118 protein-coding genes and 1 tRNA gene (1 of these 119 cut by a window edge) are annotated in these 109,015 nt (G+C 64.0%); 75 read left to right on the plus strand and 44 right to left on the minus strand.

Annotated features, from left to right (window positions below; genetic code table 11):
- A partial coding sequence (locus INR38_RS18535; protein ID WP_207475984.1) for a PQQ-dependent dehydrogenase, methanol/ethanol family occupies positions 1 to 2,097 on the minus strand: 2,097 nt, incomplete at its 3' end.
- Positions 2,098 to 2,686: 589 nt separating this feature from the next.
- Complete coding sequence (locus INR38_RS18540) at positions 2,687 to 4,888, minus strand: TonB-dependent receptor (RefSeq protein ID WP_207442713.1); 2,202 nt, start codon at positions 4,886 to 4,888, stop codon at positions 2,687 to 2,689.
- A gap of 125 nt (positions 4,889 to 5,013) precedes the next feature.
- Between INR38_RS18540 and INR38_RS18545 the strand changes: the two genes are divergently transcribed.
- Positions 5,014 to 6,168: a helix-turn-helix domain-containing protein gene (locus INR38_RS18545; RefSeq protein WP_242699115.1), complete on the plus strand. Its 1,155-nt coding sequence runs from the start codon at positions 5,014 to 5,016 to the stop codon at positions 6,166 to 6,168.
- A 10-nt stretch (positions 6,169 to 6,178) separates the two neighbouring features.
- Here the strand turns inward: INR38_RS18545 and INR38_RS18550 are convergent, their stop codons facing one another.
- Positions 6,179 to 7,096, minus strand: coding sequence for a LysR substrate-binding domain-containing protein (locus INR38_RS18550; protein WP_012205193.1), 918 nt, complete (start codon positions 7,094 to 7,096; stop codon positions 6,179 to 6,181).
- A gap of 105 nt (positions 7,097 to 7,201) precedes the next feature.
- On the opposite strand from INR38_RS18550, the gene eno reads away from it, so the two are divergent.
- Positions 7,202 to 8,527 carry a phosphopyruvate hydratase gene (eno, locus tag INR38_RS18555; RefSeq protein ID WP_207442711.1) on the plus strand — a complete coding sequence of 442 codons (1,326 nt, stop codon included), beginning with the start codon at positions 7,202 to 7,204 and terminating at the stop codon, positions 8,525 to 8,527.
- Here eno and INR38_RS18560 read toward each other — a convergent pair.
- Both INR38_RS18560 and INR38_RS18565 read right to left on the minus strand, forming a co-directional pair.
- On the minus strand, positions 8,482 to 9,441 hold the full coding sequence (locus tag INR38_RS18560) for a class I SAM-dependent methyltransferase (RefSeq protein WP_071955499.1): 960 nt from the start codon (positions 9,439 to 9,441) through the stop codon (positions 8,482 to 8,484). The two genes, eno and INR38_RS18560, sit on opposite strands and share 46 nt — an antisense overlap.
- Before the next feature lie 166 nt (positions 9,442 to 9,607).
- A complete protein-coding gene (locus INR38_RS18565; RefSeq protein ID WP_013802728.1) occupies positions 9,608 to 9,922 on the minus strand; it encodes a hypothetical protein in 315 nt (104 codons plus the stop codon).
- A gap of 164 nt (positions 9,923 to 10,086) precedes the next feature.
- Here INR38_RS18565 and INR38_RS18570 point away from each other — a divergent pair, with 164 nt between their 5' ends.
- From INR38_RS18570 to INR38_RS18590, 5 genes are all read left to right on the plus strand, one after another.
- On the plus strand, positions 10,087 to 10,806 hold the full coding sequence (locus tag INR38_RS18570; RefSeq protein WP_207442710.1) for an MGMT family protein: 720 nt from the start codon (positions 10,087 to 10,089) through the stop codon (positions 10,804 to 10,806).
- A gap of 137 nt (positions 10,807 to 10,943) precedes the next feature.
- Positions 10,944 to 11,735, plus strand: coding sequence for an SDR family oxidoreductase (locus INR38_RS18575; RefSeq protein ID WP_012205198.1), 792 nt, complete (start codon positions 10,944 to 10,946; stop codon positions 11,733 to 11,735).
- 118 nt (positions 11,736 to 11,853) lie between these two features.
- Positions 11,854 to 12,276: a PaaI family thioesterase gene (locus tag INR38_RS18580; protein WP_016446794.1), complete on the plus strand. Its 423-nt coding sequence runs from the start codon at positions 11,854 to 11,856 to the stop codon at positions 12,274 to 12,276.
- A 98-nt stretch (positions 12,277 to 12,374) separates the two neighbouring features.
- On the plus strand, positions 12,375 to 13,391 hold the full coding sequence (locus INR38_RS18585; RefSeq protein ID WP_207442709.1) for an NADP-dependent oxidoreductase: 1,017 nt from the start codon (positions 12,375 to 12,377) through the stop codon (positions 13,389 to 13,391).
- A gap of 28 nt (positions 13,392 to 13,419) precedes the next feature.
- Complete coding sequence (locus INR38_RS18590) at positions 13,420 to 14,325, plus strand: SDR family oxidoreductase (RefSeq protein WP_013802724.1); 906 nt, start codon at positions 13,420 to 13,422, stop codon at positions 14,323 to 14,325.
- A gap of 3 nt (positions 14,326 to 14,328) precedes the next feature.
- Here INR38_RS18590 and INR38_RS18595 read toward each other — a convergent pair whose 3' ends face one another.
- Complete coding sequence (locus INR38_RS18595; RefSeq protein ID WP_123691316.1) at positions 14,329 to 15,039, minus strand: DUF1566 domain-containing protein; 711 nt, start codon at positions 15,037 to 15,039, stop codon at positions 14,329 to 14,331.
- 220 nt (positions 15,040 to 15,259) lie between these two features.
- Between INR38_RS18595 and INR38_RS18600 the strand changes: the two genes are divergently transcribed.
- The 6 genes from INR38_RS18600 to INR38_RS18625 all read left to right on the plus strand — a co-directional run bounded on the left by INR38_RS18600 (position 15,260) and on the right by INR38_RS18625 (position 24,512).
- Positions 15,260 to 16,495 carry a multidrug effflux MFS transporter gene (locus INR38_RS18600; protein WP_013802722.1) on the plus strand — a complete coding sequence of 412 codons (1,236 nt, stop codon included), beginning with the start codon at positions 15,260 to 15,262 and terminating at the stop codon, positions 16,493 to 16,495.
- Positions 16,492 to 17,916 carry an MFS transporter gene (locus INR38_RS18605; protein WP_034392786.1) on the plus strand — a complete coding sequence of 475 codons (1,425 nt, stop codon included), beginning with the start codon at positions 16,492 to 16,494 and terminating at the stop codon, positions 17,914 to 17,916. Before INR38_RS18600 ends, INR38_RS18605 begins: the two co-directional genes overlap by 4 nt.
- A gap of 166 nt (positions 17,917 to 18,082) precedes the next feature.
- Positions 18,083 to 19,450 (plus strand): efflux RND transporter periplasmic adaptor subunit, encoded by a 1,368-nt coding sequence (locus tag INR38_RS18610; protein WP_207442708.1) that lies wholly within the window; start codon positions 18,083 to 18,085, stop codon positions 19,448 to 19,450.
- Positions 19,451 to 19,468: 18 nt separating this feature from the next.
- Entirely contained in the window at positions 19,469 to 22,666 is a 3,198-nt protein-coding gene (locus INR38_RS18615; protein WP_207442707.1) for an efflux RND transporter permease subunit, read from the plus strand.
- Entirely contained in the window at positions 22,663 to 24,132 is a 1,470-nt protein-coding gene (locus tag INR38_RS18620; RefSeq protein WP_207442706.1) for an efflux transporter outer membrane subunit, read from the plus strand. Before INR38_RS18615 ends, INR38_RS18620 begins: the two co-directional genes overlap by 4 nt.
- Positions 24,133 to 24,182: 50 nt before the next feature.
- On the plus strand, positions 24,183 to 24,512 hold the full coding sequence (locus tag INR38_RS18625; protein ID WP_034392796.1) for an antibiotic biosynthesis monooxygenase: 330 nt from the start codon (positions 24,183 to 24,185) through the stop codon (positions 24,510 to 24,512).
- Here the strand turns inward: INR38_RS18625 and INR38_RS18630 are convergent.
- Positions 24,497 to 25,609 (minus strand): DUF72 domain-containing protein, encoded by a 1,113-nt coding sequence (locus INR38_RS18630; RefSeq protein WP_207442705.1) that lies wholly within the window; start codon positions 25,607 to 25,609, stop codon positions 24,497 to 24,499. The genes INR38_RS18625 and INR38_RS18630 overlap by 16 nt on opposite strands.
- A gap of 297 nt (positions 25,610 to 25,906) precedes the next feature.
- Between INR38_RS18630 and INR38_RS18635 the strand changes: the two genes are divergently transcribed.
- The 4 genes from INR38_RS18635 (at position 25,907) to INR38_RS18650 (ending at position 32,202) form a co-directional block, all read left to right on the plus strand.
- On the plus strand, positions 25,907 to 27,034 hold the full coding sequence (locus INR38_RS18635) for a chromosome condensation regulator (protein ID WP_207442704.1): 1,128 nt from the start codon (positions 25,907 to 25,909) through the stop codon (positions 27,032 to 27,034).
- A gap of 23 nt (positions 27,035 to 27,057) precedes the next feature.
- Positions 27,058 to 28,794, plus strand: coding sequence for a multicopper oxidase domain-containing protein (locus INR38_RS18640; RefSeq protein WP_207442703.1), 1,737 nt, complete (start codon positions 27,058 to 27,060; stop codon positions 28,792 to 28,794).
- Between the two features lie 179 nt (positions 28,795 to 28,973).
- Positions 28,974 to 31,334, plus strand: coding sequence for a Tex family protein (locus INR38_RS18645; RefSeq protein WP_207442702.1), 2,361 nt, complete (start codon positions 28,974 to 28,976; stop codon positions 31,332 to 31,334).
- A 28-nt stretch (positions 31,335 to 31,362) separates the two neighbouring features.
- Entirely contained in the window at positions 31,363 to 32,202 is an 840-nt protein-coding gene (locus INR38_RS18650; protein ID WP_123691302.1) for an HDOD domain-containing protein, read from the plus strand.
- Positions 32,203 to 32,225: 23 nt separating this feature from the next.
- On the opposite strand, the gene INR38_RS18655 is transcribed toward INR38_RS18650, so the two are convergent.
- The 4 genes from INR38_RS18655 to INR38_RS18670 all read right to left on the minus strand — a co-directional run bounded on the left by INR38_RS18655 (position 32,226) and on the right by INR38_RS18670 (position 36,381).
- Complete coding sequence (locus INR38_RS18655; RefSeq protein WP_123691300.1) at positions 32,226 to 33,458, minus strand: SEL1-like repeat protein; 1,233 nt, start codon at positions 33,456 to 33,458, stop codon at positions 32,226 to 32,228.
- Between the two features lie 39 nt (positions 33,459 to 33,497).
- Positions 33,498 to 35,135 carry a DUF4384 domain-containing protein gene (locus tag INR38_RS18660; RefSeq protein WP_043820886.1) on the minus strand — a complete coding sequence of 546 codons (1,638 nt, stop codon included), beginning with the start codon at positions 35,133 to 35,135 and terminating at the stop codon, positions 33,498 to 33,500.
- A gap of 239 nt (positions 35,136 to 35,374) precedes the next feature.
- A complete protein-coding gene (locus tag INR38_RS18665) occupies positions 35,375 to 35,797 on the minus strand; it encodes a hypothetical protein (RefSeq protein ID WP_012205216.1) in 423 nt (140 codons plus the stop codon).
- A 98-nt stretch (positions 35,798 to 35,895) separates the two neighbouring features.
- A complete protein-coding gene (locus INR38_RS18670) occupies positions 35,896 to 36,381 on the minus strand; it encodes a hypothetical protein (RefSeq protein WP_012205217.1) in 486 nt (161 codons plus the stop codon).
- A 658-nt stretch (positions 36,382 to 37,039) separates the two neighbouring features.
- On the opposite strand from INR38_RS18670, the gene INR38_RS18675 reads away from it, so the two are divergent.
- From INR38_RS18675 to INR38_RS18685, 3 genes are all read left to right on the plus strand, one after another.
- The gene (locus INR38_RS18675) at positions 37,040 to 37,819 is read left to right on the plus strand and encodes a response regulator transcription factor (protein WP_012205218.1); all 780 of its coding nucleotides are present in this window, start codon (positions 37,040 to 37,042) and stop codon (positions 37,817 to 37,819) included.
- 75 nt (positions 37,820 to 37,894) lie between these two features.
- Positions 37,895 to 38,827, plus strand: coding sequence for an ATP-binding protein (locus tag INR38_RS18680; protein ID WP_242699117.1), 933 nt, complete (start codon positions 37,895 to 37,897; stop codon positions 38,825 to 38,827).
- Positions 38,828 to 38,972: 145 nt separating this feature from the next.
- A complete protein-coding gene (locus INR38_RS18685) occupies positions 38,973 to 41,600 on the plus strand; it encodes an AI-2E family transporter (RefSeq protein ID WP_207442700.1) in 2,628 nt (875 codons plus the stop codon).
- Positions 41,601 to 41,607: 7 nt separating this feature from the next.
- Here INR38_RS18685 and INR38_RS18690 read toward each other — a convergent pair whose 3' ends face one another.
- Positions 41,608 to 42,744, minus strand: a complete 1,137-nt coding sequence (locus tag INR38_RS18690) for an iron-containing alcohol dehydrogenase (protein ID WP_012205221.1) — start codon at positions 42,742 to 42,744, stop codon at positions 41,608 to 41,610.
- Between the two features lie 274 nt (positions 42,745 to 43,018).
- On the opposite strand from INR38_RS18690, the gene INR38_RS18695 reads away from it, so the two are divergent.
- The gene (locus INR38_RS18695; protein ID WP_242699126.1) at positions 43,019 to 44,023 is read left to right on the plus strand and encodes an alpha/beta hydrolase; all 1,005 of its coding nucleotides are present in this window, start codon (positions 43,019 to 43,021) and stop codon (positions 44,021 to 44,023) included.
- Positions 44,024 to 44,083: 60 nt separating this feature from the next.
- Complete coding sequence (locus tag INR38_RS18700; RefSeq protein WP_063326323.1) at positions 44,084 to 44,947, plus strand: YbgC/FadM family acyl-CoA thioesterase; 864 nt, start codon at positions 44,084 to 44,086, stop codon at positions 44,945 to 44,947.
- 35 nt (positions 44,948 to 44,982) lie between these two features.
- On the opposite strand, the gene INR38_RS18705 is transcribed toward INR38_RS18700, so the two are convergent.
- Positions 44,983 to 45,930: a folate-binding protein YgfZ gene (locus INR38_RS18705; RefSeq protein WP_207442698.1), complete on the minus strand. Its 948-nt coding sequence runs from the start codon at positions 45,928 to 45,930 to the stop codon at positions 44,983 to 44,985.
- 46 nt (positions 45,931 to 45,976) lie between these two features.
- Between INR38_RS18705 and mltG the strand changes: the two genes are divergently transcribed.
- The 6 genes from mltG (at position 45,977) to INR38_RS18735 (ending at position 50,917) form a co-directional block, all read left to right on the plus strand.
- A complete protein-coding gene (gene mltG, locus INR38_RS18710) occupies positions 45,977 to 46,990 on the plus strand; it encodes an endolytic transglycosylase MltG (RefSeq protein ID WP_080736847.1) in 1,014 nt (337 codons plus the stop codon).
- Positions 46,991 to 47,047: 57 nt separating this feature from the next.
- Positions 47,048 to 47,734 carry a dTMP kinase gene (gene tmk / locus INR38_RS18715; RefSeq protein ID WP_012205226.1) on the plus strand — a complete coding sequence of 229 codons (687 nt, stop codon included), beginning with the start codon at positions 47,048 to 47,050 and terminating at the stop codon, positions 47,732 to 47,734.
- A complete protein-coding gene (locus tag INR38_RS18720; protein WP_123691283.1) occupies positions 47,731 to 48,780 on the plus strand; it encodes a DNA polymerase III subunit delta' in 1,050 nt (349 codons plus the stop codon). The genes tmk and INR38_RS18720 overlap by 4 nt, the downstream gene beginning before the upstream one ends.
- A gap of 147 nt (positions 48,781 to 48,927) precedes the next feature.
- Complete coding sequence (locus tag INR38_RS18725) at positions 48,928 to 49,287, plus strand: PilZ domain-containing protein (protein ID WP_012205228.1); 360 nt, start codon at positions 48,928 to 48,930, stop codon at positions 49,285 to 49,287.
- A gap of 83 nt (positions 49,288 to 49,370) precedes the next feature.
- Positions 49,371 to 50,183 carry a TatD family hydrolase gene (locus INR38_RS18730; RefSeq protein ID WP_034392844.1) on the plus strand — a complete coding sequence of 271 codons (813 nt, stop codon included), beginning with the start codon at positions 49,371 to 49,373 and terminating at the stop codon, positions 50,181 to 50,183.
- Complete coding sequence (locus tag INR38_RS18735; RefSeq protein ID WP_207442697.1) at positions 50,174 to 50,917, plus strand: ankyrin repeat domain-containing protein; 744 nt, start codon at positions 50,174 to 50,176, stop codon at positions 50,915 to 50,917. Before INR38_RS18730 ends, INR38_RS18735 begins: the two co-directional genes overlap by 10 nt.
- Positions 50,918 to 50,962: 45 nt before the next feature.
- Here INR38_RS18735 and msbA read toward each other — a convergent pair whose 3' ends face one another.
- Entirely contained in the window at positions 50,963 to 52,780 is a 1,818-nt protein-coding gene (msbA, locus tag INR38_RS18740) for a lipid A export permease/ATP-binding protein MsbA (protein WP_043820903.1), read from the minus strand.
- Positions 52,781 to 52,969: 189 nt separating this feature from the next.
- On the opposite strand from msbA, the gene tolB reads away from it, so the two are divergent.
- The 5 genes from tolB to INR38_RS18765 all read left to right on the plus strand — a co-directional run bounded on the left by tolB (position 52,970) and on the right by INR38_RS18765 (position 56,662).
- Positions 52,970 to 54,289 (plus strand): Tol-Pal system beta propeller repeat protein TolB, encoded by a 1,320-nt coding sequence (tolB, locus tag INR38_RS18745; protein ID WP_013802697.1) that lies wholly within the window; start codon positions 52,970 to 52,972, stop codon positions 54,287 to 54,289.
- A gap of 77 nt (positions 54,290 to 54,366) precedes the next feature.
- A complete protein-coding gene (pal, locus tag INR38_RS18750) occupies positions 54,367 to 54,909 on the plus strand; it encodes a peptidoglycan-associated lipoprotein Pal (RefSeq protein WP_013802696.1) in 543 nt (180 codons plus the stop codon).
- Entirely contained in the window at positions 54,909 to 55,691 is a 783-nt protein-coding gene (gene ybgF, locus INR38_RS18755; protein ID WP_012205234.1) for a tol-pal system protein YbgF, read from the plus strand. The genes pal and ybgF overlap by 1 nt, the downstream gene beginning before the upstream one ends.
- Positions 55,691 to 56,518, plus strand: coding sequence for a tRNA threonylcarbamoyladenosine dehydratase (locus INR38_RS18760; RefSeq protein ID WP_207442696.1), 828 nt, complete (start codon positions 55,691 to 55,693; stop codon positions 56,516 to 56,518). Before ybgF ends, INR38_RS18760 begins: the two co-directional genes overlap by 1 nt.
- A 68-nt stretch (positions 56,519 to 56,586) precedes the next feature.
- Positions 56,587 to 56,662 (plus strand) — tRNA-Lys (locus tag INR38_RS18765).
- A gap of 72 nt (positions 56,663 to 56,734) precedes the next feature.
- Here INR38_RS18765 and INR38_RS18770 read toward each other — a convergent pair.
- From INR38_RS18770 to INR38_RS18810, 9 genes are all read right to left on the minus strand, one after another.
- Positions 56,735 to 57,673 carry a tyrosine-type recombinase/integrase gene (locus INR38_RS18770; protein ID WP_347566761.1) on the minus strand — a complete coding sequence of 313 codons (939 nt, stop codon included), beginning with the start codon at positions 57,671 to 57,673 and terminating at the stop codon, positions 56,735 to 56,737.
- 98 nt (positions 57,674 to 57,771) lie between these two features.
- Complete coding sequence (locus tag INR38_RS18775) at positions 57,772 to 58,008, minus strand: hypothetical protein (protein WP_207442694.1); 237 nt, start codon at positions 58,006 to 58,008, stop codon at positions 57,772 to 57,774.
- Entirely contained in the window at positions 58,005 to 58,400 is a 396-nt protein-coding gene (locus INR38_RS18780; RefSeq protein ID WP_099751051.1) for a helix-turn-helix domain-containing protein, read from the minus strand. The genes INR38_RS18775 and INR38_RS18780 overlap by 4 nt, the downstream gene beginning before the upstream one ends.
- Positions 58,401 to 58,536: 136 nt before the next feature.
- Complete coding sequence (locus INR38_RS18785) at positions 58,537 to 59,241, minus strand: hypothetical protein (protein WP_207442693.1); 705 nt, start codon at positions 59,239 to 59,241, stop codon at positions 58,537 to 58,539.
- Positions 59,234 to 59,674, minus strand: coding sequence for a hypothetical protein (locus INR38_RS18790; protein WP_207442692.1), 441 nt, complete (start codon positions 59,672 to 59,674; stop codon positions 59,234 to 59,236). The genes INR38_RS18785 and INR38_RS18790 overlap by 8 nt, the downstream gene beginning before the upstream one ends.
- Entirely contained in the window at positions 59,671 to 60,432 is a 762-nt protein-coding gene (locus INR38_RS18795) for a hypothetical protein (protein ID WP_207442691.1), read from the minus strand. The genes INR38_RS18790 and INR38_RS18795 overlap by 4 nt, the downstream gene beginning before the upstream one ends.
- Before the next feature lie 248 nt (positions 60,433 to 60,680).
- Positions 60,681 to 61,661 (minus strand): hypothetical protein, encoded by a 981-nt coding sequence (locus INR38_RS18800; protein ID WP_207442690.1) that lies wholly within the window; start codon positions 61,659 to 61,661, stop codon positions 60,681 to 60,683.
- A gap of 194 nt (positions 61,662 to 61,855) precedes the next feature.
- A complete protein-coding gene (locus INR38_RS18805; RefSeq protein WP_207442719.1) occupies positions 61,856 to 62,422 on the minus strand; it encodes a hypothetical protein in 567 nt (188 codons plus the stop codon).
- Positions 62,419 to 62,832, minus strand: a complete 414-nt coding sequence (locus INR38_RS18810) for a hypothetical protein (protein WP_230590775.1) — start codon at positions 62,830 to 62,832, stop codon at positions 62,419 to 62,421. The genes INR38_RS18805 and INR38_RS18810 overlap by 4 nt, the downstream gene beginning before the upstream one ends.
- 364 nt (positions 62,833 to 63,196) lie before the next feature.
- On the opposite strand from INR38_RS18810, the gene INR38_RS18815 reads away from it, so the two are divergent.
- Positions 63,197 to 63,427 (plus strand): hypothetical protein, encoded by a 231-nt coding sequence (locus INR38_RS18815; RefSeq protein ID WP_034392866.1) that lies wholly within the window; start codon positions 63,197 to 63,199, stop codon positions 63,425 to 63,427.
- A 746-nt stretch (positions 63,428 to 64,173) separates the two neighbouring features.
- Here the strand turns inward: INR38_RS18815 and INR38_RS18820 are convergent.
- From INR38_RS18820 to INR38_RS18835, 4 genes are all read right to left on the minus strand, one after another.
- Positions 64,174 to 64,560, minus strand: coding sequence for a hypothetical protein (locus INR38_RS18820; protein ID WP_155294223.1), 387 nt, complete (start codon positions 64,558 to 64,560; stop codon positions 64,174 to 64,176).
- 387 nt (positions 64,561 to 64,947) lie between these two features.
- Entirely contained in the window at positions 64,948 to 65,496 is a 549-nt protein-coding gene (locus tag INR38_RS18825) for an ATP-dependent Clp protease proteolytic subunit (RefSeq protein WP_207442689.1), read from the minus strand.
- Positions 65,497 to 65,532: 36 nt separating this feature from the next.
- Positions 65,533 to 66,069 carry a hypothetical protein gene (locus INR38_RS18830; RefSeq protein ID WP_155294224.1) on the minus strand — a complete coding sequence of 179 codons (537 nt, stop codon included), beginning with the start codon at positions 66,067 to 66,069 and terminating at the stop codon, positions 65,533 to 65,535.
- 247 nt (positions 66,070 to 66,316) lie between these two features.
- Positions 66,317 to 66,979 carry an XRE family transcriptional regulator gene (locus INR38_RS18835; protein ID WP_242699118.1) on the minus strand — a complete coding sequence of 221 codons (663 nt, stop codon included), beginning with the start codon at positions 66,977 to 66,979 and terminating at the stop codon, positions 66,317 to 66,319.
- An 81-nt stretch (positions 66,980 to 67,060) separates the two neighbouring features.
- On the opposite strand from INR38_RS18835, the gene INR38_RS18840 reads away from it, so the two are divergent.
- Positions 67,061 to 67,321: a YdaS family helix-turn-helix protein gene (locus tag INR38_RS18840; RefSeq protein WP_080736849.1), complete on the plus strand. Its 261-nt coding sequence runs from the start codon at positions 67,061 to 67,063 to the stop codon at positions 67,319 to 67,321.
- Positions 67,322 to 67,335: 14 nt separating this feature from the next.
- On the opposite strand, the gene INR38_RS18845 is transcribed toward INR38_RS18840, so the two are convergent.
- On the minus strand, positions 67,336 to 67,554 hold the full coding sequence (locus INR38_RS18845; RefSeq protein ID WP_148078889.1) for a hypothetical protein: 219 nt from the start codon (positions 67,552 to 67,554) through the stop codon (positions 67,336 to 67,338).
- Positions 67,555 to 67,647: 93 nt separating this feature from the next.
- Between INR38_RS18845 and INR38_RS18850 the strand changes: the two genes are divergently transcribed.
- The 8 genes from INR38_RS18850 (at position 67,648) to INR38_RS18890 (ending at position 74,147) form a co-directional block, all read left to right on the plus strand.
- Positions 67,648 to 68,145 (plus strand): phage regulatory CII family protein, encoded by a 498-nt coding sequence (locus INR38_RS18850; protein ID WP_207442688.1) that lies wholly within the window; start codon positions 67,648 to 67,650, stop codon positions 68,143 to 68,145.
- A gap of 2 nt (positions 68,146 to 68,147) precedes the next feature.
- Positions 68,148 to 69,125: a hypothetical protein gene (locus INR38_RS18855; RefSeq protein ID WP_207442687.1), complete on the plus strand. Its 978-nt coding sequence runs from the start codon at positions 68,148 to 68,150 to the stop codon at positions 69,123 to 69,125.
- Complete coding sequence (locus INR38_RS18860) at positions 69,122 to 70,921, plus strand: toprim domain-containing protein (RefSeq protein WP_207442686.1); 1,800 nt, start codon at positions 69,122 to 69,124, stop codon at positions 70,919 to 70,921. The genes INR38_RS18855 and INR38_RS18860 overlap by 4 nt, the downstream gene beginning before the upstream one ends.
- Entirely contained in the window at positions 70,899 to 71,156 is a 258-nt protein-coding gene (locus INR38_RS18865; protein WP_080736850.1) for a hypothetical protein, read from the plus strand. The genes INR38_RS18860 and INR38_RS18865 overlap by 23 nt, the downstream gene beginning before the upstream one ends.
- Before the next feature lie 13 nt (positions 71,157 to 71,169).
- A complete protein-coding gene (locus INR38_RS18870) occupies positions 71,170 to 71,844 on the plus strand; it encodes a hypothetical protein (protein WP_207442685.1) in 675 nt (224 codons plus the stop codon).
- Between the two features lie 1,249 nt (positions 71,845 to 73,093).
- Positions 73,094 to 73,255: a Com family DNA-binding transcriptional regulator gene (locus INR38_RS18880; RefSeq protein WP_230590969.1), complete on the plus strand. Its 162-nt coding sequence runs from the start codon at positions 73,094 to 73,096 to the stop codon at positions 73,253 to 73,255.
- On the plus strand, positions 73,252 to 73,608 hold the full coding sequence (locus INR38_RS18885) for a hypothetical protein (protein ID WP_051940694.1): 357 nt from the start codon (positions 73,252 to 73,254) through the stop codon (positions 73,606 to 73,608). Before INR38_RS18880 ends, INR38_RS18885 begins: the two co-directional genes overlap by 4 nt.
- A gap of 239 nt (positions 73,609 to 73,847) precedes the next feature.
- Positions 73,848 to 74,147 (plus strand): hypothetical protein, encoded by a 300-nt coding sequence (locus INR38_RS18890; protein WP_207442683.1) that lies wholly within the window; start codon positions 73,848 to 73,850, stop codon positions 74,145 to 74,147.
- On the opposite strand, the gene INR38_RS18895 is transcribed toward INR38_RS18890, so the two are convergent.
- On the minus strand, positions 74,144 to 74,422 hold the full coding sequence (locus tag INR38_RS18895; RefSeq protein ID WP_207442682.1) for a hypothetical protein: 279 nt from the start codon (positions 74,420 to 74,422) through the stop codon (positions 74,144 to 74,146). The two genes, INR38_RS18890 and INR38_RS18895, sit on opposite strands and share 4 nt — an antisense overlap.
- A gap of 136 nt (positions 74,423 to 74,558) precedes the next feature.
- The gene (locus INR38_RS18900) at positions 74,559 to 74,945 is read right to left on the minus strand and encodes a hypothetical protein (RefSeq protein WP_207442681.1); all 387 of its coding nucleotides are present in this window, start codon (positions 74,943 to 74,945) and stop codon (positions 74,559 to 74,561) included.
- Positions 74,946 to 75,080: 135 nt separating this feature from the next.
- On the opposite strand from INR38_RS18900, the gene INR38_RS18905 reads away from it, so the two are divergent.
- Positions 75,081 to 75,323, plus strand: a complete 243-nt coding sequence (locus INR38_RS18905) for a hypothetical protein (protein WP_207442680.1) — start codon at positions 75,081 to 75,083, stop codon at positions 75,321 to 75,323.
- Between the two features lie 80 nt (positions 75,324 to 75,403).
- Here INR38_RS18905 and INR38_RS18910 read toward each other — a convergent pair whose 3' ends face one another.
- Positions 75,404 to 75,841 carry a hypothetical protein gene (locus INR38_RS18910; RefSeq protein ID WP_207442679.1) on the minus strand — a complete coding sequence of 146 codons (438 nt, stop codon included), beginning with the start codon at positions 75,839 to 75,841 and terminating at the stop codon, positions 75,404 to 75,406.
- Between the two features lie 151 nt (positions 75,842 to 75,992).
- Between INR38_RS18910 and INR38_RS18915 the strand changes: the two genes are divergently transcribed.
- The 3 genes from INR38_RS18915 to INR38_RS18925 all read left to right on the plus strand — a co-directional run bounded on the left by INR38_RS18915 (position 75,993) and on the right by INR38_RS18925 (position 77,553).
- Positions 75,993 to 76,484, plus strand: a complete 492-nt coding sequence (locus INR38_RS18915; protein ID WP_207442678.1) for a hypothetical protein — start codon at positions 75,993 to 75,995, stop codon at positions 76,482 to 76,484.
- 330 nt (positions 76,485 to 76,814) lie between these two features.
- The gene (locus tag INR38_RS18920) at positions 76,815 to 77,150 is read left to right on the plus strand and encodes a hypothetical protein (RefSeq protein ID WP_242699119.1); all 336 of its coding nucleotides are present in this window, start codon (positions 76,815 to 76,817) and stop codon (positions 77,148 to 77,150) included.
- Positions 77,151 to 77,214: 64 nt separating this feature from the next.
- A complete protein-coding gene (locus INR38_RS18925) occupies positions 77,215 to 77,553 on the plus strand; it encodes an HNH endonuclease signature motif containing protein (protein WP_123691230.1) in 339 nt (112 codons plus the stop codon).
- Here INR38_RS18925 and INR38_RS18930 read toward each other — a convergent pair.
- Complete coding sequence (locus INR38_RS18930; RefSeq protein ID WP_207442677.1) at positions 77,548 to 77,829, minus strand: hypothetical protein; 282 nt, start codon at positions 77,827 to 77,829, stop codon at positions 77,548 to 77,550. The two genes, INR38_RS18925 and INR38_RS18930, sit on opposite strands and share 6 nt — an antisense overlap.
- Positions 77,830 to 78,074: 245 nt before the next feature.
- On the opposite strand from INR38_RS18930, the gene INR38_RS18935 reads away from it, so the two are divergent.
- The 13 genes from INR38_RS18935 to INR38_RS18995 all read left to right on the plus strand — a co-directional run bounded on the left by INR38_RS18935 (position 78,075) and on the right by INR38_RS18995 (position 86,956).
- Positions 78,075 to 78,371 carry a hypothetical protein gene (locus tag INR38_RS18935; protein ID WP_047327690.1) on the plus strand — a complete coding sequence of 99 codons (297 nt, stop codon included), beginning with the start codon at positions 78,075 to 78,077 and terminating at the stop codon, positions 78,369 to 78,371.
- A gap of 10 nt (positions 78,372 to 78,381) precedes the next feature.
- A complete protein-coding gene (locus INR38_RS18940) occupies positions 78,382 to 80,091 on the plus strand; it encodes a terminase large subunit (RefSeq protein ID WP_207442676.1) in 1,710 nt (569 codons plus the stop codon).
- A gap of 11 nt (positions 80,092 to 80,102) precedes the next feature.
- Positions 80,103 to 81,344 (plus strand): phage portal protein, encoded by a 1,242-nt coding sequence (locus tag INR38_RS18945; RefSeq protein WP_207442675.1) that lies wholly within the window; start codon positions 80,103 to 80,105, stop codon positions 81,342 to 81,344.
- Complete coding sequence (locus INR38_RS18950; RefSeq protein WP_207442674.1) at positions 81,322 to 82,164, plus strand: head maturation protease, ClpP-related; 843 nt, start codon at positions 81,322 to 81,324, stop codon at positions 82,162 to 82,164. The genes INR38_RS18945 and INR38_RS18950 overlap by 23 nt, the downstream gene beginning before the upstream one ends.
- A 68-nt stretch (positions 82,165 to 82,232) precedes the next feature.
- A complete protein-coding gene (locus INR38_RS18955) occupies positions 82,233 to 83,474 on the plus strand; it encodes a phage major capsid protein (protein ID WP_207442673.1) in 1,242 nt (413 codons plus the stop codon).
- Positions 83,475 to 83,517: 43 nt separating this feature from the next.
- Positions 83,518 to 83,682 (plus strand): hypothetical protein, encoded by a 165-nt coding sequence (locus tag INR38_RS18960; RefSeq protein ID WP_207442672.1) that lies wholly within the window; start codon positions 83,518 to 83,520, stop codon positions 83,680 to 83,682.
- A 1-nt stretch (position 83,683) separates the two neighbouring features.
- On the plus strand, positions 83,684 to 84,025 hold the full coding sequence (locus tag INR38_RS18965; protein WP_207442671.1) for a head-tail connector protein: 342 nt from the start codon (positions 83,684 to 83,686) through the stop codon (positions 84,023 to 84,025).
- Positions 84,022 to 84,363 (plus strand): phage head closure protein, encoded by a 342-nt coding sequence (locus INR38_RS18970; RefSeq protein WP_207442670.1) that lies wholly within the window; start codon positions 84,022 to 84,024, stop codon positions 84,361 to 84,363. Before INR38_RS18965 ends, INR38_RS18970 begins: the two co-directional genes overlap by 4 nt.
- Positions 84,364 to 84,374: 11 nt before the next feature.
- Complete coding sequence (locus tag INR38_RS18975) at positions 84,375 to 84,989, plus strand: HK97 gp10 family phage protein (RefSeq protein ID WP_207442669.1); 615 nt, start codon at positions 84,375 to 84,377, stop codon at positions 84,987 to 84,989.
- Positions 84,990 to 84,999: 10 nt separating this feature from the next.
- Positions 85,000 to 85,335: a DUF3168 domain-containing protein gene (locus tag INR38_RS18980; RefSeq protein ID WP_207442668.1), complete on the plus strand. Its 336-nt coding sequence runs from the start codon at positions 85,000 to 85,002 to the stop codon at positions 85,333 to 85,335.
- 97 nt (positions 85,336 to 85,432) lie between these two features.
- On the plus strand, positions 85,433 to 86,080 hold the full coding sequence (locus tag INR38_RS18985) for a phage tail protein (RefSeq protein WP_207442667.1): 648 nt from the start codon (positions 85,433 to 85,435) through the stop codon (positions 86,078 to 86,080).
- 97 nt (positions 86,081 to 86,177) lie between these two features.
- On the plus strand, positions 86,178 to 86,642 hold the full coding sequence (locus INR38_RS18990) for a phage tail assembly chaperone (protein WP_207442666.1): 465 nt from the start codon (positions 86,178 to 86,180) through the stop codon (positions 86,640 to 86,642).
- Between the two features lie 62 nt (positions 86,643 to 86,704).
- Entirely contained in the window at positions 86,705 to 86,956 is a 252-nt protein-coding gene (locus tag INR38_RS18995) for a DUF1799 domain-containing protein (protein WP_050771847.1), read from the plus strand.
- A gap of 151 nt (positions 86,957 to 87,107) precedes the next feature.
- On the opposite strand, the gene INR38_RS19000 is transcribed toward INR38_RS18995, so the two are convergent.
- Positions 87,108 to 87,584, minus strand: a complete 477-nt coding sequence (locus INR38_RS19000; protein WP_207442665.1) for a hypothetical protein — start codon at positions 87,582 to 87,584, stop codon at positions 87,108 to 87,110.
- 114 nt (positions 87,585 to 87,698) lie between these two features.
- Between INR38_RS19000 and INR38_RS19005 the strand changes: the two genes are divergently transcribed.
- The 10 genes from INR38_RS19005 to INR38_RS19050 all read left to right on the plus strand — a co-directional run bounded on the left by INR38_RS19005 (position 87,699) and on the right by INR38_RS19050 (position 97,614).
- Entirely contained in the window at positions 87,699 to 87,989 is a 291-nt protein-coding gene (locus INR38_RS19005; protein WP_207442664.1) for a hypothetical protein, read from the plus strand.
- Between the two features lie 94 nt (positions 87,990 to 88,083).
- Entirely contained in the window at positions 88,084 to 88,563 is a 480-nt protein-coding gene (locus tag INR38_RS19010) for a hypothetical protein (RefSeq protein ID WP_207442663.1), read from the plus strand.
- Positions 88,564 to 88,738: 175 nt separating this feature from the next.
- The gene (locus INR38_RS19015; protein ID WP_207442662.1) at positions 88,739 to 93,508 is read left to right on the plus strand and encodes a phage tail length tape measure family protein; all 4,770 of its coding nucleotides are present in this window, start codon (positions 88,739 to 88,741) and stop codon (positions 93,506 to 93,508) included.
- Entirely contained in the window at positions 93,505 to 94,422 is a 918-nt protein-coding gene (locus INR38_RS19020) for a carbohydrate-binding protein (RefSeq protein WP_207442661.1), read from the plus strand. Before INR38_RS19015 ends, INR38_RS19020 begins: the two co-directional genes overlap by 4 nt.
- A complete protein-coding gene (locus INR38_RS19025) occupies positions 94,419 to 95,438 on the plus strand; it encodes a hypothetical protein (protein ID WP_242699120.1) in 1,020 nt (339 codons plus the stop codon). Before INR38_RS19020 ends, INR38_RS19025 begins: the two co-directional genes overlap by 4 nt.
- Complete coding sequence (locus tag INR38_RS19030; RefSeq protein ID WP_207442660.1) at positions 95,435 to 96,049, plus strand: hypothetical protein; 615 nt, start codon at positions 95,435 to 95,437, stop codon at positions 96,047 to 96,049. The genes INR38_RS19025 and INR38_RS19030 overlap by 4 nt, the downstream gene beginning before the upstream one ends.
- Positions 96,046 to 96,360, plus strand: a complete 315-nt coding sequence (locus INR38_RS19035) for a hypothetical protein (RefSeq protein ID WP_242699121.1) — start codon at positions 96,046 to 96,048, stop codon at positions 96,358 to 96,360. The genes INR38_RS19030 and INR38_RS19035 overlap by 4 nt, the downstream gene beginning before the upstream one ends.
- Positions 96,361 to 96,425: 65 nt before the next feature.
- Positions 96,426 to 96,653, plus strand: coding sequence for a hypothetical protein (locus INR38_RS19040; protein ID WP_148078884.1), 228 nt, complete (start codon positions 96,426 to 96,428; stop codon positions 96,651 to 96,653).
- Positions 96,650 to 97,120, plus strand: a complete 471-nt coding sequence (locus tag INR38_RS19045) for a lysozyme (protein ID WP_123691193.1) — start codon at positions 96,650 to 96,652, stop codon at positions 97,118 to 97,120. Before INR38_RS19040 ends, INR38_RS19045 begins: the two co-directional genes overlap by 4 nt.
- Positions 97,117 to 97,614: a hypothetical protein gene (locus tag INR38_RS19050; RefSeq protein WP_123691191.1), complete on the plus strand. Its 498-nt coding sequence runs from the start codon at positions 97,117 to 97,119 to the stop codon at positions 97,612 to 97,614. Before INR38_RS19045 ends, INR38_RS19050 begins: the two co-directional genes overlap by 4 nt.
- Positions 97,615 to 97,629: 15 nt before the next feature.
- On the opposite strand, the gene INR38_RS19055 is transcribed toward INR38_RS19050, so the two are convergent.
- Positions 97,630 to 98,079, minus strand: a complete 450-nt coding sequence (locus tag INR38_RS19055) for a hypothetical protein (protein WP_148078883.1) — start codon at positions 98,077 to 98,079, stop codon at positions 97,630 to 97,632.
- A gap of 703 nt (positions 98,080 to 98,782) precedes the next feature.
- Positions 98,783 to 99,223, minus strand: a complete 441-nt coding sequence (locus tag INR38_RS19060) for a hypothetical protein (RefSeq protein WP_148078882.1) — start codon at positions 99,221 to 99,223, stop codon at positions 98,783 to 98,785.
- Between the two features lie 214 nt (positions 99,224 to 99,437).
- Here INR38_RS19060 and INR38_RS19065 point away from each other — a divergent pair, with 214 nt between their 5' ends.
- Both INR38_RS19065 and INR38_RS19070 read left to right on the plus strand, forming a co-directional pair.
- Complete coding sequence (locus tag INR38_RS19065) at positions 99,438 to 99,716, plus strand: hypothetical protein (protein WP_207442659.1); 279 nt, start codon at positions 99,438 to 99,440, stop codon at positions 99,714 to 99,716.
- Complete coding sequence (locus INR38_RS19070; RefSeq protein WP_207442658.1) at positions 99,713 to 99,982, plus strand: hypothetical protein; 270 nt, start codon at positions 99,713 to 99,715, stop codon at positions 99,980 to 99,982. The genes INR38_RS19065 and INR38_RS19070 overlap by 4 nt, the downstream gene beginning before the upstream one ends.
- A 298-nt stretch (positions 99,983 to 100,280) precedes the next feature.
- On the opposite strand, the gene INR38_RS19075 is transcribed toward INR38_RS19070, so the two are convergent.
- From INR38_RS19075 to INR38_RS28740, 4 genes are all read right to left on the minus strand, one after another.
- Positions 100,281 to 100,883 (minus strand): tyrosine-type recombinase/integrase, encoded by a 603-nt coding sequence (locus tag INR38_RS19075; RefSeq protein ID WP_207442657.1) that lies wholly within the window; start codon positions 100,881 to 100,883, stop codon positions 100,281 to 100,283.
- Positions 100,884 to 101,330: 447 nt separating this feature from the next.
- Complete coding sequence (locus INR38_RS19080) at positions 101,331 to 101,543, minus strand: hypothetical protein (RefSeq protein ID WP_148078880.1); 213 nt, start codon at positions 101,541 to 101,543, stop codon at positions 101,331 to 101,333.
- Between the two features lie 2,700 nt (positions 101,544 to 104,243).
- Positions 104,244 to 104,495, minus strand: a complete 252-nt coding sequence (locus INR38_RS28735; protein ID WP_347566763.1) for a hypothetical protein — start codon at positions 104,493 to 104,495, stop codon at positions 104,244 to 104,246.
- Between the two features lie 4 nt (positions 104,496 to 104,499).
- Positions 104,500 to 104,721, minus strand: coding sequence for a hypothetical protein (locus INR38_RS28740; RefSeq protein WP_242699122.1), 222 nt, complete (start codon positions 104,719 to 104,721; stop codon positions 104,500 to 104,502).
- Positions 104,722 to 104,951: 230 nt separating this feature from the next.
- Between INR38_RS28740 and INR38_RS19090 the strand changes: the two genes are divergently transcribed.
- A complete protein-coding gene (locus INR38_RS19090) occupies positions 104,952 to 105,602 on the plus strand; it encodes a BON domain-containing protein (RefSeq protein WP_013802689.1) in 651 nt (216 codons plus the stop codon).
- 88 nt (positions 105,603 to 105,690) lie between these two features.
- On the opposite strand, the gene INR38_RS19095 is transcribed toward INR38_RS19090, so the two are convergent.
- Positions 105,691 to 105,972 (minus strand): hypothetical protein, encoded by a 282-nt coding sequence (locus INR38_RS19095; RefSeq protein WP_207442656.1) that lies wholly within the window; start codon positions 105,970 to 105,972, stop codon positions 105,691 to 105,693.
- A gap of 77 nt (positions 105,973 to 106,049) precedes the next feature.
- Here INR38_RS19095 and INR38_RS19100 point away from each other — a divergent pair, with 77 nt between their 5' ends.
- Entirely contained in the window at positions 106,050 to 106,346 is a 297-nt protein-coding gene (locus INR38_RS19100) for a hypothetical protein (RefSeq protein WP_242699123.1), read from the plus strand.
- A gap of 380 nt (positions 106,347 to 106,726) precedes the next feature.
- Here the strand turns inward: INR38_RS19100 and INR38_RS19105 are convergent, their stop codons facing one another.
- Entirely contained in the window at positions 106,727 to 106,879 is a 153-nt protein-coding gene (locus INR38_RS19105; RefSeq protein WP_155737659.1) for a hypothetical protein, read from the minus strand.
- 188 nt (positions 106,880 to 107,067) lie between these two features.
- Between INR38_RS19105 and INR38_RS19110 the strand changes: the two genes are divergently transcribed.
- The gene (locus INR38_RS19110) at positions 107,068 to 107,346 is read left to right on the plus strand and encodes a hypothetical protein (protein ID WP_071955545.1); all 279 of its coding nucleotides are present in this window, start codon (positions 107,068 to 107,070) and stop codon (positions 107,344 to 107,346) included.
- 84 nt (positions 107,347 to 107,430) lie between these two features.
- On the opposite strand, the gene INR38_RS28745 is transcribed toward INR38_RS19110, so the two are convergent.
- From INR38_RS28745 to INR38_RS19120, 3 genes are all read right to left on the minus strand, one after another.
- Positions 107,431 to 107,922, minus strand: coding sequence for a hypothetical protein (locus tag INR38_RS28745; protein WP_242699124.1), 492 nt, complete (start codon positions 107,920 to 107,922; stop codon positions 107,431 to 107,433).
- A gap of 197 nt (positions 107,923 to 108,119) precedes the next feature.
- Positions 108,120 to 108,248 (minus strand): hypothetical protein, encoded by a 129-nt coding sequence (locus INR38_RS28895; protein WP_278251395.1) that lies wholly within the window; start codon positions 108,246 to 108,248, stop codon positions 108,120 to 108,122.
- Positions 108,249 to 108,714: 466 nt separating this feature from the next.
- On the minus strand, positions 108,715 to 109,015 hold the 3' portion of the coding sequence (locus INR38_RS19120) for a phospholipase D-like domain-containing protein (protein WP_207442655.1). Its footprint extends 224 nt past the window's final position; the window shows 301 of its 525 coding nt (coding positions 225-525); the start codon falls outside the window, past its right edge — the gene reads right to left on this strand; the stop codon is at positions 108,715 to 108,717.

The following is a 109,015-nucleotide window of genomic DNA, read 5'->3' on the forward strand; positions in this document are numbered from 1 at the left end:
GCCCTGGATGAAGGCCTTGATCTTTTCCACGTCTTCCATGCTCAGCTTGCCCGTGAAGTCGGGCATGCCGCGCGACATGGCCGGGCCCTTGAAGATGAACTTGTCCAGGTGCTCGATATAGGCCGGGTCCAGGTAGCCCAGGTTGGGCAGGTTGCCGCCGCGATCCACGCCGGGCACGCCGTGGCAGAAGGCGCAGTTGCTGACGTACAGGGCCGTGCCTTCGGCCACCAGGCTCTTGTCGTAGGGCACGCCCTGCAGCAGCTTGCCCTGCTGGTAGGCGACGAAGGCAGGCGCCTCGGCCTTGCCGTCCAGCGCGAAGGTGTAGACCGTGCCCGGGCCCTTGCGCTCGGTGTGGCGTGCGGCCAGGCCGTAGACGCCGCCCCAGCCCACGGCGATGGAGACGTACTGCCGGCCATCGACCTCATAGGTGATGGGTGCGGCCACCACGCCCGTGCCTGTGGGCTTTTCCCAGAGCTTCTTGCCGTTGCGCGCGTCATAGGCCACGAAGCGGCCGTCGGCCGTGCCCTGGAACACCAGGTTGCCCGCCGTGGCCAGCGTGCCGCCGTTCCAGGGCGAGGCATGCTCCACGCGCCAGCGCTCCTTCTGTGCCACCGGGTCCCAGGCGATCAGGCGGCCGAAGGGCGTGCTCTTGGGCGGCTCCATGTTGATCAGCGTGGCCGTGTTCCAGCCGATATTGCTGTGCGGCTCGGGCAGGGAGCCGCCGTTGAACTTCCAGTTCTTGTTGTCCTGCAGGGTCAGCGGCACATGCTGGGCCGGCAGGTAGGCCAGGCCCGTGTCGGGGCTGTAGGACATGGAATGCCAGTTGTGCGCGCCGAAGGGGCTGGGGATCACGTCGCGCGCGCGGTCGCCGCTGCGCGCTATCGGCGTCTCGATGGGCCGGCCCTTGGCGTCGTAGCCGCTGGCCCAGTTCACATCGACGAAGTTCTTGGCCGAGATGAACTGGCCGTTGGTGCGGTCGATGACGAAGAAGAAGCCGTTCTTGGGCGCATGCAGGATGACCTTGCGCGGCTTGCCGCCGATCTTGATGTCGGCCAGCACCATGGGCTGGGTGGAGGTGAAGTCCCAGCTGTCGCCCGGCGTTTCCTGGTAGTGCCAGACGTACTCGCCCGTATCGGGGTTCAGCGCCACGATGCTGGCCAGGTACAGGTTGTCGCCACCGGCCGGGCTGCGCTTGGCTTGCGCCCAGGGCGAGCCGTTGCCCGTGCCGATGTACATGAGGTTGAGCTCGGGGTCATAGGCCATGGTGTCCCAGGCCGTGCCGCCGCCGCCGGCCTCCCACCACTTGCCGGCCGGGTCCCAGGTCTGGGCGGCGCGGGCCATGGCCTCGTTCTCGAACGGCTTGGACGGGTCGCCGGGCACGGTGAACCAGCGCCATTGCTGCGCGCCGGTCTCGGCGTCATAGGCAGTGACATAGCCGCGCACGCCGTACTCGGCGCCGCCGTTGCCGATCAGCACCTTGCCCTTGATGACGCGTGGCGCGCCCGTGATGGTGTACGAGTAGGCGCGGTCGATGATGGTGTCCTGCTCCCAGACCTTCTGGCCCGTGGCCGCGTCCAGCGCCACCAGGCGGCCATCGAAGGCGCCCACATACACCTTGCCCTTGTAGACCGCCACGCCCCGGTTGACCACGTCGCAGCAGCCCTTGAAGCCGTTGGCACGGTCCACGCCGGGGTCGTAGCTCCACAGGCGCTTGCCGGTGCGCACGTCCACCGCATGCACCACGCTCCAGCTGGCCGTGACGTACATGATTCCATCGACCACCACGGGCGTGGACTCCACGCCGCGCGTGGATTCCAGGTCATACGACCAGACCAGGCCCAGCCGCTTCACATTGGCCGTGTCCAGCTGCCTGAGTTTGGAAAAGCGCGTCTCGCTGTAGTCCATGCCGTAGCTGGGCCAGTCCTTGGAGCTGCGTGCGTTGTCGCGGATGCTTTGCGAGTCGATGCGCGAGGTGACGGCTCGTATGTGCTCGGGCGAGCCTTTGCTTGGCAGGCCTGCCTGCGCCAGCGCGGCGCCCGGCAGGGCCAGCACCAGGCCGGCGGCCAGCAGCGTGGAGGAAAGCACGTGGGTCTTCATGTTGTCTCGTCTCCTGTGTGGTTTGTTTTTGCGTGCATGGCGCTGGGGGCAAGGGCACCATGTGGGAGACGATAAAAAAAGCGACCTCGGGTCACAACATTCGGATTTACCCGGGGGCGGATCTGTACCGCGATGGAACAGGTTTGTGTCGGTTTTTTGTGGGCTGGGTTTTGGCCCTGCCGGGTGGTTGTTTTTCGAGGCCGGGTCTCGGCCCGGCAGCCGACCTACCTTCTTTTGCTTCGCCAAAAGAACGTAGGCCAAGAAAAGGCGACCCCACTGCCTGCGACCCCTTCGCTGCGCTGCGGGGCAACCTGTGTTGAACGGGATGCGGGGTGCGCCGTGAAACTCGTTACGCGCTGCGCGCTTCACTCAAACATCACGGCGAGTCAGATGACGAAGCAGCCCTGTCCTTCGGCAGGGCTGCCACCCCGCATCCCGTTCAACGCAGGCGCAGTCAGAGGGGCAGTGCCGGGACATCCAATACCGGGCGCGGCCGGCCTCTGAAAGCCGCCGCGCAGCGGAATCAAAAAATCGCCCGAAAGCTCAATAAATCAGCAAATCAACGCATCAACGACCCATACATGAAAACCTAGAACGTCCGGCTGACCGTCACCCCGGCCGACAGCCCGCGTCCCGCACCCGGTTCGAAGAACCGCTGGTTGCCCTCGTTGACGATGACCGACCCTGCAAAGCGCCGGTCGAACAGGTTGTCCAGCCGCACAAAGGTCTGGGCGCTCCACTGCTGCCACTGCCGTGACCAGCGCAGGCTGGAGCCCCAGACGGTGTAGCCGGCCGCGCGGTCGGTGTTGCGGTCGTTCACGGCCACGGGGCCGCTGTGCAGCATGTCCACGGTCCAGGTCCATTGCGGCGACAGCTGCCAGGCCAGCTCGCTCCACAGGCGGCGCGGCGCGGTGCCGGCCAGGCGTGCGCCGGCATCCACCGGGGCGGTGGGCGTGGTGCAGGGCGTGGCCTCGCAGGTCAGGAAGCTGTCGCGGTAGCGGGCCTGCAGCAGGGTCAGGGCGGTGCTGGCCGTGAGCGGTCCCCATTGGGCGTTGCCCGAGAATTCCAGCCCCCGGCGCAGCGTGCGGCCTGCGTTCTGGTAGGTGGCGCGCCCGCCTGTGTTGGACAGCACGGTGAGTTCGCGCTGGGTATGGGTCTCGAACAGCGTGAGGTTCCAGCCCGCGTTGCCGTGGCGCCCGCGCAGGCCGACCTCGACGGTGTTGTGGGCGCTGGCGGCCAGGCCGGTGTTCAGGCCGCTGTTCACGCCATTTTGGCCGCCGGGCCGGTAGGCCACTTCGTTGAGCGTGGGCGTCTCCATGCCCCGGCCCACCGATGCGTGCGCCACCAGGTCCGGCAGCAGGTTCACGCGCAGGCCCAGCGAGGGCAGCCAGCCGTGCCAGGCCATGCTGCCGCTGTCGTCGCCATTGCCGGCGACTATGTAGTGGTCCTCGGAGCGGTAGCGCACGCGCGCTTGGCGCAGGCCGGCGCTCAGGGCCAGGCTCTGCGTGCTCCACTCGGCCTGCAGGTAGGGGTCGGCGGAGCGCGCCTGGTTGCGTTCGTCGCGGCGCAGCCGGCCCTGCACGCCGAGCTGGCTGCCGATGAAGTTCTCGTAGCCGCGCCGGGTCTCGCCCTGCCAGTCGTAGGCCAGGCCCGCCGACCAGTCCAGCCGGCCGCCGGCCACATCCTCATGGGTGCTGCGCCAGCGCAGGTTCATGCCTGCGTAGTCGCGGTCCAGGTCGATCACGCCGCCCGAATGCGAGGGCGGTGCCTGCGTGGCCACGGGAATGGACTGGTACTGCAGCACGGAACGCGTACCCGCATAGGCCATGAGTTCCAGGCGCTGGCCCGCGCCGAACTGGTGCTGCCAGGCGGCGCCCAGCTGGCGCTGGCGCACGCTTTTGCGCGTATTGAAGCGCAGCGCGCTGGCCGTGGTCTGGCCGGGGTCGGCCTCGAACTCGGCGCGTGTCAGGCCCAGCGGGTCCAGGGCGCTGGCGCGCTGCTCCTGGTACTGCAGCAGCCACTGGTCGTCGCCCTGCTTGCGTGACAGCTTCATGTGGGCCGTGCTGCGGTCGGCGGCCGACTGGGGGCGCATGCCGTCGGTGGCGAAGCGCTCGATGTGGATGGCATAGCGCCATGGGGCGGAGCCGCCATCCGCCTGGTCCGGCTTTCCGCCCCCGATCGTGCCGCGCAGCTGGGTGGACAGGCGCCACAGCCCGTCCGGCCCCACGGCCATGCCGCTGCGCCACAGGCCGGGTTCCTCGCCGTCTTCGGTGTACAGCAGCAGTGCACCGCCTGCGCTGTTGCCGTAGAGCACGGCGGCCGGGCCGCGCACCACGTCCAGTCGCGCGGCGTTGCCCAGCGTGAAGTTGGCGGCCTGGCCCTGGCCATCGGGCGCGCCGGCCGGAATGCCGTCCACGTACAGGCGCAGCCCGCGCACGCCAAAGGTTGAGCGCGCGCCGAAGCCGCGCACCGAGATCTGCAGGTCCTGTGCGAAGTTCTGGCGGTTCAGCACCACCAGGCCCGGCACGCGCGCCAGGCTCTCGGACAGGTTGATCTGCATCTGCCCGTCTCGCAGCACGGCGCCTTCCACGCTGTCGATTGCGGCGGTGGCGCGCCACAGGTCGGGGCCGGCGCCGGGCTGGCTGGCCGTGATGACCACGGGGGCGAGCAGGGCCTCGCTGGAGTCATGCGCTGCGTCCGCCGCGTGGGCGTGCAGCGTACAGGCCAGTGCGGCGCCCAGGGTGGACAGGGCGGGCCGGGTGTGTCTTGTGCTGTATGGAGAGCGTGTCATTGCGGGCGGGCCTGTGGCGATGCCCGAGGTTACCGAGCCCGGCAATCCGTTCCAACACGGGTGATTTCCCTAGTGCTGTCCTGTGCCGTGGCGGAACAACAATCGCGGCAGTTTTGATGTCCGTCATGCAACAGCCGCCTCCCGCCCCACTGCCCTCGAATCCCTTCTACGCCACGCGCCAGGACCGGGTGGCGCTGGCGCGCGAGCGCTATTTCGAGCGTGGCGAGCGCCCCTCGGGCCTGGTGTCCGAGCCCGTGCTGCAGTCCTGGACGCGCTGCCTGGGCGCCAGCCGCAGCCCCGACGAGAAGATCAGCTTCGACCCGGTCAGCAAGATCCGCACGACCACCTTGCTGACCCACAACCGCGCGCTGATCGAGGCGGCGCGCGACCCCATCGCCGAACTCGAGACCGTGATCGCGGGCAGCCAGGCGCGCGCCATGCTCACCTGCAGCGAGGGCGTGGTGCTGATCGCCTCGCGCCCCACGCCGGGCGACGGCCCGCTGCTGCTGACGGCCGCGCGCGTGGGTGTGAACATCGCCGAGGATGCCGTGGGCACGGGCGCACCCGGCGTGGCCGTGCGCACGGGCGAGGTCTGCCATGTGCGTGGTGGCGAGCATTTCTTTCGCTGCCTGGCCTCGCTGCACTGCGCGGCCGCGCCCGTGCGCGACGCCAGCGGGCGCACCGTGGCCATGCTGGACCTGAGCAGCGAGGCGGGTCCCTTTCGCTTCGATGCGGGCGCCATGGCCCACATGTACGCCACCTGCATCGAGAACCGGCTGCTGGTGGGCGCGGCCCGCATGCACCTGCTGCTGCGCTTCCAGTCCAGCCGCAGCATGTTCGGCACGCCGCTGGAAGGGCTGGCCGCCGTGGATGGCGACGGCATGGTGCGCTGGTTCAACGGCGTGGGTGCCCAGTTGTTCGACAGCCCGCGCCGGCCCGCCGAGGGGCTGGCGGCAGAGGAAGTCTTCGGCCTGGGCCTGAACCAGTTGCTGGAGCTGGCCCACCACGGCCAGGCGCGCCCGCAGATGCTGCCTACGGGGCTGACGCTGTGGATGGAGGCGAGGCTGGATGAGGCATCCTCCCAGATCGAGGAGGTGCTGCCGGCCATCGAGGCCCTGCCGCCGCCCGCCGAGGCACCGTCTTCCCTGGGCGAGGCCAGCCGCGAGCTGATCGAGCAGGCCCTGGCCCGCTGCCAGGGCAATATCTCGCAGGCCGCCCGCATGCTGGGCGTCTCGCGCGGGCTGCTGTACCGGCGCCTGCGCGAATGGGGCAGGGCCTAGGCCGTCTGGCCTATGCCGGCACGGCGGCCAGCGCGCCGCGCATCCATTCGATGAAGACCCCCGCCTGTGCCGGCAGCGCACGCCCTGCAGCTGGCACGGCGCGCAGGCCGCCCTCGAAGGGCACGAAGCCATGGGGCGCCACCAGCAGCCCCTCCTTGAGCTCGCGTGCGATCAGCCGCTGCTCCACCAGGGCAACGCCCAGGCCCGACAGCGCCGCCTCTATGCACAGGTGGGTGTGGGGGAATGCCAGCGTCTCGCCCAGGGCCACGGGCTGGCCCGTGAGGGCTTCCCACTGGTTCCAGGCGCTGGCCGTGTACTCATGTGCAATGCGCGCGCGATTGGCGGGCCGGCGCCGGGCATAGGCCGGCGTGCAGACGGCGCCGAAGTGCACGGGCGCCAGTTCGATGGCGCGGCGGCGGTCGGCCTCGGCGTAGGTGGACAGGTCCCAGGCAATGATCAGGTCGGCGCCCTCGTGGCGCATCTCGCGCGCCGAGGTCATGGACAGGCGGATGCGGATATGCGGGTGGCTGCGGTAGAACACCGCCAGCTGCGGCACCAGCCAGCGCATGGCAAAGGTGGCGCTGCAGGCCACATGCAGCCCCGGCGCCTGGGCGTCGCGCGCCAGCTGGGCATAGGCGGCCTCCAGCTGGTCGAAGGCCGTGCGCACCGAGGCATGGAAGGCGGCACCCGCCTCGGTCAGGCGCAGGCCCGTGCCTTCTTTCTCGAACAGCGCCGCGCCCGCATGCTCCTGCAGCAGGCGCAGGTGGCGGCTGATGGCACCGTGGCTGCGGCACAGTTCCTCGGCCGCGCGGGTCACCGAGCCGGTACGGGCAATGGCCTCGAAGGCGCGCAGGGCGGCCAGCGGTGGCAGTTGTCTCATGGCAATCAATTCGTCAGAAAAGCTGACGCACGGGCAGAAAAACTGCATTGTCCCGCATCGCCGTGATTTCTAGCATGGAGGCCTGTTCATTGGAGTTGTGCAGGCTTGCCAGCTCCTTTGCACAGTTCAATTTCTTGACGAAAAGGAGTTTCCATGCAGATCACCGATATCGCGGCCCATGAGGCGCTGGACAGCCGGGGCCACCCCACCGTGGAGGTCGAGGTCGAGCTGGCGGACGGCGCGCGCGGCCTGGCCCTGGTGCCCTCGGGCGCCTCCACGGGGCGGCATGAGGCGCTGGAGCGGCGCGACGGCGATGCCTCGCGCCACCTGGGCAAGGGCGTGCTGGGGGCGGTGCAGGCCGTCAACACCGAGCTGCGCGATCTGCTGCGCGGCATGCGGGCCGACGCCCAGGGCCGCATCGACACGGCCATGATGGCGCTGGACGGCACGCCCGGCAAAAGCCGGCTGGGCGCCAACGCGCTGCTGGGCGTGTCGCTGGCCGTGGCGCGCGCGGTGGCGGCCAGCCAGCGCATGCCGCTGTGGCGGCACATGGGCGGCGCCCAGGCGCGCGTGCTGCCCGTGCCCATGATCAATGTCATCAACGGCGGCGCCCATGCCGACAATCCGCTGGACTTCCAGGAGTTCATGCTGCTGCCGGTGGGGGCGGACAGCTTCGGTGAGGCGCTGCGCATGGGCGCCGAGGTCTTTCACACGCTGCGCCATGCGCTCAAGGCCGCAGGCCACAGCGTCAACGTGGGCGACGAGGGCGGCTTTGCGCCCGCCCTGCGCAGCGCGCCGGAGGCGCTGGACCACCTGATGGCCGCCATCGAGCGCGCCGGCCTGCGCCCTGGCAGGGACATCGCCCTGGCGCTGGACCCTGCGGCCAGCGAATTCCATGGCGAGGACGGCTACCGCTACGCGGGCGAGGGCCTGGTGCGCAGCCGCCAGCAGCAGGTGGACTACCTGGCGCAACTGGTGGAGCACTACCCCATCGTCTCCATCGAGGACGGCATGGCCGAGGACGATATCGAGGGCTGGCAGGCCCTGGGCCGGCGCCTGGGCGGACGCTGCCAGCTGGTGGGCGACGATGTGTTCTGCACGAACCCCGGCCTGTTCGAGGGCGGCATTGCCCGGGGCGTGGGCAACGCCATCCTGGTCAAGATCAACCAGATCGGCACGCTGACCGAGACCTGGGACGTGCTGCGCCTGGCGCATGGCGCCGGCTATGGCGTGGTGATGTCGCACCGCTCGGGCGAGACCGAGGACACCAGCATTGCCGACCTGGCCGTGGCGGCCCAGTGCGCCATGATCAAGACCGGCTCGCTGTCGCGCGCCGACCGCACGGCCAAGTACAACCGGCTGCTGCGCATCGAGCGCGAACTGGGCCCGGCCGCCGTCTATGCGGGGCGCCGTGCGCTCAAGGGCCGGGCGGGTCAGGAAGCCGTGTCGGCCGCTGCGGGTGTTGCGGGCGCCCTGTAGACCAGCACCTTGAGGCTGCGCTCGGCGTCGATGTCGGCGAAGGTGGCCGGGTTGGCCAGGCGCTCGACGAATTCCAGCTCGGGCGCCACTTCCTGCATCTGCGATGTCAGGAACTGCGTGCCCATCTCCGGCGCGTTCAGGCACAGCAGCACATGGCCGCCGGGGCGCAGCAGGTCGGGCAGGCGGCGCATCAGGCGGGCATAGTCCTTGGTGGCGACGAAGCTGCCCTTCTGGTAGCTGGGCGGGTCCACCACGATCAGGTGGTAGGGCCCGCCGCGCGTGATCTTGCCCCAGCTGCTGAAGATGTCGTGGGCCAGGAAGCTGGCGCCCGACAGATCGTTGAGGCGGTGGTTCTGCTGGCCCGTGGCCAGCGCGCCCTGGGCCATGTCCATGTTCATCACGTGGCGCGCCCCGGCCTGCAGGGCCACCACCGAAAAGGCGCAGGTATAGGCGAACAGGTTGAGCACCTTGATGCCGTGGCGGTGCTCGGGATGGTTGGCGACATGCGCGTGCACCCAGCGCCGGCCTTCGGCCATGTCCAGGAACAGGCCGTGGTTCTGGCCGCGCAGCACCTGCACGCGGTAGCGCGTGCCGGCCTCGGTGACGATGTGGGGGTCAGGCACCTCGCCGGCCATGAGCCGTGTCTCGGCGGGCGCGGCGGGCTGGCGCAGCTGGTAGACCCAGTTCAGGGGCTGGTCCGGTGCCAGTTCGCTCCAGCGCAGTGACAGCGCTGTGCCGATGGCGGCCAGGGCGTCATCGTCCAGCGGCTGGAAGCTGGTGAGCACCAGCACGGGCGGGAAGGCGTCGAGCACCAGATGCTCGCAGCCCGGGTACAGGCCGCCACGGCCGTGGAAGATGCGTTGGGCGTCGGAGGGCAGGGCCATCCGGGCGATGGCGTCGAGCAGGGCTTGCATGGGAGAGGCTGGATCTGGCAGGGGCGCCGGGTGTGCCGGGTGGAACCGTATGGTTCCAGGCAGGGGGCGACGAAAAGGTCTGCCAGTGTATGCAGTTTGGGGCCCAGCCCAGGCAAACCCGGGCAAACCTGGTTTCAGGCCCCATTCAGCCGTGCTGCGGACAGGCTCAATGCCGCCAGCCGCGCCGCACCTCGAAGAAACTGCATTCGCCGTCGCCCAGGCCCTGCATGCCGGCCTCGGTGGCGGCGCGCGCAGCCTTCATCCAGCGGGCGAAGGCGAGCTTGGCGTCGTCGCTGATTTCTTCAGGGGGCGTGTCTTCCAGGCCCTCTACCAGGTACAGGGTTTCACTGACCTGCTCGGCGCTGCCGAGCTGGCGTTCGAGCACGCGGGCATAGCGTGCCTCGGCCTTGTTGCGTTCCTGCTCGGGCAGGTTGGGGTAGTCACACAAGGTGACGGTGAAGGCGGCTTCTTGCATGTCCATGGTTCACGAGATGAGGATGATGACTGGCGAAATATACAGTATTAACTGGCTGCACATCCAGTATTTTTCCGGTGTTTTTTTACAGTGTTATCCCGGTGGGGTCGCTGCCGGGCAGCGGCTGCAGCCATCCGGCCACAATCGCCTGCAAGGAGAAAACCATCGCCATGACGAATGAATCGACCACGGGCTGCCCGGCCTGGGACCCCGAAGCCACGGGCCACGCGCTGTTTGCCACGCGCGTGGGGCCCTGCGGCGTGGCCTGGGGCGTCTGCGGCCTGGTGGCCTTTCAGTTGCCCGAGGTGGACGGCCCGGCCGCCACGCGCACGCGCATGCTGCGCGGCGTGCAATTGCGCAGACCGGGCAGCTACGCCGCAGCGGCGCGGGCCGAGGACCTGCCGGCCAGCGTGGCACAGGCCATCGCCGGCGTGCAGGTGCTCATGGCGGGCCATGGCGAATGGACCTTGGAGCCTTCCGCGCCCAGCGCACAGCAGTTGCGTGACGGCCCGGTGCTGCCCGATCTGCGATCACGGCGCATGCTGCCCGCAGGCGAGGCACTGCCGGATCTGGCCGGGCTGGCGCTGGACTGGCACGGCGTGTCGGACTTTCACCGCCGTGTCTATGACCTGACGCGCGCCATTGCGCCCGGCCATACGCGCACCTATGGCGAGATTGCGCGCGAGTTGGGCGAGGTGGGCCTTTCGCGCGCCGTGGGACAGGCGCTGGGCCTCAACCCTTTTGCGCCCGTGATTCCCTGCCACCGCGTGCTGGCTGCCGGCGCCCAGCCGGGCGGTTTTTCGGGCGGCGGCGGCGCGCTGACCAAGCTGCGCATGCTGGAGATCGAAGGCGCGGCCTGGGGCGGCACGCGCTCGCTGTTCGGGGATTGACGGGCCGGACACGCATGTGACATGCGGCACAGCGGGGCGGCTTGCACAATCGCCGCTGCAGGCTGTTCCGCTTGGGGATGGCCGCCCTCCATTCCAACCATGACCGGAACACAAGACCCGGCGCAGGAGACAGACGAATGACTCGCAATGTGCAGCAACTTTTCGACCTCACCGGCAAGACCGCTCTGGTGACCGGCGGCTCGCGCGGCCTGGGCCTGCAGATGGCCCATGCGCTGGGCGAGGCGGGCGCCAGGATCATGCTGAGTTCGCGCAAGGCCGCCGACCTGGAGGAAGCCGCCGCCGAGCTGCAGGCCGCAGGCATCGACGCCCGCTGGATTGCCGCCGACTGCGCCAACGAGGCCGACATAGAGCGCCTGGCCGCCGAGACTCTGGAGCGCCTGGGCCAGGTGGACATCCTCATCAACAACGCAGGCGCCAGCTGGGGCGCGCCAGCCGAGGAGCACCCGGTGGCCGCCTGGGACAAGGTGATGAACCTCAACGTGCGCGGCTACTTCCTGCTGAGCCAGCAGATCGCGCGGCGCAGCATGATCCCGCGCAAGACCGGGCGCATCATCAACCTGGCCTCCATCGCAGGGCTGGGCGGCAACCCGCTGGGCATGAAGACCATTGCCTACAACACCTCCAAGGGCGCGGTCATCAACTTCACGCGCGCGCTGGCCGGCGAGTGGGGCGTGCACGGCATCAACGTCAACGCCATCTGCCCGGGCTTCTTCAAGACCAAGATGGCCAGCGTGCTGATCGAGACCCTGGGCGAGGATGAAATGAAATCCCACGCCCCGCTGCGCCGCCTGGGCGACGACGAGGACCTCAAGGGACTGACCCTGCTGTACGCCAGCGACGCGGGCAAGCACATCACGGGCCAGTGGGTGGCCGTGGACGGCGGCGTCAGCGCCCTGGTGGGCGGTTGAGCCGCAGCGGCGCTGCTGCCGAGGTGACAGTTTTTCCCGCAGATCGGGCCGCCGCGCGCCATGGTGCCTTCGGGCGCCCTTATGCTCGCCTGCATTGCGATCTGAACTGGAGAATTTCGTGCTGGATTTTGGCCACCCCATCCCCTTCGTCGACCACCTGGGTTTCACCCTGCACCGCATGGAGGACGGGGAGTCCGAACTGCGCTTCGAGGCGCGTCCCGAGCACCTGAACACCTTTGACGTGACCCACGGCGGCGCCACCATGACCCTGCTGGACGTGACCATGGCCGTTGCCGCACGCAGCCTGCAGCGCGACATGGGCTGCGTGACCATCGAGATGAAGACCAGCTTCATGCAGCCCGCACGCGGCCCCCTGGTGGCCAAGGGCGTGGTACTGCACCGCACGCGTTCCATGGCCTATACCGAGGCGCGCGTGTTCGATGCCTCGGGCCGGCTGTGCAGCCATGCGACCGGAACGTTCAAGTACATGCCGCGCGTGGCCAAGCCGGCCGCCGCCGAGACAACCCTCGCCACGGACTGATCCGCACGGCGAATCTGCCAGATACCCAATGCCACACGCCAGCCCCGGCAGCACCGGGAACTGGTTCCATTGTTTGTGATGCCACCGGAGGTTTTCCCATGCCCGTGAACCAGCAGATCCTGCTCGACAACCGCCCCGAGGGCGAAGCCGTGGAAAGCAATTTCCGCCTTGTCAGTACCGAAACCCCCGCGCTGGCCGAAGGCCAGGTGCTGGTGCGCCACCACTACCTGAGCCTGGACCCCTACATGCGCGGCCGCATGAATGACAGCAAGAGCTACGCCCAGCCCCAGCCGCTGGGCGAGGTGATGATCGGCGGCACCGTGGGCGAGGTGGTGGAAAGCCGCCATCCCAAGTTTGCGGTTGGCGACAAGGTCGTGGGCATGGGCGGCTGGCAGGAGTACAGCGTGGTCGATGGCGATGCGCCCGGCATGCTGCGCAAGGTGGACACCACCCATGTGCCGCTGTCGCACTACCTGGGCGCCGTGGGCATGCCCGGCGTGACGGCCTGGTACGGCCTGGTGAAGATCATCGCCCCCAAGGCCGGTGAGACCGTGGTGGTCAGCGCCGCCACGGGCGCCGTGGGCAGCGCGTTCGCGGCCCTGGCCAAGGCACGCGGCTGCCGCGTGGTGGGCATTGCGGGCGGCCCCGAGAAGTGCCGCTACGCCACCGAGGAGCTGGGCTTCGACGCCTGCATCGACTACCGCGAGCACCCCGACACCAAGACCATGGCCAAGGCGCTCAAGGACGCCTGCCCGCAGGGCATCGACGGCTACTTCGAGAACGTGGGCGGCTACATCCTCGATGCCGTGCTGCTGCGCACCAACGCCTTTGCTCGCATCGCGCTGTGCGGAATGATCGCCGGCTACGACGGCACGCCGCTGCCCATGACCAATCCCGCGCTCATCCTGATCAACCGCATCCGCATCGAAGGCTTCATCGTCAGCGAGCACATGGAAGTCTGGCCCGAGGCGCTGCAGGAACTGGGCCGCCTGGTGGGCACCGGCAAGCTGCGCCCGCGCGAGAGCATTGCCGAAGGCATTGCCTCCGCACCTTCCGCTTTCCTGGGTCTGCTCAAGGGCAAGAACTTCGGAAAGCAACTCGTCAAATTGATCTGAACCACCACAAAAACCAGGAGACAAGGGAATGATCAAGAACTTCAAGGGCAAGACGGCGGTGCTGACGGGCGCGGGCTCGGGCTTCGGCCTGGAGTGCGCGCGCATTGGCGCGAAGCTGGGCATGAACCTGGTGCTGGTCGATGTGCAGCAGGAAGCGCTGGACAGGGCTGCCGCCGAGTTCGAAGGGCAGGGCGTGCGCGTGCTGGCGCGCCGCGTGGATGTGTCCGACGCAGCCCAGATGCAGGCCCTGGCCGATGAGGTGCGCCAGCAGTTCGGCGCGCCGCACTTCGTGTTCAACAACGCAGGCGTGGGCGCGGGCGGGCTGGTCTGGGAGAACACGCTGGAAGATTGGCAGTGGGTGCTGGGCGTCAACCTCTGGGGCGTGATCCACGGCGTGCGGCTGTTCACGCCCATGATGCTGGAGGCGGCCAAGGCCGACCCGTCCTTCGAGGGCCACATCGTCAACACGGCCAGCATGGCCGGCCTGCTGGCGCCTCCCAACATGGGCATCTACAACGTCAGCAAGCATGCCGTGGTGAGCCTGACCGAGACGCTGTACCAGGACCTGGCCCTGGTCTCCGACCAGATCAGCGCCAGCGTGCTGTGCCCCTTCTTCGTGCCCACGGGCATCAGCCACAGCGAGCGCAACCGGCCCAGCCACCTGGCCGCCCAGCCGCTGACGGCCAGCCAGAAGATCGGCCAGGCCATGAGCGAGAAGGCTGTGGGCTCGGGCAAGGTCACGGCCCCCGATGTGGCGCAGAAGGTCTTCGACGCCATTGCGGCCAACCAGTTCTACATCTACAGCCATCCGCAGGCGCTGGGCTCGGTCCAGACCCGCATGGAGGATGTGGTGCAGGGGCGCAATCCCACCGACCCGTTCGCGCACAAGCCCGAACTGGGCGCCAGCTTGAAGGCCTCGCTGCGCGCGGCCTGAGCGTCAGTCCTCCTCGTCCGGGTCCGGCCTGTGGGGGGCCGGCCTGGCGGGAGCCTCGGCCTTTTCATCGGGCGGCGCGGAGGGCAGGGGCCGCACCAGCCGCACCATGAGCTGGTTGCCGCGCCCCATGTCGGGCCGCGTCTCCAGGCTGTCGAGGTCAATCGCCCAGGCCTGCTGGGCCGACAGCTGCGTACCGGCGCTGCCCGAGATGTTGCTGTAGTTGTAGGGATTGACGGGCCGTGCGTTCACGGCTGCCGTGCCCGTCCAGTGCCAGCCGCGCGGTGCGCCCGGGAACAGCTCGGGCGACAGGCCTTGCGGCCGTATATCGCGCGAGATCAGCCGGCGCATCTCGTTGACGCGCGGCAGCCGCCAGCGCACGCCGTCCTGCTTGGCCAGCTCGGCGGCCAGGGCCTGCGCCTGCTTGTGCGTGAACAGCTCAGGCAGGCCCGTGCAGGTCTTGCCATTCCACTGCATGCCTTCCACGCAGCGTGGCCACAGCAGGCGGGCGCGCCGGTCGATCACGTCGCGGCCGTCTTCGGATACTTCCAGCACAGGAGCGGCGCCGGGCCTGGGGCCGCGCTGTGCCTCCTGCTGTGTCTCTCGCTGCGCTGCCTGGGCAGAACCCAGCGTGCAGACACCCAGCAGCAGGGCGGCGAGCAGGGGCCCTGGCAATGCATTCAGGGCCGGTGGAAGGGAAGGCAGGGATGGGCGCATGGTGTGTTGCAGTGGCGATGGCAGTTGCAGCGATGAAAAGGTGGGCTGGCCTCTCGGGTGGCAATCTCGTTTCAGAGCGTAACAGGATTGCGGGCTTCTGAATTTGTGCCACGGCAAGCCGCCACCGTCAGGTGCGCGGGGCTGCATGCCCAGGAAATGTGAGCAGCCTCCTGCAGCCCCGCGCGCTTGCCGCCACAATGGCGCGTCTATGTCTGCGTCTATGCCTTCCTCTTCTCCCGCTTCCCCTGATTCCCACACACTGCGCCTGGTGCTGATCCTGGGCCTGCTCTCGGCCATCGGTCCGTTTGCCATCGACATGTACCTGCCCGCGCTGCCCCAGATCGGCAGCAGCCTGGGTGCCCAGGTGGGCGCGGTGCAGGCCAGCCTGACGGCCTTCTTCCTCTCGCTGGGCGTGGGCCAGCTGCTGTACGGGCCGGTCTCGGACATGGTGGGGCGCAAGCCGCCGCTGTACTTCGGCCTGACCGTGTTCGCGCTGGCCAGCGTGGGCTGCGCCATGGCCACCAGCATCGAGACGCTGGTGGTGCTGCGCTTCATCCAGGGCCTGGGCGCGGCCGCCGGCATGGCCGTGCCGCGCGCCGTGGTGCGCGACCTGCACACCGGCCACGCGGCGGCCCGCATGATGTCGCTGCTGATGCTGGTGTTCAGCGTCTCTCCCATCCTGGCGCCGCTGGCCGGCAGCGGCGTGATCGCCGTCAGCAGCTGGCGCGGCGTGTTCTGGGCCGTGGCCGTGGCGGCCGTGATCGGCCTGGTGGCCGTGTTCATGGGCCTGAAGGAAACGCGCGGGGCCGCCGCGCGGCTGGACAGCAGCGTGGCCGGCGCACTGCGCGCCTATGGCGTGCTGCTGCGCGACTGGCATTACCTGGGCCTGGTCTTCATCGGCGGCTGCGCCATGGCGGGCTTTTTCGTCTACCTGGCTGGCTCCCCCTTTGTGCTGATCAATTACTACGGACTGAGCTCCACCCAGTACAGCCTGGCCTTCGGGCTCAACGCCATCGCCTTCATCGGCGCGGCGCAGTTCACGGGCTGGCTGGGCCAGCGCTTCGGCCTGGTGCGCGTGGTCAAGGTGGCGGCCACCGGCTCGGGCCTGGTGATGCTGTCGCTGCTGTCGTACTACCTGCTGGGCGGTGAGCGGCTGGCCGTGCTGATCGGCCTGTACTTTGTGGCCAGCGCGCTGATGGGGCTGGTGATTCCGACGACCTCGGTGCTGGCGCTGGAGGAGCACGGCGCCATTGCCGGCACGGCCTCGGCGCTGCTGGGCACGCTGCAGATGCTGTCGGGCGCTGCGGCCATGCAGATCGTGGGCCTGTTCTCCACGGGCAAGCCCCTGCCCATGGTGGTGGGCATGGCCACGGGCGCGCTGATCGGTGTGGCCCTGGCCTGGATCACGCTGGGCGGTGCGCGTGCCCATCGCGTGGGCGCAAAGGACCATTCATGAGCCTGGCACCCGCGGCAGAGGCTGCGCCTGTCCACGATGGACTTCCGTCAGGCCCTCGCGGCCAGGCGATGCTGGTCATCATCCTGGGGCTGACGCTGTCGGTGCTGGACAGCACCCTGGTCAATCTGGCACTGCCTGCCATGGCGCGCGAGCTGCAGGCCAGCTCGGCCCATACGCTGTGGGTGGTCAATTCCTACCAGCTTGCCAGCCTGGTGCTGCTGCTGCCGCTGGCGGCCCTGGGCGAACGCCTGGGCTACCGCCGTGTGTACCTGGTGGGCATGCTGGTGTTTTCCGTGGCCTCGCTGGCGGCCATGCTGGCCACGTCGCTGCCCACGCTGGTGGCGGCGCGGGCGCTGCAGGGCCTGGGCGCTGCGGGTGTGATGAGCGTCAACGCCGCCCTGGTGCGGCTGATCTATCCGCGTGCCCTGCTGGGGCGGGGCATGGCCGTGAATTCGCTGGTGGTGGCGACGGCATCCATGGCCGGGCCCTCGGTGGCGGCGGCGATTCTGTCGGTGGCCAGCTGGCCCTGGCTGTTTGCGGCCAATCTGCCGCTGGGCCTGTTCACGCTGTGGCTGGGGCGCCGCGCGCTGCCTGCCAATGCCGTGGCCGGCCATGCAGGGGCGCGGCTGTCGCCGCTGGATGTGCTGCTCAACATCCTCATGTTCAGCCTGATCTTCCTGGGCGGCGAGCAGCTGGGCGTGCGCGCCGGCGGTGCCGATTCTTCCCTGCCTTCGGGCTGGTGGCTGCTGGGCGCGGGCCTGCTGGTGGGCGCCTGGTATGTGCGCCGCCAGTGGCGCCTGCCCGCGCCGCTGCTGCCGGTGGACCTGCTGCGCATTCCGGTGTTTGCGCTGTCCATGTGCGGATCGGTCAGCGCCTTTTGCGCGCAGATGCTGGCCTACCTGGCGCTGCCGTTCCTGCTGCTGGAGTCGCACGGCATGTCGCCCATCGAGGCCGGGCTGCTGATCACGGCCTGGCCGCTGGCCACGGTGCTGACGGCGCCCATCGCGGGCCGGCTCATCGGCCGCTATGCGGACGGGCTGCTGGGCGGCATCGGCATGGCCATGTTCGCCTGCGGGCTGTGGGCGCTGGCGGCCATGCCCGATGCGCCTTCGACCGTGGACATGGTCTGGCGCATGCTGCTGGCGGGCAGCGGCTTTGCGCTGTACCAGTCGCCCAACAACCACACCATCGTGACCACGGCGCCTCTGGCGCGCAGCGGCGCGGCCGGCGGCATGCTGAGTTCGGCGCGGCTCACGGGGCAGACCCTGGGCGCCGTGGTGCTGGCCACCATCTTCACCTTCGCGGGCGGACATGGCGGCCATGCCGAAATCGTGGCCCTGGCCGTGGCGGGCTGCTTTGCGGCCATGGCGGGCGTGTTCAGCCTGCTGCGCGTGCGCACGGCACCCGTGCCTAAGCACTGAACAGGCCCGTAAATGGCATTGAACTTGCATGTGTCGGCGCGCTCCGACACATGCATCATCCTGGATGGACTTGCCAGGAGATTTCGGTGGCATGCCATCCGCTTTACAAACAAGAAATATGGGCACTGCACAATCGTGCGATGCCCCCAACGACTTCGCTGCTCCCATGATTTCTGACGTGCCCTTTTCGCCGAGCCCGCGCCTTGCGGCGCCTTCCGATTCCCAGCCCGGCGCAGGGCACGTACAAGCTTCCGCCTCGCCGGCCGGCGGCCGGCGCACCGGCACCGCCGTGCTGTGCGCACTGGCGCTGGCCGCAAGCCTTGCGGCCTGCTCCAAGAAGGATGCCGCACCTGCCGCCACGGCCAAGGCCGCGACCGAGGTGGGCGTGGTCACGCTGCAAAAGCAGAGCCAGCAGCTGGACGCCACGCTGCCGGGCCGCACGCGCGCCTCGCTGACCGCCGAGGTGCGGCCCCAGGTATCGGGCATCGTGCAAAAGCGCTTGTTCACCGAGGGCGCCCTGGTGCGCCAGGGCCAGCAGCTCTACCAGATCGACGCGGCCTCGCTGCGCGCCACCGAGGCCAGCGCCCAGGCGGCCGTGGCCAAGTCCGAGGCCAGCGCCCGCACGCTGGAGGCCACGGCGCGGCGCAACGCCGAGCTGGTCAAGATCGATGCCATCAGCCAGCAGGCCTTCGAGGAAAGCCAGGCCGCTGCCGCCCAGTCGCGCTCTGACGTGGCCGTGGCCAAGGCCAATCTGGAGACCGCGCGCATCAACCTCAAGTACAGCCGCATCGAGGCGCCCATCAGCGGGCGCATCAGCCTGTCCACCGTGACGCCGGGCGCGCTGGTGACGGCCAACCAGACCGAGGCGCTGACCTCCATCGTGCAGCTGGACCCCATGTATGTGGACTTCACCCAGTCCACCAGCGAGCTGCTGCAACTCAAGCGCGACTGGGATGCCGGGCGCTTCCAGAAGGTGGAGGGCGACAAGGTGGCCGTGCGCATCCGCCTGGACGATGGCACGGACTACAGCCACCAGGGCAAGCTGCAATTTGCCGGCGTGATCGTCAATGCCACCACGGGCAGCGTGACGCTGCGCGCCGTGGTGCCCAACCCGCAGGGGGTTCTCATGCCGGGCATGTATGTGCAGGCGCTGCTGCCCACGGGCCTGGCGCCCGAGGCGCTGCTGGTGCCCCAGCAGTCGGTGACGCGCGACCTGACCGGCAAGGCCAGCGTGCTGGTGGCCAAGGCCGACGACGTGATCGAGCGCCGGCCCGTGAACATCGACCGTGCCGTGGGCAATATGTGGCTGCTGCAGGACGGCCTGTCGGCCGGCGAACGCGTGGTGGTCGATGGCTTCCAGCGCATCAAGCCCGGCGACAAGGTGCGCGCCGTGGAGGTGGACCTGCGCGCCAAGGCCCAGGCCCGCAAGGGCAAGCCGGCAGAAGGGCCGGCAGCACCTGGCGCTGCGGACAAGGCGCCTGCTACAGCTCCTGCACCAGCACCGGCAGCGGCTCCTGCTCCGGCCGCCGGCTAAGCCGCAGGAACCCGTCACATGGCTCAGTTCTTCATCAACCGGCCCATCTTCGCGTGGGTCATCGCCATCGTCATCATGCTGGGCGGCGCGCTGTCCATCTTCACGCTGCCGCTGGAGCAATACCCCGACATCGCGCCGCCGCGCGTGACCATCGGTGCGCAGTACACGGGCGCCTCGGCCGAGACGGTCGAGAACTCGGTGACCCAGATCATCGAGCAGCAGCTCAAGGGCATCGACAACATGCTCTACATGAGCTCCACGTCCGACGCCTCGGGCCGCGCGCGCACCACGCTGACCTTTGCGCCGGGCACCAACATCGACGTGGCCCAGGTGCAGGTGCAAAACAAGCTGCAGTCCGCCGTGAACCGCCTGCCTGATGCGGTCAAGAGCCGGGGTGTGTTCGTGAACAAGGGCGGCCAGGACTTCCTGGTCACCTACAGCTTCTTCTCCAAGGACCCGGCCATGACCGCGGTCGACATCGGCGACTACCTGACCAGCAACCTGGTCGATGTGATCGGCCGCCTCGACGGCGTGGGCGATGTCAACGTCTTCGGCACCAACTATGCGATGCGCATCTGGATGGACCCGGCCAAGATGGAGAAGTACGCGCTGATGCCGTCGGACCTGGTCAATGCGCTGAACTCGCAGAACGCCCAGGTCTCGGCCGGCCAGCTGGGCGCGCTGCCCGCCGTCTCCGACCAGCAGCTCAACGCCACCATCACGGCGCGCACCAAGCTCAAGACGGTGGAGCAGTTCGAAGATATCGTGCTCAAGTCCTCGCTGGACGGCTCGGTGGTGCTCATGAAGGACGTGGCCCGCGTGGAGCTGGGAGCCGACAACCTGACCATCAAGGCCAAGCTCAACGGCCTGCCCGGCGCGGGCATGGGCATCGTGCTGGCCGATGGCGCCAATGCCATGCAGGTGGCCGACACCATCGCCGCCAAGCTGGCCGAGCTCAAGCCGTTCTTCCCCAACGAGATCGACTACTTCGTCAGCTCGGACTCCACGCCCTTCGTGCGCGCCTCCATCAAGGAAGTGGTCAGCGCGCTGGGCGAGGCCATGATCCTCGTGGTCATCGTGATGTTCATCTTCCTGCAGAACTTCCGCGCCACGATGATCCCCGCCATCGCCGTGCCCGTGGTGCTGCTGGGCACCTTCGGCGTGCTGTCGCTGGCCGGGTACTCGATCAATACGCTGACCATGTTCGCCATGGTGCTGGCCATCGGCCTGCTGGTGGATGATGCCATCGTCGTGGTGGAGAACGTCGAGCGCGTGATGCACGAGACGGGCATGTCGCCCAAGCAGGCCACGCGCCAGTCCATGCGCGAGATCACGCCGGCCCTGGTGGGCATCGGCGTGACGCTGTCGGCCGTGTTCGTGCCCATGGCCTTCTTCGGCGGCTCCACGGGCGTGATCTACCGGCAGTTCTCCATCACCATCGTCGCGGCCATGGCGCTGTCGGTGTTCGTGGCGCTGACGCTGACGCCGGCGCTGTGCGCCACGCTGCTCAAGCCGCCCGCAGGGGGCGGGGCACGGCATGACCGCCCCATCCGCAGCGGCATCCTGGGGGTGAATGACCGGTTCTTCCGCTGGTTCAACCACCATTTCGACGCCACGGCCGCGCGCTACCAGGGCACGGTGGCCTACTCGCTGCGCCGCGCCAAGCGCATGATGCTGATCTTCCTGGCCGTCTGCGGCGTGGTCTGGCTGCTGATGGCGCGCCTGCCCACTTCCTTCCTGCCGGACGAGGACCAGGGCTTCGTCTTCGTCAATATCAACCTGCCTTCGGGCGCGGCCGATACGCGGCTGCAGGGCGTGCTCGACGAGGTGCGCGACTACTTTGCCAAGCAGCCCGACGTGGTGAGCTTCTACCAGGTCTCGGGCCTGAACGGCGACCAGGCCTCGGCACGCGCCTTCGTGCGGCTGAAGACCTGGGAGGAGCGTCCGCTGCCCGGCCAGTCGGCCTCCGAGATCGCGCACCGCGCGACCAAAGACCTGTCCTCCATCCGCGATGCGCGCGTGCTGGTCGTGCTGCCGCCGGCCGTGCGCGGCCTGGGCTCCAGCTCGGGCTTCAACTTCATGATCAAGGACATAAACGGCCTGGGTCACCAGGCGCTGCTGGAGGCCAAGGAGAAATTCCTGACCGAGGCCCGCAAGCGACCCGAGCTCACCAATCTGCGCATGACCAACCTGGAAGACGCCAGCGAGCTGCGCCTGGACATCGACGACCGCAAGGCCGCCGCACTGGGCCTGTCGTACACCGACATCAACAGCGTGCTGTCCAGCGCCATGGGCGGCACCTATGTCAACGACTTCCTGAACAACGAGCGCGTCAAGCGCGTCTACATCCAGGGCGATGCGCCGCACCGCATGCTGCCCCAGGACATCGCCAAATGGACGGTGCGCAACGCCAAGGGCGAGATGGTGCCGTTCAGTTCGTTCTCCAGCAGCTACTGGGCCTACGGCTCGCCCCAGCTCATGCGCTACAACGGCAACCCGGCCTACGAAATGGAAGGCCGCGCCGCCTCCGGCGTCAGCTCGGGCACGGCCATGCAGATCGTGGAGGACATCCTGCGCACCCTGCCGGCCGGCATAGGCTACGAGTGGACCGGCGCCTCGCTGCAGGAGCGCCAGTCCGGCGCTCAGGCGCCGCTGCTGTACGCCATCTCCATCCTCTTCGTGTTCCTGTGCCTGGCGGCGCTGTACGAAAGCTGGACCGTGCCGCTGTCGGTGATGCTTGCCGTGCCGCTGGGCGTGGTGGGCGCGCTGGCCGCCACCTACACGCGCGGACTGACCAACGACGTGTACTTCCAGGTAGGCCTGCTGACCACGGTGGGCCTGGCATCCAAGAACGCCATCCTGATCGTGGAATTCGCGGTGCAGCTGCAGGAGCAGGGCAAGAGCATCTTCGACGCCGTGGTCTCGGCCGTGCGCCTGCGCCTGCGTCCCATCTTGATGACCTCGCTGGCCTTCGGCTTCGGCGTCATTCCGCTGGCCATCGGCACGGGGGCCGGCGCGGGCGGGCGCAATGCCATCGGCACGGCCGTGCTCGGCGGCATGCTGGCCTCCACGGTGCTGGGCATCTTCCTGGTGCCCGTGTTCTTCCTGCTGATCCGCAGCTGGTTCAAGAGCCATTCGCGCACCGAGGACGACGCGCCCCAGCCCACTGCCGGATCACCTGATTCACCGCATACCGCAAAGGAGAGCGCAGCATGAGGCGCCCAACGAATGTCTCCGCACTGGCCGCAGCGGCGGCGCTGGCGGCGCTGCTGACCGGCTGCAACCTCGCGCCGCAGCACCGCACGCCCGACATGCCCGTGCCCGATACCGTGGGCAGCACGGCCGCAACGCCGGCCCAGGCCGACGAGGCCAGCCTGCAGGCCGCCGCCGCGCTGGGCTGGGTGCAGTCCCAGCAGCTGCGCGAGGTCATTGCGCTGGCCCTGTCCAACAACCGCGACCTACGCGTGGCCGTGGAAAGCATCGAGCGCGCGCGTGCCCAGTACGGCATCACGCGCGCCGACCTGCTGCCCAGCGTCACCGCCCAGGCCCAGGCCAGCCGTGCGCGCACGGCCGCCGGCATGACCAGCGCCACCCAGGCGGCCTCGGTCAGCACCCAGTACACGGCCCAGCTGGGCTTTGCCAGCTATGAGATCGACCTGTGGGGCCGCGTGCGCAACCTCAGTGAGGCGGCGCTGCAGCAGTTCCTGCAAAGCGAGCAGAACCGGCGCAATGTGCAGATCGGCCTGGTGGCCGATGTGGCCAACGGCTGGCTCACGCTGGCGGCCGACCAGGCCCGCCTGCAGCTGGCGCGCGACACCCTGGCCAGCCGCGAGAAGGCCTACGAGCTGACGCGGCGCATGCACGAGATTGGCTCCACATCGGGCCTGGTGCTGGCCCAGAACCAGACCACGGTGGACACGGCGCGCGGCGACGTGGCCAGCTTCACCTCCCAGGTGGAGCGTGACCGCAACGCCCTGCAATTGCTGGTGGGCGGCCCGTTGCCCGAGGCCCTGCTGCCCGGCGCCGCCACGCTGCGCGCCGATGCCCGGCCCGCGGCCGCGCTGCAGCCCGTGCCGGCGCCGCTGCCCTCCAGCGTGCTGCTGGTGCGCCCCGACATCCAGGCCGCCGAGAACAACCTGCGCGCCATGGAGGCCAACATCGGCGCCGCACGCGCTGCCATGTTCCCCACCATCAGCCTCACGGCCAGCGTGGGATCGGGCAGCCGCGAGCTCGATGGCCTCTTTGGCGGCAGCAGCAGCACCTGGAGCTTCATCCCCCTGGTGCGCCTGCCCATCTTCGATGGTGGCCGCAACCGTGCGGGCGTGCAGGTGGCCGAGGCCAACCAGCGCATCGCCATCGCCCAGTACGAGAAGGCCGTGCAGACGGCCTTCCGCGAAACCGCCGACGTGCTGGCCGATCGCGCGCAGTGGGACGAGCGCCTGGCCGCCCAGACCAGCATGGTCGCCGCCACGCAAAAGGCCTTTGACCTGTCGGAGGCCCGCTTCAAGGCCGGCGTGGACAACTACCTGACCGTGCTGGATGCGCAGCGCAGCCTCTACACGGCCCAGCAGACCCTGATCGGCCTGCGCCTGTCCGAGCAGCTCAACCGCGTCACGCTGTGGAAGGTGCTGGGCGGCGAGCAGGTGCAGGCGTCGTCCGCCTCGGCACCGGCGAATTCCTGAGCGCGGGCGGTGTATTGCGCGGTCCCGCAGAACATGCCGCCCCGACCACGATGAGCCCCTTTGCCAACACCCCCGAGCCGCCTTACTACGCCGTCATCTTCTCGTCGCGCAGGACGCGTGACGACGATGATGGCTACGGCCTCATGGCCCAGCGCATGGTGGACCTGGCCGCGCAGCAGCAAGGCTTCCTGGGCGCGGAAAGCACGCGCGGCGAGGACGGTTTCGGCATCACCGTGTCCTACTGGTCCACGGCCGAATCCATTGCGCGCTGGAAGCAGGATGCCGAGCACCTGGTCGCCCAGCAACTGGGCAAGGACGCCTGGTACGAGCACTATGAGTTGCGCGTGGCCCGCGTGGAGCGCGCCTACGGCAAGCGCTGAATCCGGGCCGCCTGCGCTTGCACCACGGCCTCGGCCAGCAGCGCGATGGAGCGCGGCGCGCAGCCTTCGGCATCGTTGCTCACCGTCACGAAGGCGGGCAGCCCGCGGCTGGTGATGCCATCGATGGTCTTGGCGAGGATGGAGCGCGTGTGCACATCGGGCGTGCGGATCTCGTCGAAGGGATCGTGCTTCTTTTGCGCATCGGGATAGCCGTAGGCACCGAACTCGCGGTTCAGGTTCCAGCGGCAGACCAGCGGGGTGGGCCACAGCCCGCGCAGAAAAACCAATTGCTCTTCGATGGGCGGCATCTTGCCGTGCAGCCCCAGGCAGAAGGTGGCGCCTGCAGCGCGCAGCGTGTCCGCCAGCTCGGGCGTCAAAAGCTCCGGGTCGCGCACTTCCACCGCCACGATGATCTGCGCGCCCAGCGGATGGGCGGCCAGCGCCGCTCGCACCGCGTCCAGCATGGCCTGCAGCCGCGCCAGCAGTTCGGTGGGACGGCTCAGCAGGCCCCAGGTCATGGGACTGAGCTGGAACACCAGCACGCCGAGCTGCTCGCCCAGCCCTTCGAGCGTGGGCTCGACGAAGCTGGTCACGGCCAGATCGGGTTGAAGGAACACGGGGTTCAGCGACATGCCCTTGCCATCCTCGTCGCGGACCTGCGCATCGGTGACCACCGAAGGGCACTTGACCACGAAGCGGAAATCGGCCGGCACCTGGCCCGCGAAGGCCAGGTACTGGCTGGCCGTCAACGGCCTCCAGAAGCTGCGGTCCACACAGACCGTTCGCATCAGCGGATGCCGGCCATAGGCCTCCAGTCCCTTCTTGGCGAGCACGCTTTTGTCATAGGCGCCATCCCAGATCAAACCTTCCCAGCCCGGATAGGACCAGGTGGAGACCCCCATGCGCAAGCCCTGCGGAAGCTGGTCCGCCAGCGCCTGCCATTGCAGTGCCTGGGGCGCCAGCTGCACGGCGCCGACGGCCTTGCGCGGTGCCGGCTTGCGGCCGCCAGGCGCCGCGCTGGCGGCAGGCGGGACCGGAGCGGAAGAGGGTGGGGAAGGCGGCGGCGAGGGCGGCGCGCCAAACAGATCGTCTTGCATGGGCTGGAGCATGGATTGTCCATGATGCCGCTGCGCCAGCGCAGCCCGCGTAGGCACTCAGGCCACGCAGGCCCCGGCCGCGATGGCGATGTGCCTGGAGGCCAATGCCGCGTCGCAGGCCTGGGGCGGGATCGATTGACGGAGCCTAAGGCGCTCTTGAGGAATCACAGTTTTCAGTGATTGCCACCCACCCGCTTCCTTTGAACAATCCGCACTGACACCTCACGGGCAGCTGTACCGCCGTGTCGGGGTGCCCCAAGACACGCGAAACACGCAAAACACGCAAAGGAGAGGGTGATGCTGACCATAGAACAGGTAGTGGCGGGCCCGCAGCGGTCCGTGCTCATCACATCGGAGGGCGTATTCGCCTGGGGCAATCTGGAGGTGTTGCGCACCCTGCCCGAAGGCGTGGATGCTGCCGGGGTCTGTGCGCCCGATGCCACGCGCATCGGCCACCGCAGCTTTTCCCAGCCCGTGCCCCAGCGCCTGAGCCCCCGTGGCACGCGTTGGGAGGGGCTGGTGGACGCGGGCCATTCGCTGCTGGCCTGGGCGGATGGCCAGGCCTATGCCGTTGCGCCCCAGGTCCGCGATGCCGTGGGCGCCGTGCCCAGGCCTTTGGCCTTGGGCCGGCAGGACGCCGGGGTGCGGCGCATCTGGGCGGGTGAGCAGCAGGCCTATGTGCAGGACCGCGAAGGCGCACTCTGGGGATGGTCGGACGCCATGCCCGGTGCGCAGCGCGTGCAGGGCCTGCCCTCCGTGCGCAGCGTGTCCGTGGGCATGGGCCATGCGTTGGCGCTGGACGCCAGGGGGCAGGTCTGGTCCTGGGGCGCCAATGCGGCCGGCCAACTGGGGCAGGGCGATCTGGTGCAGCGCAGCCGTGCGCAGCGCGTGGTGCTGCCGCAGGGCGCTGCGGCCGTGGTGGCGGTGGCGGCGGGCGCCACGCACAGCCTGGCGCTGGATGAGAAGGGGCGGCTGTGGGGCTGGGGCTCCAACCACCAGGGCCAGCTGGACCAGGGGCTGCAGGCGGCCTACAGTCCCGGCCCCGTGCGCATTGCCGTGCCTGAGCGCCTCAGCAGTCTGGCGGCGGGCCTGCATTTTTCGGCGGCGACCACGCAGGGCGGGCAGGTGCTGGCCTGGGGCTGGAATGGCCTGGGCCAGTTGGGCCAGGGCGATGCGGCACCCCGCGCGGGCTTTCACGCCGTGCCCGGCCTGGCGGCGGTGCAGCAGATCAGCGTGGGCGGCACGCATGTGCTGGCGCTGGAGCACGGCGGGCGCTGCTGGGCCTGGGGCGACAACCGCCATGGCGCCTGCCAGGGCGAGGACGGGGCCCAGGCCCAGTCCCGCCCCCATGCGCTGGCCCTGCACGCCCTCAATGACCTGACTGAAACCAACGCAATCGCCGGCACGGCAAAGGAGGCCCTGTGAAGCATCTGCAACAGGAACATTCAATGCCCGCCCCGGGCCTGAACCGCAGGGCGCTGCTGCAATGGGGCGCCCTGCTGACGGCGGGCGCCGTGCTGCCCGGCTGCGGCGGTGGAGGCGGTCCGCGCGACGATCTGCCCGAGCCGCAGGCGCTGCGCTCCGTCAACGGCGTGCTGGAGCTGCACCTGAACGTGGGCTATGCATCCATGGACATGGACCTGCCGGACAGCGACATTGCGCGCTGGGCCCGCTATCCGGCCGATCGGCAGCCCGGGCGGCGTCTGGAGCTGCGCAGCTTCAATGGGCGATACACGGCGCCCACGCTGTGGCTGCGCCCCGGCGACACGCTGAAGATGTGGGTGCACAACCAGCTGCCGGCCTCGCCCCAGGGCTCGGACTGGGCGCTGCTCAACCACCAGAACAGCACCAACATGCATTTCCACGGCCTGCACGTGGACCCGCGCGAGATACGGCCCGGCGTGTTTGGCGACTACGTGGTGGACGGGCCGGATGCCGGCATCGCGCCCGGCGCCACGCGCTACCACGAGATCCATCTGCCCGACGACCACAGTTGCGGCATCTACTGGTACCACCCGCATCTGCACGGCGCCACCAATGCCCAGGTCTCCAGCGGCATGTTCGGCGCCATCATCGTGGCCGATGCGCAGGACCCGTTCCGTGCCAGCGTGAACATGCGCGAGCGCGTGCTGTTCGCCCACAAGCTCACCGTCAACGCCAAGGGCCGCACCGATACGCTGGAAGACTCGATGCAGAATCCGGCCGGCGCCTTTTTGCTCAACGGCGCCTACCAGCCCACCATCGTGATGCGGCCCGGCGAGGTGCAGCATTGGCACATCGTCAATCCTTCGTCGTTCTACCCGCTGCATCCCGTGCTCGACGGGCATGTGATGAATGTCTATGGCCGCGACGGCAACCATTACGGCGGCATCTACCGGCCGCTGAGCCGGCAGACGGCCGGGCAGCCGCTGGACATGCGCGACTGGCCCGGCAACTACATCTACCCGGGCGGGCGCCTGTCCATGGTGGTGCAGGCATCGATGGCGCCGGGCGAGTATTTCCTGCGCGCGGCCGCGTGCCCGTCCTTTCACCGGCCAAGCGGCAACGAGCCCTTCGAGGAGGTGCTGGCCCGGGTGGTGGTGCAGGGCGAGCCCGTGCAGGCCCGCGTGCCCGACCCGGCCCTGCTGCGCCGGCCCGGCGACTACACGCCCATCACCGATGCCGAACTGGCCAGCCATGGTGGCGTGCAGCGCGTCCTGCGCCTGGCCGTGCTGGCCGACGACGAGGACAAGGGCGTGCGCGACCCGGCCCTGGCGCCCATGCCGACCGGCGAAAGCTGGGTGCTGAAGGTGGGCGGCAACCGATCGGTGTTTGCGGTGGGCACCGAGGCCATGCCGCTGGGCATGTCGCCCATCCATTCCAGCCTCACGCCTGTGCAGACCGTGCCCTTCAATGCGGTGGAGGAGTGGACGATCTACAACTACAACGGCTACCCGCATCCCTTTCACATCCACGTCAACGATTGCTATGTGGTCAGGGTCAACGGCGCGCCGGTGACGCCGTTCTGGGCCGACACCCTGCCCGTGCCGCCGGGCACGGGCAGCAGCGGGGCGGCGGGGGTCACCAAGGGCAGCATCACCTTTCGCATGCGGTTCGCGGATTTCCACGGCAAGTTCGTCTGGCATTGCCATGCGCTGGACCATGAGGACCTGGGAATGATGCAGATCGTGGATGTGCGGCCCTGAAAGCCGGGCTTGTCCTATCGGCCATTCCCGCGCCCTTCCGGCTTCATGTTGCAAGCCCTTGAATTCATTGGCCTGCAAGAAATGCTTGCATTTGCGGGCGGGCCGTGAGCGGCCCGGCCCGAATCGCGTGTGGCACACTTGGCCGCTTTCCGGATTCCACGCCACGGGGCGCCTCTCGAATGCAAAAAATCATTGGCCAAATCGCCGCAGAACTGAATGTCAAGCCGCAGCAAGTGGGTGCTGCGGTCGAATTGCTTGATGGCGGAGCCACGGTTCCGTTCGTCGCCCGCTACCGCAAGGAAGTGACCGGCGGCCTGGACGACGCGCAATTGCGCCAGCTCGACGAACGCCTGGGCTATCTGCGCGAGCTGGAAGACCGCCGGGGCACGGTGCTCAAGGCCATCGACGAGCAGGGCAAGCTGACCGATGCGCTGCGCCTGGCCATTGCCAATGCGCCGACCAAGCAGGAGCTGGAGGACATATACCTGCCCTTCAAGCAAAAGCGCCGCACCAAGGGCCAGATTGCCAAGGAATTCGGCATCGAGCCGCTGGCCGACAAGCTGTTTGCCGACCCCACGCTGGACCCGCACAAGGAGGCCGAGGCCTTCTGCAAGCCCGCCACCACCCTGGACGACGGCAAGCCGGGCCCCGATTTCTCCACCACCTTCGCCGTGCTCGATGGCGTGCGCGACATCCTGTCCGAGCGCTGGGCCGAAGACCCGGCGCTGGTGCAGAAGCTGCGCGAATGGCTGTGGGAAGACGGCCTGCTGCGCTCCAAGAAGATCGAGGCCAAGAACGAGAACGACCCCGAGGTCGCCAAGTTCCGCGACTATTTCGAGTACGACGAACCGATTGGCCGCGTGCCCTCGCACCGCGCCCTGGCCGTGTTCCGCGGCCGCGCGCTGGAGATCCTCGAAGCCAAGCTGGTTCTTCCCGTGGAGCCCGAGCCCGGCCAGCCCAGCCTGGCCGAAGGCAAGATCGCCCTGCACCTGGGCTGGAGCCACGCCAAGCGCGCCAGCGACGACCTGATCCGCAAGTGCGTGGCCTGGACCTGGCGCGTCAAGCTGAGCCTGTCCACCGAGCGCGACCTGTTCTCGCGCCTGCGCGAAGACGCCGAGAAGGTGGCCATCAAGGTCTTTGGCGACAACCTGCGCGACCTGCTGCTGGCCGCGCCTGCGGGCCAGCGCGCCGTCATCGGCCTGGACCCGGGCATCCGCACGGGTGTCAAGGTGGCCGTGGTGGACAGCACGGGCAAGCTGGTGGACACCACCACCATCTACCCGCATGAGCCGCGCCGCGACTGGGACGGCTCCCTGGCCGTGCTGGCCCGCCTGGCCGAAAAGCACCAGATCAACCTGATTGCCATCGGCAACGGCACGGCCAGCCGCGAGACGGACAAGCTGGCGGCCGACCTGATCAAGATCGCCAGCAAGGCCGACCGCCAGATCGAGAAGGTCGTGGTCAGCGAGGCCGGCGCTTCCGTGTATTCCGCCAGCGAGTTCGCCTCGCAGGAAATGCCAGACGTGGACGTGAGCCTGCGCGGCGCCGCCAGCATTGCGCGTCGGCTGCAGGACCCGCTGGCCGAGCTGGTCAAGATCGACCCCAAGAGCATTGGCGTGGGCCAGTACCAGCACGACGTGAACCAAAGCGAGCTGGCGCGCCAGCTCGATGCCGTGGTCGAGGACTGCGTGAACTCCGTGGGCGTGGACCTGAACACGGCCTCGGCGCCGCTGCTGTCGCGCGTCTCGGGCCTGTCGGGCAGCGTGGCCAAGTCGGTGGTGCGCTGGCGCGATGCCAACGGCTCCTTCAAGAGCCGCAAGCAGCTGATGGACGTGGCTGGCCTGGGCGCCAAGACCTTCGAGCAGTCCGCAGGCTTTCTGCGCATCCGCGGCGGCGACAACCCGCTGGACATGACGGGCGTGCACCCGGAAACCTATCCCGTGGTCGAACGCATCATTGCCACCACGGGCAAGAGCGTGGACCAGCTCATGGGCCGCTCCGAGGTGCTCAAGGGCCTGAAGGCCGAGCAGTTCGTGAATGAGCAGTTCGGTGCCATCACCATCAAGGACATCCTGGGCGAGCTGGAAAAGCCCGGCCGCGATCCGCGCCCGGACTTCGTCGTCGCCCGCTTCAATGACGGCGTGGAAGACATCAAGGACCTCAAGGAAGGCATGACGCTGGAGGGCACGGTCAGCAACGTGGCCCAGTTCGGCGCCTTCGTGGACCTGGGCGTGCACCAGGATGGCCTGGTCCACGTCAGCCAGATGAGCCACAAGTTCATCGAGGACGCGCGTGAGGTCGTCAAGACCGGCCAGATCGTCAAGGTCAAGGTGTTGGAGGTCGATGTGGCGCGCAAGCGCATCAGCCTGACCATGAAGCTGGATGCGGCGCCCGCGCGCCGCGACGGCCCCCGTGACAACCGCTTCGAGAGCGCAGGCCGGGGCAGCCAGGGCCATCAGGGCGGCCAGCGCCGCGCGCCCGAGCCGGCGCAGCAGTCGGCCATGGCCTCGGCCTTCGCCAAACTGCAGACCCGCAAGTAAGGCCGGGCAGGGCAAGGCAGGAAACGCGATGGCTGCGCACGCACTGGATCTGCAGACGCTGTTGACCCAGACGCTGGCCCTGCCGGCGCAGCCGCGCATTGTCGCGCTGCTGCTGCGCGAGCTGGTGCCCGAGCAGCCCAGCCTGCGCCGGCTGAGCCAGCTGTTCGCGGCCGATCCCGCGCTGGCTGCCGGGCTGCTGGCGCAGGCCAACGGCCCGGTCTTCGGCATGGCGGGCCGTGTCACCGGCATTCCGGAGGCGCTGGCCCTGCTGGCGCCCGCGCAGTTGCGCCAGATCGTGCGGGGCATGCCGCTGGGCGTGGGCACGCATGCCGTGCCGGGCGTGGCCATGCCGGCCTTCTGGCGCTACAGCGTGGATGCCGCACGCGTGGCCCGCGCGCTGGCCGGCACGGTGCAGGCCAGCCCCACGGCGGCCTACGCGGCAGGCCTGCTGCACGGGCTGGGCGAGCTGGCCATGCACATGATCGACCCCGGCCGTGCGGCCACCATCTCCGAGCTGGTCGGCCCGCTGGACCCGCGCCGTGCCGAACTGGAGATGCGGCTGTGCGGCTACGCATACAGCCATGTCAGCGCAGGCCTGGCACGGCGCTGGAATTTTCCGCCGCTGCTGGCCGACGCGCTGCAGCATCTGCACGCGCCGCTGGCCCAGCCCGGCTTCGATCCCCTGGCCTGCGTGCTGCACATCGCCGCATGGCGCGCCCGATCGCGCGAGGCGCAATGGGGCGAGCGCGCGCTGGCCGTGAGCTTTCCCGGTGAAGTGGGGGTGGCTCTGGGCCTGGACATCGACATGGTGCTGCGCCAGGACCCGGTGGACTGGATGGCCGACACGGGCCTGGATGTGCTGCTTTAGGGCAGGGCCCAGGGCCGCCAGCGTCAGTTCCGGTGCCAGGGCGCCGGCACCATGTCGAAAAGCGGCGTGGGGTCGCGCCGGTAGGGCGCGGGGCTGATGGGCGCCATGGGCTGCATGGTCATGGGGTCGATGCGTGCCAGCTGCTGCATCCAGCCAATGTCCACACCGCCGCCCTGTGCGGGGCGCGAATAGATCAACTCCAGCATGCGCCGCGATGCCACATGGCCGTGGGACGCCGCCTGCTGGTACAGGCGCAGGGCCTCGGTGTAGTTGGCCGGCACGCCTTCGCCACGGTGATAGCGCTGGGCCTGCTCCCACTGCTGCTGGGCCGTGACGGGCTGGCGCACCTGGATGTCCTGCTCGCTGGGCGAGCCCCGCAACTCCGGCGTGCGCTGCAGCCGTTGCGGCCCCTGCGCCGCAGGCGGGGCAGACGTGCCCTGGGCCGACACGAGCTGGCCCGCGGGCCGCATGCGGTCGCCCAGCATCTGCGCATTGGTCGCCGCGCTGGATGAGCGTGGCGCCGCCGCGCGGAACTGGCGCAGGGCGGCCTCGGGCTCGTCCTGCGCGAGCAGGGCCAGGCCCCATTCCAGCTGGGCGCCGGGGCTGCCCGAACGCGCCGCGCGCTGCAGCAGTTCCTTGTCGGGCGTGCCTGCCACGGTCAAGGCCTCGCCCACGGGCTCGGCCGTGGACAGCGGCGCCAGGCGCCGTGCCAGCAGCCATTCCAGGTATTGCGCACGGGCCGGGTCGGTCTTGGCCAGCTGGGCGATCCAGGGCCTTGCAGTCGGTGGATCGGGGGGCTGGCCGCAACCGTCCATGGCGCACCAGGCCAGTCCAGCGCTGGCCAGCGGATGGCCGGCGCGCTGCGCGCGCTCGAACCATTGCCTGGCCTGTGGCCCGTCCTGGGCCATGGCAATGCCATGCAGTGCCAGCAGGCCCATGACCCATTGCGCCTCGCGCTGCGTGGCTGGGCTCACGCCCTTGCCTTCGGCGCGGCTGCGTAGCTGGGACAGGGCCCGTTGCTGGGCGGTGTCGGAGGTCGAATTGATGTTGCTGGTGCCCGGCTGGGAGCCGTACACGCTGGCCGTCGCCACCCGGATGGGCATGACCGGCGTGAAGCGTGCTGCCGCCTGCACATGCGGCAGCACGGCGGGCGCCAGACCGGGCAGCACCACCAGCAGCCCGGGCAGCACAAGCCTGGCGGTCAGGCGCAGCCCGCGGCGCCGCCGCGGGGAGGTTTCATGAGCGCTGGAGGGCATGGCAGGTGCCTTTGGTTGGCTTGTGTTCCGCACCGTGCATCAGCGCTTGGCCTGGGCCGGCACCACCTGCCAGAAGCGGGCCGAGCCGGTGTACCCGTCTGCGCCCAGCGAGCTGGCCATGTACTGGTTGACATCCTCCAGGGAGCGCATGCCCGGGATGGCGATGAAGGCCTTGCCCTGCAGCAGCGTGGGCAGCTTGTCGGTCATGTTCTGCTCGGTAGCGAAGCAGGCCACGCCTTCCTTGCCGGGAGGGCCGGCGTTGATCACATAGCCGGGGTTGGGGCTCATCCAGTCGGGCAGGCGCACGGACTGGGCGGCGGTGATCCAGCCCGAGCGGTTCACGTCGTTGGGCACCAGCCGGGTGACCTCGCCATCGGCGCCCGCCATGAAGCACGACAGGTAGGAGGCACGCGACACGGTGGTGGACAGGAAGAGCTGCTCACCCGTCTCGAAGGAGGTGCGCGTGGGCGTGATGTTCTCCACCCACAGGTCCAGCTTGCGGTCGGGCGCGGGGGCGCCGTAGCGGTAGTCGCCCGTGCCCACGGCCACGTTCTCGGAGGCGGTGGTGACCGGCGCTGCGCTCTTGGTGTTCCAGCCAATGCGCGTGATGTGCCCATCGGCGCCCACGGCCACGAAGTCGCGCAGTGCGCGTTCGTAGGTGTTGAAGTCCACCACGCCGTTGACCACCATGCCGCTGTCGGCCTGGAAGCGCCCTATGGCCTCGCGCCACTGCGGGTTGCCTGCGGTGAAGGCCGGGGCGTCCGGCGGCAGATAGCCCTTGCTGATCAGCGACTGGCGCACCAGTTCCTGGTGGATGCCGGCTTCGCCTTCTTCGTACCAGTCGCGCAGCTGGCGCTGGAAGTCGGGGTGGGTCTGGTCCAGCGTCAGGCACTGCCAGTAGGGCAGGCGCGACCATTTGCCCAGCAGCTCGATCATGCCCAGCTCGACCAGGGTGCGCACGGCCGGGCCCGAGCCCTGGGCATAGTCGCGGCCCACGCTGAACTGCACGCCGTAGGTGCCGATGCGGCCGGACAGGTCCAGCCCCTGGCTGCCGTTGCCGATGACGACCTCGTTGGCCGAATCCAGGCCCGGGATGATGGTGCGCGTGCGGAAGTCGCCCAGGTGCAGCTCCATGCCCAGCACGGCGCCGCTGCGGTTGGCGCTGTAGCCGGTTTCCAGGCGCGAGGCGCTGGTGCCTATGTCCACGTTGTTGCGCAGCACGTTCTGGTCCATGAAGGACACGGCGCCCGACACATACAGGGCAGGGCGCTGCAGCTGGATCTGGTTGTTGTTGAGCAAGATGGTGGTGAGGTTCTGCACCGTATCCTGGCGGGCGATGTCCACCTCATAGTCCACGTAGCGGAAGGCACTGCTGACGCGCGACATCTGGGACAGGGCGGTGACCACCATCTCCTTGGCGGCCACGGCCACGCGGCCCGAGTAGTCGGGCAGCTGCTTGCTGGTGATCAGCACCGTGGGCATGTGGCTGTTGCGGAACATCCTGTCCATGCACATCAGCGAGTCGGAAAAGCTCGATATCGAGCGCACCGGCCGCACCACGGGGCGGTCGGCCGCATAGACCTTGTCCAGGTACTTGGCGTCCTTGCGCGCATCCAGCGGCGCGCAGCCCGACAGCAGCACGATGGAGGCCGAGACGGCGCAGGCAATGGCCCGCATGCAACCCTGTCTGCCGGACCATCGCTGGCGGAAAGTCCCACGGTCGTCCGCATGGCCGCCGAGTGCCGGCTGCAGCGCGGCATCGGGGCGGGGAAGTCCTGGCGATGGAAGGCGGTTGCGCATGATGGACCTCTGCTGGAAAACGGCGAGCCAGGGCACAGGCGCGCACGGGCGTCGGCGCCGGAAATGGGGGATCGAGAAATGGTGGGCGGCCCGAAGGCTGGCCGCCCTGTGTCGCGCTAGCGGCAGACGTTGACCAGGTCGCCCTTGAGGACCACGATCTGGTCCTTGGTCTGGGGCCCATAGCGGTTGAATGCGCTGGCGTTGGTGTTGCTGGCCAGGTCCTGGGTGCAGGTGCGCTGCATGCCCGTGCTGCTCGTCGTGGTCGTGGTCACCACGTTCGCCTCGGTGGAGATACCGGGCGCATTGGTCATGGACATGGCTTCGTAGCGCGCGATCTTGGCCTTGACATTGATGGGGATGTCGGTGACGGTGTCCAGCCCCGACGATGTCGGCTGCTTGGCCGTGGGCAGCCTGAGGTAGTCGACGGGCTTGTTCAGCACCACCGGGTCTTCGCCGGGGGCCGCTGCATGAAGGGGGTTCGCTCCGAGGGCGAGCCAGGCCAGTAGGGCAGCCGAACAGAGATGGGCGGCGGTGTGCATGGTGGGCTCTCCTGGTGCGGTGAGCTGGGTTTTCGCCGGGAAGGTGCCGCCGGGTGGCCTGGGGCCGCCCGGCAGTTTCCTTCGTCCGGCAGCCAGACTCAGTGGTTGTTGTAGCAGGTCACGCAGCCGTTGTTGCTGGAGATGTTCTGCACTGCCATGGAACCGTTGCCGGCGTAGTTGATGATGCCGGAGTTCTTGGCAGCCACCACCTGGATCGAAGTGCTCTTCACGTCCACTTCGCCATAGTTGGAGGCCAGGTTGTTGACGGCCACTGCGCTATAGCCATCGGCCTTGTTCAGGATGCCGCTGCCGGTGGCTGCGACGACCTGCAGCGAGCTGCCACTGCGATCGATGGTCACGTTGCCTGCATTGCTGGCCAGGTTCTGGGAGGCCTTGCCACCACCCGTTGCCACGTTCAGCACGCCGCTCCTGTTCAGCAGGGTGACCTGAACGCTGGGGCCATTGATTTCGATCTGGGAGCTGCTGCTGCCGCCGCCGCTGCCGCCACCGCCGCCACCACCCATGGGGCCTGCCATGGCAGCTGTTGCGATCAAGCTCAGGGAAAGAATTGCAAGCGATTTCATGATGGCTCCTTGATGAAGAATCGGACTATCAGGAAGAGGTGTGTAAGCACCCGTTTTGCAGACACTTTGCGGAGGTTTCCGGCTTTGTCTCCCTGGACCCCTGCTCGTTGTCTGGACTCCAATGTGCTCGGGGAGATCCGTCCATTCCATCTCTTGTCCGGGGTAGCCATGAGCGCTGATCCACTTGCCGGGTACTTACCCACCCAAGCCGTTTGCAGGCAGGCTGCATCGCGTTAAAGCGGCAGACGTGCGCGATGAATGGATCTGGGTAGTTTCAAGGTGTAACGACAGAAAATTCACGGTTGCAGCTTTGCTTGGGGTCGCCGTTTCGGCGGGTGCGGGGGGCTTTTGGGCAACCTGGTGTATCGAAGTGCACGCACCTGAGGCCGGCGGCCGCAACAAAGGCGGGATCGGCCTTTGTCACAGGGCGGGATTGGAGGCGCGGTGCGCGGTGTCTGGATCCGCAAGATCCGCCGGGCCGGCGCTCAGGAAACTCCGTAGTCGATTCCTCACACAAAGGTGTTAATTTGTAATCTACGCAATCTTTCACAAACTTCGTCAAAGATTGTGGATATCGGTTGCGATTTCTCTTAATGTGGAAAGGCAAGTCTGTGATCGGTTGCGTCATACACATGGCGTGACATTTGAGGAGAGCAGCATGAATCCATCCGACGTTCCCGCCGATGCCCGACCCCTTATCGCCGAGTCCCCTCGCGCCCAGGGCATGCTGGGCACAGGTCTGAGCTCTGCCATGTGGCCTGACTATCTGGCGGGCCAGCCCGACAAGCCCGTGCGGGTGCTGCTGGTGGACGACGATGCCCATATCCGCATGGTCATTGCGCAGGAAATCATGAACGACCCGCGCACCCTGGTCGTGGCCCAGGCCGGCAGCGTGCGCGACGGGCGCAAGGCCATCCGCCAGCATGAATTCGACGTGATGCTGGTGGACCTGAACCTGGGTGACGGCGAGGGCTTCGAGCTGCTGGACATGATGAAGACCGTGCGGCCCACGGCCGAGGCCGTCATCATCTCCGTGATGGAAAACGACGAACAGGTGCTGCGCGCCTTCGAGCTGGGCGCCACGGGCTACCTCGTCAAGAACTCCTGGTTCGGCAACTATCCGCAGGCCGTGCTGCAGGTGGCCAATGGCGGCGCATCCGTCACCCCCAGCCTGGCGCGCAGGTTGCTGCAGCGCTTCGACAAGACCCAGGGCGCCGAGCCCAAGCGCCGCACGCCCGACGAGGCAGACCGCCTGTCCACCCGCGAGCGCGAGGTGCTGCGCATGGTCGCCAGCGGCTACACCAGCGCCGAGATCGGCTCGCGCCTGATGATCAGCGCCATGACGGTCAACACGCACATCAAGAACATCTACCGCAAGCTGCAGGTGCGCACACGCGCCCAGGCGGTACGCTTTGCATCGCTGCGCGGCCTGTTCTGATCCTGGGGCGGCGTCCTGCCCGCAGCGGCCTGCCGCCGCCCGGGCCATGGCGGCCGCGCCTGGCACGGCTTGGCCATGAAAGATCCCCTTCGCACGCTGGCCATCTGCCTGGCCCTGGGCCTGCTGCAGATGCTGGTCCTGTGCGCCTGGCTCTGGCAGGCGGGCGCCCAGGCCCCGCCGTGGCTGAGCCTGGCCAGCCTGGCGCTGCTGGTATCCACGGCGCTGCTGTGCGCCATGGGCGCCCGGCGACTGCACAGGCTGCTGCTGTGGCGGCGCCGGCGCAGTCCCCGGCCCTCGCGCGAAGTGCAGGCCGAGCGCCGGCGCATTGCCGCCGACCTGCACGACGGCGTGGGCGGGCTGCTGGTGCATGCCATGGCCTTGCTGGACCCGCGCGAGACCCGCCAGCGCCAGGCGCAGGAATTGCTGGAGCAGGGCTTGCTGGACCTGCGGCTCATGGTGGATGCCATGGACGCCATGGAAGACGCCTTGCCCGTGCGGCTGGCGCGCCTGCGCCACCGGCTGCAGCCCGTGCTGGACCGGCGCGGCATGCGCATCTGCTGGAGCGTGGCCGATCCGCATGCCGCCGCCGGGCTGCGCGGGGTGCCAGACCTGCCCGACCTGCCAGACTTGCCGCGTGGCCAGCCGTCCCAGCAGTTGCTGGCCATCGCCCAGGAGGCCGTGAGCAATGCGCTGCAGCATGCGCGCGCCACCACGCTGTGGCTGGTGCTGGAGCCGGTGGATCGTGCAGATGCTGCAAGCCCTGGCCGCGATGCCCGGCGTGCATTGCACTGGGAACTGCGCGTGGAAGATGACGGCTGCGGCCTGCCTTCCGACCCTGGCCCTGACCCTGACCCTGACCCTGACCCTGACCCTGCGCAGGGTGCCATCCCGCCTGGCCTGCAGGGCATGGGCCTGGCAGGCATGCATCGCCGCGCCCATGCCATCGGGGCTGTGCTGGACATCTTGCCGCGGGCCGGTGGGGGGACCGTGGTGCGTGTGCGCTGGTGATCGGGCCGATGCGCCGGCGGCAACGGCGTTCCGGCAATTGCGGTGCCCGCTGACAGGGCAGGCCTGCGGCGAGCTGTGCAATCCCCCGATATGCGGATGTGAGGCAGTATCCATACCTGCATCCAAGCCCTGACATCCCGTTTCCATGAACCTACATTCCGACCCTGCGCCGTCGCCTTCACGGCAGGCCCTTCCTGCCGCCGCCGAAGGCGGCAATGCGGCCAATGCAGCCGCGAATTCCGCTACCCATGCCGCCACCCATGCCGATTTCGCGCGCAGCGTGCGTTCGGCCCTGCCGGGCCTGGCACAGCTGGCCGACATGGTGCCTGCGCTGCGCCTGCTCGCCGGGCTGCTGGTGGCCAGCATCGTCATTGCCGGCCTGTATTTCGGCCAGGGCCTGCTGATTCCGCTGGCGCTGGCGCTGCTGTTCGGTTTTTTGCTGGATCCGGCCGTCTCCCGGCTCAAGCGCTGGGGCATGCCGCGCATGGCGGCCACGTTGCTGGTGGTGGTCATGGCGCTGGCGACGCTGGCGGGAATGGGTACCTATCTGGGCAGCCAGGTGCAGCAGCTCAGCGCCGATCTGCCCACCTACCAGAACACCATCCGCGACAAGCTGCGCAGCCTGCGCAGGAACGCCAACATGCCCAGTGCCTGGGACGGCGCGCTGCGCACCTATGACACCGTGGAGCGCGAGATATCGCGCGGCGCCACCACGCCCCGCGTGCAGAAGGTGGAGATCCAGTCGCCCGAGCAAAAGCCCACGGCGCGCATGCTGCAGTGGCTGGGCCGCGTGGCCGAGCCCGTGACCATGGCCGGCATCGTGCTGCTGTTCGTGATCCTCATCCTGCTGGACCGCGATGACCTGCGCGACCGATTGCTGCGCCTGATGGGCGGCAACCTGCACGTGGCCACCGACGCGCTGGACGAGGCCTCGCAGCGCATAGGCAAGTACCTGCGCATGCAGTTCGTCGTCAACATCACCTACGGACTGCCCATGGCGGCGGGGCTGTGGTTCATCGGCGTGCCGGGCGCCATTCTCTGGGGCGTGCTGGCGGCCATCATGCGTTTCGTGCCCTATGTGGGGGCCATGATCTCGGCCGCCTTCCCGCTGGCGCTGGCCTTTGCCGTGGACCCGGGCTGGCAGATGCTGCTGATGACACTGGGCCTGATCATGGTGCTGGAGCTGATCAGCAACAACCTCATCGAGCCCTGGCTGTATGGCAGCAGCACGGGCCTGTCCACGCTGTCCATCATCGTGTCGGCCACCTTCTGGACGGCGCTGTGGGGGCCGATAGGGCTGATCCTGTCCACCCCGCTGACGGTCTGCCTGCTGGTTCTGGGGCGCTACATCCCGGCGCTGCAATTCATGGAAGTGCTGCTGGGCAGCTCGCCCGTGCTGGGGCCGGCCCAGCGCCTGTACCAGCGCCTGCTGGCCGACGACGTGGAAGACGCGGTCACGCTGGCGCATGAACTGGTGGACGCAAGGCTGCCGGCGCGGGCCTCGGCGGACGAACGCTCGGCAGCGGTGGCCGGTTTCTATGACGAGGTGGCCATCCCCGCACTGCGCCTGGCCACGCAGCAGCACCTGGAATCGGCCACGGCCGAACACCGGCTGCGCCTGTCCAGCGGCATGGATGCCCTGATCGAGGAACTGCGCGAAAGCCATCCGCCGCCCGCTGCGGCCCTGGCCACGCGCGCCCTGCGCATCCATTGCGTGGGCGCGCGCTGGGAGGTCGATGCCCTGGCCGCCGCCATGGTGGCGCACAGCGAGGCGCTGCGCGGCCACGTGGTCAGCTGCTCGGACTGGGCCCTGGCCGCCGACCCGCAATGGCGCCAGCTGGGACCGGGGCAGGGCGGCTTGCCGCAAGGCCACGCAGGAGCCCAGGCCCTGGCCGAGGCGCAGTTGCTGGTGCTGTCCGTCTTCAGCACCCAGCCCCAGACCGTGGTGCGCCAACTGATGCGCCGCGTGCGCCGCCATTGGCCGCACCTGCGCGTGGTGCTGGCGCTGTGGAATGCGCCGGCCGTGGTGTCCGACCCCGAGTTCGCGCGCCGCTGCGGCGCCGCCGCCTGCGTGTCCGGCCTGCGCGAGCTGCAGTTGTGGGTGGACGCCTTGCGCCTGCCTGACGCGGCAGGCCAGGGCCTGGCCGCGCCCATTCCCGATGACGATGAGCAGCGCGTGCGCCAGCTGCACGACAGCGGCGTGCTCGGGCCCGGCCTGCCGCAGCTGTACCACGAGGCAGCCCAGCAGGCCGCCAATGCCTTCGATGTGAAATGGGCCCAGGTCTCATGGGTCGATGCCGACCGAGTGCACACGCCCGGCAGCCTGCTGGTGGCGGACCAGGGCGACCCGGCTTCCGCCGGCATGCCGCGTGCGCAGTCCATCTGCTCCTACGTGGTCCATGGCGGTGACGCCCTGGTGGTGCATGACGCCGCGCGCGACCCCCGATTTGCCGGCAACCCCGCGTTGCAGGCGATGCGGCTGCGCTTTTATGCGGGCGTGCCGCTCAAGAACCGCCACGGCACGGTGCTGGGCAGCTTTTGCATCATGGACGACGCGCCGCGCGAGGTCTCGGCGGCCGATCTGGAACTGCTGGGCGTCATGGCCGAGCAGTTGATGCAGAACGTGGAGGTGCGCCGGATGATGGAAGCTGGCGCTGCACCGGCTCCGGTGCAGACTTCGGCACAAACTCCGGCGCAAGTGGCATCCCAAACGACACCCCAGCCACCATCGTCGTCACCATCGACAACACCCCAGCCGAGTGCTGGCGGCTGAGTCCCGCTTACAGCGAGGTGGCCAGCATCTGCTCGTAGTCGTCGGCGCTGGCCAGGCGCGGGTTCGTGCCGTGGCAATGGTCCTTGAGCGCGCCGCCGATCACGGCTGCAAACTGGGCGCGCTCCACGCCCATGGCGGCCAGGCCCGTGGGCAGGCCCAGGCGGGCGTTCATGTCGCGTATGGCTTCAGGAATGTCGCTTCCCGAGTCCAGGCCCATGGCGTGGGCCATGCGCTGCAGGCGCTGTTCGGCGCGCACGCTCTCGGCCTCGGCATTGAAGCGCACCACGGCGGGCAGGAACATGGCGTTCAGCGTGCCATGGTGCAGGCGCGGGTTCACGCCGCCCAGGCTGTGGCTGAGGCTGTGCACGCAGCCCAGGCCTTTCTGGAAGGCCATGGCGCCCTGCATGCTGGCGCTCATCAGCTGGCGGCGCGCCTCGGCGTCCTGGCCGTTGCGCGTGGCGCGCTCGATGTGGGCCCAGCCGCGCGTGAGGCCATCGAGCGCAATGCCGTCGGCAGGCGGGTTGAAGGCCGCCGCCATGAAGGTCTCCATGCAATGGGCAATGGCGTCCATGCCCGTGGCGGCCGTCAGCATGGCGGGCAGGCCGTAGGTCAGTTCCGGGTCGCAGATGGCGGCACGGGGCACCAGGTGCCAGCTGTGAAAGCCCAGCTTGCGGTGGTCGTCCACGATGATGATGGCCCCGCGCGCTACCTCGCTGCCCGTGCCGCTGGTTGTGGGCACGGCAATCAGCGGGGCCACGCGCTCGCTGATGCGCGGCGAGCCGCCCTCGATGGTGGCGTAGTGCGACAGCGGCCCTTCGTGCGTGGCTGCAATCGCCACGCCCTTGGCGCAGTCGATGGCGCTGCCGCCGCCCACGGCGATCAGGCCGTCGCAGCGCTGCTCCTGGTAGATCGCGGCGGCCGCGCGCACGGCGGCCTCGGTGGGGTTGGAGGGCGTCTGGTCGAACACTGCATGCGGCATGCCGCCCAGCGCATCCAGCGCCTTTTGCAGCACGCCAGCGGCCTTGACGCCCTGGTCGGTGACGATCAGCGGCCGCGTGATGCCCACGCGCTCGCACTCCTGGCGCAACAGGCGCACGGCGCCGAAGTCAAACTGGATCTGGGTGACGTAGTTGATGAAGGCCATGGTCGGTGACTCGTTGCGGGCCGTTGCGGCCCATGGTGGGGATCAGGGGGAGTGCGCCGAATCTAGACCGCGCGTGCTGCACTGCAAACAAAACAAACCCTGAGAGGGCACCTGCGCGGTCACGGGGGCGACAGCACGGGCATGCACTGCCATCGCATGGCTGCCAGGGCCTTGTGCTCGCGGCACAATGCCTGCTGCGCCGTGCCTGCCGTGCCTGGTCGGCCGCACCTGGCCGGCTGCACCGAATTGCCTTGCCAGATAGTCGCTACCGAACCTGTCCCTGAACGTGCCCCAGACTGAATCCTCCTCCCATGCCACGCCGCTGCCGGCGTCCCTGACCCACCAGATGCGCGATGTGCTGCGCCGCATGGAGCGCGCCGCGCGCACGCCCCTGCACCAGCTGGGCGCCGAGGGCGCACGTGCCGCCTACGAGGCGGGGGCCGGCGTGCTCGAAATTCCCAAGCCGGTTCTGCCGCGTGTCGAGGATCTGCAGATTCCCGCGCGCGATGGCGCCTTGCTGCCCGCTCGGCTCTATGCGCCCGTGGAGCGCAGCCAGGCGCCGGCCACGGGCCTGCCCGTGCTGCTGTACCTGCACGGCGGCGGTTTCACCGTGGGCAGCGTGGCCACGCACGACGTGCTGTGCCGCCAGCTGGCCCATCTGTCGGGCGCCATGGTGGTCTCGCTGGACTACCGGCGCGCGCCAGAGCACAAATTCCCCACGGCCCACAACGACGCCTGGGACGCGCTGCAGTGGCTGGCCGCGCAGGCGGCCTCGCTGGGCGCCGACCCTGCGCGCCTGGCCGTGGGCGGCGACAGCGCGGGCGGCACGCTGGCCGCAGCCTGCGCCATCCATGCGCGCGACACCGGCCTCAAGCTGGCCCTGCAACTGCTGATCTACCCGGGCACGACGGCGAACCAGGACACCGACTCGCACCGCCGCTTCGCCCACGGGCTGGTGATCGACGAGCCGGCCATCACCTGGTTCTTCGCCCAGTACCTCAACAGCCCTGCCGACCGCGAGGACTGGCGCTTTGCCCCGCTGCTGACGCCTGACGTGGACGGCGTGGCCCCGGCCTGGATAGGCCTGGCCGAATGCGACCCGCTGGTGGATGAGGGCGTGGAATACGCCGACAAGCTGCGCATGTCCGGCGTGCCCGTGGACCTGGAGATCTACCGGGGCGTGACCCATGAATTCGTCAAGATGGGCCGTGCCATTGCCGAAGCGCGCCGTGCACATGCCGACATGGCGCGCGCCTTGAGCGACGCCTTCTCGGCCTGAAGGCCAAGACGCACCAAAACACACCAAGACACCCCAAGACAACAGGAGAGAAACACCCCCATGCAACGCCAAGATTTCCGCACGCTGCAACGCATCGAAGTGCGCTGGTCCGAAGTGGACGCCCAGAAGATCGTCTTCAACGCCCACTACCTGATGTATGCCGACGTGGCCGTCACCGACTACTGGCGCCAGCTGGGCCTGCCCTATGAATCGTCCTTCGCGGCCCTGGGCGGCGAGCTGTTCGTCAAGAAGGCCACCACCACCTACCACGCATCGGCCACGCTGGGCGACGTGCTGCATGTGGGCATACGCTGTGCCAGGCAGGGCAATACCTCGCTGCTGTTCGAGGCCGGCATCTTCCGGGGCATGGAACTGCTCAATACCGTGGAACTGGTCTATGTGTTTGCAGATGCCACCACGCGCCAGCCGCTGCCCGTGCCGCAGCAGCTGCGCGACGTGCTCACGGCCTATGAGGCCGGCCAGAGCGTGGTGCGCGTGGCATCGGGCAGCTGGAACGACCTGGGCCGCGACGCCGAGCGCCTGCGCCTGGCCGTGTTCGTTCACGAGCAGGGCGTGCCGCGCGAGATCGAGATCGACGAATTCGACCCCGTGGCCCGCCACGCCGTGGTCTACAACGGCCTGGGCCAGCCGATCGCCACCGGCCGCCTGGTCAGCGACAGCCCCGGCGCGGGCAGGATCGGCCGCATGGCCGTGGACCGCAGCGTGCGCGGCGGCCGCTGGGGCCGCATCGTGCTGGACAGCCTGGTCGAAGCCTCCCGCCAGCGCGGCGACCGCGAAGTCGTGCTGCATGCGCAGCGCCATGCCGAGTCGTTCTACCTGCGCGCCGGCTTCACGCCGGAAGGCGAGCCCTATGAAGAGGCCGGCATCCCCCACATCACCATGAGGAAAGTGCTCACCGCCTGAGCTGCAGGCAGCTCAGGCGGTGCAAGGCTCAAATCTCAAATGTCCTCGCGTAGCGCGTAGGGCAGGGGCTTGAGCTGCAGCGCCACGGCCTGTGCGGCATCGGCGCGCTGGCCTTCGCCCAGTGCGGCGTGGACCAGCAGGGGCTGGTCGGCCGAGCTGGTCTGCATGGAGACGATGGCGTCCCAGCCCCCGCCGGGCGCCGGGGCGGCCTGGACCACGGTGCCGGTGGCCTGCTCCAGGTCCTCGGGCGTGAAGACCTCCATGCCGGTGGCCAGCGGCTGCTGTGCATGGGCAAGGTAGGCGCGGCGCTTGAGCGTGCCCCGGAACTGGCTGCGGGCCACCACTTCCTGGCCTGGGTAGCAGCCCTTCTTGAAATTCACGCCTTCCACCGATTCGTAGTTGAGCATCTGCGGCACAAAGGCATCCACCACAGGCGCCGACAGCGTGGCAATGCCGCTGGCGACTTCGCTCCAGAGCCAGTCGGCCTCGCTGAGTGCAGGGCCTTCGGGCAGGGGCGCGCCCACGGGCGCCACGCGCAGGGCGCGCGGCTGGCCGGCGGCCGGGTACAGGGCGATCAGGCTGGCGTCGCCGTCATCGGTCTTGGTCCAGGGCACGGCTGCCGGGCCCAGGGCCTGCGCGGCGGCATCGCCAGCCAGCCCGTGCAGCGTGAATTCGGCCGTGGCGTCGCTGAGCTTGCACTTGGCGCGCAGCACGAACATGGACAGGCGCTTGAGCGTGGGCGCCAGCAGGCTGCGGTCGCACAGAAGCAGGATCTCGTCCTTGCTGCGCTTGAAGCCGATGAAGCTGGCCAGCATGCGGCCCTTGGCCGTGCAGAACGCCGCCAGACGCGCATGCTGCAGATCCAGCAGCGCGAAGTCGTTGGTCAGCTGTCCATGCAGGAACTGGGCGGCGTCTTCGCCGAGGGCGCGTATCACGCCGAGATGGGAAACGGAAGCAATGCCGTTCAGTAAAGGCTGGGTCATGGCTGAATTATGATCAGCCGCTCTATTGCTTGCTTGGACCGAGGTTGTGCGCTTTATCTTTCGCGCTTTGATGATGTTGCTGGTGCTGGCCGCCGTGCTGGCCGGTGCCGGCTGGTGGTGGCTGAACCAGCCGCTGCCGCTGGCCCAGCCCACGCTGGAGCTGGAGGTCGAGCCCGGCACCACGCCGCGTGGCGTGGCCCGCGAAGTGGTCAAGGCCGGCGTGCAGACCGATGCGCGGCTGCTGTACGCCTGGTTCCGCGTCTCGGGGCAGGACCGGCAGATCAAGGCCGGCAACTATGAGCTGACCACGGGCCTGACGCCCTATGTGCTGCTGCAAAAACTCGCGCGCGGCGAGGAATCGCTCAAGGCCCTGACCCTGGTGGAAGGCTGGAACTGGCGCCAGGTGCGCGCTGCCCTGGCCCGCGAGGAATTCCTGCGCCAGGAAAGCGCGGGCATGGACGATGCGGCCCTCATGCAGGCCCTGGGCCGCGCGGGCGTGGCGCCCGAGGGCCGCTTCTTCCCAGATACCTATACCTATGCCAAGGGCAGTTCCGACCTGGCCGTGCTGCGCCGCGCCCTGCACGCCATGGACCGGCGCCTGGCCGATGTCTGGGCGCTGCGCTCGGCCGACACGCCGCTCAAGACGCCCGACGAAGCGCTGATCCTGGCCAGCATCGTCGAGAAGGAAACCGGCCGCGCGGCCGACCGCGCACAGATTGCCGGTGTCTTCAGCAACCGCCTGCGCATCGGCATGCTGCTGCAGACCGATCCCACCGTGATCTATGGCCTGGGCGAGAAATTCGACGGCAACCTGCGCCGCCGCGACCTGCAGACCGATACTCCCTGGAACACCTACACCCGCGCGGGCCTGCCGCCCACGCCCATCGCCATGCCTGGCAAGGCCGCCCTCATGGCCGCCGTGCAGCCCGGACAGACCAAGGCGCTGTACTTTGTGGCGCGTGGCGACGGCACCAGCCATTTCAGTGCCTCGCTGGACGAGCACAACCGCGCCGTGAACCGCTACCAGCGCGGCCAGCAAAGCCCTGGGCAAAAGCCCTGAGATATTCCCCCAGGGCTGCTGCGCTTTGCGCAGCGCTTGCGTATCCTCTCTTTCCATATGACCACTGCAACTCCCGCCGGCCTGTTCATCAGCTTCGAAGGCATCGATGGCGCCGGCAAGTCCTCGCACATCGCGTCGCTGGCCCAGGCTTTCCGTGACCAGGGCCGCACGGTGACGCTCACCCGCGAGCCCGGCGGCACGCCGCTGGCCGAAAAGCTGCGCGCGCTGATGCTGCACGACGCCATGGACCCGCTGACCGAGGCCCTGATCGCCTTTGCCGCGCGACGCGACCACCTGGTGCAGGTGATCGAGCCCGCGCTGGCACGCGGCGAAGTCGTGCTCTGCGACCGCTTCACCGATGCCACCTTTGCCTACCAGGGTGCGGGCCGGGGCTTCGACCTGCAGCCGCTGGCCACGCTGGAGCGCATGGTGCAGACGGGCACCGCCCCCCAGCCCGATCTGCTGCGCGAGCCCCACCTCACGCTCTGGTTCGACCTGCCCGCCGAGGTGGCCGCCGAGCGCCTGGCCTCGGCCCGTGTCCCGGACCGCTTCGAGTCCGAGCCCGGCAGCTTTTTCGCACGCGTGGCCCAGGGCTATGCGGCGCGCGCTGCCGCCGCGCCCCAGCGCTTTGCGCGCATCGACTCCAACGCCAGCCGGCATGCGGTCTGGCAGCAGATCACCCAGGTCATGGTGCGCCGGGGCTGGCTGGCCATCATGGTCGGCGGACAGGCAGGTGCCGCATGAGCGAGGCCCTGCCACAACCGGCCGAGACCGACACCGCCTGGATCGCCGGGCAACGCACGCGCCTGCTGGCCCAGCGCGGCCACGCCTGGCTGCTGCAGGGGCCTTCCGGCCTGGGCCAGTACGCGCTGTCGCTGTCGCTGGTGCGCGCCTGGCTGTGCGAATCGCCGTCGCCCCAGGGGGCCTGCGGCCACTGCGGCAGCTGCCACGCCATCGATGTGCGCGCCCATGCCGACCTGTGCGTGCTCATGCCCGAGGTGCAGATGATGGCGCTGGGCTGGCCGCTGCCCGAGAAGGCCCAGGCCGACATCGATGACAAGAAACGCAAGCCCAGCAAGGAAATCCGTGTCGAGGCCATGCGCGACGCCGTGGAGTTCTGCCAGCGCACCAGCGCGCGCGGGCGCGGCAAGGCCGTGCTGGTCTACCCGGCCGAGCAGATGAACGCCATCACGGCCAATGCGCTGCTCAAGACGCTGGAGGAGCCGCCGGGCGATGCCCGCTTCGTGCTGGCCAGCGAGGCGGCCCACCAGCTGCTGCCCACCATCCGCAGCCGTTGCCTGACCCACACCATGGCCTGGCCCGATCAGCAAGAGGCCCTGGACTGGCTGCAGGGGCAGGGCGTGGCCCCGGAAGCGGCCGCCGTGGCGCTGCGCGCCGCAGGCGGGCGGCCCGGCGACGCGCTGGCATTGGCGCACAGCGGTGGCGGCAAGGACATGGCCGCATGGTCCCAGTTGCCGCGCGCGCTGGCCAAGGGCGATGTGGCGGCCCTGGCCGCCTATGCTCCGCCCCATGCCGTGGAGGCCTTGCAGAAGATCTGCCACGATCTGATGGCCCTGGCCGCAGGCGCCGCGCCGCGCTACTTCACGCCGGCCGACCTGCCTTCGCGGCCGCTGGACATGGGCCTGCTGGCCGAATGGTCACGCGCCCTGGCCCAGGCCGCGCGCACGGCGGACCACCCCTTCAACGCCGGGCTCATGACCGAAGCCCTGGCCGCCGAGGCCCGGCGCGTGCTCATGTCTGGCCAGCCTGCCCGCCAGCGCCGGGGATGAGGCGCGGGGAGCGGGGCGGCAGTGCAGCAGCGCAGCAGCGCGGCTGGGTGCTTTTCGCCACATGAAAGCCCGTCCTGTTAACCTACGGCCCTGGGCCCGGTGCCGATCGCGCCGGCCGCTCACCGAACCAATGTCTGCAAACCATCCATGAGCACCGCACCCACCACACCCCGTCCCAGCGTGATGCAACTGGCGATCAAGGAAAAGGCCGCGCTGTACGCCGCCTACATTCCCATGTTCGCCGAAGGGGGCGTTTTCGTGCCCACGCAGCGTGAGTACCGTCTTGGCGATGATGTCTACGTGCTGCTGACCCTGCCCGACGAGCCGCAGCGCTATCCCGTGGCCGGCCGCGTGGCGTGGATCACGCCCGCGCGCGCCTCGGGCAACCGCACGCAGGGCATAGGCATACAGTTCCCCAAGGACGAGAAGTCCGCCGAGCTCAAGGCCAAGATCGAGAACATCCTGGGCTCGGCCCTGGCCTCGGACAAGGCCACGCAGACGGTCTGAGTCCTGCGCCTGCCTCTGCCCGCATGCCGACACGGAGGAAATGCTCTCCGGTCGGCATGCCTGTTTCTGAACCACGAGATTCCATGTTTACCGATTCCCACTGCCATCTGAATTTCCCCGAGCTGCAAAGCCGCCTGCCCGAGATCCGCGAGGCCATGGCGGCCGCGCGCGTCACGCGTGCGCTGTGCATCTGCACCACGATGGAGGAATTCGGCGATGTGCACCAGCTGGCGCTGGACCACGACAATTTCTGGGCCACGGTGGGCGTGCACCCCGATACGGAACACATGACCGAGCCCAGCGTGGCCGACCTGGTCGAGCGCGCCGCCCTGGCGCGCGTGGTGGCCATCGGCGAAACGGGACTGGACTACTACGGCATGGAAGACCGCAAGGGCGGGCGCACGATTGCCGACCTGGAATGGCAGCGCGAGCGCTTTCGTGTGCACATCCGCGCGGCGCGCCAGACGCAAAAGCCCCTGGTCATCCACACGCGCAGCGCCTCTGATGACACGCTGGCCATCCTGCGCGAAGAAGGCGAGGACGGCTCGGCAGGCCAGGCTGGCGGCGTGTTCCACTGCTTCACCGAGACCATGGAGGTCGCGCGTGCGGCGCTGGACCTGGGCTACTACATCTCCATGTCGGGCATCGTCACCTTCAAGAACGCCCAGCACTTGCGCGACGTGGCCGCCTTCGTGCCGGCCGACCGCCTGCTGATCGAGACCGACAGCCCCTACCTGGCGCCCGTTCCCTATCGCGGCAAGACCAACAATCCGTCCTACGTGCCTTACGTGGCACAGCAGATTGCGCAGGTGCGCGGCATGGCCGTGGAGGACGTGGCGGCCCTGACCAGCGCCAACTTCGACCAGCTGTTCAAGGGGGTTGTCGCATGCGACTGAATGCTGCGGCCAGTGGCCGCGTGGGCCTGGGCGTGGACGTGCACCGGCGCCACTGGCTGGCCCAGGCCGGCCAGGCCGTGGTGGCCCTGGCCGCAGCCAGCGGCGGGCTGGCGCATGCCAGCCAGTACGACGACTACGTGCGCGCCATCATCAGCGACAACGAGCGCGCCATGGTCAACCTGATCTTTCGCGGCTTCGACCCCAACACCCGCGACACGCGCGGCCGCCCGGGCCTGGTAGCGGCCCTGCACCAGGGCTCGCTGGGCGTGTTCGACGTGCTGCTCAAATCCCCGGGCATCAAGGTCAATGAAGCCTCCCAGCAGGGCGAAACGCCGCTGATGATGGCCTGCATCAAAGGCCACCTGGACCTGGCCAAGGAACTCATACGCCGGGGCGCCGATGTCAACCGCCCCGGCTGGACACCGCTGCACTACGCCACCTCGGCCGACCTGCCCAAGACGCTGGACATCGTCAAGCTGCTGCTGGACAACAGCGCCTACATCGACGCCGACTCGCCCAACGGCACCACCCCGCTGATGCTGGCCGCCCAATACAGCAGCGAAGCCGTGGTGGACCTGCTGATCAAGGAGGGCGCCGACGTCGTCCTGCGCAACCAGCGCGGCTTCACCGCAGCCGACTTTGCCCGGCAGGTGGACCGCCAGTACATGGTGGACAAGCTTTCCAAGGCCATCAAGGCCGAACGCAAGACCCAGCCTTCGCGCGGAAGCTGGTAGCAGCAAGCCAGGCGAGTGGCACTGCCGGTGCCGCCGCTGTCCAGCTCAGGTTGTGTGATTCCTGCTCAATCGGGCGTACAGGCCGTCCCGCGCCAGCAGCTCGGCATGCGTGCCCTGCTCGGCAATGCGGCCGCGCTCCATCACCACCACGCGGTCGGCATGCTCGATGGTCGAGAGCCGGTGGGCGATGACCAGGGTCGTGCGGCCCTGCATCAGCCGCGTCAGCGCCTCCTGCACCAGGCGCTCGGATTCGTTGTCCAGGGCCGAAGTGGCCTCGTCCAGGATCAGGATGGGCGCATCCTTGTACAGCGCCCGTGCAATCGCCAGCCGTTGGCGCTGGCCCCCCGACAACTGGCTGGCGTTGTGGCCCACCACCGTCTGCAGACCGTTGGACAGGCCGCGCACATGGGAGCCCAGATTGGCGGCATCCAGTGCGGCCCACAGCTGGGCCTCGTCTTCCACTCCGCCCAGCGCCACGTTGGCGGCAATGGTGTCGTTGAACATCACCACATCCTGGCTGACCATGGCGAACTGCTGGCGCAGCGCGGCCAGATCCCATTCGGGCAGGGGCGTTCCGTCCAGCAGCAACTGGCCGCCCGTGGGCTGCAAAAAGCGTGGCAGCAGGTTCACCAGCGTGGTCTTGCCCGCGCCGGAGGGGCCGACCAGGGCCACCACCTCGCCCGGGCGCACGCGCAGGTTCACATGGCTCAGGGCGGGTGCCTTGTCCTCGCCAAACTGCACGGATACGTCGCGCAACTCGATCTCACCACGCGCCTTGCCGGGCACCTGCGTGCCGCCGGTCTCGTCGCCCGAGCCCTCCAGCAGATGCAGGCCCCGCTCCAGCGCTGCCACGCCACGCGTGATGGGGTTGGCGACATCGGCCAGGCGTCGGATGGGTGCAATCAGCATCAGCATGGCCGTGATGAAGGCCGCAAAGCTGCCCACGGTCACATCCTGCACATTGGCCGCAGCAGCGCCCGTGCCCCGGCTTTGCCACAGCGCAATGCAGATCACGGCCGACAGTGCGGCGGCGGCCAGCAACTGGGTCAGCGGCGTCATGGCCGCCGAGGCGATGGTGGCCTTGATGGCCAGCTTGCGCAGCTGCCCGCTCAGGCCGCCAAAGCGCTTTTGCTGGCCCTGTTGCGCGCCATGCAGGCGCACCATGCGGTGGGCCAGAACGTTCTCTTCCACCACATAGGCCAGGGAATCGGTGGCCTCCTGGCTGATCTTGGTGATGCGGTACAGGCGGCGCGACAGCGTCTTCATGATCCAGGCCACGCCCGGCACCACGGCCGCCACCACCAGTGTCAGCTGCCAGTTCAGATACAGCAGGTAGCCCAGCAGCGCCACCAGCGTGAAACCGTCGCGCGAGATGCCCAGCATGGCCTGCACCAGCAGCGTGGAGCCGGTCTGCACCTCATAGACCACGGTGTTGGACAGCGATGAGGCCGACTGGCGCGAGAACAGCGCCATATCGGCCGCCAGCAGCCGCTCGAACAGGCGCTTGCGCAGCGCCAGCATGCCCTCGTTGGCAATGCGCGCCAGCGCGTACTGGCCCACGAACTGCGACAGGCCCCGCACCAGGAACACGCCGATGATGGCCAGCGGCACCGACCACAGCGGCAGCGTGCCGTCGGTGAAGCCGCTGTCCAGCAGCGGCTGCAGCAGGGCAGGGATCAATGGCTCGGTGACCGCGCCCACCAGCGTGGCAGCCACGGCCAGCGTCCAGGCCAGGCGCTGGCCACCAAAGTAGGGTGACAGGCGCTTGAGGCGCTGCGACAGGGTCAGGGTGCTGGCGAGATCAAGGGCCGCCGGTGCGGCGGACGGCGCGGGGGCCGGCGGCGGTGAGGATGGTGCTTGCATGAAGCGCGGATTTTACGGCGGGCTTGCCTGGGACTGCCTCATGGGGAACTGATGCGGCTGGCGGGGATCGAGAAAGCCTGGGCCGACAGACCCTACAGTGCACGTTCTTACATCGTGACGCATCCAGTGTGTGTAACATTCGCACCTGTGCAAGTACCGGGGTCTTCCCGTAGATATTGATGAATGCCAATGACTATTGACCGACTCCTTTCTCCCTCCTCCCTGGCGGCCGTGCCGCGCACTTCGCGCCGAACCCTGCTGGCCGCTCTCGCCTCAACCCCCGCAATTCCCGCGCTGGCCCAGTTCCGCGTTGAAGTGACGGGCGTGGGCCTGACCCAGTTGCCCATCGCCATTGCAGCATTCAAGGGAGAAGGGCAGGCGCCCCAGAAGATCTCGGCCATCATCCAGGCTGACCTGGAGCGCAGTGGTCAATTCCGCGCCGTGGACACGGCCGGCGTGCAACTGGACGAAACCTCGCGCCCCGACGTTGCCATGTGGCGCCAAAAGAGCGCTGACTCGCTGGCCGTGGGCAGCATCACCCGCCTGGCCGATGGCCGCTACGACGTGCGCTTTCGCCTCTGGGACGTGGTCAAGGGCCAGGATCTGGGCGGCCAGGGCTTTGCCGTCACTACCGGCGACCTGCGCCTGGTGGCCCACCGCATCTCCGACTACATCTACGAAAAACTCACAGGCGAGAAAGGCGTGTTCTCCACGCGCATCGCCTATGTGACCAAGGCAGGCAGCAACTACCGCCTGTGGGTGGCCGATGCCGATGGCGAGAACGCCCAGTCGGCCCTCTCCAGCCCGGAACCCATCATCTCGCCCGCCTGGTCGCCCACCGGCACCCAGCTGGCCTACGTGTCCTTCGAATCGCGCAAGCCCGTGGTCTATGTGCACGATGTGGCCAGTGGCCGCCGCCGCCTGGTTGCCAACTTCCGTGGCTCCAACAGCGCACCTGCCTGGTCGCCTGACGGCAACTCCCTGGCCGTCACGCTCAGCCGCGATGGCGGCTCGCAGCTGTACCTGATCAGCGCCCAGGGCGGCGAGCCGCGCCGACTGATGCAAAGCAGCGGCATCGACACCGAGCCGAACTTCTCCAGCGATGGCCGCTCCATCTACTTCGTCAGCGACCGTGGCGGCGCCCCGCAGATCTACAAGGTGCCGGCCTCGGGCGGCAGTGCGGAACGCGTCACCTTCACCGGCAACTACAACATCTCGCCCAGCGTCAGCCCCGATGGAAAGTGGCTTGCCTACGTCTCGCGCGTGGGCGGCGGCTTCAAGCTCCACGTCATGGACCTGGGCACCGGCACCGTGAATGCCATCACCGACACCACGGCCGACGAAAGCCCCAGCTTCGCCCCGAACAGCCGCCTGATCGTCTACGCCACCCTGCAGCAGGGCCGCGAATCCCTGATGACCACCACGCTCGACGGCAAGATCAAGGCGCGGCTGGCAGGGCAGGGCGGTGACATCCGCGAGCCCGACTGGGGTCCGTTCCAGCGCCAGTGATATCCGGCTTCCCCGATTTCTTTTCAGTCAACCAGTCAACTCAGCACGAAGTCCACCCGGACATACGGAGATTTTTCATGATCACCATCAAACGACTTTCCCTGGCACTTGCAGTCACCGCACTCATGGCAGGTTGCAGCTCGGGCGTCAAGCTTGACGAAACCCCGGTCACCGACGCGGGCGCCACCAGCACGGGCCAGGGCAGCGGCGCCGGCACCGGCAGCACCTCGCAAAGCGGCATCTCGGGCGTGGACCTGACCGGCTCGGCCGCCGACAAGGCAGGTCCCCAGGGCGTCAGCCGCGTCGTCTACTTCGACTTCGACAGCTACGTCGTCAAGGCCGATGCCCAGCCCCAGATCGAAGCCCACGCACGCTTCCTGAAGGCATCTTCCGCTCGCAAGGTCCAGATCGAAGGCCACACCGACGAGCGCGGCGGCCGCGAATACAACCTGGCCCTGGGCCAAAAGCGCGCCGAAGCCGTGCGCCGCTCGCTGGGCCTGCTGGGCGTCAGCGATGCGCAGATGGAAGCCGTGAGCTACGGCAAGGAAAAGCCTGCCTCCGAAGGCCATTCCGAAGACGCCTACGCGCAAAACCGCCGCGCTGAACTGTCCTACCGTTGATGAACATGCAGCGCTCCCCGATCCTGCATCGCACCGCGCTGCGCACGCTGCTGGCGGCCGGCCTGATGGCCGGCTACGCTGCCAGCGGCCATGCCGCACTGTTCGGCGATGACGAGGCGCGCCGCGCCATCCTGGAAATGCGCCAGCGCGTCGACAGCATGCAGCAGTCGCAGCAGCGCATGACCGAGGAAAGCTCGCAAACGCGCCGTGGCCTGCTCGAACTGCAGTCGCAGATTGAGCAGCTCAAGTCCGAGCAAGCCAAGCTGCGCGGCCAGAACGAGCAACTGCTGCGCGATGTGGCCGAGCTGCAGCGCGGCCAGCGCGACATCGCCAAGGGCGTGGACGAGCGCCTGCGCCAGTTCGAGCCCGTCACGGTGACGGTAGACGGCCAGGAATTCGCAGCCGACCCGGCAGAGAAGCGCGATTTCGAAGCCGCCCTGGCGCAGTTCCGCGCAGGCAGCTTTGCCGAAGCCGGCACGGCGTTCTCGTCCTTCCTGAACCAGTGGCCCAAGAGTGGCTACGTGCCCTCGGCACGCTTTTGGCTGGGCAACGCGCAGTACGCCAATCGCAACTACAAGGACGCGATCACCAACTTCCGCGCGCTGCTGGCAGCAGCCCCCATGCACGGCCGGGCGCCGGAGGCGGCACTGTCCATCGCCAACTGCCAGATCGAGATGAAGGACACCAAGGGCGCGCGCAAGACGCTGGAAGACCTGATCAAGGCCTATCCCAACGCCGAAGCCACGGCTGCGGCCAAGAACCGTCTCGCCAGCCTCAAGTGATGAACGACACGGGCTCTTCATCCCTCCCGGAAGAAGACAAGACAGCGCCTGAAGCAGGCGCTGTTTTTTCTGATGCCGACCTGCAGCGCCGCTTCGGCGGCCTGGAGCGCCTGTATGGCGTGCCGGGCGCCGCTCGCATCCGCGCCGCGCACGTCGTCGTGGTGGGCATCGGCGGCGTGGGCTCCTGGACCGCCGAGGCGCTGGCGCGCAGCGGTGTGGGCGAGCTCACCCTCATCGACATGGACCATGTCGCCGAGTCCAACATCAACCGCCAGATCCACGCGCTCTCCACCACCGTGGGCCAAGCCAAGATCGAGGCCATGCGCGAGCGCATCGCCCAGATCAACCCCGCCTGCCGCGTGCACTGCATCGACGACTTCGTTGACCCGGACAACTGGCTGCGCCTGCTGCCCCAGGACGCTGACGCCGTCATCGACGCCTGCGACCAGGTCAAGGCCAAGACCGCCATGGCTGCCCATGCGCGCGCCACGCGGCAGTGCTTCATCTCCGTGGGTGCAGCGGGCGGCAAGCGCCTGGCTCACAAGGTCGATATCGACGACCTCAGCGCCACCACGCACGACCCGCTGCTGGCCCAACTGCGCTACCGCCTGCGCCGCGAGCACGGCGCACCCAAGGAAGGCAAGCGCATCGGCATCGCCTGCGTCTTCAGCCGCGAGGCCGTCGCCCCGCCCGATGCCTCTTGCGCCATCGAAGGCGACGGCACGCTCAACTGCCACGGCTACGGCTCGGTTGTGGCCGTCACGGCCACCTTCGGCCAGTGCGCCGCAGGCTGGGTCATCGATCAACTGAGCCGCATCAAGAATTGAAGCGTAAATTTTGGTGCTAGAATCTATGTCTTCGCTAAGCAGCATCTGATGCATGCAAAGCGTGGTTCGGGTCTTTAGCTCAGTCGGTAGAGCAGCGGACTTTTAATCCGTTGGTCGCGAGTTCGAATCTCGCAGGACCCACCAACAAACACGCGGAAGCCGCGCTATCGTAAAGGTAGCGCGGCTTTTGTTTTATTCCCAATTTGGGAATAGAGGTCAGCCCAGGGACTGCCGTTTTGAGACCTTCGAGCGGTCGTAGACGCGGGCCGTGGTGGCCGAGCTGGCGTGAAGCTCGGGCAGGGCGCCATACCGTGCCTTGTGCTGGGTCGTGTAGTAGGCCCGCAGGTCATGGAAGGTGAAGCGCCGGCAGATCACCTTGGTCTCCAGGGCCTCGACCATGGCCCGCTGCCAGCCTGTGGTGAAGCCCGATTCCGTGAGCGGGCTGCCGTGCTGGTTGATGAAGACGTGCAGCGATGTCTCGGGGCGTGGCAGTTGCAGCAGCCTCTTGGCCAAGTCCAGCGTGGCCGGACCCATGGCGATGTTCTCCGCCCGCTTCGTGCCGCCGTGCTGCTTGGCGCGCATCAGCCGGATCTCGCCGGCCTGCATATCAATCTGCGACACCTGCAGGGCCAGGAACTCCACGCGGCGCGAGCCAGCCAAGGCGGCAAACTCCGCCATCAGGGCCAGGGTCTTGCGCGCTGGGCTACCGGCCTCCAGCCAGTCCAGGAAGGCTCGCAGCTCGGCCGGCTCCGGCGCTTCCGTCCGGGCTCGCTCGCTGTTCTTCTTGACCTGCTTGCACGGGTTGGCGTCGATCAGCCCGCGCTCGATGGCCACGTTCATCAGGTTGGAGAGCAGGGCGATTTCTCGATTGCCCCGCACGGGTGCGTCTGCACGCTCCACGCGCAGGAACCTGGCGATGTCTGTAGGGCGCACCGCGGCGGCTGGCACCTCGCCCATGACCTCGATGAGCTTCAGGCTGTAGGACTCGTAGTCCTTCTTCGTGCGCTCCGCTAAGGCCGTCCAGCGGGCGGTCTTCTGGTACAGGTCCCAGAGCTCGCGGATCGTGCCTTGCAAGTTTGGGACGTGATTCATCTCCAGCACGGCCTGTATGGCCGCTGTGCGGTCGGTGCCCAGGTTGATGGGCTTGCCACCCACCGGGTGGTATCGGTAGGTGACAAGCCCGTTCTTGCGCGGCCGAGCCTCCATCCGGGGCAGAAGGCCGAAGCCTGATGCTCGCTCTCTTCTGCGACCCATCACTTACTCCAGTTGAAGCCGCGCCGAGCCGGTGAGGGCGCTTTGTTGTTAAGCCTCTCTTCAACGATGGTGCGACCAACCAGCGGAAGGCCGTCGGGGCGGACACCGGCAACGGCAATGCCGAGTACTCGCTCGATGTAGCGGCGCTGGGCGAAGCGCTGCTTCAGGGGCTTGCACAGGCCGTTTATCTCGTCCTCGGTCAGGTAAGGACTCAAGACTGGTGATTCAGCTGTCATGTAGCTGGCCCTCCTGTGCTTCTCTTGCGCGGGGTAGAGGCCGCGCTAGCCTTCTTCTTGGCGGCTGCCTTTGCCTTAAGGGCCTTCACATCCATGCCGGCATCACGCATCCACTTGGGGACTATGCCCATGCTCAGCATTGCCTTGTCCAGATTGGATCTGGGCTCAGGGTCCGAGGCTTTCAGCCGGATGGTCGGCATCGGGCCAGGGATTCTGGTCTCGAGCTTGACTTGGGTAATTCGGTGCGATTCCTTGAACGCCACAACATCGGCTTCGTTGAACACGATTCGGCGCCCGATCCGATAGCAGGGGATTGGTCCATAAGGGGCGGCCAAAGCGTAGAGCCCCCGAGAGGATATGCCGAGGATGGCTGCAGCTTGCTTAGCGTTCATGAGAAAACTCCTTGCTGTGTGGTCTGACGACGAAGGGGTTCCCAAGCCTTCACGAGGAGAGCGCGTACGTTGTGCGATGACCCGTCTTGGCGCGTGAAGCGGGGGCGTTTTTCATTTTGCTCTGCCATGTTGATTGCTAGTTTGGGCAGGCGTTGTGCCAGCCGTATTGATCGCCGCGCTTGTTCTCTCCTGTCATGCCATCTGCCAGGCTGCCGATGGTGGCTGTCAGCACACGGGCTGCGTCAAGCGCTTCCCTGATTTCTTTGATGTCTGCGCTGCGGCCTGCACCATCCACCACATCCAGCAGGATGCTGGCCTGCAAGGCGATAGCGTCAAGAACGTGGTGCTCTTTGGTTTCCCCCTGAGCGGAGGCTGGTCCCGGATCTCGTGGAGGCGCATAGACAGCCTGCTGTCCCGCCTGCAGCGCCCTGAGAGCCGAGGAATCTCCCGCAAGTCGAGAAGACCGGAAGGCACCGGACAGATCGACTGCCAGTGGCAGAGCTTCTCTAAGCAGGCAGTGCGCAGCGTTGATGGGGTCACTGCCATCAGTCTCTGCAGCGCTCAGCGCCTTTTTTGCCACGTCCAAGCTGTCGGCGATCATGGCCAGAAGCTCGCCCATGGCCGGCCTCGGGCCGTCCCCCATCCACGTTCCGTCGGTTCTGTTCACGTCCATCAGTAGAGCATCAGCCGTGTCAATGGCTTCATGGCCAGGGATGCGTGGCAACAGATCCGCAAGAGGCAAGATCAGGTTATGCACGCGCCGTGCCACGTCGCGTGCCAAGGCTTCATGCTCTTGGAGGATGTCGGGCTTCGCGACTTCGATGCATGGTGCTTCAACCATGGCGGCACCTCGTTTTGCTGACTGGCTTGAACACCTCCAGCACGCGGCCGAAGACGGTGATGGAGTTGAGGATCTCGGGCGTGCATTTGCCCCACTGCAGCGCATCAAGCCCGCGGGGATCAGCGATTTCAAGGGAGCCGTCCAGACGGTGGTGGAATCGCCTCACGCCAAACCATTGATGGCCCTGGCCGTAGTAGAAGGCGATCAGGTAGTCCGAGTCGCAGGTAATGCGGCGCGCATCGAAATCCACGCTGATCACGTCGCCCGCTTCGATGATGTGGCCGAACAGGCAGTTATGGGTGAGCAGGATGTGCCGACCGAACATTCCTGCAGCCTGGGCAGGGTGCTCCAGTTGGTCCACAGCCGTCGCCGGCATGACGGGCCTTATGCGCTGCTGGCGAGCTGGCGCCTTGCGAACTGCGACGGCGCTCATGGCTTTGCCTTTTTCCTGGCAATGCGCTGCATGTGGAACTCAACATATTCCTGGCCTTTCCTGTCGAGGCTCGCATAAACCGGGTGTTGGTGCAGAGTGTCGGCGGGCGTCATCACCTGGCGGCCAGTCTCATCCTGCACTGCCAGCATTTCAGCCTTCTCGCCCTCTCCAAACCAAGTGCCGATGTGTTGAATTCGGCCAATCATCGTATCGAGCAGCTCAGGCTCGGAGCGGGCCAGAGGCTTGGCGTCCATCACATTGATCTTGGCAATGAACGCATCTGGGAATTGCGACTTCAATGTGTCCAAGACCTTGGCAGCGTCTTGCCAGGATTCGTGACGAAACGCGAGGCGGGATCCGCGAGACGTCCAGACCTCGAATCGATGATCTGAGCCATTTCCCGAGGCCAGTTGCAGCCAGTCTTCCAGCGTCCGGATCTTGTCCTGGAACTCCCGTTCAATGGCGGCCATCCGGCCTTGATCCTTCAGCCGGCCCACAGCCCAATCAGGCAGGGGCGGAAGTGGATCAGGGACGATACTGGCGCAGTAGCTGTTCGTCTCCAACACACCGAGAATGAGGCATTCCCAGTGAGATGCGATCTCCTTGATGCGATCCAACAGGTCCAGCGCATCGACAGGCTCAGGCAGGGCTGGCGCTGCGCGGCGGTTCGGAGGAGTGGGGCGGGGGTTGCGGCCGGTCTTGGGGTTGATTCCGGCGTGGGTTTCCCCTGCCGCGCGAGGCGTGGCATCATTCGTCATGGTCTAAATTCCTGGCTAAGGGTTTTTGATCAAGAGCTCTGCGCAGTTGGAGCTGTGCAGGTTTCGGGCGAGGGCTAGCAGTTGGAGCTGCTGGCCCTTTGCTTTTTGGGCGGGAGGTGCTTGTTGATACTGCATAGGGTTGATGGCTTGGTTTGTGGGTGTCAACGATGCCCGTGATCCCGGTTCATTTAACTGGCAGCTTGAGATTTGCAGATTTGCAACACTCTTCAATGAGATTGGAGCGTTGCTCACGCCAGGGCTGCCTGGGGTTGCGAAGCTGGCTGCAGGGGTACGCCAGCGGGCTTCTTGTCGCGCTTCGGTTTCGGCGCGGTGCGCTGGGCCATCGCTACCTCGACCAAGGGGCGGATCAGCTCGACCACGCTTGCATACCAAGCGGGGCGGTAGCCAGAGTGCTGATGCTCTACAGCCTGATAGGGGACCAGCGCGCCGTACTCTTTGCCCAGTTCCGTCACCACCCATTTGCTGCGAGGCTGGCCCTTGCCGTTCGTCCAGCGCTCTTTCGTCTGGAAGCTCAGCTGCTCCAGCGCGTTGTTGACCTGTTCTGAGGTCGCTCCGGCACCGATGAGCACTGCCAGTTCCTTCGGCGTCGTGCGCGGGTTGTCCGTGGCGGCCGTAGTGGTCAGTAGGTTCGTGTAATCCAGGCCCGTGACGGCCTTCACTTCCTTCGCTGCGATGACCTTTGCCATGCCGTCATCCACGCCCAGCAGTTTGCAGATCTTGAGCTGTGCGCCAGTGATCGCCGCGGCTTCGCGGTAGCGCATTGAGGCGCCGGCGGGCTTGCTGAGGGCCGGCTTAGGCAGCGCGGCGGCCTGTTCCAGCTCCTCCAGGCGGGAGATGATGCGGTTGCGCAGGTGGATGTCATAGCCAGATGCGAGGGTCAGGGTCAGATTGCGGTTCAGCTCCACCGAAGACAGATAGCCGCAGCTCTCGTAGTGCAGCGTAAAGCATTGATTTTGTTCATGATCCAGAACGGGAGCATCTTCAAATGCCCCTTTGAACAAAGCTTCCACGTTGTCGCGGATGAACTGCCCGCGCTGGCTGGCCTTGTTGGCCGGGATGACGCTATCGACGTGCGCTCCCCCAAACAAGGTCAGAAGCATCACGCGCGTGTCACGGAGCACATGGCCGTGATTCTTGTCCGCGATGCTGGCAATTTCCTTGGTGTCCATCTTGCTGGGGATAGCGTTGACTTTGATGATGTTGCCCATTGGTTACGGTTCCTTTGCGGTGATTAACTATGCCAAATTTTTGAAAAAATTGCGCGTCACGATAAAGCTACTCATAAAGCACTTTTGAGTAACTCAAAAGTTGCTGAGGCGACTTTTAATTGGATAACTACGATGTACTTTTTGGTTATTTCCGGTATGCGATGAATGGTTTGTTGACCTTCATCTTGTGTTAGTCATGTATTCTTTCTGAATGGGTTCGAAGCGGATGTCGTAGCCAAAAACATCAATCCTTGTAGTTCCGTTGCGCTATCAAGCGCGGCTTCAAAGCCCCTTTTTTGAACGTTGCTCTCAGGGCTGGATGAGTCCAGCGTTGTAGGTTTGTGCTTAGCTCCTTGAAAATCCGGAAAAGAGATTTGGATATTCACATGGTCAATGCGCTTGGCCGGCTGGACGAGTTGAAACGGCAGCATGATCGGCGCACGGCTTTCAAGTCCTGACCCCTCATTTGCTGATTCAGTTCTGAGCCATGGCCCTGTTAGATCGGAAATCATGCCCAACCCCCGGCGAACAGATTGCGAATGATGTCTGGGCTTTCGGCGCGGTTGGTGGCGTCGCGTTCCTCCAGGTGCTCGAACACCGCCAGGGCCTCGAACTTGCTGCGAGGTTACGGGTGCTGGCATCTGGGATGCGCGGTGGTTGCGCCAGAGCAGGCCCACAGCCCAGGCCATTGACTGCAGCAGGGTTCCACCAGCGCGACAGCGCAAGGCGACAAGACGGAACAGGCATGCGGCCTGGTTCATGAGGCGCTCCTTTTGATGGAGATGGGGAGGGCCTGGAACGCGGCGCCCGCGTCAATCTCGGTCTGGATGGTTTGTTCGCGCTCGTCGTAGGGCATGCCGGCTGCTGCCAGTTGCTCGCGCCGGGCGGCGGCGTAGTCAATGCGGATGCGCTCGCGGTCTTCGATCTGGCCGTTGCCGCCGAAGCCGCAATGCGAGCACATGCAGGGCACGCCCTTGGCTCGAAGCTCACGGCCCTGCCGCTCGGCGGCGCGGACTTGATGGGGCTGCAGGCCGTTGGCGCGGCAGATGCGACGGATCCAGCCTTCAGTGAGGCTGTTGTGCCCGTGGCGCGCGTCTTGGCGGACCTGCAAGAGCGCGTCCGTCTTGTTGAGCGTGATCTCTTCCAAGAGATAGCGGGAGAAGGGCTGCATCAATCACTCCAACAGGTTGAGGAATGGATGCCTGCGGCATCCCTTCGCAACACCTCGCTGCCGGGACTTCATCCCTGGACCTGCCCTCTGCATCCTGGTGGGCTTACCGGCTTCGTATCGCTTGCCGAGATCTGTTCGCTTTGCGTGTGCGATGGATGCATCTTATAACTTAAGTTATTTATTCGTCAATACTCTTGGTTATGTGATGTTCCAAAAAGATGCTCTATCCCTCAAGCCCTCTGCAACATGGCGATGTGAAGGGCGCTAGAACGTCTAGCGATAGGAGTTAGAAATGACGGCGCAGCGTCCGACCTTTGCTTCCCAGGGTCGATGGATACATTGGAGGATCACTCGGGAGACACCCATGCACCATCTCGACACCATCGATGGAATCATTGCGCTCGCGGAGACAGGCCCTGGCGTTGAGCCAGGCGAGGCGCTCAACGTACTGGCTAGGATCATCAGCGACATGGATCCCCAGGAGGCCCACTACAAGGAGCGGGTGGCTGGCTTGGTACTCGTTGGGGCGACACTGTGGCGCACGTCCATCGCGGCAGGCGACACGAGCATTGATGCTGCCCTTTGGCGGGCTTAGAGCCCCAACAAAAAGCCCCGGCATTCGGGGCTTTGGCATCCACAGTGGCGATGGTTACCTTTGTGAGAAGTACCTCTTCCGCACGCCATCAACCGTCTGGTTGCACAGATTCTGCGTCGCAAGAGTGATCTCGGGGACGTGGATGCAGACCCCTGGCGAATGCCGAAAAGAATCAGCCTTCACTTCGTCGAAGTACTGCACTTCGCCGTCGGCGAGTTTGACGGTGTAGCGCGTCTTGTACTGCTGTACTGGGGCCGAGTCGGCCGCTGATCCAAGCATCGCCCCCAAGATTCCTACTGCCAAGTTCGCTCCAACTGAGTAGCTGTTGCCGCGCAAGGATCGATCAATGTACGCGGCGCTTGCCACAGCCCCGCCGAGAGCTGCGCCGCCAGAAGTGCCTGGTGTGGATTGGTCAACAGTCTGGACGTCAGTTATCACGCCATATCGATCAGGCTGGTGAGTTCGGACAGCGTGGGTATCTTGGAGCTTTGCTTGCTCGTCGGGAGACAGTGCATCCCAGTTGTCCTTTGACAGGTGCGCAATCGTTTTGGTGGGTGTTGGCGCAGCTTCTTGAGTGCTCGGGGTTGTCAGCTTCCAGGCGCCAAGCGCAGGGACTTCGACCTGCGGGACTGCCGTATACCCTGGGTCAGTGGTCCTTGCGGTATATCGAGGCATCTCTGGCGCTGAAGTGGCGCAGCCAGCTAACGTGGCAGCCAACAATGCAAGGAAGAGCGGCGAGCGCATAGTCACTCGTCGAACTTGATTGCGCGGCCCTTGCCCTCAAGGCTGCCCCAGCTCATCAGCGATATTCCGCCCTTTCCGTAGCGAGCCAAAACGACAGCATCAGCCCCCATCTCAGACGCCTTCTCTTTGAGCTTTTCAGTCACCATCTCGCGGGTAGGGTCCGGGTGGAAGACGGTGGTTTTGTTGACCATGACAGAGATGTCGCCAAGCATCCTGTACTTGCGGTCTGTGATGTCGCTTTCTGTGACCTGGATCTGCGATGGTTGCTTCTTCGGCCCCTGACCTGCAGTGATGTCGGCTGCACTGTTGTCCACTGAACTGGTTGACCAAGTTGCACAGCCCGTCATAGAGGCGCACAAAAGAATTGAGCAAAGAATTTTCGTGCGCATAGCTTTCCCTATTGTGGTGTTGTATCAAAAAGTACGGAGAGTGTAGGCCGTAACCGTTGAGCTTTGCAATGAGAAAGATTGCAAGTCACTCTACCGTCGCGGCCAAGCTCGGCCTGCGTGCCCTGCCGCATCCTGATCAGCCGATCCACTACTTCGATCGGTATCTCCAACCAAGCCGTCTTGACCGGAAGGAAGGCTGATGTTTTGGCTTGTACTTGAGTCTTTTGAGGGCTTTGCCGTTGGCGGCGCGTCGGCGCTGGCGGACTGGAGTCAGGGCGATAGTGTCATCGCGTCATAAGAAATCCCGCTGACTAATGTGAAGTGGCGCACTCAGACTGCCGCTGTCTGCGAGGCCACGCGCTGCCTTGATGCGTGGCTGCATCGATGCTAGACGTGATGCAGCGGCGCGCCTGGAGTTGGACTGAACAGGCCAAAACCATGAGCGACACCTGTACGTATTGCGTCGGTGGCATTCATGTGCAGATTGCCCCGTTCAATGATGTTCCACATCTGCTCGTCAAATGTGGCGCCTGCGGCAACTACTATGTCTCGATGCCTAATGATATCGAGTACCAAAGAATCATGCGCTCCTTTGAGAGCCTCAGGGCTCCCGCTACCCTGCAGTCCGGCGGAGTAAGGTTGATGGAACATGAAGGAGGCCGTATCGCATGTGTGCCGCTTGCTACCAGCCAAGTAGATGAGCGTTGCGCAAGACTCGATGGCACCCATGTTGAAGGTGCTGACAGGTATTTGTAGACTCTTGATAACGTTTGCGATCGTCACGGCGGATGCAATGTGTCCGCCTGGCGAAGAGATCAGAAGGTTGATCTGGGAAAAAGAACTATTCGCCTGATACAAAGCCGGAATAGATCTTGTAATCGTGCCGTTGTCTACAACGCCTGACGCCGTCATCCAGACGATCGGTTTCTCATCCATAGCTCGGCCCCCTTTAAGCAGCCAGTCAACAGCAGCTCACTTGGAAAGATCAACTATGCATTTGGCAAATTGCTCAACCATCTCGTTTGACCTTTCTCGTATCAATTGGCTCTCTCCAGCTTTAGAGTCTTTTACGGTTAGGTCAATCTCAATGTGCACATCTTGTTGACCTTTCTTCCTATTGAAGCCAAGCACAGTCTTTTGATTTTTCATGATTCCCTCGAAAACCTGCCTCTGTGAGTCATCAAGTGCTCCGATGAACAAAGCGTAGCCTGGGGTTTCTGCCTCTGTTCTGATGATATTTTTTGGAGCAATCCCATTGGTATCTCTCAGGAAAGCGTTTGCTGGAGCCCACGCTTTGGCACTTCCGTCCATACCATCTCTCACGCCAACCTTCAGCGCATAGCCAAAAGTATTCTGGTATGTCCTAATATAGTAGGAGCCATTTACCAATACAGGAGCGCTAGCCTTAGTAGCAAAATCACGGCCAATGGCGGCGAACTCAAAGCCACATGCACTTAACTGTCCGTCTGCCGTTTCACGATGACTTTTCACGAACAGCGTTCCAGACATGTACTCTGCAAGCTGCCTTTCTAGATCGCTTGTGGAGCACCATCCCGCCGTGGGCAGTAATGCAAGAAGAGCGAATAGATGATTTCTTGGCATGTCTTTCTCACATCATGATCTGCATACCATAGATTGAATCTGCAATTCGTTTTCCTGTCAATCGGACATGCGCGCTTGCAGATTAAACTTTAGAGTTAGGCCATCAGGGTCAATACTGCTGACAAAGAAATTTCCAGGTGCACCCAATTTTCCTTTATTCGGGCACCCACTTCCCAATAACTACACCACAGATGGTCGCCTCGCCGTCGATTGGTGTGAGCCTGGGCTTCCAGTCCGGGTTCAAGGCGCGCAGGAACTTGCGGCCATCCTCTTCTAAGTACTGCTTGAACGTGGCTTGCTCTTGGCTCTCAAGGCGGACCACAACACGGTCGCCTGGTTGAGCCATCCGGCCCGGATCCACAAAGATGATGTCCCCAGGCTCGTAGGTAGGGCGTGCGCCGGGGTTGCTCATGCTTTCACCTTCAACGCGGAGACAAAACGTGGTTTCTCCATGCCGCACAGGGCATGGCAGCCAGTCCTCCGCGTCACCTGGGCGAAACGTGTCCACTATCTCAGACCAATTTCCTGCTTGCACCGACGAAATCAAGGGTACAAGCTTAGGTGTGGGGTGGTCTGAAAAGTGGCCTGTCATCGGCATCATCACCTGATGTATGCGCAGTGGCTTCATGCCTGCGAGTTCCTCTGCTGTAGTGCCAAGCGCAGCAGCGATCTTGGCCCCGTGCTTCGTATCCCCGCCCTTTTCGATCTTCGCGATCGATACCTGAGAAATGCCTACGGCCTCAGCGAGTTGAGCTTGGCTCCACCCCCGCTGTTCTCTTAGCGCCTTCATGCGCTCACCAAAAGTACTCACTGACATCTAGTGATCCTATAACCGCCGTTGTGGGTGGTCAAAGAGTCTTGGTTATTGACATTGAGAACCTGGGTTATAAAATGGGTTATGCACGAAAAAAACCCATCTGTCCCGGCCCTTCGTGAAGCTATTTCCCTTGCCGGCTCTCAAGCAGCGCTGGGCCGGCTCATGGGGCACTCGCAGGTACTTGTTCACAAGTGGCTCAACAGCTCCAAGCCTTTGGGCGAAAAACACTGTGCGAAGCTGGAAAAGCTCCTGGGCATCCATCGTTCGCGATCACGCCCTGATGACTGGCAGGAAATCTGGCCAGAACTCGTGCAGTCCACTGACGAAGCTGCGGAAGCATGACTCATGCCGCCGCGTCAGGACATCCTCCGCCCGCCGCGCGCTGTCTCCAGCTCGCGCTCCACGCACATCACGACCCGGCTCGCCCGGCAGCGGATGTGCAGCTCTCCCGCCATCCATGACAACTCCAGCTGGCTGGTGGTCAACGTCTGCTCCCGCGCGCTGGTGTCGGGGTTCACGTTGGTGCTGACGCTAGTCCTTGTGCTGGCGTGGAAGGGCTGTGTTTTGAGGTTCATGGCGGCTCCCTTTGGTGTGGTGTTTGTTTGCATTGCCGCGATGTTCGGCGTTCCCTTCTTCCCCGTCCACGTCCAATTTTTCAGGAGCCGGATATGAGCGCTCTCGATGCGCTACGCCGCGGCGTTGATCACTTCCCAGGTGGCCGCGCTGTCGTGGCAATCCGCCTGGGGAAGACCGATGAGGTTCTGCGCAAGGAGCTTTCTGGCGCCTCGTCGCACAAGCTTGGCGCCGTCGATGCGCTGGCCATCACCAGCCTGCTGCGCGAGGCAGCCATGCCTCATTGCTACGACTACGCGGCCTATGTTGCGGGCGAGGCTGGCGGCCGTTTCGATCTGGTGGAGGGCTGCCGCGCGGTGGTGGCGAGCCCCGTGGACAAGGTGTCCAAGCTGGTGCTGGAGACCTCGCACATCACCAGTGCGGTGATCGAGGCCATGCAAGACGGCGTGATCTCGGACAACGAGCTGGCGCAAATCGAGCGCGAGATCGCCGAGGCCGAGGAGGTGCTTCGCAAGCTGCGCCAGGCCGCGCGTGCCGTCAACGCCGCAGGCAAACCCCGTGAGATGAACGAAGCGCAGGGCGCGAAGGAGTAGGTATGGCCGGGGACTGGATCAAGATGCGGACTGACCTCTACCGAGACCCCAAGGTCTCGCTCATTGCTGATGCGCTGATGGCTCCTGGCAGCGAGCTTTCGCGTTACGTCACGAACAACTGTCAGCGTGAAATGACCGTCACCCGTAACGTTATGCGTAACGTCACGGTCGGAGCGCTGGTGTCTGTTTGGGGTGTGATGCGACAGCGTGGAAAGCGTAACGGTGACGATTTGGTGTGTCACGGCGTGACGCTGATGGTGCTCGATGACATCGCTGATCTGCCTGGTTTTGGCGCTGCACTCGCGCTTTCGGGCTGGGTTTTGCAGACCTCCGAGGGCCTCGAATTTCCTCGATTTTTCGACGAATACAACGTCTCTCCAGAGGAGAAAACCCGCTCGCAGGGTGCTGAACGCCAACGCCGTTACAGGGAGCGCCAAGGCCAAAAAAGTGACGGTCAAAGTGACGGTTTTGGCTGCGTCACGGGTGACGTAACGGATAACGTCACTGTGACGCCTAGAGAAGAGAAGAATAGAGAAGAGAAAGAGAATACCCCCCAACCCCCCACCGGGGGCCGGCAGCGCCGTCGCAATGCTGCCGAGGAGCCTGACGGCTTTGTCGAGTTCTGGTCGGCATACCCCCGCAAGGTCGGCAAGGACGCTGCTCGCAAGGCTTTCGCCAAACGCCGGCCAGACGCAGCGCTGTTGGCGAAGATGCTGGCGGCCATCACGATCCAGGCAAGGTCGACGCAGTGGATGCGTGACGATGGCCAGTTCATTCCGCACCCCTCGACATGGCTCAACGCGGGTCGTTGGGACGACGAAGAGGGCGTGGGGCAAGCGGGGCAGGGCGACAGTGAGAGCCGACCCCGCTGGGCTCTGCAGGCCGGTTTCGAGAACCGCTGGGAGGCGGAAAACGCGGGTTGTCGTGAGCACAACGCTCACCAATTCCGCGATGGCCACCGCGCGGAGGTGACCGCTTGAACGCCGCCGAACTCAGCCAGCGCATGGCCTCTGACGCCGCGGCGATTGCCCAGTACCTGCTGCCCAACGGCAAGCGCAAGGCCGGCGAGTGGGTGGCCGGCAGCATCAACGGCGAGGAGGGCCAGTCGCTTTCCGTCCGCCTGACGGGCACCAAGGCCGGCGTGTGGAAGGACTTCGCATCGGGTGAGGCAGGCGATCTGCTGGACCTGTGGGCCGCCTGCCGCAGCCAGTCCATCGGAGAAGCCATCCGCGAGGCGAAGCAGTACCTGGGCATTCGCGACGTGATGCCCGAGCGCGAGAAGAAGACCTTCAAGCGCCCGTCCAAGCCGCAGTGCCAAGCCGCTAAAGCCGGCGTGAAGGAGTGGCTCAACGGCCGGGGCATCACCGACGAGACCATCGCTGCATTCCGGGTGGCCGAGCAGATCCGCGGCGGCAAGACCTACGCCGTGTTCCCATACCTGCGCAACGGTGAGCTGGTCAACGTGAAGTACCGCAACATTGCGGAGAAGCGCGACATGCGCCAGGAGGGCGGGGCAGAGCCTTGCCTCTTCGGCTGGCACCTGATCGACCCCAAGGCCCGCACCGTGGCGATCACGGAGGGCGAGATCGATGCCATGACGTTGCACCAGGTCGGCATTCCGGCCCTGTCGGTCAATGCTGGCGCTGGCAATCACCAGTGGCTGGAGAACGATTGGGAGCGCCTGGACTGCTTTAGCGAGATCCTGATCTTTTCCGACAGCGACGAGGCTGGCAAGGCCGGGGCGCAGGAGATCGTCCGCCGCCTGGGCCTGGAGCGCTGCAAACTGGTCACGCTGCCCGAGAAGGATGCCAACGAGTTCCTGCAGAAGGGCGCTTGCGGCGAGGACTTCTGGCACGCCACCAAGGAAGCCAAGACCCTGGACCCCGAGGAGATGCGCCAGGCCAGCGACTTCATCAACCGCGTGAAGTCCATGTTCTATCCGGCCCACGATGACGAGGGCGACCCGGTGCTGCGCCTGGACAAGGATCTGGACTGGTTTGAGTTCCGCTCCGGCGAGGTCACCGTCTGGACCGGCTACAACGGCCACGGAAAGAGCTTGATGCTGTCTCAGGTGCTGCTGGGGCTCATGCAGCAGGGAGACCGCGTGATGGTGTTCTCCGGCGAGATGACACCCGAACGCCAGCTCAAGCGCACCGTCAAGCAGGCGGCGGGCCTGGACCGCCCGAGCATGCCCTACATCGACGCCATCGGAGCCTGGCTGCACGACAAGCAATGGTTCTTCAACGTGGTGGGCAGTGCAGGCATCGACCGTCTCCTGGCCGTGTTCCTGTACGGCTCCAAGCGTTACGGCATGCGTCACTTCGTGATCGACAGCTTGATGATGACGGACGTGCCCGAAGACGGCCCAGGCAGCATGACCGCCCAGAAGGAAGCCGTCCGCAAGATCTGCGATTTCGCGCGCCGCAATGGTGTGCATGTCCACCTGGTCGCCCACCCGCGCAAGGGTGCGGACGAGTCCAAGGGACCCGGGAAGCTGGACGTTGCCGGGTCTTCCAAGATCACCGACGGCGCCGACAACGTGTTCACCGTCTGGAGCGCGCGCAAGGACGAGAACGACCCGGACCACGACCCTGACAAGCCCGACGCCAAGCTGGAGCTGCAGAAGCAGCGCAACGGCGATGTGCAGCACTACAGCCAGTACCTCTGGTTCAACAAGGCCGCTCAGCAGTTCGCCACGAACAGCCGGCGTCGCGCCATCAACTATGTCCCTTTCTCAACCCAGGAGCCAAAAGATGAATTCGCTGACCAACCCTGATCGCGCTGTCCCGAACCTTGCGGCTGGCCATGTCCTGCTGTGGAGCCAGAGCCAGTGCGCGCTGCATATCGAGCCCCTTATGGACATGCTGACCAAAAACCGCAGGGCGTGCGCAGCTGACCATTGCATGGACTACGTGCCTCTGACCATCGGCACGCGCGAGGAATGCGACGCCGCCGCAAGCCGGCTCCGGCCAGTCCTCAACGAACGCCGCAGCGGCACCCCATCCCATTGATCCAGAAGACCGTATGACAACAGAAGCACCAACCACCCTCGCCGCTGAGCGGCCCAACGTCATCGAGCGCCTGACGAGCGCGAGCACCAGCAGCGACCTGTCCGTGGACCTGGAGAAACGCGGCGATGCGGACTACCTGATCGCCGCCGGCATCCAGCGCGCAGGCCTGGGCCGGCTGGTCCAGCAGTTGATCTGCGAATGGGACCGCCGCGAGAAGCCGCGCCCACTGACCGAAGAGCAGCTGCAGCGCGTGGCCGAGCAGCTTCCGCGAAAGAGCAGGGGGCGTCTCGACTTGGTGGGAGCCCGTGTGGCCGAGGGCCGGTGGCAGAGGGAGCGCCGTATGCAGATCCTGGCCAGCCTGCCGCAGTACAGCCGCCTGATGGACGCGCACGCCGGCTTCCTGCCTTGGGTACTGGCGCAGGGCATCAAGGACGCACGCGCCAAGCTGACCGACGTGCTGCTGTGGTGGTGCGACAGCAAGTGCCCAGGCTGCGGAGGCGTCAAGCTGGGCGAGATGGCGATCTGCGAGACCTGCAAGGGCTTCGGAGATCGTGAGGTGCCGCACGAAGCCGAGGGCCAACTGATTTCCGAGCACATCGCCAACCATGTGGACCGCGCCCGCTCGGGCACGATCGCCGCTCTGAAGCGAATGAGGGGACTGAAGACAGTTGCGGCCGGCAAAGGCTGATGTATACTGCGGTCCTAGAGCGCAGGCGCAGGTAAACCGCCTTCCTCACATTGGAAACGTCCCCAGACGGTGAGTCTGGCAAGACACAGATTCGATGAAGGAACTCGCCCAGAAAAAAGCCCGCTAGGTTCGCCAGCGGGCTTTGTCATTTGGGTCAGGTGCAGAAATTAAGCGTTGCGATTGCGCCTTGAGATTGCCAAACCGGCCCCGCCTAACAGAGCAGATAGAACGAGCAAGCCGAGGGTAGACGTAGACGGCACCGGTGTTGCTGTTGGCGTTGAAGGCGTGATAAGAGCCCAAGACCAAGGGGCTGCGCTGGCGTACGAAGCACCTATGAAGGAAGGGGCCGCTACACACGAGTCAGTTGCTCCGGTAGGGCCTGTTCCAATACTCGTGCAATTGAGAGTGTTGTACGCGTCGACAGTGGCGCCAATCTGCATTAATCCAATCTTGTCGCCAATAGCATGTGGAGCTGTGCCAGTTTGCCAAAGTTCAAGAAAGATGTTGGAACTTGTAATTGAGCCCGTGGCAGATGTGGAGACGGTTGCTTGAAAAAGCCTGACATTGGGATTGGTGTTCGCATACGTGTTGATCCCATCGCTGAAGCTGAATGACGTAATCTGAGCGGCAATGGGGGCGTTTGAAAGATTCGCGGCAAGTGGGGCCGCAGTTGTGAACGTGCCTGAGGGGACCATGGCCGTTGTGTAGTTTTGGCAGGGGCCACCGTTACAGACGGTGAAGTCCGTTTTTGCCGTGTAGGGCCCCGCGGATGCTGCGCCGTATGTGGCAGCTTGAGCAGCGGAAATGGCTGCGACATACATTGCAACTACCGCTGCTGACTTTTTGAGAGCTGACTTCATGGCGCCCTAGGAATGTTAAGAATTGTTGCGGACGCCGGATTCTGAGAGCTGAAATCTTCGACTATCGATGAATTTTCTTAATAGTCATTTGTGTACAACTGGGTGTTTGTGCTATTGAGTTTTTATTTTTTATGTGTTATTTGATTGGTCGTGCAAAAGCACTCGAAACTTAGCTCCCAAGAGCGTCGGTGAGCAGGAGATGGAAAGACACGTCCACAGCCCGCACGGTTCGCGCCCTGTGGGCTTTTTTGCTGTGCCCATCCTTTGGCAAGGCAGCGCCTTGGGCGCGTGATGTGAGGGCCGCCCTCACGCGGCAATCACTTGGATAGCTGATATTGCCAACAGCACAATGAAGTCAAGGCAACAAGCAGACTTCAACGATGCAAGAAATGAGATGCGCCAGTTGTAATCGCAAGCTGGCTGTTGGAGTGTTCCAGCACCTGAACATCAAGTGCCCGCGCTGCGGGACGCTGAATTCCTTGAGGGTCGAGAACCCCAAACCTGAGTGCCATCGAGCGCCTGTGAAAACAACCGAAAGGCAGTCTCCATGACCACTCTCGCAAATCCCACGCCTATTGGCGCGATGTTCGCTAACCTTGCGTTCAGCACTACGCCCGTGCAGATCGTTTCCCCGTCTTCGAACCTCCACGGCATCGTGATCCGCACCTGCTACATGAGTGCGGTTGCTGGCGTCATGGGTGTGCAGCTCTACGCAGATCGCTCGGCGCCCTCGGGCTTCGCGGACGCCACAAAACGAGTGATCCTGATCGGCAACCCGATTCCTTCCATCGCGCTGCAGTATTCGCTGTATGTGCCACCTGGTCTGGGCCTGTGGGCTGTCGGTTCGGGTACAGGCGGCAGCGTCGAGATAACCTACGACGTGTTGACCGCGCCGCTTGCCTAGTAGCCAAGCGCTAGGCCTATCTCAAGCCCGCTGGCGCTGCCAACGGGCTTTTCTGTTTCTGCTCTGAGCCAGTCGGGGCGCGCGCTGTGGACAAAGCGTGCGGGGTTCTCCACCGTGAGCTGCCACGGTGCTGGTTGCGAAGCGAACGGCATTCCCCCTGTGGCGCGAGCCATAAGTCCGAAGGGGTGACCTACACATGGGCTCGGCATTGCCGGGTCTTTCCTGTTTCTGGAGGTTCTATGAGCGATGCCAAAGAGAAGGCTCAGGCCTTCGGTTTCAGTGAAGAGGATGTGCGCGCCGCACTGGGGGCGTGGGGCGGCAATGCCTTCGCAATGGGGGGCGAGGAGCCCCAGGACTTTGTCCTAGACCTGGGGGTCGGTCGCAACCAGATGGCTATCGCCCTTCTGCTTTCCGAGCTACGCGCCCTTCGCCAGGAAATCGATGCCAGCCGGCGCAGTGCACAGCTTTTGCAGCAAGTCCTGGAAGAACTTCAGTCTTTGTGCCGGTCGGAAGAGTGCAGGGTGATCTGCGCAGCCTAAGACGTATGTCGCTTGATTTCTGATGAGATTTCGGCGAGTTGGCGCAAGGCATTTTGAACATATCCCGTGAGCGGGTGTGTTCGAAGCCATTCATTTCTGAATTCGGCGTAAGCAGCTTGCTTGGATTCAGCGTCCAATTTGTCGTAGCCCTCAGACCTTTTGAGATTCCTATGACGCTCTTCCTCTATCGCAAGCAGTTCCTTACTGCGAATCCCTGACGCCAGCTCCCTCACATGGGCGGCTAGGAGCATGTCGACTACTGTGGCTTGGTTCATTTTCGCCCTCCTGGCGATGGGTTGTGTGGAAGCTCCCATCGTATGCCAGGAGGGTGGCGCAAGGCACTTTAGTCGTGCGCTAGTAGACGCGATTGTTGGGCTGCTCATGCAGCGCTTGTATGCGCTGGCGGATGATCTACTCAAAAACAGAGGTGGCGATATTCCACAACTTCGCGTCGATTGGGCTTAAGTTCGTTGAATCCACAAGCTTAATGACATCCATGGAGAGCGAAGCGCGGAGGCAGCGAAAGAGGAAGTCTGCTACGTCCTTTTTCCCTGCCCCGTCAAGCAGCTTGACTCCGTGGGCGAGAGCTGCCGCAGCCAGTAGTACGCTTTTTGGACTTGCTTTTTGCTGGGCGAGTTCAGGAGTCTTGGACCAGAGATCAATCACTAGGGAGTGGGCAAGCTCCTTTGTGTTCCCGTGAAACGCGCTAAGCGATGCCTCTAAGTCCAGTTGCTTCTTCACAAACTCCACGGCAAAGCCTGTATCGCGAGCCGCTCGTAGATTGCTGAAAAATCCCATTTTTCTCTCTGAAGTTGTCAATCGAAGGTAGCCGGAAATTCAGGTGGCAATTTATCAGATCAGGAATTTCCATTTTCCATTGCCGTACGCGTATGGCCTCAGGCCTGCGTGGCGGCACCTATCAAGGAGATCGTGATGCTCTACAACCATGAGAACGCAGCCAGCGCCATGGTTGTGGACATGGATTCGGGCAAAGTGCTTTCCAAGGTGCTGGAGGTGAACACCCGGGCCGGATGGGTCAAGGTGCATCACCACCCTCTGTGCCTGGACGCACAGGGGCGAGTCGCTGGCGAGCGCATTGGCTTTGGCTCGATCTACGCAATCCAGGGCTTGGAGTCGATGCCCTGCTTGTTCCACTGCTACGGGAGGCAGTCGTGAACGCAGCGCGCGAAGTCTGGCAGTCCAACGACTGCCCTTTGGCTTGTACAGTCCCAGCTTTTCTTCTTGGCTCCCGAAATCTAGTGGCGAATCAATGGCACAGCATAGGTGACAGGACCTCTGGTGTTGATTGTGCTCACGCAGTTCGCATCCGCGCATGTGCCGTAAAGCGCGATGTATGCCAGCAGACCTCCGGCGAAATCGCGGCCGTGGTTGAATTTCAGAACGTTTACGCCAGTGAGATCAGGCCTGTTCGGCTGATCGATTACGGATTGAGCATTTGGCTGGCAGCGGCCTTCGCAGGAGTATCTAAGTTGCCTCTCAACAGTGGCGTTGGGAGCGACGAGGTCAATCTGTATGTCGCTCATCGATTGAGTCACGGTGTCGTATACGTAAGAGCCGGTGGCAGTGCTGCCGCCAGCGAATTGCACTCCTGAGAACGAGAGCGTGATCATTTCGGCTTGTACCGCCGTCGCCAAAAGAATAGGCGCAATAGCTATTAGCGATCGAAAATTCATAGGTAGATTGTCTTGGTTGATGTGGTTGCTTGTCCGAAGACTATGACAGATGAAGAGGCTCAGATTTTTTGTGAGTGAATGGTTGACTTGCTAACATTCAACAAACCGTCAGGTTTGTTGAGGAATCGCACTTAGACTGGAACTGGTGTGAATGAAATTCATTAGCATCAAAAACATTCAACTTGATTGGGAGCATGGAATGAGGAAGTCGTTTCTTGCCGTTGCCGCCTTTGCGGCATTGGGTGCATCTGCGAGCGCATTCGCTGTTGGGAACGTGGAAGATGCGCATATCTGCGTGGTACGGGGGTGGGCTTGCGATGAAGCCGACCCGAGCTATACCGGCAGTGTGTTGATGTACCTCGACGATGGTCGATTGGTCCGCAAGCTGACAGCAAACAACCCACGAGAGGCAGGCGTGGGGGCGATGTGCGGTGGCAACTCCAGCCGTGGCTTTGCTGGAGATCTGGACACCACCACCGAGCAAGATTTTTCCAATGGTTATCACGATGTGCGCTTTTACTTTGAGCGCCGCAACGGCACGCTGATGGAGTTGTCGAACTCGCCAAAGCGCGTATTGTTTGGTAAGGCTCAGTTCAGTCCCGGCCCCGCCGAGTGCTCTTTCCCCAACGGTTGGGGGAACTGATTGCAGATGGCAGCCCGGAATTCCCGGGCTTTTTTGTTTCCAAGCCATAGGAAATGAAGAGCCCCGGGTGCATATTCCGGAGGTCAGCCGATCAACCCGCTCGGCCTATTCGGCAAAGCACGCATCGCATCCTGGGATACAAGGCCTGCGTGGCGACTGCTACAAGGAGATCTGCAGGGGCCAGAGACCACACATCAGCGCCCTACCACTGCAGATTCAGAAGGTTTGCACCTGAAAGCTGCCAGCAGGTTCAGCAAAGCATTCCGTGGACATCAAATTGCACTCTGTGAGCCGTAGAAATATGATGTGCTTTTTGAGGAGATCCGAAGGATGAAGATTGTTGCGGCGCTAGTAGTGGCGCTGGGGGCTTCCAGCGCTTTTTCTGCAGATGAACCAAACGCAGCGGTGGCTTCTGGCGTTGTTCGCATGTCCGCTTCCATGAACGAGTTGGCACTGGCATGCAAGCACATGTCCAGCCAAAAGGTGGATGAGGCGAGAGCGAAGCAGAAGACCGCGACGCTATCTGATCTGAAGGTCTCCGAGGCAGACTACGAGAAGCTATACAGCGCTGCAGCCAGTGACTTCAAGAAGAAATGGTCTTCGATGTCTGCACAGCAACAGCAGCAGTCCTGCGATCAGATGAAGAAGATGCCCACGAAGCCCTAGAAGCAAAGGGCATTCCCGTTGTCTATCGCCACCTTCGGGTGGCGTTTGCATTTGGTGGCCTGCCATGTCCAAGCTACAGACCCTTAAGAGCACGCTTCCGGTCCTTGATACCCGCCGCGTGCAGACAATGCAGGCCGGCAGCTGGCGCACCAGTGATCAAACCAGCAGCCAGCGCGGCTACGGCTACAAGTGGCAGAAGGCCCGCGAGCAGTTCCTGCGAGAGCACCCGCTGTGCCTCATGTGCCAGGCGCAGGGCAGGGTCGAGGCGGCAACGGTTGTTGACCACATCACCCCGCATCGCGGGGATCAGTCGCTGTTCTGGCGGCGCAGCAACTGGCAGCCCCTGTGCGCCACCCATCACAGCCGTGACAAGCAGCGCGAGGAGGCTCGCCGAGTCTTATAGACCCGCGATCTTGCGAACCTCTGCCAATGTGAACTCTTGGCCTTCGTCTTCGAAGTCCTGATAGACGTGCTCACCCTTCGTGAGCAGCTCGTCCAGCTTCGCGACTTCTTGATCTTGCAGCTCGTAGATAACGATGAATGCTTCTGCTGGGTCTTGATCATCCGCGCCGAACTCTTTGGCTTCCTCGTGAAGCGCTTTGATTGCAGAAACGGGATCAGAGGCTTCTCCCATCCATTGCAAGAATCCCGGGCCTGTGTCGAAGATTGCGTATTGCATCGATGCTCCTTTCTGATTGGTCTTGATGATAGATGGCTCTGGACGCTCATAGGGCAGGCATACCGTCGCACGTCAGCCGACTGGCATTTGCCCTGTACAGGGCTTCTATGCGCGTGCCAGGGCCATCGGCAAGGTGACTGGAGGGGAGGGGCTATGCAAAGTTAATGGGCTTCCGGCCTCTAGACCGCCCTGTTCCGCACGCGCAAGAAATTTCCCCCTATTCAAATAATTCAAATGGAGTTGCTATGTCCGGAGTCAAAGGGCGCAGCGGCGGCGCGCGTCCGGGCGCCGGCCGTCCGTCGAAAGAGCCCGCATACCTGAATCTGAGCGTCACCTACGACGAGCCCGCCAAGTTCCTGAAGGCGGTGATGAACGACAGCGGCACCGAAGCCAAGCTGCGGATTGACGCTGCGAAAGCTCTGCTGTCGGCCGAAGTCCGCCGCGGCGAGAACGGGGGCAAGAAGGCCGCACGCGCTGGCGCTGCCGCCACCCGGGCGAAGAGTGGGAAGTACGCATCGGCCGCGCCGCCGAACCTGCAGTAGGAGGTGCCGGATGCCTGAATGGTCTACCGCATGCGTTGATTGGGCTGAGCGGATCCGGGAGGGTCGCTCGATCATTCCGCCGCCGATCTTTCCTGAGGAGGCCGAGGCGGGTCTGGCCGTGATGCGTGATCTGCGCATCGTGGACGCCCCGGGCAGCCCGCGCATGGCTGACGCCTGCGGACAGTGGATCTTTGACCTGGCCGCAACCATCTTCGGGGCCTACGACGCCAAGAGCGGCCGTCGGCTCATCAAGGAATGGTTCGTGATGCTGCCGAAGAAGAACTTCAAGTCCGGCTTGGCGGCATCCATCATGCTTACCTGCTTGGTGCGCAACTGGCGCCGGTCGGCAGAGTTCACCATCCTGGCGCCAACCAAGGAGGTCGCTGACAACAGCTTCACTCCCGCCAAAGACATGGTGCAGTACCTGGAGGAGAGCGAAGACGAGGACGAGGAGCCCTACAGCGAGTTGGCGGAACTGATCCATGTGCAGGACACCCAGCGGATCCTGACCCATCGCAGCATGGGCGCGAAGCTGAAGGTGATCGCAGCGGACACGAATACCGTTTCCGGCAAGAAGTCTGCCGTGCTGCTGGTGGAGGAGCTTTGGCTGTTCGGCAAGATCGCCAAGGCAAAGGACATGCTGCGGGAAGCTGGCGGCGGGTTGGCTGCACGCCCCGAAGGATTCATCCTGTACATCACCACCCAGAGCGACGAGGAGCCCGCGGGCGTGTTCAAGGAGAAGCTGGAGTACGCGAGGGGTGTGCGCGACGGCACCATCATTGATCCCGAGTTCCTACCCATCCTGTTCGAGCACCCGCCAGAGCTGGTGAAGAACGAGGGCTGCATGCTCCTGGAGAACCTGGCCATGGTGAACCCCAATCTGGGGTACTCGGTGGACCGGCCATTCTTGGAGCGCGAGTTTCGCAAGGCGCAGCAGGAGGGCAAGGAGTCGCTCAAAGGCATGCTGGCCAAGTACGGCAACGTTGAGGTCGGCCTGAAGCAGCGTTCCAACAGCTGGGCCGGCACAGAGTTTTGGGAGCTTCGTGGGAACCGCCGCATTTCGCTCGAATACATCCTGCGCGAGTGCGAGGTCGTTGTGGTCGGGATCGACGGTGGAGGGCTGGATGACTTGCTGGGCCTAGCTGTTGAGGGGCGATACCGAGGCGTGACTCGCTGCGCGCTCTGGAACAAGGCTTGGATCCACCCCATTGGCATCGAAAGGCGTAAGTCGGAGGAGCCGAGATACCGAGACTTCGAGCGCGACGGCGACCTCGTCGTGGTGGAGCGCCCGGGGCAGGATCTGGAGGAGCTTGCGGCGATCTGCAAGGAGATCTACGACGCCGGCCTGCTGGCGCGTATAGGCCTGGACCCGGAGCGCACGCACAAGGTGGTGTACCAGGCGCTCATTGATGCCGGGATACCGGAGGAAATGATCATCGGCATCTCGCAGGGTTGGAAGCTCACCGGCGCCATGGCCGTCGCGGAGCGGGGCCTGGAGGATGGGAGTCTTACCCACGCGGCACAGCCTCTCATGGCCTGGTGTGTGGGCAATGCGAAGGTGGTGCCGTCGGGCAATGCCTCGCTGATCACGAAGCAGGCCAGCGGCACAGGGAAGATTGATCCGCTGATGGCCTCTCTGAACGCCGTCACGCTCATGGCCACCAATCCGCAGGCCAAGGGGCCATCCGTCTATGAGACGCGCGGAATGCGCTTTCTATAGGGCACGACCACATGAAGATATTCGACAAGCTGTTCCGGCGGGATGGGCCGGAGGCTCAGTCGCGCCCGCGAGCCAGTTCGGAAGGAACTACCTTCCAGGGGCTGGACGACCCGGCGCTGCTGGAGTTCATCCGCAACGGCCAGATGGGCGCATCGAACCGGATGCTGCGCAACACCTCGGCGTTGCGCTGTCTCTCGCTGATCGGCAATGGCTTGGGCATGCTGCCCACCAGCCTTTACCGAGCCGGCGACGACAAGGAGGTTGCCAAGGATCACCCGGCGCACAAGCTGCTGCGCTACAAGCCGAACCCCTGGCAGACGCCGATGGAGTTCAAGAGCCAGATGCAGCTGCTGCTGGAGACCGAGGGCAACGCATACGCGCGCATCATCCGCGCCGCTGGCCGCCCGATCCACCTGATTCCCTTCGAGAAGGGGAGGGTGGACGCCAAGCTGGGTAGCAACTGGCGTATGCAGTACCGCTGCACAACTGAAAACGGCGGGCAGATCACACTGGACCAGGAGGAGATCCTGCATGTGCGCGAGCTGTCGTTCGACGGCGTGCTTGGCCTGTCCAAGCGGCAACTGTCCACCGAGGTTTTCGAGCTGGCCGAGCAGGCGCAGCGCGCGGCCGGCAACATCTTCAAGACCGGCGTGATGGCTGGGGGCGCTATCGAGACGCCAAATGCCCTCTCAGACCAGGCGTACAACCGCATGCGGGCCTCGCTGGACCAGGGGCTGAGCGGCTCCGAGAACGTCAACAAATGGATGATCGCGGAGGAGGGGGCCAAGGCCAATCCCTTCACATCGACGGCCAAGGACGGCCAGCAGCTGGAAAGTCGCAACCACCAGATCGAGGAGGTGGCCCGACTGTACGGCGTGCCCCGGCCGCTGCTGATGATGGATGACACCAGTTGGGGCTCCGGTATCGAGCAACTGGCCATCTTCTTCGTGCAGTTCACGATGACGCCGCGCTTCACGGCCTGGGAGCAGGCACTGGAGCGTTCGCTGTTGACGGATGCAGAGCGGGGCCACTACTACTTCAAGTTCAACGAGCGCGCGCTGCTGCGCGGCACGCTCAAGGACCAGGCGGACTACTTCGCCAAGGCGCTGGGCGCCGGTGGCCACCAGCCATGGCACACGGCCAACGAGGTCCGCGACCTGGCCGAGTACCCGGCAGACCCGAACCCGAAGTTCAACACCCTGGGCGATCCCTCGGGGAAGAAAGCAAGCAATGAGCCTCAAGCAACTACCTGAGATCCGCGCGGATCACCGGCTGTCCAAGGCTGGATTCGACCTGCGCCCCGATGCTGTGGACCGATGGGAACCCGAGGTGCGAGCCTCGGCCAGCGACGCGGAAACGAGCATCTCCATCTACGACTCCATCGGCGAAAACTGGGAGGGCACGGGCGTCACGGCCAAGCGCATCGGCGCCGCACTGCGAAACATCGGTGCGCGCGACGTGACGGTCAACCTCAACTCCCCGGGCGGCGACTTCTTCGAGGGCATGGCCATCTACAACCTGCTGCGCGAGCACAAGGCAAAGGTGACCATCCGCGTGTTGGGCGTGGCCGCCTCGGTGGCTTCGGTGATTGCCATGGCCGGCGACGAGATCCTGATGGGTGATGGCTCGTTCCTGATGATCCACAACGCCTGGGCGGTGGCCGTCGGAAACCGCCACGACATGACCGACACAGCCGCCGTGCTGGCGCCGTTCGATGCCGCGATGGCTGCGCTGTATGCCCACCGCTCCGGGATCACTGAGGCTGAGGCCGCGATGCTGATGGATCGCGAAACCTGGATCGGCGCCCAGCAGGCAGTCGATGACGGCTTCGCCACGGGCCTGCTGCCCAGTTCGGAGATCACCCGCACGGCCCAAGCATCTGGCGCGCGCAAGCCGCTGGCGCTGATCGAGGCCTCCATGGCCAAGGCCGGCTACTCGCGCAATGCGCGCAGAGATGCCTTCAAGGCTCTGTTTTCCAACGGCACGCCGGGCGCTGCCGATCCTGCCATGCCGCGCGCTGGCCCTGAAGTCGCAGCCTCGCTGCAATCGCTGCTGGACACGATGCGCGTGTAGACAGCAGCAACCACCAACCCAATCGGCCGCCCTTGGGGCGGCTTTGTCATTTCTGAAAGGGCCACACCATGGCAAAGCAACACACCGCACGTCCCGTTCCCCGCGGCATCATGTCCGTTCGTGCCGAGGCACCCAGCAACGCCGAAGTCAAGGCGTTGATTGCTGGCCTGCAGCAGACGTTCGCCACTTTCCGGGCAGAGCACACCAAGCAGTTGGAGGAGATCAAGGCCGGCAAGTCTGGTGCCGATCAGGAGGCAAAGCTGGCGCAGATCAATGCAGCGCTCGACAAGCTGCAGCGTGAAAGCGAAGACGCGCACACCAAGATCGCCGCAGCTCAGATGGGTGCGCCTGGCGTTGCTCTTCGTGACAAGGAGTACAGCGCCTCCTTCGATGCGCACATGCGCAAGGGCGATGTGCAGGCAAGCCTCAACAAGGGTACGGCTGAAGAAGGCGGCTACCTGACCCCCGTCGAGTGGGATCGCACCATCACCGACAAACTGCGCGACGAGTCGCCCATGCGCGAGCTGGCCCAGGTGCAGCCCACCAGCAAGGCTGGTTGGACCAAGCTGTTCAACATGGGCGGCACGGGCTCCGGCTGGGTTGGCGAGACCGACCAGCGGCCTGAGACGGCCACTCCCGTGCTGGCGGCGCTTGGCTTCGGGCATGGCGAAATCTATGCCAACCCGGCTGCGACTCAGCAGATCCTGGACGATAGCGAGATCAACATCGAGGCATGGCTGGCCAGCGAAGTACAGGCAGAGTTCGCAGAGCAGGAAGGCTTGGCTTTCATCAGTGGCGACGGCGTGAAGAAGCCTGCCGGTATCCTGACCTACGTCACGGGTGGCGCCAATGCGACCAAGCATCCCTTTGGTGCGATCAAGGTCACCAACAGCGGCGCTGCGGCCGACATCAGCTCCGATGCCGCGCTGGACCTGATCTATGCCCTGCCAAAGAAGTACCGCCAGAACGCGCGTTTCCTGACCAACAACTTGACCATTGCGAAGCTGCGCAAGCTCAAGGACGGCCAGGGCAATTACCTGTGGCAGCCGTCTTCGCAGGCTGGTCAGCCGGCAACGTTTCACGGATACGGCCTTGCCGAAGACGAGAACATGCCTGATGTAGCAGCCAATGCCGTGCCGATCCTGTTCGGAGACTTCAAGCGCGGCTATCTGATCATCGACCGCATGGGGGTGCGCGTGCTGCGCGATCCCTACACCAAGAAGCCCTACGTGCTTTTCTACACGACCAAGCGCGTGGGCGGCGGCGTGCAGAACCCCGAGTGCCTGCGTGCAATGAAGGTGTCGGCGTAACCAAGAAGGGGCTTCGGCCCTTTCTCCATTTCAGGAGAAGACGATGAAGGCAACCAAGCAATTCAAAGGCGTGAAGGACGGAGAAATCTATCCCACCGTATTCGAGGTGGGAGATGAGATCCCGGCCGAACTCGAAGCCGCCGCGGTCGAACTGGGCGCGGTTGAGCAAAAGAAGGCCGTCGCTGGTACAGATAAGGCCAAGTCGTAGCATGCCCATCTTGACCATCGAGACGGCCATCGACCACTGCCGGGCTGACCCGGAGGACGCCGCGATGGTCGAGCTGTACCTCGGTGCTGCCATCGACGCCGCCCAGGAGTACCTGGGCCGCAAGGTGTACGCCGACCAGACCGAGCTTGACGCTGCGGTGGCTGCGGGCGAGGCGGGTGAGCTGCCCATGGTGGCCACCTACTCGGTGAAAGCGGCGATGCTGCTGATCTGCGGTCACCTCTTCGCCAACCGCGAGGATGTGGTGGTGGGCGCGCAGTCCTTCGCCATGCCCAACGGCTCGCGCGATCTGCTGCGGCCCCATCGGAAGGTGCAAGGCCTATGACCACGTTCCGCGCAGGCACCCTTCGAGACCGCATCCACATCCAGCGCAAGACAGGCGGCGCGGACGAATGGGGCACTCCGCTGCTCGAAGGCTGGGAAAACATCTCCCCGGGCCGCATCGCAGCCAACGTGCTGCACAAGTCTGGCCTGGGCACGATCAAGGCAGACGCCAAGGTGTCCATCGTCCGCGCGAGCATCCGGATTCGCCGCCGCGCTGATCTGGACGCCGGCATGCGCGTGCTGTTCGACGGCCAGATCTACGAGCTCAAGGCCGTGCTGCCTGGGCCTACCCGCGAGTACATCGACCTGGTGTGCGAGCTCATCCAGGGCAAGTCTTGAAGGAGGATTGAATGGCAAGGCGTACCCTATCCAATCCAGGGCGGGATGGCCGCCGCAAGGTGCTGACAGGCGGCAACTCGTTCGGCATGGAGCTCGACCTGAGCGCCGTGGACGACGTGCTCAGCGCATTGGAGTCCGGCGTGGAGGCGGCCATCCGGCCGATGGCCCAGGCCGGCGCTCAGGTGATCTACGAGCGCGTCAAGCTCAACGTCCAGGGGCTGGGGCGCGTGACAGGCAACCTTGACCGGTCCATCTACCAGTACTTCAGCGACGAAAAGTCTAAGGACGGGAAGAGGGCGGAGTACCACATCAGCTGGAACCACAAGAAGGCGCCGCACGGACACCTAGTGGAGTTCGGCTACTTGCAGCGCTACCGCTACTACCAGACCAACGACGGCCAGGTGCGGCCCATGGTGCGGCCCGGCATGGACGGCCAGCCGCCTCCACCCCGCCGCGCGAGCCAGGCCCAGAAGGACGCCTACTACGTGACTCTTCCGAGCCCGAAGCAGGTGCCCGGCAAGGCATTTGTGCGCAGCGCGGCCAGCTCGCTTCCGGAGGCGAAGAAGGCCGCCCAGGCTGAGCTGTGGCGCCGGTTGTTTGAGCAGGGGGGCTACGGTGGCGCTTGAATCTGACCTCATGGCTACGCTACTGGCGGTGTGTCCGCGCGTGCACGTTGGAACGGCCCCTTTCGGCACCCAGCAGCCCTACGTGACGTGGCAGCACATCGGCGGCGATCCGTTGGAGTGGCTGGACAACACGGTGGCCGACAAGCGCAACGTGCAGATCCAGATCAATACCTGGGACAGCACGCCGCTCAAGGCCTTTGCTCTCATGCAGACCATCGAGGCCGCACTGCGCGGCGGGATGCCCCAGCTGATCGCGCGCCCAGTCTCCGAGCCCATCGGGGCCTATGGCGACGGCGACGAGACGCCGGGCTACCTGCAGACCTACACCATCTGGGGCGCCCGATAGGCCGCCCATCCCTTCCGCCGCCTGGCGGTTTTCTTGCCCGCTCGGGCGCAACTCTCTACCCGCTTCGGCGGGTTTTTTCATTTCCGAAAGGCCCACCATGGCATACACCGTTCCGGACGGCAGCAAGCTGTTCATCTCCACCGTCTACGCCGCGGCCATCGCCGTCACGGCCGTGACCAACGCCAGTCCCGCCGTGGCCAGCGCGGCGGCGCACGGCCTGCCCAACGGCAAGGAGTTCATCTTCACGTCCGGCTGGGACGACGCCAACAACCGCGTCTTCCGCGTCGCCAACACGGCAGCGGGCACCTTCGCCATCGACGGGCTGGACACCCTCAACGAGAACCGCTTCACGCCAGGCGGCGGCATCGGTTCGGTGCTGCCCATCGCCACCTGGCAGGAAATCCAGCAGGTGCTGAACCCCTCGACCTCGGGCGGCGATGCGCAGTTCGCCGAAGTGGCTCCCTTGGCCAGCATGAACACCTTCCAGATCCCCACAGGCTTCTCGGCCACCAACATCACCATCCCCATCGGCGATGACCCCAGCCTGCCGGGCTACAAGGCTGTCAAGAAGGCCTCCGAGGACCGCCTGCTGGTTGCACTGAAGGTGCTCAAGCCCAACGGCAACGTGAACTACTTCTACGGATACATCGCGCTGAACGAGATCCCCTCGCTCACCAAGGGCCAGGTTGACACCGTGAACGCCGCCATGGCCCCGCAGGGCCGCACCACCCGCTACGCCGTCTGATCGGCCCCAGTTGCACCGGCCCGGCTGTTTCGTCTCTCAGCAGAGGCGGGCAGTCGGGCGCGGGCATTTCTCATCCATCTGCTGAAAGATCATCACCATGAACGCTCCTGCAAAGAAGGCCTCCATTCCCGCCAAGACTGATAAGCCCGCCGCCTTCGTGTTCGGCAAGCGCCCCGAAACCATCTCGGGCAAGGTCGAATTCCCCCTGCCCGATGGCAGCATGGCCACGCTCAATTGCACGTTCCGCTACCGCACCCGCAAGGAGTTCGGCGAGCTCTGGGATGACGTGGCAAACACGGCGGTCCGCCTCGCCACAGAGCAGCAGGAGCAGGCCGGCAAGAGCGATGGCGACGCCTCCAAATTCACCTACGCCTACATGTACGAGCGTGGTGATGCGGCCAATGCCGAAAACGCCATGAAGTACCTGGTGAGCTGGGGCGACGAGAACCCGCCTGTGACCAAGGAATCGCTGAACGAGCTGTTCGACCAGGCACCCGGTGCGAGCGCCGCCCTGTGGGACGCCTACCGATCGCTCTGCACCACGGGCCGCCTGGGAAACTGAGGGCCATAGCTGCTGCCATCTACCGCAAGCCCCCGACAGCCGAGCAACTCGGCTTTTGGGGCATGACGTACCGGGATTGGGAGGCAGAGCAGCAGCCCGTGGAGATATGGCCTGAGAACTTCCCGGCCTACAAGCTGTGGTGCAAGGTCGGCAGCCAGTGGCGCTACACCATGAGCGGCCCGGCCTCCCTCGACTACATCCCGCTGCAGCATGAACTGGATCGCATGGGCCTGAGCGAAGAGGACTACGACGCGCTGTTCAGCGACATCCGCGTGATGGAATCCGAGGCCTTGGCCGCCATGCGAGAGGAGTGACAAATGGCGACAGAACCGCTTGAATTGCGCCCCCGTGCGCTGGTATGCCACCCCCGAAATGGCTTGGTGTTGGAGTTTGCCGAGCCGCTGGGAGTGGATGCGTTTTGCATCGCTCTCGGCGGCACCGCCGGCTATCTGGAATTCGGGAAGGTCACAGGTTCTTCAGAAACGTTCCAATCGTCTCGATGGCTGTCGGAGCCTTGTCAAGCCCAAGGTCCACAAGCTTCAGTACGAGGTGTTTTGTGGTCTCGGCAGGCAGCTCTCGAAGCTGAGCAAGGAATCGCTTCTTTTCGGGCTCAGGAAGGTCTGACTGGAGGATCTTGCTCTCTATCAACGCTTTGATGGTGTCGTCATGGAGCTTGATGGTGACCACGCCGAGGATTGCCGATAAGCCGCCGTCGTCGGCTAGGAAGTCCATCCCTCTTGCAGTGATCCTGGCTACGAATGGGTGGCTACCTCCGAGCGCCTTCAGCATCTTTAATTCGCACAATCCATGCTCGTCTAGATATGCGAGATTCCTGCCGGCTCCCGGGAATTCAGTCTCCCAGCTCTGAACATCCGTCGTGTCTGGATAGGAGGCTGCTAGCTTCTTAAGAAGTTCCAATTGCAGGGGCCTGTCGAGTTGCATTCCGCCCTCCTGGCGATGGGTTGTGTGGAGCCTCTCATCGTATGCCAGGATGGCGCCCGGCTCTGAGGGCCCCAATGCGCTTCGATCAGAGGAATTTCGATGTTTGGAGCGGGTATGGAGTTGTTTTTCCTGTGGCTGATCTTGTGCGTACTTGTCGGCGTGTGGGCCAGTAAGAAGGGGCGATCTGGCATCGGGGCGTTTCTGTTTTCCCTTTTCCTGTCGCCTCTTGTGGGCGCAATCATTGTTGCGCTCATGAAGCCAGAGGGAGAGGCCGCACTTCCCCGGGATGAGCTGGGCAATCCCATAACGCCTGCGACCCATGTTCATTGCCCGGACTGCCGAGAGCTTGTGCGCAAGGAAGCTCGCAAATGCAAGCATTGCGGTTCGGCCCTGATGCCGCAGTAGCGGATGAAACCGCCAAAGGGGCGTTTCTGAGCGCATGGTTGAGGATGGATGTAGACGCTTGGGAGCGGTATCTTGTTTCCAGTACCATCAAGTGATGGGTTACTACGTATTGGGAATCGCTAAGGGGCTGGGTGACGATGTGGAGGCGTTGTCTGAACAGATACGTGTCCGCCCGCGCGCTCGCTTTCTCTCGGGCTATCTAAACGAAATCGCCCCAGCGTTCCAAGAATTCTCCGACCGGGGAGAGGAAATCTTGACGCTTCACAGCTTTGCGAGCATCCCCTCCAATCAGATCGATCTCGCGATGGCTATCTGCGAGCGGCTGCGGCAATCTTTCTTGAAGAGACCGAAGATGTGGAGAGTGCATTTGGGCACCATCAAATTCCCGGGAGAGGCAGAGAAGCCTTTCGAGCGGCTGGTGGTTAGGCGAAGAGCCCTGTCCATGATCGACCGAATCCAGCATCTCCTGGACACCGTTCGCAGCGACGGAGGAGTAGTGGTCTTTGGTGGTGGTGCTTGGTATGTTCCACTCTGTGGGATCGAGCTGCCACCAGACACTGTCCACTACTCGTAGCCTCCTGCATCGTCGCTGGACTGATGGAAACCTTGGCCTGATCCCCGCTCTATGTCGTGAGCTTGTGCGAAGGTTGAAATAGCACAGCATCATTGAACAACTTCAGAGCCCCGGACCTCCGGGGCTTTTCTATTTCTGGCTCGCCTTTGGCGGGCCTTTTTTATTGGGCGGATCTATGACGCAAGAAGGACCCAAGGCCGTCGTCAGTGTGGTTGCGGAGGACAACACCAAGGATGCGTTCAATCAGATAAAGCAAGGCGCCAAGGACACTGCTCAGGCAGTCACAAGGGCCGGCCAGGAGGCGAGCAAAGGCATCTCTCAAATGGGAGGTGGCGCCGAACAGACCGCTCGAAAGCTGGAGTCCTTTGAGAAATCCTGGGTCAACAGCGTTCAGCGCGCCCTGGTCGCCGCAGAGGCGGGCGAGAAAGGGACCGCCAAGTATTTTGAAGCCTGGGGCAAGTATCGGGGCATTGGCGGCGACGTCATGGAGCCTATTCTTGCCCAGTTGCGCGCGGTCGAGGCCGCACAGGCCGCCGCTGCTGGCGCTGCCACAAAGGGTCTGGGCACCATGGGGGTGTCCGCAGCGCAGACCGCCGCGGCGCTGCGCCAAGTGCCGGCTCAGTTCACGGACATCGTGGTCAGCCTCCAGGCGGGCCAGGCGCCCCTTACTGTGCTGCTGCAACAGGGTGGCCAACTCAAAGATATGTTTGGCGGCACTGGCGCCGCTGCCAAAGCCCTTGGCGGATACGTCATGGGGCTGGTGAGCCCGCTCACACTGGTTGCTGCCGCTGGCGCTGCGATGGCTGTGGCGTTCCATCAGGGGGCTCAGGAGAACGAGGCGTTCGTGCGTTCCATTGCCCTCACTGGCAATGCATCTGGCGTCACCACAAGCCAGCTGCGTGAGTACGCGCGGCAGATCGATGCTGTGGTGGGGTCTCAGGCACAGGCTGCGTCCGGCCTGGCTGATTTTGTCGCGGCTGGTGTGCGTGGTGGCGACGAATTGCGCCGCTACACCCAGACCGCCATCGAGTGGGAGAAGCTCACTGGCCAGGCTGTCAGCAAGACGGCTGACCAGTTCGCCAGCCTGCAGAAGGATCCGTTGGCCGCCGTCATCAAGCTCAACGAGGGAACCAACTTCCTGACGGTTTCCGTGTACGAGCAGATCAAGGCCCTGGATGACCAGGGCCGCAAGGCTGACGCATCGAAGGTAGCCATGGACGCGCTGGACGGCGCCATGCGCGAGCGGGGCAAGACCATCAAGGACTCCCTGGGGTACATCGAGCGCGGATGGAATGCCATCAAAAGCGCAGCGTCGGGAGCTTGGGATGCGATGCTCAACGTTGGCCGCGCATCAACCCCCGTAGACACGCTGGCTGCGGTGCGGAAGCAAATCGCTGATCTTGAGAGGCGCTCCTCAGGCGGGTTTGGCGATACGGGTGGCGGTGCGGCGACTGGCAGGCCTAGTCAGGAAGCTGTCGAAAGAATCAAGGCGCAAGTTGCGGCTTTGAAGCAGCAAGAAACGCAGCTGCTTGCGACCATTGATGCCGAAAAGAAAAATGCTGCCGCGAAGGAGGAGTCGAGCCGCGTAATGCAGGCGCGGCAGGAATTTGACAAGACATACGCCAAGGCGCTGGATAAAGAGGCGACTCTGGAAGAGAAGCTCACCAAAGCCAGGAACGAGGCAGTTGCAGCTGGGAAAAGCGAAGCTGACATCAAGACGGTCTTGGCCTGGGTAACCGAAGAGCACAACAAAGCCAACAAGGGTAGTGCTGCTGCTGCGCGCGAGGCCAAAAAGGAGCTTTCCGATCAGGCCAAGGTCTATGCAGAACTGGCCGGGTTGAGCAGCACTTATTACGAGGAGCTGGCGCGCGGTCAGAAAGAATTCGAGAAGGGCAACATCACCCAGGCCCAGTACATCAAGTACGTCGAAGACCTGATCAAGAAGCAGCCGTTCGCTATCGCTCTGGCCAAGGAGGAGGAGAAGGCCCGCCGCGACCTGCAGAAGGCCATCGAAGACGACATCAAGCAGGCCGACCGCCTGGCCGATAAGCGCCAGGCTGCGATCAAGTCTGCGGAGGATGCCGTGCGCAAGGCGCGCCAGGAAGAGGAGGCGCATGCCCTGGCTGCTGCAGCCAACATCACACTGGCCGAGGCCGTGGAGCGCCTGACCATCGCGCGCCTGGAAGAGCAGCTGCAGATGGCCCGCATGGGCACGGAGTCGCAGTCCACCATTGATGCGCTGGAGCGGGAGCTCGCCGCGCGCAAGGAACTGCTGGGTGTGCTGCAGGAGAAGGGCTTCCGCGAGGGCAACAAGAAGGCGGCGGACGAAGCTGCGAAGGACTGGGACAAGACCGCCCAGACCATCAGCCGCACCTTGAGCGACTACATCATGGGCGGCGGAAAAAATGCCGCCCAGTACCTGAAGCGGCTGTTTGCCACGCTCGTGCTGGAGCCCATCGTGCAGTACGGCGTGAGCGCGATCATGGGCGTGGGAGGGAAGAGCGGCGGGGCCGGAGGTGCTGGCAATTTCGCGCTCAACAACGCCGGATTGTTTGGTGCCGGCGCTCAGGCCTTGTGGGGCATGTCTGCCGGCGCGAGCACCGCCAGCCTGTTTGGAGCCAATGCTGTCGGGATGATGGGCGGCGATGCCCTGGGCGCGCTGATCGCTGGTAACGGCGCATGGGCCGGCGTGGGTGCGGGCGCAGGAGCAGGCGCGGCTGGCACGGGCGCAATGGGCATGTTGGGCGCGATCCCCGTCTGGGGTTGGGCGCTTGCTGCTGTTGCCGCCCTGGCGCTGGGTGGCGCATTCTCTTCGCGTGGCCCGAATCACTCGGGCGGCGTGGCGTCCACTGCTACGACCAATCGAGATGAAGCTGTCAAGCAAGTTCTGGGTACGGATGCTTGGGGAAACACGCTCACCGACTTCACGACGCGCGGAAACAAGGATCTCGACAAGAAGCTGCAGGCCACGGTCAACGGCATGCTCGACATGTACAAGGCGCTCACGAAAGTAGGCGGCGTCAAAGCGCGCGACATTGACATTGCGGCAGGTTTCTCGCTCAACCCGAAATACGGTGATGAAGGGGGCATGGGCTTCTTTCAGATCCTCGACAAACAGACCGGAGAGGTGCTCAAGAAGTACAAAAACCGGGACTTGGATGCTGACCCTCAGAAGGCATGGCTGCAGTTCGTTGCAGATATGGGCGGCGAGCTGGTTAATGAGATCAAGAAGGGGGACATCCCGGGCTGGATGCGTGAAGAGCTTGACGCCATCGGTGAAAACGTAACGGTGGAAGGTCTCACTGCAGCTATCCAAAAGATCGCCGTGATCGATGCATCGTTCAAGAACTGGGGCAACACCCTGGTCGGCTTCAATGACCTGAACGCCAAGGCGCAGACGGCGTTGCTGAAGACCTCGGGCGGCATCGAGGCGCTGACTGGCAACATCAATGCGTTCTACGCCGGGTTCTACAGCGAGGCCGAGCGCGCCGAGATACTGCAGCGCCAAGTGCGCGAGCAGCTCAAAGGCTTGGGTGTGGATATCGACCCCAAGGGCGGCGAGGCGGCCAAGAAGGCGTTCCGCAAGTTGATCGAGGACGCGCTGGCATCCGGCAACACCGAGTTGGCGGCCAAGCTGCTCGCCCTGGCGCAGCTGTTCGGCGTGGCGGCGGACGCGGCTCAAAAGGCTGCAGAAACTGCGGCTGATGCGGCGAAGACCGCAGCTGACGAAGCGGCGCGAGCACTGGAGGAGGCCAAGCAGAAAGCCAAGGACGCAGCGCTGGCGAACTTCGAGGCGGCTGTGGCCCGCGAGCAGGAGTATTGGCAGCGGATCGTGACGGACTCGCAGGCCGCAGTGCAGGCGATCTCCAGCATCCTGACGCCGTTGAAGCAGAGCGCGAAGGAGCTGTTTGGCTCCATCGATACTGCTCAGCAGATGCAGGCCGCTGCGGGCATGGTGTACATCGAGCAGGCCCTCGCGAGCGTGCGCAGTGGCGCCAAGCTCTCCAGCTTCGACGGTCTCTCGGACGCAGTAACGGCGGCGCGCGGAGGCATCACATCGGGCCGCTACGCATCGCAGTTCGAACGTGACCGCGACGCCCTGGTGCTGGCCAACCAACTCAGCCAGATCGCCGGCTACGGCGACGCCCAGCTCTCCACGGAGGAAAGGCAGCTCAAGAACTCGCAAGAGCAACTGGAGCGGCTGGACAAGACGCTGACGTACTGGCGCGACTTGCTTGAAGGCAACGACAAGCAGATCGACGCCACGCTGAGCGTGGAGCAGGCCATCAAGGCTCTGGAGAAGCTGATGTTCCCAGATAGCCCCGGGGGCATAGGATCAGGCAAGGACAACGGCGGCGCGCAGTTGGGCGGTGGCGGCGGCGGAAGTGCGGTAGGTGGCAGCAACACGCCATCGAAGTACAACCGCCCGCAAACGGACGGCAGCGGCGGGACGTTCTACAACCCTGTGATCGACTCCGCCGAGATCGCGCGCTTGGATGCGCTGGCGGGCAAGTACCACGCCTACGACGGCACGGGTGACCTTCGGGGGCTTCTCGAATCCATCAAAGCTTCTGGCGGCTCGCTGTCGGACTTGTCCGCGCTGTCGGGGCTCTATGAGTCGGACTGGCGCAAGGCGGCTGAGAGCGTTGGCATTCCAGCGTTTGAGGTCGGCGCGAACCGCATCCCGCAAACGATGTTCGCCATGCTGCACAAGGACGAAGCTGTGGTGCCCGCGGCATTCAATCCATGGGCGGGCGGCAAGAGCTTTGGCGGTGGCGAAAGCAGTGCTCGGCTCGAAGCCCTGGTGGCGCAGCTGATTGATGAGAACCGCCAGCAGGCGGGGCAAATCGTCCGGCTCAACTCGCAGATCGCACGGCTGCTTCAGCGTTGGGATGGCGACGGGATGCCGCAACCACGAAAAGAAGGAGAGGGGGTAGCAGCATGAGCATCTCATCGCTCGTTGTCATTGCGCCGCTCGCTGTGATCCCAGCCATGCTGGTGAGCAGCGATGTGCCGGAGAACGACTATCCAGAGTGGGCGGCCGGCACGGCCTACGCAAAGGGCGCGCGGGTGATCCTCGCGGCCCAGCACAAGGTCTACGAGAGCACGGCGGACAGCAACACGGGCAACAACCCCGCGACGCCGTCCTCCGAGCCCAAGTGGGTCGAGGTCGGGCCGACCAACCGCTGGAAGCCGTTCGATAAGTCGGTCAGCAGCCAGGTCAAGCAGGCCAACAACATCAGCTACCGGATCAAGCCGGGCCAGGCGATCACATCGCTCGGGCTGCTCAACGTCACGGGAGCCACACGCATCCGTGTGCGGTTGATTGATCCGAGCTTCGGCGAGGTTTACGACGAGACGACTTCCATGTCGTCGGTGCCGGTGGCGGCCGGCTGGTGGGAGTGGTACTTCGGAGAGCGGCGCGCGCCAACCCAGGCCTTGCTGCAAGACCTGCCCAGCTTCCCAGCGGCGGACATCCTGATCGACATCGTGGGCACGTCCGCACTTGCGGTGGGCGTGATCCTGATAGGCCAGCGCCGGACATTCGCTCTGGGTGTCAAGTCGGGGGCGCGCGTAGGCATCCAGGACTACTCGCGAAAGGAGCGCACGGAGTTCGGTGACGTTGTGCTCGTTGAGCGGGCTTTCGCGAAGCGGGCGGCATTCCAGATGTTGCTGCAGTCGCGTGAGGTGGATTCTTTCAATGACTTTCTAACCACTGTTCGCGCGACGCCATGTCTCTGGATTGGCTCCAGCCGATTTGAATCAACCACGGTCTATGGGTTCTACAAGAACTTCGAGATCGTTCTCTCCTATTACGACTATGCAGACTCCGAGCTGGAGCTGGAAGGGTTGACATGACGGATATCGTTTCTCCAACGCCAATTGCCGCACTGCCGCCGGCGCCGCAACCGACGGACACGCCTGCGGAATTCAACACAAAGGGCTTTGCAACGGTTGCTGCCCAAGTGGCAATGATTCCGCAGATCAACACTGCGGCGGCTCAAACAAACCAGAACGCCATCGCGGCCAATGAGCTGGCTGTGGCCGCGGATGCGTCGAAGTCTGCAGCTCAGGCGGCGGCGGGCACAGCCACCACGAAGGCGGGAGAGGCAGCCGCCAGCGCTACGGCATCGGCCGGCTCTGCAACTGCTGCATCCACGTCGGCAGGCAATGCTGCAGGCTCGGCCACGGCTGCCTCTGGCTCTGCGACGGCAGCGGCTGGCAGTGCCACGGAGGCGGCGGGGTCTGCCACGGCGGCGAATACCGCGAAGACCGGGGCGGAGGCTGCGCGCGACGCGGCGCAAGGCTTCCGTGACCAAGCGGCAGTGTTTGCGACCCAGCAGATCAAGGGCAGCAGCACGACGAGCGTGACGCCGGGCGCCGGGGCAAAGAGCTTCACGATTGAAGCGAGCCGCTCGTTTGTGACCGGCATGTATGTCGTGGCCACGTCCACCAGTGATCCGGCAACCCAGATGAGCGGGCCGGTGCAGAGCTACAACCCGACCACGGGGGGTATGGTCATTGCCGTGGACATGTTCAGCGGTGCATCGGCGAAAGCGGGCTGGGTGATTGGCGTGGCCGCGCCTGGCGCAGCCACCGGCCTCGCCCGCCAGGTCGTGACTGCAAACACGACATGCGTCGCAGGTGTTGCGTACATCGTGGCAGCGGCTGGCATCACGCTCACGCTGCCCGCCAGTTGGGCTGCAGGTGAGCGGATAGCGGTCATCGAGGCTATCGGCGACGGCGGTCAGTACTCCATCGCATTTGGCTCGACAAAGCTGCGCTCCCGATCCATGGCGACTCAAGTCATCTCGGCCGTCTACGGCGCGACCGGGGTGCTCACATATCAAGATGCGACACGAGGACTCGTATGAACACACTTTCCGGCATTCTGGGGCAGGGCGGCGGGGACTTTCCGGTCTGGTCTGCATCGCTCACAGTTGTGCAATTTCAAATCGTGCGCAGCCCTCTTGACGGGGAGCTCTACACGCGGACTGCCGCCACGGGCACGAGCGCTACCGACCCTGCAGACGACATCACAAACTACCGCGCGGAGTCGTACCAGCGGATTACTGCTCTTGTCTGTGACCCGGTCCCGCGCCCCACAGGCGGCCAGATCGCTACCGGCAGTAAGAAGACCTCATTGCCCGCCATCGCAACCGGAGTCAGAACGCTTGCGCTGGAAATGCTGGGGCGGGGGAGTCTGGATTTCTTTGCGCTGAGCCGAGGCACGCCAGGAACCATGCGCGTCGAAATACTCATTGATGGGCGGAGTGTTTTCGACGATCTCCGGACCTATGCAGACAGCTACTTCTCGATCATTGTCGGAAGCGTTGCGCCCAATTCCTCAAATCAATTGGAAACCCCGATTGAAGGCGCAGGACTTGGATTCAGGCGGCATCTGCGCATTTACGTGACCCCTCCTTCGGCCGCAATTGCCGCAAGCACAGGTGTGCTCGCATACAAGTCGAGGAGCCAAGCATGAGCGAGATGATTGAAGAGATCGTGGGCGGCGTGATCGTGCGGCGCTGGCCCGACGCACCGCACGTCGATGCTGTGCCGCACTCCTGCTCGCGTCGTCAGGGCCGGCTTGCACTGCTCACGCTGGGCCTGCTCGATACGGCCGAGGCGGCCATTGCGGCCATGCCCGACGGCGCGGACAAGCGCGCCGCGCAGATCGAGTACGAGGCCGACACCTGGGAGCGGCACAACCCGTTTCTGGCGGCGCTCTGGGCGCAGCTTTGCGGCACGCCGGAATCGCTCGATGCCGCCTTCGCGCTCGCTGTGACGCTCTGATCAGCCCCGACCAACAACAACCCGCTTAGGCGGGTTTTTTCATGCCCAACGAGGAGGGGCAATACATGAGCAATGAGAGCCGAGTTCAAGCAGCAATAGAGGTAGCAAAGGCGGCGCCTGCAGTCGCTGGAGCGGCTGCGTCCACGTTGACGCTGAACGAGTGGGTGGCCATAGCAACGGGGGTCTACATCGCGATTCAGGGCCTATATCTGCTGCGCAAATGGTGGCGCGAGGAGCGGCAGAAGGGTGGCTGGCTGGCAGATCCTGGCGAGACGGATATGGGGGCGCTATGAGCAATAAGGCGAAACTGATCGCCGCTATCGGCGCCGCCGTGGCTGCCCTGGCCGTGCCCCTAGTTGCCCGGTACGAGGGAACGGTGCAGACCACATACCGCGACCCCGTGGGCATCGTGACCGCATGCACGGGCCACACGGGGCCGGAACTGCAGATGGGCCAGGTGTTCACTCGCGAGCAGTGCGAGGACATGCTCTACAAAGATCTGTTGAAGCACACGGCGTCCCTGGAGTGCGTCAAGGCTCCGATGAGCGATGGCCAGAAGGCAGCCTTCCTGAGCTTCGCATTCAACGTGGGCAACGGCGCATTTTGCTCCAGTACGCTGGCGCGCAAGGCCAACGCGGGGGACATGCCTGGCGCGTGCGCTGAGCTGAGTCGCTGGACCTATGCTGGTGGCAAGCGGTTGCCGGGCCTAGTCAACCGGCGTGCGGCCGAGCGCCAGTTGTGCGAGCGGGGGCTGTCGTGATCGCCGCTCTCTACACCCACCTGGCAGCCGCCGCCGTGGCCGCCGCGCTGGCATGGCAGTTCCAGGGCGCGCGCCTGGGTGCCGAGCTGGCCGAGGCACGGCTGGAAACCACCACCCAGCAACTGGCTACCAGCACGTCCCAGCGCGCTGCAGACGCCCGCGTGCGTCAGGCCGAGAAGGCCATGACCACCAAATACCAAGGAGCCCTCAATGCCGCCCGTGACCGCGAGGCGCTGCTGCGCCGTGATCGTGACCAGCTGCTCTCTGTGGCTGACGGCCTGCGCGAGCAATCCGCAGATGCCGCCCGCCGACTTGCCAACGCTCCCTCTGCCGCCGTCCTTGAGTACGCCACTGCCCTCGGAGCCGTATTTGAAGACTGCCGCGCAGCGTATGGTGACTTGGCAGCTAAGGCTTCAGGGCACGCAGCTGATGTCCAGACCCTTGGCGCCGCCTGGCCGCTGATGCCACCCTCAGACTCTGTACGAATGGACTAAGTCGTTGCTGTAAATTCAATCGACATACCAGCTCATCGGATAGCTTCTCGTTGTTCGCGAAAGTATTGTGCCATTGCTCTTTTGTATATCTGCCTGAGCGTACTGACCAAGTGTATTGGCAGCAAAATTCGCAGATCTAGGAGGGCTTAGCACGGCTCCAAATTGTGCTCCTGCGGTATTGTCTATAAGAAGATCCACGTTCCCCAGACAAACAATAGACTGCGTACTATCGTATTTCACGGAGACTTGCGCACATGGTGCGTGCCAATGTTGCGCTCCTGCATCAAAAACTACTACCTTTATAGAGGCGCCATTAATTGCCGCAGTTCTAAGAGCCTGCAAGGAGCCGGCTGTTGTTGCTCCATTTGCATCATTGGAGTAGATTAGATTCCAAGCGTAAGAATTGCTTGCCAGAAAAGCAATGGCGGATATGCAGAGAGATCTTTTAATAAGCATTTTTTTCATGTGTGAAGGAGATGAAATTGTAGACTGTGTTTTCGGCTTGGGCAGGGAGTCGCTCGCACGCTGCCGATGATTTATTGAACATACCAACGCATGGCGTAGCGCGTTTGCGATGTGGACATCAGGGCGCCTGTGCCAAGATTGATGTTGTTCTGGGTGAACTGGCCAGCGGTATTTGCTTTGAAGTGCATGGACTGAGGCGGGCCTATCATCACACCAAATTGCGCGCCGGTCTCTCCATAGGTCCTAAGATCCATGCTGCCAATGCAGACGACTTCCTGCGTAGCTCCCATGTGTATGGACACTGGCGCGCATGGGAGCTGGAAGTCTTGGTCCCCAGGCAGCACCGCCACCGCTTTGACAGATGCGCCATTCGAGGCGGCGTTCCGAAGCCCTTGCAAAGAGCCCGCTGACGCTATCCCGTTCGTATCATGTGCGTATGCCAACGTCCATGCGTGCGATGCGCCAGTGCTGAGAGTCAGTGCCGCCACGGCGAGGTATCGCTTGATAATCATTATTACTTTCTTGTGTAAATTAATTTGTAAGGTGGAATTTATATAATAAATCCACGAACGCCATTTTCCGAACTTTTGGCGCCGACGATGCAAACACCTTGCGCAGAGGCAGCGGCAAGTGACGTGATATCTTCCACAGTGATCACTGATTTGCGATTGACCCGAATTCTGATCAATTTGTTAGGCTGGGTTTATTCCACAAACCAAGACATCTGATGGTTGACAATTGTGCTCGATACAATTCCTCCATCACCAAGCCTCACATTGGTTTGAGAGTATTGCCCAAGCGTGTTGATAACGAAGTGTGCCGCCTGTGCTGGGGTTGTTGCGGCGCCGAACTGCGCCCCGATGCCCAACTGAGATTCAAGTGGCCAGTTTCCAACACATACAACTGCTTGGCTCGTGTCATTCCGCACAGATATGTTTGTGCAATTAACTAGCCAGTTATGAGCAGTTGGTCTATGAATCAAAACTTTCACCGCTGCTCCACTATTAATAGCATTTCTTAGCGTTTGAATTGAGCCCGAAGTTGCCGCGCCGGAAGGGTCATTTGTGTAGACCAGTGTCCAAGCGTGGGAAGCGCCCGCACTGAGAGTCAAGATTGCGAGTGCAAGGGCTTTTTTGAGGATCATGATTGTTTCCATGTGTAAGGGAGGCTGCATTGTAGGCATGCACCGTTGCTCTATCAGCCCTCCGGACAGATCTCCATGGCCAGTCCAGCACCGCATAGGCGTCTGCGTGCGGCCCGTCGAATGCGCGAATGCCGCGCTCATCGTCCAAGAGCGCGCCAGTCCAGCGATGCGCAGCAGGGAAGGGTAGGCAGCCGGTCTCACGTACCATGTACCCATGAGCTTCGATCAGATCGCAATTGCCCTGCTGGGCGCCCTGGCGGCCTGGCTCTCCCAGGCCCGGGGAGAGAGCTCGCGCAAGTGGGCGCCGGTGTTCGGCATGCTGGGCCAGCCGTTCTGGTCCTATGCCAGTTGGCAGGCCGAGCAATGGGGTATCTTCGCTGTGTCGATCATCTATGCCTGCGCGTGGGCACGGGGTCTGTGGGTCTACTGGATCTCGCCGCGCCGAGCCGCTGGCTCGGGCTTGATTCAGCTGGTGCCTGGCTGGAAAAGATGATCTACACGCTCCACATCGACAAGGAGGAGCCGGGCCTGTACACGGCCCGCGTGCTCGATGGACGGGCTGAGGTCGCAGAGTTTCAGGCGGCCACCATCTCGGGCGCCATCCGCGACTGTGCCGTCGCCACGCTGCCCGGCCTCGACGGCTTTCACATCTGGTACGGCCATGTCTCCGTCGGCACGACCTCTATTGACGCGATGCGCCACGACGCCGAGACGCTGGCGCAACGGCTGGTGAGGCTGCATTCTGAGTTCGATGATTAGGCATGCTCCCTTCAGGCCTGCCCAAGGGCTGGGGGGCGGGAATAAGCCCTTGGAGGGCCCATCTGTGCTTGCGCTAGTTTCAGTGAATATTCCCAAATGGTCTTGTAACCCATTGATTTTTATCAGTTGAGGGCCTGACTTTTAATCCGTTGGTCGCGAGTTCGAATCTCGCAGGACCCACCAAAGAATACAAGGCCCCGTAGCAATACGGGGCCTTTCTTCTTTGCTATCGAAGAAGTAGCAAAACGGAACAGAGATTTGCGGCCCGTGTTCCGCAATTCTGGGCGTGTTCCGCAATTCACCGCACGGGCTTCACCTTCTTGCCCACCTTGTGGCGGATGTACTGCGCTGTCATGCCCTCCGTTGTATGCCCCAGCAGCGCCTGGGCATGGCGTATCCCGCCGTCGTCATCCACAGTGGTGGCGGCCGTGGCGCGCAGGTCCCGAAACTGGAATTGCGCCTTGGGAATGCCGGCGGCATCCCGAGCGGCGTCGATGCGGTCGCGGAGCATGTTCTTTGTCAGCGGCTGACCCGCCTCGTTCACAAGCAGTTGCGCGATGTCCTCTTTGACCTGGACTTTGTACGCCTGGATCTCGGCCAGCAGCTCCTGAAGTGCGCCTGTTACCTCGATGCGCAGCTTGGCGGCTGTCTTGCCCTGGCGGACGTGGAGCATGCCGCCGGCAATGTGGTCGGTGCTCATACGCAGCACGTCGGCCGGGCGCTGGCCAGTGAGGAGCGCCAAGTGGACAGCGAACCGCAGGGATACTGCGGCCTTCTCCAGCAGCCGAGCCATCAGGTCGTCGCCGACTACGACATCCCGCCCATCCTCCCGGAAGCCTCGCATGCCTGCGCAGGGGTTGGAGGCCTTCGTGAGGCCCTGTTCCCGGGCAAAGTTCCACATGTGCGAGAACAGGGACTTCTCCCGATTGGCGCGCACCTGGCCGATGGAATCCGGAATCGTCTGAGCCGGTAGTCCAACTTGCCTGAGGGCGCAATGCGGGGGGAGTGACTTGGCTCATGCTGGTCCAGAACACAGAAAGCCAGCTCTGTGGCTGGCTTTTTGAAGAAGGAGAGATCAGGACAGCGCACTTGACGCGCTGTGCTCATGCACGGAAAAAAAGCCACTGTGGAGTGGCTTTAATTTGGTTGACAAAGGTTTGCCTAGCTAAGCATCTCGATTTATTTGCTTTTCTTCTTCATAAATCCTTCGTTCCTCTCTGGATAAAGGGTCATTCTTTCTTTTGCTATCAAGTGCTTCTATCTGAACTCCTGGAGAAAAGATACTCTTGACGGAATCCCAAAAGACTTCCCATGGGGTGCGAGGTTGTGAAAGCATATTAAACTCCAATTATCTTCCGTTGAGGTAGGGAGGAGGTGTGTCCCGCAGTTCAGCAGAATCCAAATTTATAGTAAATTCTGTGTCCCAATCGCTGATTTTTTTCTTGCGTGGTGGGTCAGGCGTGCGGAAATAGTCATCGTTAGATACAGCATGACTATCAACATCTGGAAGAGAATATTTATTTGGTCGGCTAAATGAACCTTTTGTGTCTTTGACTTTCATGTGGACCTCCGGTCCTGTGTGTTGACCGAAAATGACCAACTTTTTTCACACTACTCTGATTTCCAGCGGAAAACCGTTTGGGTAACAACAATTACCTATATGTAGAAGCGGATCAGGGCAGCGAAGCCCGTCGCGAGAGGGCGCGTCTCGCGCCCCGCATCCATGCCCTCAGGAAATGTCAGGAACTGCTCTCGGTCTTTGCAAACGATCCATCTCGGGGGCTGTTATGAAGGAAAAAGACCCCTGGCAGTCTCGCATCCAGGGGCTTGGGGAGCCGCCTGGATTTGGCGCGCACCCCTTTGAGTGGCGTATGGGCCTGTCGTTGCTTAACTGTTGGCCGTTCTTATAAGAGGCTGCTTCCGGACCTTGCGGTATCTCCAGGCCGCAGGCTGGCTTGGCTGCGCGAGAAGGTACCAAGACAGCGTGCTGCACGTGCTGCGCTCATGCTTCTCGATATGTGTACGCGGATGTAATACAGCTTCCAAAGGAACAAAAATAGGCGCCCAATGAAACTGCTCATTGGCAATTTCGTTTCCTCCAGAGGCGTTCCTTAATTTGAAATTCGGGAGAAAATGTTATGGATCAAAGAATAAGTGAGCCCGAGCTAGGGGCATTGCACGTTTGGCATGCAAGCATGGTGCTGCTGGCACGCCGTGGCGAGATGCTTGGAATTTCTGTATATGAAGCGCCTGCGATCGCAAGCCTAGCCGCACGCTGTGAGTCCCCATATCACATGCTAGTGATAGAGGTAGACGATCCTTGGGATGTGTCCACCCAAAATCGCATTCGCGCGAGCCTTAGCAGGTTTACGGCATAGGCTCGTCTGCGTTTAAAACACTCAGACTCTCGCCGTTTTGTCGTATAAATGACATGTTGCCAAAAAATTCCCTTCTCTGGTGCATGCAATAACCACAATGCTTGTGATAGATGTGAAATGGCTAATGGGCCTAGATGTTGAATTGCATTTGTCTTACAGCGCTCACCAGTACAGAAGCTCATGCTGTGTTAATGACCACACCTAGTAAAAAATCCCCTGGCCAAGTGCCCACATCCTCTTCTCGTAACAGGTTTTCCACGCGCAGGACACTCTACATCGGCATCGCTGTGGTAGTTGTTGCTCTTCTGGTTACGCTTGTTCCCTGGTAGATCGCGGCTGCTTTTGCGAGCTGTACGTAACAGCCTTGCGGGGAAGTGCGATCCCAAAAAGGCCTCTATGAAGAGGTTTAGGGGATAGATTATAAAAACAGAGTGGTTCAGATGGATGAAAAAGAGCCCGCATTCAGCGGGCTTTTCTACGATTATCATTATATCGGTCTGTGATATTTATCCTCGCGTCTCTCTATATGTGCATTGTGCCTATTGATGTGTTCATGCTGAGAAGATGCTTGGCTGTACGACGGGGTGTTGAGATTGTTTTGAAGCTCTTCTTCGTATATTAATATATCTTCTTTAGACAAGGGGTAATCTTGCTCAGTGGTTTCCATGGGATCTCGGTGCGCTTTGCGAGAAAATACGGTTTTTATAGAATCCCAGAATTTTTCAAAAGGGGTACGAGGGAGTAAGAACATATTGGCCTCCAGTGCGCAAGCCATTTAGAGCGGGCGGGCATATCTGTCGTTCGCGCAATATGGCAGATTTAAGAGCGACCAGAGACGCTGTATTCCACCAGCTGCGCATTATTTTGTGCGGTGTATCAGGAGTGTGGGAGTAATCATCTCTTGATACGGAATGGCTATCAACATCAGGTAGCGAAAAACTTTCGATGCGGATGGTTGAATCAGATTTTTTTCCTAATTTCATGTGAACCTCCGGTTTGGATCGTTGGTCAAAGATGACTGACTTTTCACACTACTCTGATTTTCGCGGTAAAACCGTTTGCGTAACAATAATTACCTATATGTAGTAGCGTTTCATGGCGTCGAAGGACATTAGAAGAGGGCGCAAGGCACTCCCTGTGCTTCCGGTTATCAGGAAATCATCAGGAAACTCTCACGGTGTTTACCTGTTCGCGTTTGTCCGGGACATCTGCGGTCTGTAGCATTTGTTGGAACTTTCGAAGGTCCGAGATCTTCTTGTCCAGAGCCTTCGCTGCGCCATGAGCCCTGGCCAGTGGCACATCCGCCAACACTCCATCAGCATCCTCTCCGCGCTGAACCCGGGCTTTGAACTCGTTCTCGCTGATGTGTATCCGCTTGAGGTTCTCGTAGAGGCGTTGCTCTGGCCGTTGGCGCCGCGCGTGTTCCCGTAGAGGCGACTTGCCAGAACACGACAACGCTCGCCGTCGAGATGGTTCCGTCGTTGGGGCCCAGCACTGCAGCGCGCGTGAGCGGTTCATGGCGCTCAGGATGCGTTCGATAGTGGAATGACTTCATAGGCATCTTTTCGTCAACGCGAGGAGCGCCAAGCAGTATGCGGCAGCGTGTTGTCGTGTGGGATGTAGTGATTATTTTCATGGATTCTCTAATGTGGAATAAATTTCCATTGGGATTTATCAGCCTTCAGATAATGCCATGGATTTTTTTATTCGATCGATCGCCGCAACTACGCCCGCCTCAAAATCTCTCCAGTTTTTACGCCAGAGTGACGCATTTCATTCATCTTCTCATCTGCGGATTTAATCTCGGTATGCATTCTATTAATGTGCATCTGAATATTTACTTTGGCATCGGAGCTTGCCAAGTCATATTTCTTCTCAAGTTCTCATACCGCTGCCTTCCCTTTGGATATCTCCTTTCCGGTATTTGCTAAGAACTGCTCGCGAACCATTGCCTCGTTGGTATAGGTGAATGCTGGCATGTCCTTTACACTTTGTTTTGTAGCCCCCATGATAATCAGTTTTCCTGATATTTCATTAATTTCACGGATTGGAATGGCCACATCATGCTGTCCTATTCCGACAAACCCTCCTGCACTCACGATGGCATAAGTCACGTTCTTGTCAGGTGAAATAATAAGATCATCTACTCTGCCAACTTTTCCCCCAAGTGTCGTTAAATATAAACTTCCCTATCAGTGATTTCTTTGCGCTCCATCCCAGGGCGGCGCTGGTGGTTTGGGAGGTCTTAACATCCATTGTGGTAGTTGATCCTGCAATTTGTGCCCTTGCTGTTGCAGCAGAAGCTAAGACAGCGGCTAATGCCAGAACGGCAAGAAAATGGTGTGAATGTTGATTTTTCATGATGAGGTTCTCCAAAACGTACCACATCGGGTGTTGGATGTTTGGTGTACGTTTTATCGCTTTTATACTTATCAAGTAGCTCTGTCTGTACGCGAACGTACAGTGGTTTTTTAACCCTAACACCCTTGATGCAGAAATTTCTCTGGAAATATTTCAAGTGTGTGCTGGCGCACAGACATGATTTTGGGTTGGACATATTATTCTGATTGTTGAATCATCTAGGAATTACCATGAAAACTGACACACAATTACAGCAAGATGTAATGGCGGAGTTGAAGTGGGAGCCTTCTGTGCACGCATCCCAGATTGGTGTAGAGGTCAAGGATGGAGTTGTCACTTTGGCTGGAGAGGTCAGTAGCTATTTGGAAAAATGGGGAGCTGAAAGGGCCGTGCAACGTGTGGTAGGTGTTAGAGCCTTGGCGATCGACATGACTGTCAAGTTGTCGCAAATGGGAAAGAGGACTGATACCGATATCGCGGCATCCGCGCGAAACGTGCTTAGCTGGACGAATTCGGTTCCTATCGACACCGTTCAGGTCCTTGTAGAAGATGGTTGGATTACCTTGTCTGGGGAAGTGGTTTGGAACTATCAGCGTAGCGATGCTGCCGACAGAGTGCGCCTCTTGCCGGGAGTGCGCGGTGTGAGCAACCAAATTTCCATCAAACCCAGGGCTTCAGCCATCGTCGTAAAGTCAGAAATCGAGGATGCCATCAAGCGTCGTGCGACTTCTGATACGAAAACGATTGTTGTTGATGTCACGGGTGGCGATGTGACGTTAACAGGGACCGTCCGTAGTTGGACGGAGCGTGATCTCGTAGTTCATTCTGCCTGGGGAAGCCCGGGTGTCCGCCAAGTATTTGACAGGATGACCATCATCTGACAATTTTGGCGAAGGCCGTAGGCTTGAATCGTTGTCGCCAACTCATAGCCATTGTTGTCGTGCTTACCTAAAGTGGATGTCTGATGAATCACAAAGGATCTGAGCCATGACCGAAACCTGTCAAAAGTATGCAGAAATAGGGTGAAAGAGGCATGATTTCGAAAACACCAGAGGCGTGGATGATTGAGAATGTGTTTTCTTTTTTATCTATTTCAGCGGAACGGATTTCTAATCTGTTGGTCGCAAGTTCAAATCTCGAACGACTCACCAACAAAAACGCGGAAGCCGCGCTATTGTAAAAGTAGCGCGGCTTCGTTTTGTCCCCAATTGAGGAATACAGGTCTGGGCTGCTGCCGGTTTCATCTTCCACCTTAGCAAGGTGTCATCAAAACCGGCAGTAGCTCACAACGTCAACCACATGCTCAGCACTTTTTTGGAGTAGAAAATATGAAAAATTCCATCCAAGCTCCCTGTCCTCTGTGCAGCCTGACCAGTACAGCCTACTTGGAAAACTATGCCAAGTGGACGCATTTTGTGTGTCCCTGTTGTCGTGAGTTCAAAGTGAACAAGCTGATCATTAACATGTTGCGTGCTGAATCTGTTGATGTTCGTGAGCGGCTGTCACAGGAGGCTCGGGCGTTAACGGGGAGCAACTATCTTCATATCGCTGCAGCTGAGGGCAAGTCATTGCAACCCAAGGGGCTGACTCCTTGGCGCGCAGAGGTGCGGCAGCGGCCGGCTTAATGTTCAGCCGTCCGGTCCATGCCCAGGGTTTGCCCAGAGCGCGATACGGGCGAACACTGGAGCCATGATTCATCTACCCACTCGGCCCTGCAGGTCAGACCTCCTAGAAGATCCTTCACGTCGTTTCTAGCTTTCTCCGCGTATCCTTCGCCGATATAGCCCAGCTTTATTAATGTCTCCAGCATAGATAAGGCCCCTGCATTCCATGCTTCCGAAACGGTTAGGGTTGTGCGTATCTCATCTGGTAGAGCTTTTGCCCAGTCATCGAATTTCATATACGTGCCTTGTCTCCGGTGTTCATGCGGTGACTTTCAATGCGGCTTGCCTGCTCGCTGAAGAAAAAAGGGCCTGTTGGCCCTTTGGATTTTTATCCAGCAGATTTATTGCTGAGCCTGTTCTTGCTCAGACCGCTTTTTTTGCTGCTCGGGCGCGTGCGATCCCTCTTTCAGAGGTCGGCTTTGCTCCTGCTGCGAGGGTTGCGGTTTGTTGCCTTGTTGCTGGTTGTTGCCAGGGGTATTTTGGAAAACGGCCATGAAGAGCTCCTTGGTTATCAAAAGCCAAGATCGGCTCCTGAGGTCTAACGATGTTCCTTTTCCTAATTTTCTGCTGTAGTCAAATAGGCCAATGATTATTTAATGTGTAAGCAGCGTGCCGAAAGGCTTCTATTTTTTAGGGTAAAAATGGATCTGAATAGGTTTCTGGTTTCACATAATATGTAGAAATGACGTTCGATCAGATCGCAATTGCCCTGCTGGGGTCCCTGGCAGCTTGGCTCTCCCAAGCTCGGGGAAAGAGCTGGCGCAAATGGGCGCCGGTTTTCGGAATGCTGGGGCAGCCGTTCTGGTTTTATGCCAGCTGGCAGGCCGAGCAGTGGGGCATCTTCGCCGTGTCGATCATCTATGCTGGCGCGTGGGCCCGTGGACTGTGGGTCTACTGGATCTCGCCGCGGCGTGAGCATGGCACGGAGCCCATTCAACTGGTCCCCCGCCGCAAGCCATGATCTATGCCCTGCTGGGTTAGACCAAAGTGGAGATTTCTGACACCGGCGATGCGCTGATAGTGGAAGGTTCAGGCAGGCGGTGTGCTATGACCAAAACCTGCCCAAAGTAGGCTGAAATAGGGTGAAAAGGCATGATTTCGAAAACACCAGATGAGTGGCTATCGTTGCAAGTGGTTGATACGAACGGTATTTTCTTTTATGCCTATTTCGATAGATCGGAATTTTAATCCGTTGGTCGCGAGTTCGAATCTCGCAGGACCCACCAAAGAACACAAGGCCCCGTAGCAATACGGGGCCTTTTTTCTTTGCTATCGAAGAAGTAGCAAGAGTGGAGTTCAGGCCGCTTTTTTTCTTGGCCGTTGTGCGGGGTTTTTTGCCAACCAACGCAACAGCACTTTTCAGCGTCTTCGTAGCCAGATGGCTGTACCGCTTCGTGCTCACGGCAGACTTGTGCCCCAGCACGCCGCCCATGGTGTACAGATCCACGCCGGCGTTGATCATCTCGACGGCTGTGCTGTGCAGCCGGGCATGGCTGTAGTCGGCCGCTCGCGCGCCAGCCTTGAACGCTTTGCTCACCCTCCACTTGGTGGGCGAGGGGACGCGCGCTGTGCACCTGATGCGCTGCACTGCCTTCAAGACCGGCGGGGCAGGGGGTCGCCAGCGGGCCGCTCCAGCGCCCCACGCTGCCCACGAGCTGGCGCGAGCAGCGCCTGGAGGCCCGCGCTGGCCGAGGCAAGGCCGCATCCAACCACTGTGGCGGTCATCGACCAGCACTAGGTCGTGCCCGAGCCGAAGACCGAGGCCCAACGCAGCCCGCGCTCGCGCGCCTTGGCCAGTTCCAGCTTCACATCCATCTGCGCCTCCAGCGCGCGGTCGCGCTCGATGGCCCAGGTGGTCAACATTGATGCCCGCGACCGCGCCGCTGTGCTGCGGGCGCTGGGCTTGCTCAACGCCACGCCAATTCTGGATTTTTGAAAGAGAACCAACTTGGAAAACAAGGCCGCGCAGATGAACCGCGACGACACACAAAAACAAGAAGTGGCCCCGCTTGAGCTGCATGGGCTGGATAGCTGGCCAGTTGGAGGGCTGGCACGAGGAGGGGGCGCGGCATAACAACCCGCGTCCTGCGGGCGTCATCCGCCCGGGCAGTGGTACTTACGTGCTGCTGCGGTTTCTGCGCCAGGCCCACGGGCGCTGGTTCTGCCATTCCGAGCTGGTCCTGGTTCTGGGCCCCAGCAAGGGGGAAATTGATTGGGCATTGCAGTACCTAGTGCGTGAGGGCCAGGTGGAAAGCCGGCTCACGGAGCTGCCAGCTCGTAAGCCAGTGCTGCGGTATCGGCCAAGACTGGGCAGCACGCCACCTGACATTCAGCGTGGTTTGTAGGGAACGCCAAGATCCCATCGAGACTGCCAGTGCGCCACGTACTGCAGGGAGACCTGAGGCATGCCGCGAATGACCACTACATTCTCGGAATTGGCAGTCTCGGCTGACGGCGCGTAGTTGAAGGAGCCGGTTTCTACTGCATCGCCATCCACAATCATTGCTTTGTCATGGTGGATGTGGAAATGATCGTTGGTGCGCAGCTGTACGCCGCCGCGCACGACCAGGTCCATCGCGGCCTTGCTCGTCTTGCCTTCATTGCGTTTCTTGTCCACGACGATGCGCACG

It is taken from the genome of Delftia sp. SD018 (assembly GCF_017355445.1).
In the GTDB taxonomy this organism is placed as follows: Bacteria; Pseudomonadota; Gammaproteobacteria; order Burkholderiales; family Burkholderiaceae_C; genus Comamonas; species Comamonas acidovorans.

What these genes read in the sequence shown, in the direction of transcription:
- INR38_RS18540 (WP_207442713.1), bottom strand. Translation starts at nt 4,888, where the DNA reads ATGACACGCTCTCCATACAGCACAAGACACACCCGGCCCGCCCTGTCC.
- INR38_RS18545 (WP_242699115.1), top strand. Translation starts at nt 5,014, where the DNA reads ATGCAACAGCCGCCTCCCGCCCCACTGCCCTCGAATCCCTTCTACGCC.
- INR38_RS18550 (WP_012205193.1), bottom strand. Translation starts at nt 7,096, where the DNA reads ATGCAGTTTTTCTGCCCGTGCGTCAGCTTTTCTGACGAATTGATTGCC.
- eno (WP_207442711.1), top strand. Translation starts at nt 7,202, where the DNA reads ATGCAGATCACCGATATCGCGGCCCATGAGGCGCTGGACAGCCGGGGC.
- INR38_RS18560 (WP_071955499.1), bottom strand. Translation starts at nt 9,441, where the DNA reads ATGCAAGCCCTGCTCGACGCCATCGCCCGGATGGCCCTGCCCTCCGAC.
- INR38_RS18565 (WP_013802728.1), bottom strand. Translation starts at nt 9,922, where the DNA reads ATGGACATGCAAGAAGCCGCCTTCACCGTCACCTTGTGTGACTACCCC.
- INR38_RS18570 (WP_207442710.1), top strand. Translation starts at nt 10,087, where the DNA reads ATGACGAATGAATCGACCACGGGCTGCCCGGCCTGGGACCCCGAAGCC.
- INR38_RS18575 (WP_012205198.1), top strand. Translation starts at nt 10,944, where the DNA reads ATGACTCGCAATGTGCAGCAACTTTTCGACCTCACCGGCAAGACCGCT.
- INR38_RS18585 (WP_207442709.1), top strand. Translation starts at nt 12,375, where the DNA reads ATGCCCGTGAACCAGCAGATCCTGCTCGACAACCGCCCCGAGGGCGAA.
- INR38_RS18590 (WP_013802724.1), top strand. Translation starts at nt 13,420, where the DNA reads ATGATCAAGAACTTCAAGGGCAAGACGGCGGTGCTGACGGGCGCGGGC.
- INR38_RS18595 (WP_123691316.1), bottom strand. Translation starts at nt 15,039, where the DNA reads ATGCGCCCATCCCTGCCTTCCCTTCCACCGGCCCTGAATGCATTGCCA.
- INR38_RS18600 (WP_013802722.1), top strand. Translation starts at nt 15,260, where the DNA reads ATGCCTTCCTCTTCTCCCGCTTCCCCTGATTCCCACACACTGCGCCTG.
- INR38_RS18605 (WP_034392786.1), top strand. Translation starts at nt 16,492, where the DNA reads ATGAGCCTGGCACCCGCGGCAGAGGCTGCGCCTGTCCACGATGGACTT.
- INR38_RS18610 (WP_207442708.1), top strand. Translation starts at nt 18,083, where the DNA reads ATGATTTCTGACGTGCCCTTTTCGCCGAGCCCGCGCCTTGCGGCGCCT.
- INR38_RS18615 (WP_207442707.1), top strand. Translation starts at nt 19,469, where the DNA reads ATGGCTCAGTTCTTCATCAACCGGCCCATCTTCGCGTGGGTCATCGCC.
- INR38_RS18620 (WP_207442706.1), top strand. Translation starts at nt 22,663, where the DNA reads ATGAGGCGCCCAACGAATGTCTCCGCACTGGCCGCAGCGGCGGCGCTG.
- INR38_RS18625 (WP_034392796.1), top strand. Translation starts at nt 24,183, where the DNA reads ATGAGCCCCTTTGCCAACACCCCCGAGCCGCCTTACTACGCCGTCATC.
- INR38_RS18630 (WP_207442705.1), bottom strand. Translation starts at nt 25,609, where the DNA reads ATGCAAGACGATCTGTTTGGCGCGCCGCCCTCGCCGCCGCCTTCCCCA.
- INR38_RS18635 (WP_207442704.1), top strand. Translation starts at nt 25,907, where the DNA reads ATGCTGACCATAGAACAGGTAGTGGCGGGCCCGCAGCGGTCCGTGCTC.
- INR38_RS18640 (WP_207442703.1), top strand. Translation starts at nt 27,058, where the DNA reads ATGCCCGCCCCGGGCCTGAACCGCAGGGCGCTGCTGCAATGGGGCGCC.
- INR38_RS18645 (WP_207442702.1), top strand. Translation starts at nt 28,974, where the DNA reads ATGCAAAAAATCATTGGCCAAATCGCCGCAGAACTGAATGTCAAGCCG.
- INR38_RS18650 (WP_123691302.1), top strand. Translation starts at nt 31,363, where the DNA reads ATGGCTGCGCACGCACTGGATCTGCAGACGCTGTTGACCCAGACGCTG.
- INR38_RS18655 (WP_123691300.1), bottom strand. Translation starts at nt 33,458, where the DNA reads ATGCCCTCCAGCGCTCATGAAACCTCCCCGCGGCGGCGCCGCGGGCTG.
- INR38_RS18660 (WP_043820886.1), bottom strand. Translation starts at nt 35,135, where the DNA reads ATGCGGGCCATTGCCTGCGCCGTCTCGGCCTCCATCGTGCTGCTGTCG.
- INR38_RS18665 (WP_012205216.1), bottom strand. Translation starts at nt 35,797, where the DNA reads ATGCACACCGCCGCCCATCTCTGTTCGGCTGCCCTACTGGCCTGGCTC.
- INR38_RS18670 (WP_012205217.1), bottom strand. Translation starts at nt 36,381, where the DNA reads ATGAAATCGCTTGCAATTCTTTCCCTGAGCTTGATCGCAACAGCTGCC.
- INR38_RS18675 (WP_012205218.1), top strand. Translation starts at nt 37,040, where the DNA reads ATGAATCCATCCGACGTTCCCGCCGATGCCCGACCCCTTATCGCCGAG.
- INR38_RS18680 (WP_242699117.1), top strand. Translation starts at nt 37,895, where the DNA reads ATGAAAGATCCCCTTCGCACGCTGGCCATCTGCCTGGCCCTGGGCCTG.
- INR38_RS18685 (WP_207442700.1), top strand. Translation starts at nt 38,973, where the DNA reads ATGAACCTACATTCCGACCCTGCGCCGTCGCCTTCACGGCAGGCCCTT.
- INR38_RS18690 (WP_012205221.1), bottom strand. Translation starts at nt 42,744, where the DNA reads ATGGCCTTCATCAACTACGTCACCCAGATCCAGTTTGACTTCGGCGCC.
- INR38_RS18700 (WP_063326323.1), top strand. Translation starts at nt 44,084, where the DNA reads ATGCAACGCCAAGATTTCCGCACGCTGCAACGCATCGAAGTGCGCTGG.
- INR38_RS18705 (WP_207442698.1), bottom strand. Translation starts at nt 45,930, where the DNA reads ATGACCCAGCCTTTACTGAACGGCATTGCTTCCGTTTCCCATCTCGGC.
- tmk (WP_012205226.1), top strand. Translation starts at nt 47,048, where the DNA reads ATGACCACTGCAACTCCCGCCGGCCTGTTCATCAGCTTCGAAGGCATC.
- INR38_RS18720 (WP_123691283.1), top strand. Translation starts at nt 47,731, where the DNA reads ATGAGCGAGGCCCTGCCACAACCGGCCGAGACCGACACCGCCTGGATC.
- INR38_RS18725 (WP_012205228.1), top strand. Translation starts at nt 48,928, where the DNA reads ATGAGCACCGCACCCACCACACCCCGTCCCAGCGTGATGCAACTGGCG.
- INR38_RS18730 (WP_034392844.1), top strand. Translation starts at nt 49,371, where the DNA reads ATGTTTACCGATTCCCACTGCCATCTGAATTTCCCCGAGCTGCAAAGC.
- INR38_RS18735 (WP_207442697.1), top strand. Translation starts at nt 50,174, where the DNA reads ATGCGACTGAATGCTGCGGCCAGTGGCCGCGTGGGCCTGGGCGTGGAC.
- msbA (WP_043820903.1), bottom strand. Translation starts at nt 52,780, where the DNA reads ATGCAAGCACCATCCTCACCGCCGCCGGCCCCCGCGCCGTCCGCCGCA.
- tolB (WP_013802697.1), top strand. Translation starts at nt 52,970, where the DNA reads ATGACTATTGACCGACTCCTTTCTCCCTCCTCCCTGGCGGCCGTGCCG.
- pal (WP_013802696.1), top strand. Translation starts at nt 54,367, where the DNA reads ATGATCACCATCAAACGACTTTCCCTGGCACTTGCAGTCACCGCACTC.
- ybgF (WP_012205234.1), top strand. Translation starts at nt 54,909, where the DNA reads ATGAACATGCAGCGCTCCCCGATCCTGCATCGCACCGCGCTGCGCACG.
- INR38_RS18760 (WP_207442696.1), top strand. Translation starts at nt 55,691, where the DNA reads ATGAACGACACGGGCTCTTCATCCCTCCCGGAAGAAGACAAGACAGCG.
- INR38_RS18775 (WP_207442694.1), bottom strand. Translation starts at nt 58,008, where the DNA reads ATGACAGCTGAATCACCAGTCTTGAGTCCTTACCTGACCGAGGACGAG.
- INR38_RS18780 (WP_099751051.1), bottom strand. Translation starts at nt 58,400, where the DNA reads ATGAACGCTAAGCAAGCTGCAGCCATCCTCGGCATATCCTCTCGGGGG.
- INR38_RS18785 (WP_207442693.1), bottom strand. Translation starts at nt 59,241, where the DNA reads ATGGTTGAAGCACCATGCATCGAAGTCGCGAAGCCCGACATCCTCCAA.
- INR38_RS18790 (WP_207442692.1), bottom strand. Translation starts at nt 59,674, where the DNA reads ATGAGCGCCGTCGCAGTTCGCAAGGCGCCAGCTCGCCAGCAGCGCATA.
- INR38_RS18795 (WP_207442691.1), bottom strand. Translation starts at nt 60,432, where the DNA reads ATGACGAATGATGCCACGCCTCGCGCGGCAGGGGAAACCCACGCCGGA.
- INR38_RS18800 (WP_207442690.1), bottom strand. Translation starts at nt 61,661, where the DNA reads ATGGGCAACATCATCAAAGTCAACGCTATCCCCAGCAAGATGGACACC.
- INR38_RS18805 (WP_207442719.1), bottom strand. Translation starts at nt 62,422, where the DNA reads ATGAACCAGGCCGCATGCCTGTTCCGTCTTGTCGCCTTGCGCTGTCGC.
- INR38_RS18810 (WP_230590775.1), bottom strand. Translation starts at nt 62,832, where the DNA reads ATGCAGCCCTTCTCCCGCTATCTCTTGGAAGAGATCACGCTCAACAAG.
- INR38_RS18815 (WP_034392866.1), top strand. Translation starts at nt 63,197, where the DNA reads ATGCACCATCTCGACACCATCGATGGAATCATTGCGCTCGCGGAGACA.
- INR38_RS18820 (WP_155294223.1), bottom strand. Translation starts at nt 64,560, where the DNA reads ATGCGCACGAAAATTCTTTGCTCAATTCTTTTGTGCGCCTCTATGACG.
- INR38_RS18825 (WP_207442689.1), bottom strand. Translation starts at nt 65,496, where the DNA reads ATGGATGAGAAACCGATCGTCTGGATGACGGCGTCAGGCGTTGTAGAC.
- INR38_RS18830 (WP_155294224.1), bottom strand. Translation starts at nt 66,069, where the DNA reads ATGTCTGGAACGCTGTTCGTGAAAAGTCATCGTGAAACGGCAGACGGA.
- INR38_RS18835 (WP_242699118.1), bottom strand. Translation starts at nt 66,979, where the DNA reads ATGTCAGTGAGTACTTTTGGTGAGCGCATGAAGGCGCTAAGAGAACAG.
- INR38_RS18840 (WP_080736849.1), top strand. Translation starts at nt 67,061, where the DNA reads ATGCACGAAAAAAACCCATCTGTCCCGGCCCTTCGTGAAGCTATTTCC.
- INR38_RS18845 (WP_148078889.1), bottom strand. Translation starts at nt 67,554, where the DNA reads ATGAACCTCAAAACACAGCCCTTCCACGCCAGCACAAGGACTAGCGTC.
- INR38_RS18850 (WP_207442688.1), top strand. Translation starts at nt 67,648, where the DNA reads ATGAGCGCTCTCGATGCGCTACGCCGCGGCGTTGATCACTTCCCAGGT.
- INR38_RS18855 (WP_207442687.1), top strand. Translation starts at nt 68,148, where the DNA reads ATGGCCGGGGACTGGATCAAGATGCGGACTGACCTCTACCGAGACCCC.
- INR38_RS18865 (WP_080736850.1), top strand. Translation starts at nt 70,899, where the DNA reads ATGAATTCGCTGACCAACCCTGATCGCGCTGTCCCGAACCTTGCGGCT.
- INR38_RS18870 (WP_207442685.1), top strand. Translation starts at nt 71,170, where the DNA reads ATGACAACAGAAGCACCAACCACCCTCGCCGCTGAGCGGCCCAACGTC.
- INR38_RS18880 (WP_230590969.1), top strand. Translation starts at nt 73,094, where the DNA reads ATGAGATGCGCCAGTTGTAATCGCAAGCTGGCTGTTGGAGTGTTCCAG.
- INR38_RS18885 (WP_051940694.1), top strand. Translation starts at nt 73,252, where the DNA reads ATGACCACTCTCGCAAATCCCACGCCTATTGGCGCGATGTTCGCTAAC.
- INR38_RS18890 (WP_207442683.1), top strand. Translation starts at nt 73,848, where the DNA reads ATGAGCGATGCCAAAGAGAAGGCTCAGGCCTTCGGTTTCAGTGAAGAG.
- INR38_RS18895 (WP_207442682.1), bottom strand. Translation starts at nt 74,422, where the DNA reads ATGAACCAAGCCACAGTAGTCGACATGCTCCTAGCCGCCCATGTGAGG.
- INR38_RS18900 (WP_207442681.1), bottom strand. Translation starts at nt 74,945, where the DNA reads ATGGGATTTTTCAGCAATCTACGAGCGGCTCGCGATACAGGCTTTGCC.
- INR38_RS18905 (WP_207442680.1), top strand. Translation starts at nt 75,081, where the DNA reads ATGCTCTACAACCATGAGAACGCAGCCAGCGCCATGGTTGTGGACATG.
- INR38_RS18910 (WP_207442679.1), bottom strand. Translation starts at nt 75,841, where the DNA reads ATGAATTTTCGATCGCTAATAGCTATTGCGCCTATTCTTTTGGCGACG.
- INR38_RS18915 (WP_207442678.1), top strand. Translation starts at nt 75,993, where the DNA reads ATGAAATTCATTAGCATCAAAAACATTCAACTTGATTGGGAGCATGGA.
- INR38_RS18920 (WP_242699119.1), top strand. Translation starts at nt 76,815, where the DNA reads ATGAAGATTGTTGCGGCGCTAGTAGTGGCGCTGGGGGCTTCCAGCGCT.
- INR38_RS18925 (WP_123691230.1), top strand. Translation starts at nt 77,215, where the DNA reads ATGTCCAAGCTACAGACCCTTAAGAGCACGCTTCCGGTCCTTGATACC.
- INR38_RS18930 (WP_207442677.1), bottom strand. Translation starts at nt 77,829, where the DNA reads ATGCAATACGCAATCTTCGACACAGGCCCGGGATTCTTGCAATGGATG.
- INR38_RS18935 (WP_047327690.1), top strand. Translation starts at nt 78,075, where the DNA reads ATGTCCGGAGTCAAAGGGCGCAGCGGCGGCGCGCGTCCGGGCGCCGGC.
- INR38_RS18940 (WP_207442676.1), top strand. Translation starts at nt 78,382, where the DNA reads ATGCCTGAATGGTCTACCGCATGCGTTGATTGGGCTGAGCGGATCCGG.
- INR38_RS18945 (WP_207442675.1), top strand. Translation starts at nt 80,103, where the DNA reads ATGAAGATATTCGACAAGCTGTTCCGGCGGGATGGGCCGGAGGCTCAG.
- INR38_RS18950 (WP_207442674.1), top strand. Translation starts at nt 81,322, where the DNA reads ATGAGCCTCAAGCAACTACCTGAGATCCGCGCGGATCACCGGCTGTCC.
- INR38_RS18955 (WP_207442673.1), top strand. Translation starts at nt 82,233, where the DNA reads ATGGCAAAGCAACACACCGCACGTCCCGTTCCCCGCGGCATCATGTCC.
- INR38_RS18960 (WP_207442672.1), top strand. Translation starts at nt 83,518, where the DNA reads ATGAAGGCAACCAAGCAATTCAAAGGCGTGAAGGACGGAGAAATCTAT.
- INR38_RS18965 (WP_207442671.1), top strand. Translation starts at nt 83,684, where the DNA reads ATGCCCATCTTGACCATCGAGACGGCCATCGACCACTGCCGGGCTGAC.
- INR38_RS18970 (WP_207442670.1), top strand. Translation starts at nt 84,022, where the DNA reads ATGACCACGTTCCGCGCAGGCACCCTTCGAGACCGCATCCACATCCAG.
- INR38_RS18975 (WP_207442669.1), top strand. Translation starts at nt 84,375, where the DNA reads ATGGCAAGGCGTACCCTATCCAATCCAGGGCGGGATGGCCGCCGCAAG.
- INR38_RS18980 (WP_207442668.1), top strand. Translation starts at nt 85,000, where the DNA reads ATGGCTACGCTACTGGCGGTGTGTCCGCGCGTGCACGTTGGAACGGCC.
- INR38_RS18985 (WP_207442667.1), top strand. Translation starts at nt 85,433, where the DNA reads ATGGCATACACCGTTCCGGACGGCAGCAAGCTGTTCATCTCCACCGTC.
- INR38_RS18990 (WP_207442666.1), top strand. Translation starts at nt 86,178, where the DNA reads ATGAACGCTCCTGCAAAGAAGGCCTCCATTCCCGCCAAGACTGATAAG.
- INR38_RS18995 (WP_050771847.1), top strand. Translation starts at nt 86,705, where the DNA reads ATGACGTACCGGGATTGGGAGGCAGAGCAGCAGCCCGTGGAGATATGG.
- INR38_RS19000 (WP_207442665.1), bottom strand. Translation starts at nt 87,584, where the DNA reads ATGCAACTCGACAGGCCCCTGCAATTGGAACTTCTTAAGAAGCTAGCA.
- INR38_RS19005 (WP_207442664.1), top strand. Translation starts at nt 87,699, where the DNA reads ATGGAGTTGTTTTTCCTGTGGCTGATCTTGTGCGTACTTGTCGGCGTG.
- INR38_RS19010 (WP_207442663.1), top strand. Translation starts at nt 88,084, where the DNA reads ATGGGTTACTACGTATTGGGAATCGCTAAGGGGCTGGGTGACGATGTG.
- INR38_RS19015 (WP_207442662.1), top strand. Translation starts at nt 88,739, where the DNA reads ATGACGCAAGAAGGACCCAAGGCCGTCGTCAGTGTGGTTGCGGAGGAC.
- INR38_RS19020 (WP_207442661.1), top strand. Translation starts at nt 93,505, where the DNA reads ATGAGCATCTCATCGCTCGTTGTCATTGCGCCGCTCGCTGTGATCCCA.
- INR38_RS19025 (WP_242699120.1), top strand. Translation starts at nt 94,419, where the DNA reads ATGACGGATATCGTTTCTCCAACGCCAATTGCCGCACTGCCGCCGGCG.
- INR38_RS19030 (WP_207442660.1), top strand. Translation starts at nt 95,435, where the DNA reads ATGAACACACTTTCCGGCATTCTGGGGCAGGGCGGCGGGGACTTTCCG.
- INR38_RS19035 (WP_242699121.1), top strand. Translation starts at nt 96,046, where the DNA reads ATGAGCGAGATGATTGAAGAGATCGTGGGCGGCGTGATCGTGCGGCGC.
- INR38_RS19040 (WP_148078884.1), top strand. Translation starts at nt 96,426, where the DNA reads ATGAGCAATGAGAGCCGAGTTCAAGCAGCAATAGAGGTAGCAAAGGCG.
- INR38_RS19045 (WP_123691193.1), top strand. Translation starts at nt 96,650, where the DNA reads ATGAGCAATAAGGCGAAACTGATCGCCGCTATCGGCGCCGCCGTGGCT.
- INR38_RS19055 (WP_148078883.1), bottom strand. Translation starts at nt 98,079, where the DNA reads ATGAAAAAAATGCTTATTAAAAGATCTCTCTGCATATCCGCCATTGCT.
- INR38_RS19060 (WP_148078882.1), bottom strand. Translation starts at nt 99,223, where the DNA reads ATGATCCTCAAAAAAGCCCTTGCACTCGCAATCTTGACTCTCAGTGCG.
- INR38_RS19065 (WP_207442659.1), top strand. Translation starts at nt 99,438, where the DNA reads ATGAGCTTCGATCAGATCGCAATTGCCCTGCTGGGCGCCCTGGCGGCC.
- INR38_RS19070 (WP_207442658.1), top strand. Translation starts at nt 99,713, where the DNA reads ATGATCTACACGCTCCACATCGACAAGGAGGAGCCGGGCCTGTACACG.
- INR38_RS19075 (WP_207442657.1), bottom strand. Translation starts at nt 100,883, where the DNA reads ATGTGGAACTTTGCCCGGGAACAGGGCCTCACGAAGGCCTCCAACCCC.
- INR38_RS19080 (WP_148078880.1), bottom strand. Translation starts at nt 101,543, where the DNA reads ATGAAAGTCAAAGACACAAAAGGTTCATTTAGCCGACCAAATAAATAT.
- INR38_RS28740 (WP_242699122.1), bottom strand. Translation starts at nt 104,721, where the DNA reads ATGAAAAATCAACATTCACACCATTTTCTTGCCGTTCTGGCATTAGCC.
- INR38_RS19090 (WP_013802689.1), top strand. Translation starts at nt 104,952, where the DNA reads ATGAAAACTGACACACAATTACAGCAAGATGTAATGGCGGAGTTGAAG.
- INR38_RS19100 (WP_242699123.1), top strand. Translation starts at nt 106,050, where the DNA reads ATGAAAAATTCCATCCAAGCTCCCTGTCCTCTGTGCAGCCTGACCAGT.
- INR38_RS19105 (WP_155737659.1), bottom strand. Translation starts at nt 106,879, where the DNA reads ATGGCCGTTTTCCAAAATACCCCTGGCAACAACCAGCAACAAGGCAAC.
- INR38_RS19110 (WP_071955545.1), top strand. Translation starts at nt 107,068, where the DNA reads ATGACGTTCGATCAGATCGCAATTGCCCTGCTGGGGTCCCTGGCAGCT.
- INR38_RS28895 (WP_278251395.1), bottom strand. Translation starts at nt 108,248, where the DNA reads ATGTTGACCACCTGGGCCATCGAGCGCGACCGCGCGCTGGAGGCGCAG.